The sequence below is a fragment of the Bradyrhizobium sp. SZCCHNRI1029 genome, from assembly GCF_032487555.1.
In the GTDB taxonomy this organism is placed as follows: Bacteria; Pseudomonadota; Alphaproteobacteria; order Rhizobiales; family Xanthobacteraceae; genus Bradyrhizobium.
In genome coordinates, this window is the sequence record NZ_JAUEUK010000020.1 from 1 (window position 1) to 81,231 (window position 81,231).

The 81,231-nt window shown below is 66.2% G+C and carries 83 protein-coding genes; 45 read left to right on the plus strand and 38 right to left on the minus strand.

All coding sequences use genetic code 11. From position 1 onward, the window contains the following. Positions 1-546 precede the first annotated feature (546 nt). The 5 genes from QW861_RS33140 to lgt form a co-directional block, all read right to left on the minus strand. Positions 547-1,500: a ribose-phosphate pyrophosphokinase gene (locus QW861_RS33140; protein ID WP_315714378.1), complete on the minus strand. Its 954-nt coding sequence runs from the start codon at positions 1,498-1,500 to the stop codon at positions 547-549. Between the two features lie 165 nt (positions 1,501-1,665). Then, positions 1,666-2,229 (minus strand): hypothetical protein, encoded by a 564-nt coding sequence (locus tag QW861_RS33145; RefSeq protein ID WP_315752719.1) that lies wholly within the window; start codon positions 2,227-2,229, stop codon positions 1,666-1,668. 198 nt (positions 2,230-2,427) lie between these two features. After that, positions 2,428-3,174 carry a peptidoglycan editing factor PgeF gene (gene pgeF, locus QW861_RS33150; RefSeq protein WP_409998670.1) on the minus strand — a complete coding sequence of 249 codons (747 nt, stop codon included), beginning with the start codon at positions 3,172-3,174 and terminating at the stop codon, positions 2,428-2,430. Positions 3,175-3,194: 20 nt separating this feature from the next. Next, on the minus strand, positions 3,195-4,322 hold the full coding sequence (locus QW861_RS33155) for a class I SAM-dependent methyltransferase (RefSeq protein WP_316194011.1): 1,128 nt from the start codon (positions 4,320-4,322) through the stop codon (positions 3,195-3,197). Continuing rightward, the gene (gene lgt, locus QW861_RS33160; protein ID WP_316194012.1) at positions 4,319-5,176 is read right to left on the minus strand and encodes a prolipoprotein diacylglyceryl transferase; all 858 of its coding nucleotides are present in this window, start codon (positions 5,174-5,176) and stop codon (positions 4,319-4,321) included. Before lgt ends, QW861_RS33155 begins: the two co-directional genes overlap by 4 nt. A gap of 256 nt (positions 5,177-5,432) precedes the next feature. Between lgt and QW861_RS33165 the strand changes: the two genes are divergently transcribed. The 4 genes from QW861_RS33165 to ychF all read left to right on the plus strand — a co-directional run bounded on the left by QW861_RS33165 (position 5,433) and on the right by ychF (position 8,415). After that, positions 5,433-5,723 carry an accessory factor UbiK family protein gene (locus QW861_RS33165; RefSeq protein ID WP_315714079.1) on the plus strand — a complete coding sequence of 97 codons (291 nt, stop codon included), beginning with the start codon at positions 5,433-5,435 and terminating at the stop codon, positions 5,721-5,723. 185 nt (positions 5,724-5,908) lie between these two features. After that, positions 5,909-6,598 carry a 50S ribosomal protein L25/general stress protein Ctc gene (locus tag QW861_RS33170; RefSeq protein WP_315714080.1) on the plus strand — a complete coding sequence of 230 codons (690 nt, stop codon included), beginning with the start codon at positions 5,909-5,911 and terminating at the stop codon, positions 6,596-6,598. 72 nt (positions 6,599-6,670) lie between these two features. After that, positions 6,671-7,276: an aminoacyl-tRNA hydrolase gene (gene pth, locus QW861_RS33175; protein ID WP_315752724.1), complete on the plus strand. Its 606-nt coding sequence runs from the start codon at positions 6,671-6,673 to the stop codon at positions 7,274-7,276. A 41-nt stretch (positions 7,277-7,317) separates the two neighbouring features. Beyond that, positions 7,318-8,415: a redox-regulated ATPase YchF gene (ychF, locus tag QW861_RS33180; protein WP_315714082.1), complete on the plus strand. Its 1,098-nt coding sequence runs from the start codon at positions 7,318-7,320 to the stop codon at positions 8,413-8,415. A 15-nt stretch (positions 8,416-8,430) separates the two neighbouring features. Here the strand turns inward: ychF and QW861_RS33185 are convergent, their stop codons facing one another. Continuing rightward, positions 8,431-8,721: a DUF4282 domain-containing protein gene (locus tag QW861_RS33185; protein ID WP_315714083.1), complete on the minus strand. Its 291-nt coding sequence runs from the start codon at positions 8,719-8,721 to the stop codon at positions 8,431-8,433. 221 nt (positions 8,722-8,942) lie between these two features. Between QW861_RS33185 and QW861_RS33190 the strand changes: the two genes are divergently transcribed. The 3 genes from QW861_RS33190 to QW861_RS33200 all read left to right on the plus strand — a co-directional run bounded on the left by QW861_RS33190 (position 8,943) and on the right by QW861_RS33200 (position 10,142). Then, positions 8,943-9,404 carry a MaoC family dehydratase gene (locus QW861_RS33190; RefSeq protein ID WP_315714379.1) on the plus strand — a complete coding sequence of 154 codons (462 nt, stop codon included), beginning with the start codon at positions 8,943-8,945 and terminating at the stop codon, positions 9,402-9,404. After that, positions 9,404-9,883, plus strand: coding sequence for a MaoC family dehydratase (locus QW861_RS33195; protein WP_315752725.1), 480 nt, complete (start codon positions 9,404-9,406; stop codon positions 9,881-9,883). Before QW861_RS33190 ends, QW861_RS33195 begins: the two co-directional genes overlap by 1 nt. Positions 9,884-9,992: 109 nt before the next feature. Further along, the gene (locus QW861_RS33200) at positions 9,993-10,142 is read left to right on the plus strand and encodes a hypothetical protein (protein ID WP_315714401.1); all 150 of its coding nucleotides are present in this window, start codon (positions 9,993-9,995) and stop codon (positions 10,140-10,142) included. Between the two features lie 56 nt (positions 10,143-10,198). On the opposite strand, the gene QW861_RS33205 is transcribed toward QW861_RS33200, so the two are convergent. The 6 genes from QW861_RS33205 to QW861_RS33230 all read right to left on the minus strand — a co-directional run bounded on the left by QW861_RS33205 (position 10,199) and on the right by QW861_RS33230 (position 13,585). Next, positions 10,199-10,336, minus strand: a complete 138-nt coding sequence (locus QW861_RS33205) for a hypothetical protein (RefSeq protein ID WP_315752726.1) — start codon at positions 10,334-10,336, stop codon at positions 10,199-10,201. Between the two features lie 157 nt (positions 10,337-10,493). After that, positions 10,494-10,907, minus strand: coding sequence for a hypothetical protein (locus tag QW861_RS33210; protein WP_315714086.1), 414 nt, complete (start codon positions 10,905-10,907; stop codon positions 10,494-10,496). Positions 10,908-11,058: 151 nt separating this feature from the next. Beyond that, entirely contained in the window at positions 11,059-11,985 is a 927-nt protein-coding gene (locus QW861_RS33215; protein WP_315752727.1) for a hypothetical protein, read from the minus strand. Between the two features lie 130 nt (positions 11,986-12,115). Further along, on the minus strand, positions 12,116-12,556 hold the full coding sequence (locus QW861_RS33220; protein ID WP_315714088.1) for a nuclear transport factor 2 family protein: 441 nt from the start codon (positions 12,554-12,556) through the stop codon (positions 12,116-12,118). 181 nt (positions 12,557-12,737) lie between these two features. Continuing rightward, the gene (locus QW861_RS33225) at positions 12,738-13,004 is read right to left on the minus strand and encodes a hypothetical protein (RefSeq protein WP_315714089.1); all 267 of its coding nucleotides are present in this window, start codon (positions 13,002-13,004) and stop codon (positions 12,738-12,740) included. A 134-nt stretch (positions 13,005-13,138) separates the two neighbouring features. Next, the gene (locus QW861_RS33230) at positions 13,139-13,585 is read right to left on the minus strand and encodes a nuclear transport factor 2 family protein (protein WP_315733967.1); all 447 of its coding nucleotides are present in this window, start codon (positions 13,583-13,585) and stop codon (positions 13,139-13,141) included. A 328-nt stretch (positions 13,586-13,913) separates the two neighbouring features. Here QW861_RS33230 and QW861_RS33235 point away from each other — a divergent pair, with 328 nt between their 5' ends. Together QW861_RS33235 and QW861_RS33240 are read left to right on the plus strand one after the other, a co-directional pair. After that, positions 13,914-14,138, plus strand: coding sequence for a hypothetical protein (locus QW861_RS33235; RefSeq protein ID WP_315735660.1), 225 nt, complete (start codon positions 13,914-13,916; stop codon positions 14,136-14,138). A gap of 153 nt (positions 14,139-14,291) precedes the next feature. Beyond that, complete coding sequence (locus QW861_RS33240) at positions 14,292-14,684, plus strand: hypothetical protein (RefSeq protein WP_315752728.1); 393 nt, start codon at positions 14,292-14,294, stop codon at positions 14,682-14,684. Between the two features lie 861 nt (positions 14,685-15,545). Here QW861_RS33240 and QW861_RS33245 read toward each other — a convergent pair. The 6 genes from QW861_RS33245 to QW861_RS33270 form a co-directional block, all read right to left on the minus strand. After that, positions 15,546-15,827, minus strand: coding sequence for a hypothetical protein (locus tag QW861_RS33245; RefSeq protein WP_315714092.1), 282 nt, complete (start codon positions 15,825-15,827; stop codon positions 15,546-15,548). 9 nt (positions 15,828-15,836) lie between these two features. After that, positions 15,837-16,625, minus strand: coding sequence for a DpnI domain-containing protein (locus tag QW861_RS33250; RefSeq protein ID WP_316172602.1), 789 nt, complete (start codon positions 16,623-16,625; stop codon positions 15,837-15,839). 146 nt (positions 16,626-16,771) lie between these two features. Next, positions 16,772-20,053: an excinuclease ABC subunit UvrB gene (gene uvrB, locus QW861_RS33255; RefSeq protein ID WP_315750051.1), complete on the minus strand. Its 3,282-nt coding sequence runs from the start codon at positions 20,051-20,053 to the stop codon at positions 16,772-16,774. Between the two features lie 187 nt (positions 20,054-20,240). After that, positions 20,241-20,423 carry a hypothetical protein gene (locus QW861_RS33260; protein ID WP_315714095.1) on the minus strand — a complete coding sequence of 61 codons (183 nt, stop codon included), beginning with the start codon at positions 20,421-20,423 and terminating at the stop codon, positions 20,241-20,243. A 201-nt stretch (positions 20,424-20,624) separates the two neighbouring features. Next, positions 20,625-20,837: a hypothetical protein gene (locus tag QW861_RS33265; protein ID WP_035655128.1), complete on the minus strand. Its 213-nt coding sequence runs from the start codon at positions 20,835-20,837 to the stop codon at positions 20,625-20,627. A 65-nt stretch (positions 20,838-20,902) separates the two neighbouring features. Continuing rightward, positions 20,903-21,826 carry a LysR substrate-binding domain-containing protein gene (locus tag QW861_RS33270; RefSeq protein ID WP_315714096.1) on the minus strand — a complete coding sequence of 308 codons (924 nt, stop codon included), beginning with the start codon at positions 21,824-21,826 and terminating at the stop codon, positions 20,903-20,905. Between the two features lie 90 nt (positions 21,827-21,916). Between QW861_RS33270 and QW861_RS33275 the strand changes: the two genes are divergently transcribed. From QW861_RS33275 to QW861_RS33285, 3 genes are read left to right on the plus strand one after another with little or no spacing between them, the layout of a single operon-like run. Continuing rightward, complete coding sequence (locus tag QW861_RS33275; RefSeq protein WP_315750052.1) at positions 21,917-22,681, plus strand: sulfite exporter TauE/SafE family protein; 765 nt, start codon at positions 21,917-21,919, stop codon at positions 22,679-22,681. A 7-nt stretch (positions 22,682-22,688) separates the two neighbouring features. Continuing rightward, positions 22,689-22,928: a hypothetical protein gene (locus tag QW861_RS33280; protein ID WP_316194013.1), complete on the plus strand. Its 240-nt coding sequence runs from the start codon at positions 22,689-22,691 to the stop codon at positions 22,926-22,928. A gap of 30 nt (positions 22,929-22,958) precedes the next feature. Beyond that, positions 22,959-23,654, plus strand: coding sequence for a glutathione S-transferase family protein (locus tag QW861_RS33285; protein WP_316194014.1), 696 nt, complete (start codon positions 22,959-22,961; stop codon positions 23,652-23,654). Here QW861_RS33285 and QW861_RS33290 read toward each other — a convergent pair. After that, positions 23,651-24,433, minus strand: a complete 783-nt coding sequence (locus QW861_RS33290; protein ID WP_316194015.1) for a crotonase/enoyl-CoA hydratase family protein — start codon at positions 24,431-24,433, stop codon at positions 23,651-23,653. The two genes, QW861_RS33285 and QW861_RS33290, sit on opposite strands and share 4 nt — an antisense overlap. Before the next feature lie 96 nt (positions 24,434-24,529). On the opposite strand from QW861_RS33290, the gene QW861_RS33295 reads away from it, so the two are divergent. After that, positions 24,530-25,159: a helix-turn-helix domain-containing protein gene (locus tag QW861_RS33295; RefSeq protein WP_315750056.1), complete on the plus strand. Its 630-nt coding sequence runs from the start codon at positions 24,530-24,532 to the stop codon at positions 25,157-25,159. Here QW861_RS33295 and QW861_RS33300 read toward each other — a convergent pair. The 4 genes from QW861_RS33300 to QW861_RS33315 are packed head-to-tail and all read right to left on the minus strand — an operon-like array spanning position 25,134 to position 27,344. Further along, a complete protein-coding gene (locus QW861_RS33300; protein ID WP_315750057.1) occupies positions 25,134-25,616 on the minus strand; it encodes a hypothetical protein in 483 nt (160 codons plus the stop codon). The genes QW861_RS33295 and QW861_RS33300 overlap by 26 nt on opposite strands. 15 nt (positions 25,617-25,631) lie before the next feature. Continuing rightward, positions 25,632-26,435: a hypothetical protein gene (locus tag QW861_RS33305; RefSeq protein WP_315750058.1), complete on the minus strand. Its 804-nt coding sequence runs from the start codon at positions 26,433-26,435 to the stop codon at positions 25,632-25,634. Between the two features lie 40 nt (positions 26,436-26,475). Further along, positions 26,476-27,159 (minus strand): HAD family phosphatase, encoded by a 684-nt coding sequence (locus QW861_RS33310; RefSeq protein WP_315750059.1) that lies wholly within the window; start codon positions 27,157-27,159, stop codon positions 26,476-26,478. Then, positions 27,156-27,344, minus strand: coding sequence for a cysteine-rich CWC family protein (locus QW861_RS33315; protein ID WP_409998621.1), 189 nt, complete (start codon positions 27,342-27,344; stop codon positions 27,156-27,158). Before QW861_RS33315 ends, QW861_RS33310 begins: the two co-directional genes overlap by 4 nt. A 172-nt stretch (positions 27,345-27,516) precedes the next feature. Between QW861_RS33315 and QW861_RS33320 the strand changes: the two genes are divergently transcribed. From QW861_RS33320 to QW861_RS33335, 4 genes are all read left to right on the plus strand, one after another. Further along, positions 27,517-29,037 carry a DUF1800 family protein gene (locus tag QW861_RS33320; RefSeq protein ID WP_316194016.1) on the plus strand — a complete coding sequence of 507 codons (1,521 nt, stop codon included), beginning with the start codon at positions 27,517-27,519 and terminating at the stop codon, positions 29,035-29,037. Then, positions 29,034-30,257 (plus strand): DUF1501 domain-containing protein, encoded by a 1,224-nt coding sequence (locus QW861_RS33325; protein ID WP_315750062.1) that lies wholly within the window; start codon positions 29,034-29,036, stop codon positions 30,255-30,257. The genes QW861_RS33320 and QW861_RS33325 overlap by 4 nt, the downstream gene beginning before the upstream one ends. Positions 30,258-30,393: 136 nt before the next feature. Next, positions 30,394-30,714 (plus strand): antibiotic biosynthesis monooxygenase, encoded by a 321-nt coding sequence (locus QW861_RS33330; RefSeq protein ID WP_315714107.1) that lies wholly within the window; start codon positions 30,394-30,396, stop codon positions 30,712-30,714. Between the two features lie 586 nt (positions 30,715-31,300). Next, positions 31,301-33,283, plus strand: coding sequence for an AI-2E family transporter (locus QW861_RS33335; RefSeq protein WP_315750063.1), 1,983 nt, complete (start codon positions 31,301-31,303; stop codon positions 33,281-33,283). 161 nt (positions 33,284-33,444) lie between these two features. Here QW861_RS33335 and QW861_RS33340 read toward each other — a convergent pair whose 3' ends face one another. From QW861_RS33340 to QW861_RS33355, 4 genes are all read right to left on the minus strand, one after another. Next, positions 33,445-33,906, minus strand: coding sequence for a GNAT family N-acetyltransferase (locus tag QW861_RS33340; RefSeq protein ID WP_315750064.1), 462 nt, complete (start codon positions 33,904-33,906; stop codon positions 33,445-33,447). Between the two features lie 61 nt (positions 33,907-33,967). Then, complete coding sequence (locus QW861_RS33345) at positions 33,968-34,162, minus strand: hypothetical protein (protein ID WP_315714111.1); 195 nt, start codon at positions 34,160-34,162, stop codon at positions 33,968-33,970. A 513-nt stretch (positions 34,163-34,675) separates the two neighbouring features. Continuing rightward, a complete protein-coding gene (locus tag QW861_RS33350; protein WP_315714112.1) occupies positions 34,676-35,326 on the minus strand; it encodes a glutathione S-transferase family protein in 651 nt (216 codons plus the stop codon). Positions 35,327-35,519: 193 nt separating this feature from the next. Continuing rightward, complete coding sequence (locus QW861_RS33355; protein ID WP_316194017.1) at positions 35,520-36,752, minus strand: glycosyltransferase family 87 protein; 1,233 nt, start codon at positions 36,750-36,752, stop codon at positions 35,520-35,522. A gap of 191 nt (positions 36,753-36,943) precedes the next feature. Between QW861_RS33355 and QW861_RS33360 the strand changes: the two genes are divergently transcribed. The 8 genes from QW861_RS33360 to QW861_RS33395 all read left to right on the plus strand — a co-directional run bounded on the left by QW861_RS33360 (position 36,944) and on the right by QW861_RS33395 (position 45,718). Beyond that, on the plus strand, positions 36,944-38,146 hold the full coding sequence (locus QW861_RS33360; RefSeq protein WP_315714114.1) for a pyridoxal phosphate-dependent aminotransferase: 1,203 nt from the start codon (positions 36,944-36,946) through the stop codon (positions 38,144-38,146). A 120-nt stretch (positions 38,147-38,266) separates the two neighbouring features. Then, complete coding sequence (locus QW861_RS33365) at positions 38,267-38,791, plus strand: DUF992 domain-containing protein (protein WP_315714115.1); 525 nt, start codon at positions 38,267-38,269, stop codon at positions 38,789-38,791. Between the two features lie 197 nt (positions 38,792-38,988). Beyond that, on the plus strand, positions 38,989-39,459 hold the full coding sequence (locus QW861_RS33370) for a DUF992 domain-containing protein (protein ID WP_315750066.1): 471 nt from the start codon (positions 38,989-38,991) through the stop codon (positions 39,457-39,459). 176 nt (positions 39,460-39,635) lie between these two features. Next, a complete protein-coding gene (locus QW861_RS33375) occupies positions 39,636-41,684 on the plus strand; it encodes an elongation factor G (protein ID WP_315750067.1) in 2,049 nt (682 codons plus the stop codon). Positions 41,685-41,890: 206 nt separating this feature from the next. Continuing rightward, positions 41,891-42,193, plus strand: a complete 303-nt coding sequence (locus tag QW861_RS33380; protein WP_315714118.1) for a helix-turn-helix transcriptional regulator — start codon at positions 41,891-41,893, stop codon at positions 42,191-42,193. A 94-nt stretch (positions 42,194-42,287) separates the two neighbouring features. Further along, a complete protein-coding gene (locus QW861_RS33385) occupies positions 42,288-44,051 on the plus strand; it encodes a SulP family inorganic anion transporter (protein WP_316194018.1) in 1,764 nt (587 codons plus the stop codon). 102 nt (positions 44,052-44,153) lie between these two features. Continuing rightward, positions 44,154-44,996: a shikimate dehydrogenase gene (locus QW861_RS33390; protein WP_316194019.1), complete on the plus strand. Its 843-nt coding sequence runs from the start codon at positions 44,154-44,156 to the stop codon at positions 44,994-44,996. Positions 44,997-45,139: 143 nt separating this feature from the next. Next, entirely contained in the window at positions 45,140-45,718 is a 579-nt protein-coding gene (locus QW861_RS33395) for a hypothetical protein (RefSeq protein ID WP_410051253.1), read from the plus strand. 265 nt (positions 45,719-45,983) lie between these two features. Here QW861_RS33395 and QW861_RS33400 read toward each other — a convergent pair whose 3' ends face one another. Next, complete coding sequence (locus tag QW861_RS33400) at positions 45,984-47,120, minus strand: alpha-hydroxy acid oxidase (protein WP_315714121.1); 1,137 nt, start codon at positions 47,118-47,120, stop codon at positions 45,984-45,986. Between the two features lie 408 nt (positions 47,121-47,528). On the opposite strand from QW861_RS33400, the gene glmM reads away from it, so the two are divergent. The 4 genes from glmM to QW861_RS33420 all read left to right on the plus strand — a co-directional run bounded on the left by glmM (position 47,529) and on the right by QW861_RS33420 (position 51,621). After that, the gene (gene glmM, locus QW861_RS33405; RefSeq protein WP_316169324.1) at positions 47,529-48,878 is read left to right on the plus strand and encodes a phosphoglucosamine mutase; all 1,350 of its coding nucleotides are present in this window, start codon (positions 47,529-47,531) and stop codon (positions 48,876-48,878) included. 400 nt (positions 48,879-49,278) lie between these two features. Then, positions 49,279-50,121: an outer membrane protein gene (locus QW861_RS33410; RefSeq protein ID WP_315750069.1), complete on the plus strand. Its 843-nt coding sequence runs from the start codon at positions 49,279-49,281 to the stop codon at positions 50,119-50,121. Positions 50,122-50,309: 188 nt separating this feature from the next. After that, the gene (locus QW861_RS33415; protein WP_315750070.1) at positions 50,310-51,137 is read left to right on the plus strand and encodes an outer membrane protein; all 828 of its coding nucleotides are present in this window, start codon (positions 50,310-50,312) and stop codon (positions 51,135-51,137) included. A 28-nt stretch (positions 51,138-51,165) separates the two neighbouring features. Continuing rightward, positions 51,166-51,621 (plus strand): GNAT family N-acetyltransferase, encoded by a 456-nt coding sequence (locus tag QW861_RS33420; protein WP_315750071.1) that lies wholly within the window; start codon positions 51,166-51,168, stop codon positions 51,619-51,621. On the opposite strand, the gene QW861_RS33425 is transcribed toward QW861_RS33420, so the two are convergent. After that, positions 51,622-52,473, minus strand: coding sequence for an amidohydrolase family protein (locus QW861_RS33425; RefSeq protein WP_316194020.1), 852 nt, complete (start codon positions 52,471-52,473; stop codon positions 51,622-51,624). Continuing rightward, positions 52,470-53,456: an aldo/keto reductase gene (locus QW861_RS33430; protein ID WP_316194021.1), complete on the minus strand. Its 987-nt coding sequence runs from the start codon at positions 53,454-53,456 to the stop codon at positions 52,470-52,472. The genes QW861_RS33425 and QW861_RS33430 overlap by 4 nt, the downstream gene beginning before the upstream one ends. 106 nt (positions 53,457-53,562) lie before the next feature. Between QW861_RS33430 and QW861_RS33435 the strand changes: the two genes are divergently transcribed. The 6 genes from QW861_RS33435 (at position 53,563) to QW861_RS33460 (ending at position 62,925) form a co-directional block, all read left to right on the plus strand. Then, positions 53,563-53,853 (plus strand): hypothetical protein, encoded by a 291-nt coding sequence (locus QW861_RS33435; RefSeq protein WP_315714383.1) that lies wholly within the window; start codon positions 53,563-53,565, stop codon positions 53,851-53,853. Between the two features lie 145 nt (positions 53,854-53,998). Then, positions 53,999-55,171, plus strand: a complete 1,173-nt coding sequence (locus tag QW861_RS33440; RefSeq protein ID WP_315714128.1) for a phosphoserine transaminase — start codon at positions 53,999-54,001, stop codon at positions 55,169-55,171. Between the two features lie 275 nt (positions 55,172-55,446). Next, positions 55,447-57,036, plus strand: coding sequence for a phosphoglycerate dehydrogenase (gene serA / locus QW861_RS33445; protein ID WP_316169320.1), 1,590 nt, complete (start codon positions 55,447-55,449; stop codon positions 57,034-57,036). 431 nt (positions 57,037-57,467) lie between these two features. Continuing rightward, positions 57,468-59,135: a mucoidy inhibitor MuiA family protein gene (locus QW861_RS33450; RefSeq protein WP_316194024.1), complete on the plus strand. Its 1,668-nt coding sequence runs from the start codon at positions 57,468-57,470 to the stop codon at positions 59,133-59,135. Positions 59,136-59,265: 130 nt separating this feature from the next. Then, a complete protein-coding gene (gene ftsH, locus QW861_RS33455) occupies positions 59,266-61,122 on the plus strand; it encodes an ATP-dependent zinc metalloprotease FtsH (protein ID WP_316194022.1) in 1,857 nt (618 codons plus the stop codon). Positions 61,123-61,239: 117 nt separating this feature from the next. Next, positions 61,240-62,925: a methyl-accepting chemotaxis protein gene (locus tag QW861_RS33460; RefSeq protein ID WP_315750075.1), complete on the plus strand. Its 1,686-nt coding sequence runs from the start codon at positions 61,240-61,242 to the stop codon at positions 62,923-62,925. 57 nt (positions 62,926-62,982) lie between these two features. On the opposite strand, the gene QW861_RS33465 is transcribed toward QW861_RS33460, so the two are convergent. Continuing rightward, a complete protein-coding gene (locus QW861_RS33465) occupies positions 62,983-63,912 on the minus strand; it encodes a DMT family transporter (protein WP_315750076.1) in 930 nt (309 codons plus the stop codon). Positions 63,913-63,989: 77 nt separating this feature from the next. Between QW861_RS33465 and QW861_RS33470 the strand changes: the two genes are divergently transcribed. Beyond that, a complete protein-coding gene (locus QW861_RS33470; protein WP_316176090.1) occupies positions 63,990-64,715 on the plus strand; it encodes a TetR/AcrR family transcriptional regulator in 726 nt (241 codons plus the stop codon). Between the two features lie 41 nt (positions 64,716-64,756). Then, on the plus strand, positions 64,757-65,539 hold the full coding sequence (locus QW861_RS33475; protein WP_316194023.1) for a sulfite exporter TauE/SafE family protein: 783 nt from the start codon (positions 64,757-64,759) through the stop codon (positions 65,537-65,539). Between the two features lie 10 nt (positions 65,540-65,549). Here the strand turns inward: QW861_RS33475 and QW861_RS33480 are convergent, their stop codons facing one another. Both QW861_RS33480 and mgtA read right to left on the minus strand, forming a co-directional pair. Further along, positions 65,550-66,479, minus strand: a complete 930-nt coding sequence (locus QW861_RS33480) for a DMT family transporter (protein WP_315827652.1) — start codon at positions 66,477-66,479, stop codon at positions 65,550-65,552. A gap of 143 nt (positions 66,480-66,622) precedes the next feature. Then, positions 66,623-69,181 carry a magnesium-translocating P-type ATPase gene (mgtA, locus tag QW861_RS33485; protein ID WP_315827653.1) on the minus strand — a complete coding sequence of 853 codons (2,559 nt, stop codon included), beginning with the start codon at positions 69,179-69,181 and terminating at the stop codon, positions 66,623-66,625. Between the two features lie 208 nt (positions 69,182-69,389). Between mgtA and QW861_RS33490 the strand changes: the two genes are divergently transcribed. The 6 genes from QW861_RS33490 to QW861_RS33515 all read left to right on the plus strand — a co-directional run bounded on the left by QW861_RS33490 (position 69,390) and on the right by QW861_RS33515 (position 76,375). Further along, entirely contained in the window at positions 69,390-70,658 is a 1,269-nt protein-coding gene (locus QW861_RS33490) for an efflux RND transporter periplasmic adaptor subunit (protein WP_315827747.1), read from the plus strand. Then, positions 70,655-71,881 carry an ABC transporter permease gene (locus QW861_RS33495; protein WP_315750080.1) on the plus strand — a complete coding sequence of 409 codons (1,227 nt, stop codon included), beginning with the start codon at positions 70,655-70,657 and terminating at the stop codon, positions 71,879-71,881. Before QW861_RS33490 ends, QW861_RS33495 begins: the two co-directional genes overlap by 4 nt. After that, complete coding sequence (locus QW861_RS33500) at positions 71,874-72,557, plus strand: ABC transporter ATP-binding protein (RefSeq protein ID WP_315750081.1); 684 nt, start codon at positions 71,874-71,876, stop codon at positions 72,555-72,557. The genes QW861_RS33495 and QW861_RS33500 overlap by 8 nt, the downstream gene beginning before the upstream one ends. A 347-nt stretch (positions 72,558-72,904) precedes the next feature. Beyond that, positions 72,905-74,197: an adenylosuccinate synthase gene (locus QW861_RS33505; protein ID WP_315714139.1), complete on the plus strand. Its 1,293-nt coding sequence runs from the start codon at positions 72,905-72,907 to the stop codon at positions 74,195-74,197. A gap of 36 nt (positions 74,198-74,233) precedes the next feature. Beyond that, positions 74,234-75,883, plus strand: coding sequence for a hypothetical protein (locus QW861_RS33510; protein WP_315750082.1), 1,650 nt, complete (start codon positions 74,234-74,236; stop codon positions 75,881-75,883). 54 nt (positions 75,884-75,937) lie between these two features. Further along, complete coding sequence (locus QW861_RS33515) at positions 75,938-76,375, plus strand: DUF5413 family protein (protein WP_315750083.1); 438 nt, start codon at positions 75,938-75,940, stop codon at positions 76,373-76,375. 24 nt (positions 76,376-76,399) lie between these two features. On the opposite strand, the gene QW861_RS33520 is transcribed toward QW861_RS33515, so the two are convergent. Continuing rightward, positions 76,400-76,648, minus strand: coding sequence for a GCG_CRPN prefix-to-repeats domain-containing protein (locus QW861_RS33520; RefSeq protein WP_315750084.1), 249 nt, complete (start codon positions 76,646-76,648; stop codon positions 76,400-76,402). Positions 76,649-76,680: 32 nt separating this feature from the next. Continuing rightward, on the minus strand, positions 76,681-76,926 hold the full coding sequence (locus QW861_RS33525; protein ID WP_315714143.1) for a hypothetical protein: 246 nt from the start codon (positions 76,924-76,926) through the stop codon (positions 76,681-76,683). Positions 76,927-77,187: 261 nt separating this feature from the next. Between QW861_RS33525 and QW861_RS33530 the strand changes: the two genes are divergently transcribed. Both QW861_RS33530 and QW861_RS33535 read left to right on the plus strand, forming a co-directional pair. Beyond that, positions 77,188-78,147 (plus strand): AraC family transcriptional regulator, encoded by a 960-nt coding sequence (locus QW861_RS33530; protein WP_315750085.1) that lies wholly within the window; start codon positions 77,188-77,190, stop codon positions 78,145-78,147. Positions 78,148-78,222: 75 nt separating this feature from the next. Beyond that, positions 78,223-78,756 carry a DUF4112 domain-containing protein gene (locus QW861_RS33535; protein WP_315750086.1) on the plus strand — a complete coding sequence of 178 codons (534 nt, stop codon included), beginning with the start codon at positions 78,223-78,225 and terminating at the stop codon, positions 78,754-78,756. 99 nt (positions 78,757-78,855) lie between these two features. On the opposite strand, the gene QW861_RS33540 is transcribed toward QW861_RS33535, so the two are convergent. From QW861_RS33540 to msrA, 3 genes are all read right to left on the minus strand, one after another. Further along, positions 78,856-79,140, minus strand: a complete 285-nt coding sequence (locus QW861_RS33540) for a hypothetical protein (RefSeq protein ID WP_315714146.1) — start codon at positions 79,138-79,140, stop codon at positions 78,856-78,858. Positions 79,141-79,537: 397 nt separating this feature from the next. Continuing rightward, positions 79,538-79,948 carry a peptide-methionine (R)-S-oxide reductase MsrB gene (gene msrB / locus QW861_RS33545; RefSeq protein ID WP_315750087.1) on the minus strand — a complete coding sequence of 137 codons (411 nt, stop codon included), beginning with the start codon at positions 79,946-79,948 and terminating at the stop codon, positions 79,538-79,540. Positions 79,949-80,073: 125 nt separating this feature from the next. Further along, positions 80,074-80,787 (minus strand): peptide-methionine (S)-S-oxide reductase MsrA, encoded by a 714-nt coding sequence (msrA, locus tag QW861_RS33550; RefSeq protein ID WP_315750088.1) that lies wholly within the window; start codon positions 80,785-80,787, stop codon positions 80,074-80,076. Between the last annotated feature and the right edge of the window lie 444 nt (positions 80,788-81,231).

Below are 81,231 nucleotides of genomic sequence, written 5' to 3' on the forward strand. Positions count from 1 at the left end.
AACTCCAGCAGAAGCGCTTGACGAGCTGCTGTCACGAATGAAAACACTTGGTGTTGCGACCACCGATTGAGCCCGCCGGGTGTGTTCGGCCGGACCTGTGGTACCTGCCGCCTGCATTTCTTTCTGCAGGCGGGCCACGGGCGCGGCCAGCGCCCGGCCTTCCCTGCGCCCTTCATCTCGTGAGGGCGGCACGATGAGCAAAGCTCGGACGCAGAATGCGTCGCGAGATCGCGGAGCTGCATCTCCAGATGTCGGCAGACAATGTTGCCATGAAAGACACCGCGGGCGTCGCTGCGCTCCTCGCAATGACGGCGTACGGGGCAAGCTGCCCACCCTCCCCTGGAGGGGGAGGGTCGCATCACGACGAGCGAAGCGAGACGTGAGGCGGGGTGGGGTGATCTCTCCACTTGCACCAGAGCCTGCGGAGAGATCACCCCACCCCGCTCGCCCGCTTCGCGTGCGATCGACCCTCCCCCTCCAGGGGAGGGTGGGCCAAATCGAGTTCTAGCGCGAGAAGGATGAGGCGACGTTCGCAGACAACCGAGGTCAGTCGAAAAGGCTCGACACCGATTCTTCTGCCGCGGTGCGGCCGATCGCCTCGGCGATCAGCGGCGCGATCGCCAGCGTGCGGATGTTGGGGGCGTTGCGGACCGCTTCGGTCGGCATGATGGAGTCGGTGATGACGAGCTCCTTCAGCCGCGACGAGGTGATGCGGGACGCGGCACCGCCGGAGAGCACGCCATGCGTGATGTAGGCGTAGACGTCCTTGGCGCCGTATTTGAGCAGCGCATCCGCCGCGTTCACCAGGGTGCCGCCGGAATCGACGATGTCGTCGATCAGGATGCAGGTGTGGCCGGAGACGTCGCCGATCACGTTCATGACCTCGGACTCGCCGGGACGTTCGCGGCGCTTGTCGACGATGGCGAGCGGCGTGTTGATGCGCTTGGCCAGGCCTCGGGCGCGCGCCACGCCGCCGACGTCCGGCGAGACGACCATGAGGTTGGAGAGATCGAAGCGATCCTTGATGTCGCGCACCATCAGCGGCGAGGCAAAAAGGTTATCGGTCGGGATGTCGAAGAAGCCCTGGATCTGGCCGGCGTGCAGATCGAGCGTCATGACGCGGTCGACGCCCGCATGGGTGATCAGGTTCGCGACGAGCTTGGCCGAGATCGGCGTGCGCGAGTTCGATTTGCGATCCTGCCGCGCATAGCCGAAATAGGGCACCACGGCGGTGATGCGGCGCGCGGAGGCGCGGCGCAGCGCATCGGTGATGATCAGGAGCTCCATCAGCAGGTCGTTCGCCGGATAGGACGTCGATTGAATGATGAAGACGTCGGAGCCGCGGACGTTCTCCTGGATCTCGACGAAGATCTCCATGTCGGCGAAGCGCCGGACCACCGCTTTCGTCAGCGGCAGCCCAAGTTCAGCGGCGATGCCGGCGGCGAGAGCCGGATTGGAGTTGCCGGCGACGAGTTTGATGGAGCCGTTCTTGGCCGACATCGTGAATTCTCCTCGCGTCTCGCTGGAGACCTTGTTCAGCATATCGGGCTATCCATGGAACCGGCAGTTTTGCACGGGCGAGGTGATATCAAGGACACCGCGCGCATGGCAACCCGCCGCAGGTGTTTTTCCCGGTCAAAAACGGCGCAAAATGCGCCTCTTTGCCTAATGGTCGGTGTAGCCGAGGGCCGCGACGCTGGTGCCGCCGGACGCCGGCGACGCGGGCTCGGCCACGGCGACCGCAGGGCCGCGGGTGGCCGGTGCCGCCGGTGGCGCGCCGTCGGCGGGCGCGGTGCCGTTCAGCATGTTCGAAAGTCCGCTGAAGCCCGCCTGCGCGATTTTCCGAAGCACCATGTCGTCGACATTGTTCCACGGATCGCGGCCGCCGCGTCCGACCGGCTCTTCGCCCGACAGCCGCAGCGCGCGCTGCTGATTGCGATCATAGACGTCGAACACCCAGGCGATCACGCTCTTGCCGCTGACGACCTGGGCGGAGAGATAGGTGCGGACACGATACGCTGCAGGGGCCTCGCGCGACACGATGGCGAGGCTGCGCAGTTTGGACTCGCTGTCGAGCACGCTGACCATGCGGTCGAAGATCTGCGGCGGCGGGCCGTCGATCTGCTCGAAGGCGATCGTGGCGCTATCCGATGCAGGCGCCATCGCATAGGCGTTGGACGGGCCACCGCTGCTGGTCGCGCAGCCGCCGAGCGTTGCAGCGGACGTCATCAGCAAAACGGCAACGCAGGCGTGCTGCGCAGCGCGGCTGATCCGTCGAAGTGGTGTCGGCGCTCCCCTCATCGTCGGGAGCGATATCGTTAAAATCGATTAACGTCTAGGTCGCGGCTGCCACAGATTGGGACAGAGTGCACTCAGTTGTACAGAAAGGGTTAAGCAATCCACATGCGGCCACAATGGCGCCCCGCTTCAGCCTTCGAGCATGATGGCATGGACGTGCCGGCCATAGTCCGGCTCCCTGCGATGCACAGAGCGGCGGTAACTGAAGAAGCGCTCATCGGCATAGGTGTCGAGGCCGAGGTCGTCGATCAGCAGCACGCCGGCGTTTTCCAGCCGCATCCGGATGAAGCCGGCGAGGTCGAACATTGCGTGGCCGTCGCGCGTCGAGGGCAGGAAGAAGCGCGCGTGCTCGGCGTCGTCGTCGAGGAAGCGCGTGACGAACTCGGCGCCGACTTCATAGCTCGGCTGGCGGATCAGGGGTCCGACGGCGGCGATGACCTGCCCGCGCTCGGCGCCAAGCTCCTCCATCGCCTGCAGCGTGGCTTCGAGCACGCCGGTGAGCGCGCCTTTCCAGCCGGCATGGGCGGCGCCGATGACGCGCCTCTCGGGGTCGGCGAACAGGATCGGCCCGCAATCGGCCGTGGTGACACCGATCGCGAGATTCGGCGTTGCGGTCACCAGCGCATCGGCCTTCGGCCTGACGGGGCCGTCCCAGGGCCCGGTCGCAACCACGACGTCGGGCGAATGAATCTGGTGCAGGCTGAGGAACTGGTCGGGCGCGACGCCGAGATGGGCGGCCATGCGGCGGCGGTTTTCCCGGACGTTCTCCGGCACGTCATTCGATCCGAGCCCGCCATTGAGGCCGGCATAGATGCCGTCGGAAACGCCGCCCTCGCGGGTGAAGAAGGCGTGGCGCAGGCCAGGGATCGCGGACATCACATCCGATGATACCAGCATCACGCGCCTCCCGTGTTCTCGTTGGTGTGTTCGTCGCTGATGCCCGCCAGCACCGGAATGGCCGGATCGGAGATGCCGAGCACCTTGAACAGCGACCCCATTCCGCCGCGGCCGCCGCCGGTCAGGCGCTTCAGCCCGCTCGCGATGTCCTGCGAGACTTCCGGCGACGCCTTCTGCATCAGGGTCAGCGCGCGGGTTTCGATGCCGAGCCGCTGCAGGAACTCGCCCTGCGTGACCGGGCCGTGAACGCGCGCGCCGACGGCTTCCGCGGCCCGCGCCAGCGCGTCGAAATCGACGTGGGCGGTGATGTCGGCAAGCCCCGGTGTCTTGAGGGGATCAGCGAAGCTATGACGGGCGATGGCCTGGAAGGTGTCGCCGACATCGCTGCGCACATGCCCGTAATCGATGATGACGGCCGCGCCGCGCTGCTCGCGCAGGCGCTTGGCGATCCCCATCATCTCGGTGTTCGGCCGCCACTCGAAGATGGCACCGGCCGGCGCGGCGCGCACCAGCGGCGGCAGCAGCAGCTCGAAGCCGGGCGTCGGATCGGCGGCCGCGCCGTAGACGAAGTTCTCCTCCTCGTCGAGCTCGACGACGCGCTCGTGCCAGCCGGTCTCGCGCCTGATCATCTGGTGGATCGGCAGCACGTCGAAATACTCGTTGGCGAAGATGACGCTGGGGCCCTCCGGCACCTCGTCGAAGCTCTCGTGCCAGTTGACGTTGCGCAGGCCGGTCAGCGTGGCCTTCTGCTTCTCACGCAGGACAGGATTGACCTCGACCAGGTGAACCGAGATCGTCTGGTACAGCGGCGGCAGCACGCGCAGCGCCCGCAGCGCATCCGACATCATGGTGCCGCGGCCGGGTCCCAGCTCGATCAGCCGGAATTGCTGCGGCGATCCCGTCGCCTTCCAGATCGAGGCCGCCCACAGCCCGAGCAACTCGCCGAACATCTGGCTCACTTCGGGGGCGGTGGTGAAGTCGCCCTCGCGTCCGAGCGGATCGCGCGAGATGTAGTAGCCGTGCTCCGGATGCATCAGGCACAGCTCCATGTAACGCCAGACCGGCATCGGTCCGGATGCCTTGATCAGCCGCTTGATCTCGGTGTGGAGCGGAGAGGTTTCGATCACGGATTGGCCTGCAGCGGGGGAGTGGCTTGATGTGTCCCGGGCTTGCGCAGCGCCCGCGCCACCAGGATGGCGCCGATGATCAGCATCGGCACCGACAGCACCATGCCCATGGTCAGGCCACCCCAGAGAAAGCCCAATTGCTTGTCGGGCTCGCGGAACAGCTCGCTGGTGATGCGCGCCACGCCATAGAGGGTGATGAAGCTGCCGAGGATCAGGCCGGGCCGTTTCAGCGCGCCGAACCGGATCATGATCGCCAGCACGATGAACAGCACGATGCCTTCGAGGCCGGCCTCGTAGAGCTGGCTCGGATGGCGCGGGAGATGGGTCGGATCGCGCGGGAAGATCATCGCCCAGGGCACGCTTGCATCGGCGGCACGGCCCCACAGCTCACCATTGATGAAATTGGCGATGCGGCCGAGCAGCAGGCCGATGGGCGCGACCGCGGTGGTGACGTCGCCGAGCGAGAGGATCGGCAGGCCGTTGCGGCGGGCGAACCAGATCACGGCGAGCACGCAGCCCATGAAGCCGCCATGGAACGACATGCCGCCGTTCCACAGCTCGAAGATCTCGATCGGATGATCGATGAAGAACGGCAGGTTGTAGAACAGCACGTAGCCGGTGCGGCCGCCGAGGATGATGCCGATCGTGACCCACAGGATGAAGTCGTCGAGCTGGACCAGCGACACCGGCGCCGGGCCGCCCCACAGCCGCTCCTTCTTGAGCAGCGAGCGAGCGTAGAGCCAGCCGATCACGATGCCGCAGATATAGGCCAGCGCGTACCAGCGGATCGCGAACGGGCCGATGGCGATCGCAACCGGATCGAACACGGGGAAATCGATGAGGAGAGGCGTCATTCACTGGCTTTCGTGGACACGGCGTCCCGCTTCCGGAAGCCCCCGGGCGATGCGGGCTTCGAACGAGCCCCGCCACATGAACGGGCGCGGCGCGATGTGATCTCAGGGCTGCTCATACCAGCGCCGCGGGCCGGCGCAACAAGTACGATGACAAGGAAACCAAGGCATGACAAGACGGCCCATCTTGCGGGCGGCGACAGGGATCGCCATTCTGTCTTCCATTATCTTGCTCGTCGCGGGACGCGGAGTTTCTCACATGACCCAGACCAACAACCGGTTTTTCGACGAACTCGGCCGCCTGATGAACGATGCCGCAGGTGCCGCCCAGGGCATGAAGCGGGAGGTCGATTCCGTCATCCGCAACCAGGCGGAAAAGATCCTGAACGACCTGGACATCGTGAAGCGCGAGGAGTTCGAGGCGGTCAAGGACATGGCCCGGCTCGCCCGCGAGGAGAACGAGGCGCTGAAGGCGCGGATCGCGGCGCTGGAAGCCAAGCTGGGTGGTGCGGCCGGCACGCCGCCGGGCGCCGGCAGCGCGGATGGCTGACGCCGCGGCCGGGTCGCCCTGGGACGGGAGGGGCAGGCGGCCCCTTCATTTCCTTGTCATTTCCCGGGTTTGCCGCTAGAACGCCGCCACGTCCGCGGCCCCCGCACCCCTGGAGGCTTGCCGAAGGACGTCCAGCAACGGGCCGCATTGCGGCCTTTAACTTTTTAAAACAAGGACTTAACACGATGGCGACCGTCAGAGAACTGAAGGCGACCGCCCGTCCGTCAGTCGGCAAGGGGGCCGCACGGGCAGAGCGTCGCGCCGGGAGAGTGCCCGGAGTGATTTATGGAGACAACCAGCCCCCGCTGCCGATCTCGGTGGAAGACCGCGAGCTGCGCCAGCGCATCCTTGCGGGCCGGTTTCTGACCACGATCTTCGACGTCACCCTCGACGGCAAGAAGCACCGGGTGATCCCGCGCGACTTCCACCTCGATCCGGTCAAGGACTTCCCGATCCACGTCGACTTCATGCGGCTCGGCCAGGGCGCGACCATTCGCGTCAGCGTGCCGCTGCATGTGGTGGGTTCGGAAGGCGCGCCGGGCGTCAAGCGCGGCGGCACGGTCAACATCGTGACCCACACGCTCGAGCTCGAGTGCCTCGCGGAGAACATTCCGCAGTACATCGAGGCCGACGTCAGCGCGCTCGAGATCAACCACTCGCTGCACATCTCCGATGTCAAGCTGCCGACCGGTGTGAAGACGCTCTCGCGCGACGACGCGACGCTCGTCACCATCGTGCCGCCGTCGGGCTATGGCGAGGAGCAGAAGGCGGCTGCTGGCGCCGCAGCGGCGCCCGCTGCTGCTGCTCCGGCTGCCGCTGCGAAGGCTCCCGCGGCCGCTGCCAAGGCGCCGGCTGGCGGCGACAAGAAGAAGTAAGCCGTTCCGCTTCTGGGAAGCACGGGCGGGTCCCGTGCTTCTCGAAGCGACGGCGGGGGCGGATGCCGCGTCATGCTGCTGTTTGTCGGCCTCGGCAATCCCGGCGCGAAATATGCGCGCAACCGGCACAATATCGGCTTCATGGCCGTTGACGAGATCGCGCGGCGTCACCGCTTTTCGCCGTGGCGACGCAGGTTTCAGGGCGAGACCTCGGAAGGCACGCTCGACTCCGAGCGCGTCATCCTGCTCAAGCCCACGACCTATATGAACGAATCCGGCCGCGCCGTGCAGGAAGCGGCCAGCTTCTTCAAGCTCGGCGTCGGCGACGTCACGGTGTTTCAGGATGAGCTGGAATTGTCGCCGGGCAAGCTGCGCGTGAAGGTCGGCGGCGGCATTGCCGGCCATAACGGGTTGCGCTCGATCTCGGCGCATCTCGGCAACGACTATCGCCGCGTCCGGCTCGGCATCGGTCATCCCGGCGTCAAGGAATTGGTGCACGGCCATGTGCTGTCGGACTTCGCCAAGTCCGAGATGCCCTGGGTCGAGGCGCTGTGCGAGGCGGTGGCCGACAATGCGGGTTTGTTGACGGGCCGGCGCGACTCCACCTTCGCCAACAAGGTGCATCTGGCGCTGCAGGCCAAAGGTTTTCTGGACAAGGGCGATGTCGGCGCCGCGTAAGGCGCCCCGGGCCCTCGCCTCAAGAGGATGCGAGACGGATCATGGGATTCAAATGCGGGATCGTCGGCTTGCCCAACGTCGGCAAGTCGACGCTGTTCAACGCGCTGACGGAGACGGCGGCGGCGCAGGCCGCGAACTATCCGTTCTGCACCATCGAGCCGAATGTCGGCGAGGTCGCCGTTCCCGATCCGCGGCTGGAAAAGCTCGCGGCGATCGCCAAGTCGGGCCAGATCATTCCGACGCGGCTGACCTTCGTCGACATCGCCGGACTGGTGCGCGGCGCCTCCAAGGGTGAAGGCCTCGGCAACCAGTTTCTCGCCAACATCCGTGAGGTCGACGCGATCGCGCATGTGGTGCGCTGCTTCGAGGATTCCGACATCACCCATGTCGAGGGCAAGATTGCCCCGCTCGCCGACATCGAGACCATCGAGACCGAGCTGATGCTGTCCGATCTCGACAGCCTCGAGAAGCGGGTCGACAACCTCGCCAAGAAGGCCAAGGGCGGCGACAAGGACGCCAAGGAGCAGTACGAGCTGGTCACCCGTGCTCTGGTGCTGCTGCGCGACGGCAAGCCCGCGCGGCTGCTGGAGCGCAAGCCGGAGGAGGAGCGCGCCTTCGGCATGCTCGGACTGCTCACCTCCAAGCCCGTGCTCTACGTCTGCAATGTCGAGGAAGGCTCGGCCAAGGACGGCAACAGCTTCTCAAAGGCGGTGTTTGAGCGCGCCAAGGAGGAGGGCGCGGTCGCCGTCGTGATCTCGGCCAAGATCGAGTCCGAGATTGCGACGCTGTCGCGCGAGGAGCGGGTGGATTTCCTGGAGACGCTCGGGCTCGAAGAGGCAGGTCTCGATCGGCTCATCCGCGCCGGCTATCAGCTGCTCGACCTGATCACCTACTTTACGGTCGGTCCGAAGGAAGCGCGCGCCTGGACCATCCACCGCGGCACCAAGGCGCCGGCGGCGGCCGGCGTCATTCACACCGATTTCGAGAAGGGCTTCATCCGCGCCGAAACCATCGCCTATGCCGACTATGTCGCGCTCGGCGGCGAGGCGGGCGCCCGCGAGGGTGGCAAGCTGCGCCTCGAAGGTAAGGAGTATGTCGTCGCCGACGGCGACGTCATGCACTTCCGCTTCAACAACTAAGGCCGTGCGGGGCGGCTACATCCGCCCCTGCTCGCGGATCGCGCCGAGATGCTCGTTGATGCGGAAGACGATCAGCACGAACTCGGCGATGATGCGCGAGAACACCATGCCGACGATGATGCCGGCGAGCGACGACAACAGCATCAGGAAACCGCCGAACGGGCTGATCGCCATTTCGGAGAGGCCCGTGAAAATGCCGCGAATTCCCGACAGGATGATCAGCGCAATCACGAGCCAATAGAACGTCTTGATGATGGTGGGCGTGATGAAGCGGTCCCACTGGAACAAATCGCGAAATTCCAACATCCTGATCCCCCGGCCACGTCCGAATCGGTCGTCAAATCCGTCTTTAAGTCGTGCTCGAATTGCGCGCCAGACGGCATCGGCGGCAGCCGAATTCGTTCCGGTATATGGCGCCTTCTGGCACTCTCTTGCGACTGGACCGGGCGTCAGCCATGCGAGCGGCCCGGTTGTGATTGCTGCAAAGTGCGGCCACAATCGGGCTTCTTTCAGCCATTCCCAGCCTCATGACCCTCACCTTCGAAGATTTTCCGCAAGGCCCGTTCGGCAGCTTCGGCCCGCGACACGTCACCCGCGACGAGATCATCGCCTTCGCGTCTGAGTTTGATCCGCAGCCGATGCATCTGGACGAACTGGCTGCCTCGCAGTCGATGCTCAAGGGTCTGTCCGGCTCGGGTTGGCACCTCTGCTCGCTGATGATGCGCATGATGTTCGACGGCTTCATCGGCCGCACCGCTTCGCTCGGCTCGCCGGGCGTCAACGAGGTCCGGTGGCTGTCGCCGCTGCGTCCTGACGATGAGCTGATGCTCGATGTGGAGGTTCTGGAAGCGCGGGTGTCGCGGAGCCGTCCGTCGACCGGGATCGTCACCTTCAAATGCAGCGTGCGCAACAAGGCTGGCATGAGACTTTGCGAGATGGTTTCTCCCATCATCGTCGAGCGCCGTGAGAGCCGCGGGCAGGTGGGCTGATGCGCTTTTTCGAGGATCTTCAGGTCGGCCAGCGCCGCGAGCTCGGCTCCTACACGTTCACTGCCGAAGAGATTAAGCGCTTTGCCATTCAATTCGATCCGCAGCGCTTTCATCTCGACGAGGAAGAGGGCCGCCGGTCGCTGTTCGGCGGGCTCGCGGCATCGGGATGGCACATCGGCTCGGTCTGCATGAAGCTGATCATCGCGGACAATCAGCGACTGCTGGAGATCGCGCGCATGCGTGGCGAGCCGATCGCTCTCGGAGGTCCTTCTCCCGGCTTCCGTGATCTGCGCTGGCACAAGCCGGTGCTTGCAGGAGATACGATCAGCTTCTCGAGCGCGATTGATTCGCTTCGCGAGTCGGCCTCGCGCCCGGAGTGGGGCATCCTGCAGGCGCGCAATACCGGCATCAATCAGCGCGACGAGCTGGTGTTCTCTGTGCTTGCGTCGGCCTTCGTCCCTCGACGGAACAACGGTTGAGGCGAAAAGGTCACGCTTCGTAGGATTGTCGGCGCGGAACGAACTTCGCGCTAACGCATTCTGAACTCCGACTCTATAAGACAGCCAATCAGGGATCAGGATGTGGGGGATGAGTATGGCAGATCGCGGTGGTCTGAAACTCCTCGGCTTTATCTTTGCCAGCGTGACGCTCGCGGTGATGCTCGCGACGGGAATGGTCGTGAAGGGCTACGCGGACGGATCGTATTCGCTCGAGACGTCAGCGACGATCAACGAGTGACGGTTTAACTACTCGTTAAACAGAACGGACCACGCGGTCCTGTTCGTAGAGGCGATCTAGCGGCTCCAGATGAGCACCATGATCGCCATCGCCACCACCAGCAAACCGACGAAACGGACCATGATGGTCCCGATCCGCTGAGGCTTGGGCCGCAGAGGAATCGGATCGGTGTTGTGCGGCCGGATCGTTTCCATGAGAGCGACATCCCCCTGACGCAACCTGCCCGCCACGAGAGCGGCGGAAGTTGGTCGCGGGAGGGCCGGAGCGCGTTCAAGGACGCGGCGCTGCAAAGACGAAAACCGCCGCGCGATGCCTCGCACGGCGGCCCTCTTCAAGATCCGGAAAGAATGTTCAGCTGCTGCGCAGGCCGTCGGCGGCGCGCTTCCACTGCGTGACGTTCTCGGCGATCGCCCGGGTCGACTTCATCGCCGCCTGGCTGAGCTGTGCATAGCTCGCGATCTCGCGCTGCACCCGCTGGCCCTCGGCATGCAGCAGTTCGCGCAGGCTCTCGAGCTCTCCGATCAGGTTCTCGATCTCCGACAGCGAGGTGCCGGCGACGCGCTGGATCAGCGTGGTGACGCTGTTCACTGCTGCATCGGCATCGATCGAGGCCTCGGCCGTGGCGGCCGCATTGGGGCGGCGCAGATAGGCGATATCGTTACGGACGAAATCACGAATGCCGGCCTCGACTTCGGAGACCGCGGCCAGATCCGTATCCAGCTCGGCTTCAGTTCCATCGATCTTGTCCGGACGAATGACATTCATCGGCTAATTCCTCATTTCGCGTTCAAGCGAGCGCGGTGTCCCCGCACGACGAACTTCTCAAAGCCTATCAGTGCGGCCAAATTGGGCCGCACCGCGGCGAAGCTGCGGCGAACGTTCGATCATTCGTGGCGGGCTGCCGCAATGGTGAACGTCACCAGCTCCGCTTGAAGCCGGCCGAGATGCTCTTGCTGGTGCCGCCCTGCGCGGTCTCGCTGACTGAGCCGGAGATGCTGAGACCATCCGACAGCTTCTGCTCCGCGCCGACCTTGCGCAGCCATTTGTCGTCGCTCGACGACAGGGTCTGGCCGGCGGTGACGCTGGTGCCGGTGTCGCCGATCGAGAGCTTGGCGGACTGCTCGGTGTCGAAGCTGCGGCTGGTCTTCGGCGCCGCGCCGGGAATCGGCACCATGCCCTGCTGGGTGACGTTGTAGCCGTTCTGCAGGGTCAGATTGTAGTGATCGATCGGCACCGCCTTGGTGATGGTGGTGCCGAGCCGGCTGTGATCGGATCCGGGATCGACGCGGGCCTCGATGGCGGTCTTGTCCCAGATCGAGCCGGCCCCCGGCGCGGTGACGGCCGCCCAGGCCGAGCCGCCGGATTCCGGAGCATTGCCGCCGTTCTCGGCCTTCTCCGCCAGCAATTCCGACATCGTGGTCGGCTGCCGCGCGACCGTCATGTCGGCGCCGACGCGGGCGTCCCAGAACGGCGACACCGACTGCTTGACCGACACGCCCGAGGCGAGGCTGCCCTTGTTCTGGTTCGACCAGTCGAGCGCGGCGGCCTTCTCTGCGGCGGCCTTGCGCTTCGCCGCCGCGGCCGCTTCGGGACGGTCGAGGAAGGTGGTGTCGTCGATCGCGAGCTGGCTCCAGTCGAGCTTCTCGACGTCGATGTCCTTCATCGGGTCGGCCGCTGCCTGGTCCTCGGACTTGTCCTCGTCCTCCGGCTCCGGCGCGATCTGCTGCCAGGGTGTGATCTGCAGCGGCTGCGGCGCCTGCATCAGCGTCTGGGCCGGCGCGGCGGACGCAAGAAGGCCGAAGCCGGCCGTGAAAACCGCCAGCGCGCAACCATACGATGTCATGAGAGCAACCCCCGCCGCCCGAACCTGTGTGCCGGAATATGGTGGAATCTTGGCGCAAAATTATGGCTGCGCCAGTCACGATGTGTTGGGTTGCCGGTGAGTGTGACCACAATCCAACACGCCGGCGGGCTCAGGCGAAGCTGCCGATGCGCGGCAGGTCGATGGGGCGGCCGAGCGTCTGCTCGACCAGATCGAACGTATCGATCAGGATCCGCAGCCGCGCGAGCTTGCCGGCGCGGAATTGCATGAATTGCGCGAGCCGCGCCGTGATCGGCTTGTCGGAATCCTGCGCCGTCATCGCGCAGCGGACCATGGTCGCCGCGCTGGTCTCGTCCAGCATCAAGGTCTCGCGCTCCAGCCGGCGGATGCTCACATTGTCCGCGATCTGCCTGACGGCGTCGAGCACGGCGGCGCGGCCGTGCCGCGCGCCGAGGAAGGGAAACATGTCGATCGGGCCGTAGATGGCCCAGTCGATGTCGTCATCGAGAAGTTCGGCGAAATCGTCGAAACGGCGGTCGTTGATCGCGCCATGCAATGCGCGCGACAGACGCCAGAGGCTGTGCTCCGTCATCGGCTCGGGATCCTGAACTGGCTTGCAAGGGGGCGCGCCGGCCTCAAGGCGACGTCGCAACGGACATCGCGCGCCGGGGCGCCGAATCTATCTCTCTTGAGCCTCACATAAATCAACCACCTGCGCGCGCAACGGCTGTTTTTGCATTGCACAAATGCGCGCGACCGCCGGTCGCCGCGCCCTAACGCCCTTCGTGCTGCATGCGCTGCTGCGCGATCGCGACCTCGTGGTCGCGGAAGGCGGCCATGCCGAACAGGGTGGCGCCGGCGAGGCCGCCGATCAGGGCGCCGAGCGGCATGAAGGTGAAGAACACCAGCATGCCCGCATAGCCTTCGAATTCGCTGGTGTTGAACAGCTCGATCCAGGCCAGTCCAAGCCCTACTCCGATCGTCGCGCCGCCGACGACGCCCATCACCAGTCCGGCCATCGCCAGGAATGCTATTCTCATGTCACCGATGCCCCGTATACCACCGCTGATGGGGTGCGGAGCCCGGGCCACAGGTTCAAGGCGACGAGGCGGCGGGTGGTGACGTTTGCGTGATCGGCTGGTCCAGGCCCTGGTCCGCTACGGCCGTGCCGGCCTCAGGGCCGGGCGGCGCCCGCGATCAGCAGCCGGCTGAGATCGCATTCGAGCACCTGCTGCACCAGGTCGTAGGTGTCCATGATCTCGCGGATGCGGGCGACGCGGCCGTCGCGCAGCGTGTAGAAGGCGGCGAGGTCGTACTGCACGATGCGGTCGTTGTCGCGCTTGCGCAGGAAGATGCGCAGATCCACGGCGACCTGGTCGCCTTCGCAGATCATGGTCTTGATCTCGTGCCGGACCTCGGCATAGCGGCTGCGCGCCGTCTCCCACATCTGCCGCACCTCGGCCTTGCCCCGGCGGCCGCCGAGATGGGGGAAGATGTCGATCGGCGCCGAGGCGAAGTGCTCGAGGTCGTCGGTGCAATGCGCCAGCACGCTGTCGAAATCGCCGGCGGCATGGGCCTCGAGCAGCTTGCGCACGCGCTGCTTGTTGATGTGCTCGATCATCCTGTCTCCACTGACGGGAATGTCCGCGTCGGCGATCTCGTTCTGGAGATGCCGGCGGACGGCCGTCAACCACCTGTGTGACCGTCGGCCGGCTCAATGCGCCGGTACGGTGAACGGAAGCTTGGCGAGTGATCGCGTCACGATCATGTCTCAGTCCACTCTCGGCTCATCTCTCAGCTCATTTCTCAGCTCTTGGGTCATCACCGCGCGCGATAAGGTTCGCGCAATGCGTCATGCCGGTTGCGAGGCGGGAACCGCCCCGCCGCGTCGCCGTTACCTCGCACCATTCTTGCGGAGCTCGATCATGACGATGTCGATCACGAAGACCATGCTTGCCGCCTCCGTCGCAGCGCTGGCGCTGCTGTCGACGCAGGCCGCCGAGGCCAAGGGGTGCATCAAGGGCGCCATCGTCGGCGGCGTGGCCGGCCACTATGCCGGCCATCACGGCGTGCTCGGCGCCGCCGCCGGCTGCCTCTATGGCCGTCACCGCGCCAAGGAGCAGGAGCGTCAGCAGCAGCAACAGGGCCAGGTGAACGGGCAGGGCCGGACCTAGTCGATGCCGCGCGTCGACCGTCCTCGGCGTGCCCTCATCCCAGCCGGCGGCGCTGGCCTCGCGTGACGGGGCTCACGGTCCTCATCCGGCGGGCCGGTTAGACGGGAGCGGTCCGGTCCTCGCCGAGGACCGCCGCAACCGGATGTCCGGGCCATGCTCACCGTCGCCTCTCCCAGCCCCTCCGCGCCGAAGGCGGCGCTGCTCAACCTGTTCGAAGGCATGGCGCTGACCGCGCTGTTCCAGGCCATTCCAACCTATGCCGGCGCCGCGCTGATCCTCAAGCTGGCGCACAGCACGGCGCTGCGGCCCGGCATCATCGGCTTCGTCGCGAGCGCGACCATCATCCACGTGCTGATGACTTCCGCTGCGGGGCCGCGCTTTCAGCGCGTGCTCAAGCAGGCCTACGCGCCGGTGTTCTACGACGCGACCCTTGGTCTCGCCGACAAGGTGCTGCGCTGGCGCACGCAGCCCGAGGCATCGCTGCAGCTCCTGGGCTCGACCGTGATGCTGGCGCTACTGTCGGTCGCGGTGCTGGCGACGGGGTGAGGCGGGCGCCGTCCCGCGAAGCATGGCGTCAGCTTCGGCGCAGCGCTCGTGTGCGCCGCGGCTCGTCCGACACGTCGGCGAGGATGGCGCGCGTCTGTCTCAACCAACTCCATCGTCGTCCCGGCGAACGCCGGGACCCATACCCCCAGGGAGCGGTTTGAGGCAAATTGGTCATGGGCATTTTGCCCATCACGTCCGCTGCGGCGTATGGATCCCGGATCGGCGCCATGCCGCGCTCGCGCGCGTCACGGCTTGTCCGGGACGACAGCGGCGGGTTTGGCGGATTTACGATTCAAACAGCGATCGAGTTGAAGACATGAGAACGTGATCTCGCGGCGAGACTCGCCCGAGTGATGCATCGAACACGTCCCTCGCAAACCATGCAGAGGGCGCAGGGAATGCCGGGTGAAGGCCTCACCCATGGCCCGCCTGCGAAAAAAATGCAGGCGGCAGGTACCACAGGCAAAGCCGATTCAACCGGCATTCCCTGCGCGACGGTCTTCACGCTTATACGCAGTCTCCCTGGTGCGCCGGGCTTGTTGGCCACCATCCCCACCGCCATGCGCTCGCATTGCGCCGGGTTGATACCAGCGTCGGGGTATCAGGACGCTGCGACTTCACGTCCGCAAGCGATCGTTCGTCCGCGCCTTCGTGAGAAGACGCTGCGATCTCTCGCGGCCATCGCATCCCCGCCTCGCGTGTCGTGACGATCGCGCGCTACGCCCCTCTGCGGTGAGGCGGGATGCGGGGAGATAATCATGATTTCCGAAAATGCGCAAGAGATTTATTTTTTTCGGAAGGTGTACGGGTTGTCTCGCGGCTTGTCCGGCGGCCGTCTGATGGATTTCGTGAAGGGCACCCCTAATTTGGGTCTGACGCCGCGAGAAATTCTTCCGCTTTGGCTCGGCTCGAGAACCGCCCGAGCTCTTCATAGGACGGCTCGTCCTCGGCGTCATCAGCCGATCGCAGGACGACAAAGCAATCCTCATTTCTCAAAATCAGCTCTGTCAGGTCCTCGCTCCGGGACGGAGACATGTCGCGGGCGCCGCAATGAGGACACTCGTCGTCGCACATGCACGACCATTCATCGGTCCAGGCCTGCGCGCAACGTTCACAACGATAGAAGTTCAAGAACCAGGCCATTGCCCGACCTCACGTCTTCAAACGATAGCGGCCGCGCGCTATGAACTCCAGGAATCCCTGATCGCGCAGGAGCTGGAGCTGCTGGCGGATTTTCGGTCGGACGTTCTGGTTGCCGGGATAGAGCAGGCTGAGATGGCGGTCGAAAGCATAGACATCGTCGAGCGTGAATTCAGGCTTGCCGAGCGACTCGACGCATTTCAAGACCTCGATCAGCCATCCGCGTGCATCCAGGGATTCCTTGCGGAGGAAGAGCGTCCTGCTCCACTCCTGCAGCACGACCTCCTTCGAGCGGACGACGCGATTCCGGACGATGTGAATCTTGCCCGACTCGGGAACGCGATCGAGAAGAATGTTCGACCCGACCCATCCGGCGCGGCGCGCGGTCGCCGCAAGCGGCTTGCGCTGCTCGATGATGTCGCGGATGAAGAAGTGCTTCGGCACGACGAAGAGGTTGATGACCGACCGGGTGTCACGGTCATAATTCATCAGCAGGAGATTGGGATTGTTGCTGGCGGCCAGCCGCTCGCACTTCGTCCCATAGGCGCCGTCGGCGACCTTGGCGCCGAATGCCTTCTTCTGGCTCTTCAGCTCGAATTCTTCGCTGCAGGCTTTACAGAGAAAATCCGCCAGCGGGCTGTTGTTGGGAAACTGCGTCATGTTCGACTGGCCGCAGTTCGGACAATAGGCTTGCGCGCCAACCCACGCCTCGGTCCACGCCCGCGCCTTCTGCGTGCCGCTGGTGTAGGCGGTCTGGGATTCTTCGAAGCCGAGTTTCATGTGAGCAGAGTAGCTCAACATGATTTGTTTTCCAGTAGAGATCGCGGGGCCGGACGTCATTGCGAGCGAAGCGGCGAAGCGAAGCAATCCAGATCAGGCCAAGTGCATAGACTGGATTGCTTCGTCGCTATCGCTCCTCGCAATGACGCGGCGAGAAGGTTTACACCTCACCGCTTCTTCCACCCGCCGCGCTTTCCCGGCGCGCCACCGGTCGAGCGCGGAGCCGGGCCGAATTCGGGGCCGGACTCGCGGGAGTTGGTGGGCTGGATGATCTTGCTGCTGCTGCCGAATGGCTTTGGCGGCAGCTTGGCGTTGGGGCGGTAGGGCAGGGATTCCGGGCCGTGCATCTCGTCGAGATGCGGCTTGTGGACTTTGGAGCCGGTGCTTGGGCCGCCGCTGATGATGTCGTCGAGGGACGGCGCGAGCGGGTCGCGGGGCTTCACCCCACCCCGGCCGCCTTTGGCGGCCGACCCTCCCCCTCCAGGGGAGGGTGAAGAGGAGCCGCCAGCGCGTGCCGCAGCGCCACGGCCCTTCATCGCCGTGGTCGGGAGATTTGCGGCGTCGCCGTATTTCTTGGTGCCGGCGTAGGCTCCGGCCTTGCCTTGCACGGTGCGCTGCTTGGCGGTGGGGTCGTCGACGACGGCGAGCTCGGTGGCGCGGAGGCGCTTGACTTCGTCGCGGAGGCGGGCGGCTTCCTCGAAGTTCAAATCGGCGGCGGCTTCGCGCATGCGGGTTTCGAGATCGGCCAGCACCGCCTCGAAATTGTGGCCGATCGAGATGACGTCGTCGGTGGTGGTGCCGCCGCCGGTCTCGATCAGCACGTGGTCGCGCTCGTAGACCGAGTTGAGGATGTCGCCGATCGACTTCTTGACGCTCTCCGGCGTGATGCCGTGGGCCGTGTTGTATTCGACCTGCTTCTCGCGGCGGCGGTTGGTCTCGGCGATGGCGCGCTCCATCGAGCCGGTCATCTGATCGGCGTAGAGGATCACCTTGCCGTCGACGTTGCGCGCGGCGCGGCCGATGGTCTGGATCAGCGACGTCTCGCTGCGCAGAAAGCCTTCCTTGTCGGCGTCGAGGATCGCGACCAGCGCGCATTCGGGAATGTCGAGGCCCTCGCGCAGCAGGTTGATGCCGACCAGCGCGTCGAACGCGCCGAGGCGCAAGTCACGGATGATCTCGATGCGCTCGATGGTGTCGATGTCCGAATGCATGTAGCGGACGCGGATGCCCTGCTCGTGCAGATATTCGGTGAGGTCCTCGGCCATGCGCTTGGTCAGCACCGTGATCAGCGAGCGGTAGCCGGCCTGCGCGGTGGCGCGGACCTCGCCGAGGAGATCGTCGACCTGGGTGCGAGCGGGGCGGATGTCGACGGGGGGATCAATCAGCCCGGTCGGGCGGATGACCTGCTCGACGAACACGCCGCCGGCCTCGTTCAGCTCCCAGCCGCCGGGGGTCGCCGACACCGCCACGGTCTGCGGCCGCATCATGTCCCATTCCTCGAAACGCAGCGGGCGGTTGTCCATGCAGGAGGGCAGGCGGAAGCCGTATTCGGCCAAGGTCGCCTTGCGGCGGAAGTCGCCGCGGAACATGCCGCCGATCTGCGGCACCGTGACGTGGCTTTCGTCGGCGAACACCAGCGCATTGTCGGGGACGTATTCGAACAAAGTCGGCGGCGGCTCGCCGGGCAGGCGGCCGGTGAGGTAGCGCGAGTAGTTCTCGATGCCGGCGCAACTGCCGGTCGCCTCCATCATCTCCAGATCGAAGGTGGTGCGCTGCTCCAGCCGCTGCGCCTCGAGCAGGCGGCCCTGCGCGTGCAACTGGTCGAGCCGCATCTTCAGCTCGGACTTGATCGACTTCATCGCCTGCACCAGGGTCGGGCGCGGCGTCACATAGTGCGAATTGGCGTAGACCTTGATGAACTCCAGCTCGTCCTGCTTGTGGCCGGTGAGCGGATCGAACTCCTCGATGTTCTCCACCGTGTCGCCGAACAAGTTCACGCGCCAGGCGCGGTCCTCATAGTGCGCCGGGAAGATGTCGATGACGTCGCCCCGCACGCGAAAGGTGCCGCGGGTGAAATCGTGCTGGGTGCGCTTGTATTGCAAAGCGACGAGGTCGGCGATGAGTTGGCGCTGGTCGATGCGCTCGCCCTTCTTCAGCGCGAAGGTCATCGCGGTGTAGGTCTCGACCGAGCCGATACCGTAGATGCACGACACCGAGGCGACGATGATCACGTCGTCGCGCTCGAGCAGCGCGCGCGTCGCGGCGTGGCGCATCCGGTCGATCTGCTCGTTGATCGAGGAATCCTTCTCGATGTAGGTGTCGGTGCGCGGGACGTAGGCCTCGGGCTGGTAATAGTCGTAGTACGAGACGAAGTACTCGACCGCGTTGTCCGGGAAGAAGCTCTTGAACTCGCCATAGAGCTGCGCGGCGAGCGTCTTGTTCGGCGCGAGGATGATGGCCGGGCGCTGCGTCGCCTCGATCACCTTCGCCATGGTGTAGGTCTTGCCGGAGCCGGTGACGCCGAGCAGCACCTGGGTGCGGTCGTTGCGCGCGATGCCCTCGACCAGCTCCTTGATCGCCTGCGGCTGGTCGCCCTTCGGCTCATAGGCCGACTTGATCTCGAAGCGGACGCCGCCTTCCGACTTCTCGGGGCGCGGCGGCCGGTGCGGCGTCCACACCTTGAGCGAGCCGTCGTCCTTGCGGAACTCGGGACGACCCTCGCGGATCAGCGACTCCAGCGCTTCCGCCGTGGCCTTGACGCCGAGCGCCTCCATCTTGTTGCGCGGCGGGCGGGCGAGCGCCTCCTCGTCGTCCTCGGCGGTGGGCAGGCCGAGCTGCCGCGCCAGTTCCGGATCGAGCGTCGGGATGGTGGCGGCGGTGCCGTAATTGGCTTGCGGCGCTTCGGCGAGTCCGGAGGCTGAGGCGGCGTCATCCGCCCCGAGGGGGTGATGCTGCGGAGAGAGGCCCCCACCCTGGCCCTCCCCCGCACGCGGGGGAGGGGACGCTAGCGGCGCAGTCTCGGCATCATCGCTGGCGCCGGCACTCGGCGCCTGCCGCCTGGAGCCCTCCCCCGCGTGCGGGGGAGGGTTGGGTGGGGGCGGGCCATGCGACGGATCGTTGTTTGACGATGAACGTCCACCCACCGGCTGCGGATTCGGCCGCAGCGGGATCGGGCGATCGGACGTGTCGCGGGCCGCAAGCTCAGCGCTCTTGCCGCGCGTCGACGCCCGCGCGCGGTGCGCGGCGGCCTCGCCGCCGCTGCGGCGGTCCCAGGAATTGTCCGGCGGAGGCTTCAGTCCCGTTGAGGAACCGATGCCGCTCTCGCCGCGGTTGATGGCGGGATTGAGCAGCTCGGCGAGCGCGGGCGCGATCGGCTGCACGTCGGGCCGGTGCGCTTTCGATTTCGGCGGTCGGCCTGGCTTCTTGGGAGTGTCGGGGGTCTTCGCCATGGCCCGAATATGGGACGGATGGCGCCGAGTTGAAAGAGTGATCGGGCGCCGCGCACCAGCCTTGCTGACAGCATGGTGGCAGCAGCAGGCATCGAGACGCACTGCTCCCGAAAGGCCACACGAGATCAGCGGGCGACTCGCGAGCCATGGCGCGCACGATGGCGTTGCCGCGACGCCACGCTGCCGTTCAATGCCGCGTCGGCTGCTCGACGATGTCGAGATGCACGCCGTGGCAGGCGACGCATTGCAGGGCCCAGTACTCGGAACCGCCGCGGCCGTTGATGACGCTCAGGACGCTCAGCTCCGCATCGCAGTCCGGGCATCGCGTACGCACCGAAAAAGCGAGGTGTTTGACGGCAGGCTCAGCCATGAATTGCAGTCCGCATTACGAATACACTCGGCATTTCGAATTGGCGTTTGATGTTGGCTTGGAACCGTCTGGCCGCGCGAGGGGACTCTCGGGGACTTCACTCTCGGAGATTGTTCCACGTCGCGCTATCCGTCTTTTCCCGGGGGTCGGTCGATATCCTCCGTCGCGTGCTTCAAAGTGCTGCGATTCGGTCTGCAGCTGTCAGCGCCACCGCTTGCGAAAGCGGTCGATATGGCTTTTCGCGTCGGCAATCGCCATGTCCGCATCGGACCAGGCGAAGCCGACTTCGAGCGAGGGGAACGAAACGCCATTGATCACCACCGGGGTCATGTCCGCGCGGCGGATCCGCGCGTGCCACAAGCCGCGTCCTGCTTCGAACGGCTCGATGGCGAAGTCCTCGTACAAATACGTCATTGCGCAGTCCTGATGTCCCGAACGGCAACGACAGCATGAATTGGTCCGGGCATTTGTGAACGGGTTCACACGTCAGCGTCTTTTTTGATGGCGTCCCTGCGCTGGGAATTCCGGGTCGCGGGCTGTGACGCCGCACGCATGATCCAGCGTCGGAACGCGGCGAAATCACGTTGGCCGGCCTGGAAATGGCGGTAGACAAGATACCAGCGCTCGCCTTTTGGGACGGTCAATGCGAACGGTGCAACCAGGCGTCCCGCCGCGAGGTCGTCGTCGATATAGGGACGGATGCCCATGGCGACGCCGAGCCCGTCGATCGCAGCCTGCAGCGCATGTCCATAGTACTGGAACTCGGTGCCGCGCGCGCTGACGCGCGTGACGCCCGCGGCCTTCAGCCACAGCGCCCAGTCCTCGGCGGCATGCGAAACCCGCAGCAGGCTCGAGCCCTTGAGATCGGCAGGCTTCTTCAAGGTCGCGGCGAGCCGCGGCGTGCACACCGGCACGAGATCCGCGGCGAACAGCGGCTCGGCGACGAGGCCCGGCCAGGCGCCGTGGCCGAGCTTGATGCCGCAGCTCCAGTCGTCGCCGAACGGCACCGCCGCCCCGCCGGTGGTGATGCGGACCTCGATGTCCGGCTGCTCGGTGCTGAAATCGGCCAGACGCGGGATCAGCCATTTCATCGCGAACGTCGGCCCGACGCCGAGCGTCAGCACCCGCATCGATGACGGCGCCATGATCTGCGCGGTCAGGCTCGACAGCGCATCGAAGATCGGCGTCAGTCCGCTCTGATAGGCGCGGCCGGCGGCGGTGAGCGCCAGGCGGTTGGCCTTGCGCTCGAACAGCACGACGCCCAGCCGCTGCTCGAGCAGGTTGACCATGCGGCTGATCGCGGCCGCGGAGACGTTGAGCTCGCTGCCCGCCGCGGCGAAGCTGCCGGTGCGCGCCGCCGCCTCGAACGCCTTGATGCCGTTGAGGAACAGCAGCCGTCTCATCGCGCCCTCAGGAAAACTGATGGAGGGCAAGATAACTCGGTTTGTGCGGATATCGCCAGTGCGACAAATTGCATGGCGAGGAGATCAGCCATGACACCCGCCCTGATTGCAGCGCTCGGATTGCTGATGGTGGCGACGGCGTTCCTGTCGGGCCTGTTCGGCATGGCGGGCGGGCTGATCCTGATCGGCGTGCTGCTGGCGATCATGCCGCTGCCGGCGGCGATGGTGCTGCACGCGGCGACGCAGATGGCGTCCAATGGCTGGCGTGCGGTGCTGTGGCGCCGGCACATCCGCTGGCGGCCGGTCGCGGTGTATCTCGTCGGCTGCGCGCTGGCGCTCGGCCTGTGGGCGCTGGTGCGCTACGTGCCGGACAAGCCGGCGGCGCTCTTGCTGCTCGGCGTCACCCCGTTCATGGCGCGGCTGATGCCGGCCGGCCTCAAGCCCGATCCGGACAGCGTCTGGCAGGGCGCGATCTACGGCACGATCTGCATGGGGCTGATGCTGATGACCGGCGTGTCGGGGCCGCTGCTCGACGCGTTCTTTCTCGGCGCGCGGTTCGACCGCCGCTCGATCGTCGCCACCAAGGCGACGTGTCAGGTCGCGAGCCACCTCACCAAGCTGATCTATTTCGGCGGCATCATCGACCAGGCCGCGGGCCTCGATCCGGTGCTCGCGCTCGTCGCCGTCGGCGCGTCGATGCTCGGCACGAGCCTGGCGCGGCGGCTGCTGGAGGCGATGAGCGAGCAGCAGTTCCGCATCTGGGCCAACCGCATCATCACGGCGGTGGCGAGCTACTACATCCTCTATGGCGGCTGGCTGCTGCTGGCCGCGCAGAGCTCGGCGGCGGCAGAGTGAGGCGAGCATGGCCGGATCGGCAGACCCCCTGGTGCTGGACTTCGTCGAATGGGTCGCGCGCGCGCCGCGCAGCCATGCCGAAGTGGTGGCGACCTGGCGGACGAGCTGCCCGCGCCTGACGGTGTGGGAGGATGCCGCCGATCTGGGCTATGTCACGCGCGAGGCGATCACGGGCGCCGGCCTCTTCATCATCGTCACCGATGCCGGCGCGCGGCTGCTGCGCGACAACGGCCGCGTCGTGCGCTAGAACGGTCCGGACTTGGAGGAAGGACCGGGAATGGCCGTGAAACTGTATGAACTCGTCGGGACCGATGCGAGCCGACCGTTCAGTCCCTATTGCTGGCGCACGCGGATGGCGCTGGCGCACAAGGGGCTGAGCGCTGATACGATTCCGTGGCGCTTCACCGAGAAGAGCGCGATCGCGCCGCATGGATCGGAGAAGGTGCCGGTCATGCTCGACGGCGACCGCGCGGTCGCCGATTCCTGGGCGATCGCCAACTACCTCGAGGACACCTATCCGGACCGGCCCTCGCTGTTCGGCGGCGCCGGCGGCCGCGCGATGGCGCGCTTCCTCAATGCCTGGGGCGATATCGCCATCGTCGGCGGCATCTTTCCGCTGATCATCGCCGACATCCCGAAGAACCTTGCCGCCGAGGATGCCGACTATTTCCGCAAGTCGCGCGAGGCGCGGTTCGGCAAGAGCCTCGAAGAGGTCATGGCCTCGCGCGACCAGGCGGTCATCGGCTTCCGCAGATCGCTGGAGCCGCTGCGCCAGACCCTGAAGACGCAGGCCTTCATCGGCGGCGATGCGCCTGACTATGCCGACTACATCGTATTCGGCGGCTTCCAATGGGCGCGCGTGGTGAGCCCGTTCCGGCTGCTCGAGGAGAGCGACAGCGTCCATGCCTGGCGCGAGCGGCTGCTCGATGCATTCGATGGGCTGGCGCGCAAGTCGCCGGGCCATCCGGTCTAGCAACGCGGCGGCCGGCGCTCGCGCCAGGCCGCCAGCCCATCGGTGAGATCGCGGCTGCCGACCAGGCTCGCGAACTGTTCGCTCTCGACCTGTAGCCCTTCGCCGATCGCCATGTTGAGCCCGCGCGTCGCGGCGGTGATGATGCCGGCGACGGTGTCCGGCCCGTGGCGGATGATGCGCTGGGCCAGCGCGCGCGCCGCCGGCAAGAGCTCGTCATGCGGCACGACGGCGTTGACGAGGCCGATCTCCAGCGCGCGCGGCGCCGGGAAAGAATCGCCGGTCAGCAGCAGTTCGAGTCCGCGCTTGCGGCCGACCAGCCGCGGCAGCCGCTGCGTGCCGCCGAAGGTCGGCGGCATGCCGAGCCTGATCTCGGGCTTGGCGAAGCTGGCGCGCTCGCTCGCGACCGCAAGATGCACGGCCTCGGTGATCTCGCAGCCGCCGCCGAAGGCGAGCCCGTTGACGGCGGCGATGACCGGCTTGCGGAACGCCTCCAGCCGCGCCGTCATCGCCTGGCCGCGCCGAACGAAGTCGCGCAGCGCGGCAGCGCGCCCCTGGCGGACGCTTGCGGTGAATTCGTCGATGTCGGCGCCGGCCGAGAAGGCGCGTTGTCCCGCACCGGTGAGGACCACGGCCCTGACGCCGGCATCGGTCTCGATGCGGTCGAGCGCGGCCATCAATCGATCGATCAGCGCGTAGCTGAGCGCGTTCAGCCGCTGCGGCCGGTTCAGCGTGATCACGGCGATGCGGTCGGAGATGTCGAGCAGGATGAGGTCGGTCATGGTGTCTCGCAGGCTGGCGGTTGGAGCAGGTGAAGACTAGGCGCCGCGGCAGCCGAGGTATATTCACTGGTCAGTATACATTGACCGAGCGCCGCCATGCCCCGTTCCTCCGATCCCACGCCCGCCCGCATCATCGCCGCCGCGAGCAGGCTGTTCTATGCCGAGGGCATCCGCGCCGTCAGCGTCGACGCGGTGGCGGAGAAGGCCGGGGTCACCAAGAAGACGCTGTACTATCATTTCCGCAGCAAGGACGATCTGGTCGCGGCCTATCTCGCCGCGCGCGACCAGCCGAACCTGACGCTGTTCAAGCGCTGGTTCGACGAGACCGAGGGCGGGCTGCCCGACAAGATCGCCGGGATATTCAACCAGCTCGCGCGCGCCGCGCGACATCCGAAATGGCGCGGCTGCGGCTTCCTGCGCACCACCGCGGAGCTCGCCAATCTGCCCGGCCATCCCGCGATCAGGATCGGCGCCGCCCACAAGAAGAAGTTCGAGGCCTGGCTCCAGGCGGTCTTCGAAGAGCAGGGAATTGCCGAAGCCGGCGGGCTCGCGCGGCAGATGCTGCTGCTGCTCGACGGCGCATTCGCGGTCGTGCTGCTGCATCGGGACGCCAGCTACATGGAAACCGCGGGCGCGGCGGCGCGGACGCTGGTCGCGGCGGCGCTGCCAAAGGGGAGGCGATATGCTTCCCGCAGGACCGTCAGCCGGCGCAGCCGCGTCCCCTGACCTGCTCGCCGCGAACGATCGTTGCGACCATCCGGCTCGCCATGCCGTCGAAATCGGATGGCTTGATGTAGCCGGCGGCGTAGGCTTCCTGGGTGAGCCGTTCGATCCTTCGATCCTCGGCGGTGGTCCATACGCCCGCGATATAGGCGGCGCCGGCCGGACCATAGGTCTCGGGATAGCGCTCGTTCTGGTTCTGCCGGTGATAGTAGTAGTGGTTGAGGCCGCTGATGAAGCTGTCGCGCTTGGCGCCGCAGCGGTCGCTCCAGGCGAGGTCGAGCGACTTCAGCGCGTCTTCGCGCTGCGAACGCCGGGCGTCCTCGGTGTATTTCTCGTGGTCCTGAAACTCCGCGCCGGTGACCGGCGGAAACGCCGCCGCGGTCGGCGCTTCGGTCAGGAACAGGCGTCCGCCAACCTGCCAGACGACGATGGCCGCAATGATGAAGATCAGCCGGTTCATGGCAGCGCTCGTTTGCTATCGCCGGTCCCGTTGCGCCTGCCGCGTCCGGCACACCGCCGACTCGTCGGACCAGAAGGCGGGTCCGGCGAATTGCGGGACCTCCTCGCGCACGTCGGCCGGAAAGTCCGCCTTGGTGATCCCCCTCTCCTCGAAGGCTTCGAACAACGCCTCCTTCACGCGCTGATCGAGCGGCGTGCCGACGCTGTCGGCCGCCTCCTGGAGCGATTTGTCGGTGCAGATCTTTGCGCCCCAGAACTGCCGCTTGCAATCCAGCTTGGCAACATAGGCGCGGGTGTAGGCCGTCAGTGCGTCCACCAGGTTCTGCTTCATGGTCTGGTCGCACGGCGACAGCTTGTAGGCCGTGGCGGCCTGCAACGCGTCCATGCGCAACGCGTCGAGCTTGGGATTCTTGTCGCTCTGCGAGGTGTGCTGCGCGAGCCACGCCTTGCGGTCGAACTCCTTTGCCTCCGGGCCGCCGAAGGTCATGTCGACCGTGGGGGATAGGGGAGCCACGACAGCCACGCCCCCCGGCGCCGGCGCAGCAAGGTTCGAGACCGTTTCAATCGAAGCTGTCCGCATCATGCCCCGCCACGGTCCATCCGGAAGCGGAAATCCCCTGACCGCCCAACTCATACCTGCGAACGCAGCCAAAAATGCCGCACCCGCGGCGCCAATGAATCGCAACATGAAATAGGCCCATCCGCCAACGCCTGCACGGTAGTGCGTGCGGGTTAATGCATCCGATAGGACCGCCGGCGGCGCGCAACGACGTGAACCGATCGTGACCGTGTTCGGCCGCGTTTGAAGAAAATGGCTCATGAGAAGGCTGCACGGCGATTCACAGCCTGCCGAGATGACGTCACGTCCTGAGGGGCAACACCGAACGGCGCGCGAGCAGCGCGATGGCGGCATCGAGATCCGGCAGCACGGCCGCCGCATTCGCCCGCGAATGATCGTTCGGCGGCACGATGTCCGGCACCATCAAGGTGATCGCGCCGGCGGCGTGCGCCGAGGCGACGCCGGGATTGGAATCCTCGATCGCGACGCAGGCCGGCGCGTGCGTCCGCAGCCGTTCCGCGGCAAGCAGATAGAGGTCCGGATGCGGTTTGGCGCGGGCCACGTCGTCGCGCGTCAGGACCGCATCGAAGCGGTGATCGATGCGGGCGAGGCGGAGATGCTCCGCGGCCGTGCGGCGCGAGGACGAGGTGACGACGGCCTTGGGCAGGCCGACCGCGTCGATCGCATCGAGCAGCGCGATGACGCCGGGCTTCAGCGGCATGCCCGCCTGCAGGATCTCGACGGTCTTGGTCGCGAACAGGCGGTTGACTTCGGCCAGCGGAAAATCGTCGCCGAAATGGTCGCGCAGGGTCTGCTCGTTGTCGGGTCCGGGAATGCCGATCATCGCATGGCAGAGCTCGACGACGCCGTCGTTGTAGCCGAGCGCATTCAGCGCCGCGATCGCAGCTTCGAGATAGACCTTCTCGGTGTCGAGCAGCGTGCCATCCATGTCGAGCAGGACGGCTTCGACGTGCCAGCGCGTCACGAGCCCGGCTCCGGTTTGCCGGCCAGTCTCTTGAGGCAGCTGGCGCACAGGCAGTCCTTGAAATTGCTTTGTCCGGTCTTGGGCAGCGGCAGGCGCACGGTCTCGTCGAAGCACCAGCAGGAGCCGCCCGGATCGCAGCTGAACGCCGTGCCGCACGACTCGCAGATGAGTTGCCGCGCGGTCATGTCCGCTAAACGATTTGTCACCTTCGGAACCACGTCCGACCAGCCCTTTTCATGTCCGGTTCATCTGCAGGGGCAAGTATAGTGCGTGACAATCTGCCGCGCCATCGCAGTCTGCGGTCGCGGCAACACAGCGTTTCGGGAGCTCCCGCGATGACGGGCTCGAGGATGTGGCATGGCGCGTGATGCTCGAGCGGCTCTTGTCGCATTGAATCGCTTCGGCTTCGGCGCGCGTGGCGGTGCCTCGGGCGATCTCGTCAATGCGGCGTCGGACCCGCGCGGCTTCGTCAAGGCCGAGCTCGGCCGTCCCGATGGAGCGCTGCTGGAGGCGCCGGGTCTGCAGCCGACGGCAGCACTCGCCGCTGCCGTCTTCACCTATCAGGACGAGGTCAAGCGGGCCCGCGAGGCCGCGAAGCCGGAGGCTGCGCCGCAGGATCCGTCCAGCCCCACGCGCGGCCTGTCGACGAACGGCGCGGACAAAGCCATGGCCGCAACGCCCTCGGCGGCCCCAGCGGCCGGTGCCGACCCCGCACCCGCGATGCAGGGAGCGCCGGCAAAGCCCGCGCAAGCCCAGCAGCCGCCCAACGTCGTCCAGAAGACGTTCCGTGCCGAAGCGCTGGCGCGGCTGCAGCGCGCGGTGCTCGCCGACTGCGGCTTCACCGAGCGGCTGGTGGCGTTCTGGTCGAATCATTTCTGCATCTCCGCCGGCAAGGGCGAGTTGGCGCGGATGTGGGCCGGCGCGTTCGAGCGCGAGGCGATCCGGCCGCACGTGCTCGGGCGCTTCGTCGACATGCTGAAGGCGGTCGAGCAGCATCCGGCGATGCTGTTCTTTCTCGACAACCAGGAATCGCTCGGACCGGACTCGCGTGCCGGCCAGAACCGCAAGCGCGGCCTCAACGAGAATCTCGCGCGCGAGATCATGGAGCTGCACACGCTGGGTGTCGGCGGCGGCTACAGCCAGGAGGACGTGACCTCGCTGGCGCGCATCATCACCGGCTGGAGCTTCGCCGGCCGCAACGCCCGCAACGCGGCGCCCGGCAGCTTCGTGTTCAATGCCAATGCGCATCAGCCGGGGCCGCAGACGTTGCTCAGCAAGGTCTATGCGGATGATGGCCTCGCCCAGGGCGAAGCTGCGCTCGCGGACATCGCACGGCATCCGTCGACCGCGAAGTTCATCGCCGCCAAGCTCGCACGTCATTTCATTGCCGACGATCCGCCGCCCGCGCTCGTCGCGCAACTCGAAGCCGTGTTCAGGAGGAGCGATGGCGACCTCAAGGCGCTGACCTTGGCGCTGGTGGACTCCGACGATGCCTGGTCGGCGCCGCTCACCAAGATCCGCTCGCCCTATGAGTTCCTGGTCGCCGGCGGCCGGCTGCTGGCGCGCGTGCCGGAGGATCCCGGCTTCTATCTCACTTCCCTGAACACGCTGGGCCAGCCGTTGTGGACGCCCGCGGGACCAAACGGATTCGCTGATACCAATGCGGTGTGGGCCGCGCCGGAAGGCATGAAGCTGCGGCTGGACATCTCGTCGCAGCTCGGCGGCCGACTCGGCAACAATCTCGATCCGCGCGAGCTGCTCGAGCTCGTCGCCGGCGATGCTGCGTCGACCGAGACACGCCGCACCATCGAGCGCGCGGAGTCGCGCCAGCAGGCGCTGGCGCTGCTGTTGATGTCGCCGGAATTCCAGAGGAGATGACGATGGACCGGATCGCGACCTCGCTGTTGACCTCGCGACGCCACTTGCTGCTGGCAGGCGCGTCCTTCGCCGCGTGGGGCTATTTGCCGAAATTCGCCCGCGCCGCCGACCAGCGCGATCCGCGCCTGATCGTCGTAATCCTGCGCGGCGCGCTCGATGGCCTCGCCACCGTCGCGCCGGTCGGCGATCCCGACTACGCCGGACTGCATGGCGCGATCGCGCTGACGACGGCGGGACCAACTCCGGCGCTGCCGCTCGACTCGTTCTTTGCGCTGCATCCGTCGATGCCGGAATTCGCGCGCATGTATCGTGACAAGCAGGCTGCCGTGGTTCACGCGGTCGCGACACCATATCGCGAGCGCTCGCATTTCGATGGCCAGGACGTGCTCGAAAGCGGCTTCGCCGGTCCCGGCCGCGTGCAATCGGGCTGGCTGAACCGCGCAGTCGAGGCGCTGCCGCGCGGCCCCCGCGTCACGGGCGCGCTCGCGGTCGGTCCGACGGCACCGCTGGTGCTGCGCGGCGCAGCGCCCACCGTCGGCTGGGCGCCGGTAACCTTGCCGCAGGCCGATGACGACACCGCGACGCGGCTGGTCGACCTCTATGCGCATCGCGATCCCGCATTGGCGGCTGCGCTGTCGCAAGGGCTGAAGCTCGAGAAGGTCGCGTTCGGTGACGACATGAAGCCCAAGCCGGGCGGCAACCAGATCGCGGCGATGCGCCAGGTCGCGCGCGGCGCGGCGAAGCTGATCGCGGCGGATGATGGTCCGCGCATCGCGGCGCTGGCCTTCGACGGCTGGGATACGCATGCCAATGAAGGCGGCGCAATCGGCCGGCTGGCGCAGCTCCTGTCGGGCCTCGACGGCGCGCTCGCCGAGTTCGAGAGCGGTCTTGGCCCGCGCTGGCGGGATACGGTCGTGGTGGTCGCAACCGAGTTCGGGCGCACGGCGAAGATCAACGGCACCCAGGGGACCGATCATGGCACCGGGACGATTGCGCTGCTCGCCGGCGGCGCGGTGAAGGGCGGGCGGGTGATCGCCGACTGGCCGACGCTGAAGATGGCGAGCCTCTACCAGGGACGCGATCTTGCGCCGACGACGGATCTGCGCGCGGTGTTCAAGGGCGTACTCGCCGATCATCTCGGCATCGGCGAGCACGCGCTCGGCGGCGCGGTGTTTCCGGACAGCGCGGCCGTGAAGCCGATCAAGGGGCTCGTGGCCTAGGGCTCGCTTGCGCCCTGTCCTGATCGGGGCTCTGAAGCATTCCACATCGCGGCATCAGCGGCCACCGCCGCTGGCGCATTGCACCGCGAAGTCTGCTACTCCTCGACCTGCGGCATTCACCCCTCAGGAGATCAGCATGTTCATCGCCATGAATCGTTTTCGCGTCGCCAAGGGCTCGGAGGCCGCCTTCGAGCAGGTCTGGCTGTCGCGCGACAGCCATCTCGACAAGGTACCGGGCTTCGTCGAGTTTCACTTGTTGAAGGGACCGGAAGCGGAGGACCATACGCTGTATGCCTCGCACACGATCTGGGCGTCGAAAGCTGCGTTCGAGGACTGGACCAGGTCCGAAGCCTTCCGCGCCGCGCACCACCGGGCCGGCGACACCAAGGTGCACTATCTCGGCCCGCCGCAGTTCGAGGGGTTCGAGGTCCGCCAAACGGTGGGCAGCAAGACGTAGGACAAGGACAGAGTCCACCATTCAGACGAGATCCGTCTCCGCGGCCCGTCTTGGCTGAGCACGGCCGAGCGGACGCTTGATTTGCGCTGAACGACACGGCGGCCGACAGGACCCGGACGGTCGCCGGTCGTGCGCCCTCGGAAGCTGCTCGCGCCGGGCCTCGCCGGGCAAGCCGTACCGCCGAACCTGCTGACATCAACAAGGACGACGCCCCAGTGAAGCTCCGGCTGAGTCGCGGAGATGCGACGGTGTGCCGACGCTGACCAGTCGTCGCCGTCGGCAGACGCGCATGCGACCTCAGGCGCTCTCGGGAACTGGAGCCTCACGAGGCTGTTATCGCGTGTCTGAAACAGGAAGCCGAATGTCCGGCAGGGCGGGCAGCGCCAGCCAGCGCCCTCGGTCGTTCTGTTCTAGCGAAGGCCCGGATGGTTGCTCGGATCGAGGACGAACCTTCCGGCATATGACCACCGGCGCCGGCGACATCGTCAGAAGCTTCCCTCCGTTGCAACGCGCCACCTTCGTCGACGTTGACAGCCTGACCGCTTGAGCGACGCGCGCCGCCCTTCCTCGTTCGGAGAGAGATTCGATGATCATCAGACAGCCGCTCAAGGTCCGCACCCCAGAGGAAGTTCTCGGGCTGATCAGCGCGCTGGCCGTCGCCATTTTTGCGGTCATCATCATCGCGCTGCTGTATTTCGGTCGCGATATCCTGGTCCCCGTGGCCCTGGCCATCCTGCTCAGCTTCGTATTGGCGCCATTGGTCGCGCAACTGCAGCGGCTTCGTGCCCCGCGCGGACTGGCCGTCGTCAGCGTGGTCGTTCTCGCATTCGTCGTGATCTTTACACTGGGCAGCCTGCTCGCCACCCAGCTCACCCAGCTTGCCAGTGAGCTGCCGAACTATCAATCGACGATGAGCAACAAGATCCAGTCGTTCCGCGACACCAAAGCCGGCAGAGGGACGCTCGAGCGTGCATCGGACATGCTCAAGGATCTGGGCAAGGAACTCGACAAACCGAATGAGCCGGAAGCGGCTCGGCCGCCGAGCGGACTGCGAACGAATTCCTCAGTCCCTGTGACCCCGATCCCGGTGGAGGTCCGGCAGCCCGATCCCGGAGCGCTAGACAGTCTCCGCACGCTGATTTCGCCGCTCATTCATCCGCTGGCGACGACCGGCATCATCATCATCTTCGTGATCTTCATATTGCTTCAACGCGAGGACCTGCGGAATCGGCTCATTCGCCTTGCGGGCTCATCCGACCTGCAGCGCACCACGGCGGCGCTCGATGATGCGGCTTACAGGCTCAGCCGGCTGTTCCTCACCCAGCTCGCCCTGAACGGCGGATTCGGCGTCGTGATCGGCGTCGGCTTGTGGTTCATCGGCATCCCCAGCGCCCTCCTTTGGGGGATCCTCGCCGCAGCGCTTCGGTTCGTGCCCTATATCGGCGCCGTCATCGCCGCGGCGTTTCCGCTTGCTCTGGCGGCAGCGGTCGACCCTGGCTGGTCGATGCTGATTTGGACCTTGGCCCTGTTTCTCGTGGTCGAGCCGTTGCTCGGCCACGTCATCGAACCGATGGTCTATGGGCGCAGCACGGGCCTGTCCCCCGTGGCGGTGGTCGTTTCAGCCGCGTTCTGGACCGCGCTGTGGGGCCCAATCGGGTTGGTGCTCGCGACGCCGCTGACGGTCTGCCTGGTCGTCATCGGACGACATGTGGAGCGCCTGGAGTTCCTCGACGTCATGTTCGGTGATCGTCCAGCGCTGTCTCCTCCCGAGATCTTCTACCAGCGCATGCTTGCGAACGATCCGACGGAAGCGGCCGAGAAGGCAGAGGAGTTCTTGAAGGAGCGCTCGTTGATTGCCTATTGCGACGAGGTCGCGGTGAAGGGACTGCAATTGGCCCAAGCCGACGCCGACCGAGGGGCGCTCGCCTATGATCGCCTTGCAACGATCCGTGACGCCGTCGCCGAGTTGACCGCCGATCTTTCCGATCAAAATGATGGTCCGCTGGCGAAACGCGAGACCACCAGCGATCCGGAAGCTGCATCGGCCGTCGACAGCTCGGCCAGCAGTGGGGCAATCGACACGATACCCATCCTCAGCAAGGACAATCTCGCCGAAGGATGGCGGAGCGAGCAGCCGGTCCTGTGCGTGGCCGGGCGAACCCCGATCGACGAAGCGGCGGCGGTGATTCTCGCGCAACTGTCGTCGGTGCACGGGTTGGGCGCGAAGGTCTCAGGAGCGGAGGCGCTCTCGACGGCGAACGTCATCAAGCTCGAGCCCGCAGGTGTTGCGATTGCCTGCCTGATCTATATCGGCAATTCCGGCGTTGCACATATGCGCTACTCCGTTCGTCGCTTGAAGCGACGACTCCCCAAGGCAAGAGTGATGTTGGTCTGCTGCGCGGCCGACGTCGATCAGGAGGCCGCGAAGGTGCTGCAGGAAGCCACCAAGGCCGATCTGGTCGCGGCGAGCATGGGTGAGGCTGTCAGAATGTGCGTCGAAGTCGCGCAGGCGAAGGCTTCTCAGCAGGTCCCATTGAAGCAGCAGAACACGACGACCAACGTAGCGTGAGACGCGCCACGTCCAACGACCAAGGCCAGACAAAAAAATGCGGCCCCGGTCAGAGACGGCGACTGACGGGGACCGCTGAAACGCGTGACCGGTGACGGGGGATGATCAGGCGCTCGATGGAGCGTAGGCCTGCCCCGTGACGGCGGCGTGACACCGCCCGTTCACAGCGCCTTGCGGTAGACGATGAAGCCCGAGCGCTCGGCGATCTTGTCGTAGAGCGCCTGTGCCGTGGTGTTGGTCTCGTGCGTCTGCCAATAGACCCGCGGCGCACCGGCCTGACGCGCTTCGCGGTAGACCGCCTCGATCAGCGCCCGTCCGACGCCCTTGCCGCGGGCGGCCTCGCTCGTGAACAGGTCGTTGAGATAGCAGAGCGGCCCGATCGTGGTGGTGGCGCGATGAAACAGGTAGTGCGCCAGGCCGATCAACTCGCCACCGCTCTCGGCGACCAGGGCATGGACCGGCTCGTCGGCATCGAAGAAGCGCGACCATGTCATCGCGGTCACCTCGGCCGGCAGCGCCGTCGGCCCCGAACGGCCGTAGAAGGCATTGTAGCCGTCCCAGAGCGGCAGCCAGTGATCATGGTCGTCGCGCGCGATGGCGCGCACAGTGAGTGCTTCGTGCATGAAGGCTTCGCCGTCCGTTTGAATCTCGACGGACCTTCGATACGCGCAGCCGCGTTGGCGATCAATCCGGGACGGGCTGCACCGGTTCGGCGGCGGGCGGCCGTACCAGCTCGACATAGACGGACCGATCTTCCTCGGTCAGCGGCGAGAGCGAGAGCTCGCCCCGCCGCTCGATCAGGATCAGCAGTGACGCCGCCAGCAGGATCGCGAGTGCCAGGGTCACGGCAACGATTACGACCGTTGATTTCATCGCCATTTTGTGCGCGAGACAATCATCGCCTGTTGTCGCGAAAACCGCGAAGGGTTGTCAAAATGGCTTCCTGTTAAGCGGGCATCGACAAGACGGCGCGGATCGACACCACCGCGATGGTGACGCTGACACCCAACGAGAGCGTGCTGGCCGCGATCGTTGCGACCACGGCGGTGGTCAGGCTGGGCGAAAGGGTGAGCGTTGCGTGGTCGTGAAAGCCGCTGACGGGCGTACGGAGCCCTCTACGGTGGTTCGACTCCTGCGGCGACGCATGGCCGCGGACCCAACTGAACCTCGGAACGGAAGCAAGACGCCACCCGGACATGAAGTCGAAATCCCTTACCCATACATCCGCGAGCGAATCACTCGCAGAGGTAAATTCTAAGGTCGCGCTGGGCAGGATTGCGGCGGCAAATCGGAAAAAAAGGCAGGAACATGGCGCTGGCGGTGTTTGTTCCCGCCGAAGCGTGTATTTTCCCCGCTGTTCTACGGACGGTCCGTAGTCTTACGGTGAATGCCTCACCCGTAGTCGGCGGCGATGCCGGCCGAATCGATCAGCGCCGGCTGCCAATCCATCGCGACGAAACCGGGTGTCTGTTCGACGCGGCGCAGCCAGTTGCGGATCTTCGGGAAGGTCGACAGGTCGAAGTCGCAGCGATCGGCGACGTGGGTGTAGCCGTAGAGCGCGATGTCGGCGACCGTCAGCTGCTTCGCGGCAAAGTAGTCGTTGCTCTTGAGATGATTCTCCATCACCTGGAGCGCGGCGTAGCCGCGCTCCATCCAGTCCTCGAGCGCATGTGTCTGCAGGTCGCGCCCGCCCTTGACCAGCAGCAGCCAGAAATAGGCGGCGCCGATGTTCGGCTCCAGCGCATGCTGCTCGAAGAACATCCACTGCAGCGCTTCGGCGCGCTCGATGCGCTGCTCCGGCACCAGCGGCGTGCCGCCGGCGACATACCAGAGGATCGCGTTCGATTCGGCGATGAAGCGGTCCTCGCCGACCTCCAGCAGCGGCACCTGGCCGCTGGGATTCTTGGCGAGAAAATCCGGCGTGCGGCTCTCGCCGCGCAGGATGTCGATCTCGATCGCCTGATAGGGCGCGTTCAGAAGCGCGAGCGCAAGGCGGACCTTGTAGCTGTTGCCTGACCGCTGCATCGAATAGAGCTTGTACATCCGGCCGATTTCGAGTTCGAGGAATCAAAGGTTGGACGCATCGCACATCCAGACGCCAGATCGTCCCGCAATGCGGCCAGACAATGATGCCGATGGGCGCAGGCTGCAAGAGCCGGCGGATGGAAAAAGTCGAAATGCGCTACTGCACTGCACTCTCGAATAACAACTTTCCAATAGATTCAAACAATCGAGATCACGCCTGCGCGATGCGCGCGTGTCCACCGATCTCGACGGCGCGATCGGTGAGTGCGCGGCGCAGGGTCAGCGCGAACAGGGCCATCAGAACGATGAGGCCCAGCGGTATCGTCGTCAGCCCGGCGACGCTGCGCGAGAGCAGCGGCACGATCCAGGCGGCCGCGAGCACGCTGAGCTCGTAGTCGCGAAAGCCGTTCGCGAGGCCGTGCCGGACGAAGAAGATGATCGCGACCGCGACGACGACGAGGTCGTAGTCGAGCACATAGGGCGTCGCCAGCAGGCTCGCGCTCGCCAGTGCCGAAGCCTTGAGATCGAACGCGGCCTCGCTCTGCCACAGCCATGCAAGTCCGGCCGCGAGCGACAGCGCCAGCAGGCTCTGCAGCGCATAGGCGGACCTGATATCGGCGCCCCAATGACGCGCGGCCGAGAACACCGACTGGATCTTCTCCCAGCCGGTGCCGCCTTGCTCGAGCACGACGCTCTGTGTGAAGGTCATCGACTGGAAGAAGGCGTGCCAGACGTCGCTGCCGAGCGCGGCGAAGCTGATCGCGACCAGCGCGGCCACCGTGGCGGCTGCCGCAGCAATCGTCGGCCAGCGCGTGCCTGCGAGCAGCGCCACGGGAATGAGCACGCCGAATTGCGGCTTGTAGGCGAGCAGGCCGATCAGGACGCCGGCCGCCCACGGCCGGCCGCGCTCCATCAGCAACAGCGCGCCGCCGAGCAGCGCCGCGGTGAAAAACGCGTTCTGGCCGTGACCGATGTTGACGAACACGGCGGGAAAGGCGGTCGCGACCAGCAGGGTCCCGGAACGCGGCAGGATTGCGCGCATGACCGCGAGGTATGCGAGCAGGCTCGACACGACCCAGAGCGCGAGCCCTCCGGCATAGGGCAGCAGGGCGGTGATGGCGGCGATCGCGAAGAAGAACGGCGGGTAGTGCCAGCCGAAGAACGGCACGTCGCGGCCGTCGAATACGGCCTTTTCCGTCGCATGCTGCAGCGGCGGATCATAGGCGTCGGCCGCCTTGCCCTGAAGGGTCAGCACGCCTGCCGCATAGACATTGGAGAAGTCGGTGCCGATCGGCTTGCCGTTGCGGTCGACCAGGCCATCGGACAGCGCGATCCAGCCGGCGATTGCCGCGATCGTGACCGCGAGCAGAATCCAGCTGTAGGACTTGATCCGCGCGGCCGTCAGCCAGTCGCCGGATCGCAGGGCGTACCCGATAGTGGTCATTTCGGCCTGAGACTCTGGATAATCGTCGGTCCACGCTAACGGGGCGGCTTTAACGTTCTCTAAAGTCTTGGGAGCCATGTGCCCAAGCTTCTTGCGATGCAGCGCTGGGGGCCCTACAAATGGGCGTTTCCCTGACATGACTGGTCGTGGCCCCGAGGGGGTGATCCACGACGCCTGCATAGGAGCTGATGATGTCCTTTCTCGCCGCTGCGCTCGACCGTGTGAAGCCGTCCGCGACCATCGCGGTCACGGATAAAGCGCGCGTCCTCAAAGCGGCGGGCCGCAACGTCATCGGCCTCGGCGCTGGCGAGCCGGATTTCGATACGCCCGACAACATCAAGCAGGCCGCGATCAAGGCGATCCAGGACGGCAAGACCAAGTATACCGCGGTCGACGGCATCCCCGAGCTGAAGGAAGCCATCATCGGCAAGTTCCAGCGCGAGAACGGCCTCACCTATAAGCCGAACCAGGTGATCGTCGGCGTCGGCGGCAAGCAGGTGCTGTACAATGCGCTGATGGCGACCATCAATCCCGGCGACCAGGTGATCATCCCGGCGCCGTACTGGGTCAGCTATCCCGAGATGGTCGCGCTCGCCGGCGGCGAGCCGGTGCCGGTGGTCTGCACCGCCGCCCACGGCTTCAAGCTGCAGCCGGAGGCGCTGGAGAAGGCGATCACGCCGAAGACCAAGTGGCTGATCCTGTGCTCGCCGTCGAACCCGACCGGCGCGGCCTACACCAAGGCCGAGCTGAAGGCGCTCACCGAGGTGCTGGTCAAGCATCCGCATGTCTGGATCATGACCGACGACATGTACGAGCACCTCGTCTATGACGACTTCGTGTTCACCACGCCGGCGCAGGTCGAGCCCTCGCTGTTCGACCGCACGCTGACCGTGAACGGCGTCTCCAAGGCCTATTGCATGACCGGCTGGCGCATCGGCTATGCCGGCGGCCCGGCGCACCTGATCAAGGCGATGGCGACGATCCAGTCGCAGTCGACCTCGAACCCGTGCTCGATCGCGCAATGGGCGGCGGTGGAGGCCCTGAACGGTCCGCAGGACTTCATCCCGGCCAACAACAAGGTGTTCAAGGAGCGCCGCGACCTCGTGGTGTCGATGCTGAACCAGGCGAACGGCATCGAATGCCCGCGGCCGGAAGGCGCGTTCTACGTCTATCCGTCCTGCGCCGGGACGATCGGCAAGACCGCGCCGTCGGGCAAGGTGATCGACAATGACGAGGCCTTCGTCACCGAGCTGCTGGAGACGGAGGGCGTCGCCGTGGTGCAGGGCTCGGCCTTCGGCCTCGGCCCGGCCTTCCGCATCTCCTACGCGACCAAGACCTCCGACCTCGAGGACGCCTGCAAGCGAATCCAGCGCTTCTGCGGCAATCTGAGGTAATCGGGCAACATCCTTCTCGAAACACCAGAAGCCAATTTCCAGGCCGAAAGGCGCCATGTTTTGAACATGGCGCCTTTCTTTTGTCGGCCGACAAGTCTGGTGGCGTAGGGTTGGAGTTCGATGCGGCTGCTTCTGCTGTCGATCGCGTTGATGGTGATGATCGTGCCGCTCGCGCAGGCCCATCAGGGGCGGCCGATGCGCGCCGGCGTGCTCGAATGCGAGGGACGAAAGACCTCCGGCAGGCTCGTGATGTCCCAGTCCCGCCTGCGCTGCGTGTTTCGCAGTCAGGGCCGCCAGCCGGAGCGCTATGTCGCCAAGGTCCGGCGTTACGGCCTCGATCTCGGCCTGACGGATGTGACCAGGATGGCGTGGGCGGTCAGCGCACCGGTCAACGATTTCGGCCGCAGCGAGCTGCGCGGGCGCTATGGCGGATTGTCCGCCAACGCTGCCGCTCTGGTCGGCTTCGGCGGCAGCTTCCTGGTGCGCGACACCGATCGCGCCGCGGCGCTGCAGCCGATCAGCCTGCAGGGGCAGACCGGCTTGAACCTCGCTGCCGGAATCACCGAGGTCGAGCTGGTGCCGCTGCTGCCGATCCACCCGAGCCCGAGCCGTTCATCGTCCTACTTCTCGCGCTTCTATCGCTGAGACCCTCGATCGGAGAGACTCGGACACGTCCAGGCGAACGCGTCGCAGTCGCTGCCTGCGTCGGCGCGCCGGCTCGTGCCGACGGCGCGGCGAATCTGGTGCGACTGTAAGGCTTGTGGCATAGATGTGGCGCCCTGTGATCGTGCGTCCGATCGACGGGTCTGCATCACACGTTCATTTCAGCCGGAGTTCTATTCATGCGCTCGACCATCCTCGCCGGGCTCGCCGCTGCGATCGTCCTCTGCACCGGCGCTGCCCAGGCGCAAGATCGCGTGCGGGTCGGTGTCCTCGAATGCCGCGGCGGCGCCAGTGTCGGCTTCATCGTCGGCTCGGTGACCCATCTCGGCTGCGTGCTGCGCGCCGACGGCCTGCCCGAGGACCGCTACGTCGCGACCATCCGCAAGGTCGGCCTCGATCTCGGCATCACCCAGGAATCGCTGCTGGCCTGGGTGGTCTATGCACCGGTCGCGCGGCTCGGGCCGGGCGATCTCTCCGGCGACTATGCCGGCGCCCAGGGCTCGGCCGCGGTCGGTGTCGGTGTCGGCGGCAACGTGCTGGTCGGCGGCTCCGCCAACTCGATCGCGCTGCAGCCGCTCAGCGTCCAGGGCCAGGTCGGCCTCAGCGTCTCGGCGGGGCTGCAAAGCCTCGAATTGCGCCCGGGGCGGTGATCTTCCCTTTGCCTTGAACAGCGCTCTTCCCGCCATCGTGCGGGAAGACGGCGCGATCCCCCGCACTGCAGCAACGTTTTTCGCAGGCCGCCTGCTTGCCAAAGCGGCAGCCGAGGCAGAGCATTCGGCTTTGCCGACCCAATCAAGGGCCGAGCTCCACAACGAGGAGGCGGCGAATGGGACAAGACCTGAGAAGTCCCCGAGGTCCACGGTGCATCGCGCTGGTGGGCCCTTTCCAAAGCGGTAAAACCACTCTTTTGGAGGCGATCCTGGCGCGGACCGGCGCGATCCCGCGCGCGGGCAGCGTCGACGCCGGCACCTCCGTCGGCGATGCCAGCCCGGAGGCACGTCAGCACAAGATGAGCGTCGCCATGACGGCGGCGACCACGACCTTCATGGGCGACAGCTACACCTTCCTCGACTGTCCTGGCTCGATCGAGTTCATCCACGACATGCGCGCCGCGCTGCCGGCGGTCGATGCCGCCATCGTGGTCTGCGAGGCGGACGAGAAGAAGCTGCCGCAATTGCAGATCATCCTGCGCGAGCTCGAGGAGCTGCGCATTCCGCGCTTCCTGTTTCTCAACAAGATCGACCGCGCCAATGCGCGGATCAGGGAGACGCTTGCCACATTGCAGCCGGCCTCGCGCGTGCCCCTGGTGCTGCGCCAGATCCCGATCTGGAACGGCGAATTGATCGAAGGGTTCGTCGACCTCGCGCTGGAGCGCGCCTTCATCTATCGCGAGCATAAGGCCTCCGAGGTGATCGCGCTCGAAGGCGGCGATCTCGACCGCGAGAAGGAGGCGCGCTTCTCGATGCTGGAGAAGCTCGCCGATCACGACGATTCGCTGATGGAGCAGCTGCTGGAGGACATCCCGCCGCCGCGCGACGCCGTGTTCGACGATCTGGCGCGCGAATTGCGCGAGGGATTGATCTGCCCGGTGCTGCTCGGATCGGCGTTGCGCGAGAACGGCGTGCTGCGGCTGATGAAGGCGCTGCGCCACGAGGCGCCCGGAATCGCCGAGACCGCGCAGCGGCTCGGTGTGAAGGACACCAAGGAGGCGCTCGGCTATGTCTTCAAGACGCTGCATCTGCAGCATGGCGGCAAGCTGTCATTGACGAGGGTGCTGTCCGGCCATCTCGACGACGGCGCGACGCTGCATGCCGCCTCGGGCGAGGCGGCGCGCGTGTCCGGCATCCTGGCTGCCACCGGCGCCTATGACAGCAAGCGCGCGGGCGCCCAGGCCGGGGACACGGTGGCGCTCGGCAAGCTCGATGCGGTCAAGACCGGCGATACGGTTGCGACCGGCAAGACGGCACCACCGCCGCTGGCAAAGGTGGAGGCGTGCCCGCCGGTGCTGGCGCTCTCGATCGCCGCCGTGGACCGCAAGGACGACGTCAAGCTCGGCCAGGCCTTGCAGCGGCTCCACGAGGAGGATCCGTCGCTGACCATGGTGCAGAACCCGCGCACCCACGACACGGTGCTGTGGGGGCAGGGCGAGATGCATCTGCGCGTCGCGCTGGAGCGGCTGCGCGACCGTTTCGGCGTCAACGTCAAATCGCACCAGCCCGCGATCGGCTACCAGGAGACCATCCGCAAGCCGATCACGCAGCGCGGCCGCCACAAGAAGCAGTCCGGCGGCCACGGCCAGTTCGGCGACGTGGTGCTCGACATCAGGCCGCTGCCGCGCGGCGAAGGCTTCCGCTTTGCCGAGAAGGTGGTCGGCGGCGCGGTGCCGCGCAACTATATCCCGGCGGTGGAGGAGGGCGTCGTCGACGCAATGGCCCGCGGCCCCCTGGGCTTTCCGGTGATCGACGTCGAGGTGACGCTCACCGACGGCTCCTATCACAGCGTGGATTCGTCCGACCTCGCGTTCCGCACCGCGGCGCGGGTCGGCGTCGGCGAGGGGCTGCCGCAATGCCAGCCGGTGCTGCTGGAGCCGATTCACACCGTCGAGATCGTCTGCCCAACGGAAGCGACCGCCAGGATCAACGCGATCCTGTCGGCGCGGCGCGGCCAGATCCTGTCCTTCGATACCCGTGACGGCTGGCCGGGCTGGGACTGCGTCCGGGCGATGATGCCGGAGGCGGAGATCGGCGAGTTGATCGTCGAATTGCGTTCGGCGACGGCCGGCGCCGGCAGCTTCACCCGCCAATTCGACCACATGGCCGAGGTGACCGGCCGCGCCGCCGACCACATCATCGCCTCCCATCGCGACGCCGCCTGAGCCGAACGCTCCGCGCCGAACAGCGCCGGCCCGTCATCCTCTCTCGGGATGGCGGGCCGGATCGCGTCGGGACCTTTGCTCGCGCGCGCAGGGAACAAACGGCGAGGGCCGGGTTCCAGCTTGCGTCCGAGATCAGTTTGTGATGTATTTTACATCATTGTCTTTGTCTCAGACATCATTTATGGTGTCTGCCACGTGAGGCCAGCGTGATCACGTCGTTCCAGATGCGGGCAGCGCGAGCGCTGCTCGGGATAGATCAGAGAACCTTGGCCGAGCTGGCCGGCGTGTCGCTGCCGACGATCCAGCGGATGGAAGCCTCCACGGGCAACGTCCGCGGCGTGGTGGACTCGCTGACCAAGGTCGTCGATGCGCTCAATCGCGCGGGCGTGGATCTGATCGGTGAGCATTCCCGCAGCGAGAACGGCGGGCGTGGTGTTCGCCTGAAGGACCCGGGGCCGCCCCGCCGCATGGGCCGTCAAACTGACATCGCGCGCGATGACGCAAGCTAGGCTCATCGCGCGGGCACGGGGCCCCTGGGCGCTTCGTGTGGGACGCATCGTCGGCTGCGCCGCGGCCCGATGAGGCGACGGGAGCGTGATGGGCATGAGCATCGCAAACGAACACCGTTCGCACGGGCGGGTCGGACATCATGAGCCGACCTTCGCCGAGCTTTATTCCCCCAAACTCCTGACGGTCTTGCGCGAGGGCTACGGCCTCAGCGACTTTCGCGCCGACGCGCTGGCGGGCCTGACGGTGGCGATCGTGGCGCTGCCGCTGTCGATGGCGATCGCGATCGCCTCCGGTGTCTCGCCGGGGCGTGGTCTCTACACCGCCGTGATCGGCGGCTTCCTGGTCTCGCTGCTCGGCGGCAGCCGCTTTCAGATCGGCGGTCCCGCGGGTGCCTTCATCGTGCTGGTCGCTGCGACGGTCGATCGCCAGGGTCTCGATGGCCTGCTGATCGCGACGATGATGTCCGGCGTGATGCTGGTGATCGCCGGATATCTGCGGCTCGGCACCTACATCAAGTTCATTCCCTATCCGGTCACAGTCGGCTTCACCGCGGGCATCGCCGTCATCATCTTTGCCAGCCAGCTGAAGGATCTGTTCGGTATCACGCTTGCGGGCAAGGAGCCGGGCGAGCTGCTTCCGAAGCTCACGGCGCTCGCGCATGGCGCGCCGACCGCGAGCATGTCTGCGGTCGTGACGGCCGCGCTGTCGATCGCGATCATCATCGGCCTCAAGCATCTGCGGCCGACCTGGCCCGGCATCCTGATCGCGGTGGTGGTCGCGGCCATCATCACCTTCGCGCTGCAGCTTCCGGTCGAGACCATTGGGACGAAATTCGGCGGTATCCCGCGCGAGCTGCCGGCGCCGGCGTTGCCGGCGTTCTCGCTCGCCAAGGTCCAGGCGGTGTTCCCCGACGCGATCGCCTTCGCACTGCTCGGAGCCATCGAATCGCTGCTGTCGGCCGTCGTCGCCGACGGCATGACCGGCCGTCGCCATCGCTCCAACTGCGAGCTGGTGGCGCAGGGCTTTGCCAATGTCGGCTCGGCCTTGTTCGGCGGCATCTGCGTCACCGGCACCATCGCGCGCACCGCCACCAATGTTCGCGCCGGCGCCCGCGGACCGGTGTCGGGCATGCTGCATTCGCTGTTTCTTTTGGTGTTCATGCTGATCGCGGCGCCGCTGGCGAGCTACATCCCGCTGTCGGCGCTCGCCGCGGTGCTCGTCGTTGTCGCCTGGAACATGGCCGAGAAGCACGAGTTCGCCACCCTGATCCGATCGTCCTGGGGCGATGCCACGGTGCTGCTCGCAACCTTCGGGCTGACGGTCTTCCGCGATCTCACCGAGGGCATCCTGGTCGGCTTCGCGCTCGGCGCCGTGCTGTTCATCAACCGGATGGCGCAGATGACCGGCGTCGAGGACGGGTCGCCTCTGGTCGCAAAGGACCGCGCCGACTTCGAGGATGAGGCGCGGGTGCCGTACAATCCGCAGCTCAGCGCCGACAAGGACGTGCTGGTCTATCGCATCACCGGTGCGTTCTTCTTCGGCGCCGCCTCGACCGTCGGCACCGTGCTCGACTCGATCGCCGACCGCCGCAAGGCCTTCGTGGTCGATTTCGCAGCGGTGCCGTTCTTGGATTCGACGGCCGCCAACGCCATGAGCCGCGTTGCCGCCAAGGCCAAGCGCCAGGGCATCCGCCTGTTCATCACCGGGGCGTCGCCGACCGTGCGTCGGGCGCTGCTGACCCATGGCGTGCGGCCGCCGCTGGTGCGCTACCGCGAGACCATCGAGCGCGCGGTGGCCGACATCAAGGGCAAGGAGACGGCACCGGCGGACGTCGCCGATGGGCTCGCCGCGAGCTGACACGCGGCCTCAACGCCGCGTCGCCGTTTGGGCCATGGCGCCTGGGGGCGACTGCCGAGCCCCAGCATTGACTCCAGCCGGGGCTTGTCCGATGTCACGGCCATGACCCTTGCCGCCAAACCCCGCGCTGCGTGCCTGATCGGCTGGCCTGCCGCGCATTCGCGCTCGCCCTTGATCCATCATCATTGGCTGCACGAGCTCGGCATTGCCGGCGGCTACACCATCGAGGCGGTGCCGCCGGAAGAGCTGGCGGACTTCGTCATGCATCTCGACCGTCGCGGCTTCGTCGGCGCCAACGTCACGATCCCGCACAAGGAGCGCGTGCTGGAGCTGAGCGAGCCGGACGCGCGTGCCCGCGCCGTCGGCGCGGCCAACACGCTCTGGTACGAGGACCACATCCTGCGGGCCACCAACACCGACGTCGAAGGCTTCATCGGCAATCTGGACGCCGCTGCCCCAGGCTGGGACCGCACCGACGAGGCGCTGGTGCTCGGCTCCGGCGGCTCGGCGCGGGCCGTCGTGTTCGGCCTGCTCGAGCGCGGCATCGGCCGCGTCCACATCATCAACCGCACCGCGGCGCGCGCACAAGCCCTGGCTGATCAGTTCGGCAGCCATGTCGTTGCCGAAGGCTGGGACCGCGTCGGCGCGCTGCTGCCGCGCGCGGGCCTGTTCGTGAACACCACCTCGCTCGGCATGCACGGTCAGCCGCCGCTCGAGCTCGACGTCGAGCTGTTGCCGCAGCAGGCCGTCGTCGCCGACATCGTCTACGTGCCGCTGGAGACGCAGTTGCTCGCGGCGGCGCGGGCGAGGGGGCTGCGCACTGCCGATGGACTCGGCATGCTGCTGCACCAGGCCGTGCGTGGCTTCGAATTGTGGTTCGGCCGCCGTCCGCAGGTCACGCCCGAGTTGCGCGCGCTGGTCGAGGCCGATCTCACAAGGGCTTGAGCGCGGAATAAGCGCAGATGGTCGGCGTCTCATTGATCGAGCGTCCGCGTAGCCCCGCATTGGACGCGGATGATCTTCTCTCGCCCTCGGAGCCATGCATGTCCGCTCGTCTCATCCTGTTCCGTTCCGTCGCTTCACTCGCCATGGTTGCGACTGTATCCGCGCTCGCCATCGCCCAGCAGGCGCCGGTGCCGACGCGCGTGCGCGGCGCCATCGAAAGCGTCGACGCCAATACGATGACGGTGAAAGCCCGCAGCGGCGAGATATTCAAGCTGCGCATGGCCGGTGATCTGCGCGTCTCGGGTGTCGTCAAGGCGCAGCTTTCCGACATCAAGCTGGGCTCGTTCATCGGCGCCACCACGGTGCCCGGCCCGGATGGCGCGCCGAAGGCGGTCGAGATCCACATTTTTCCCGAGGACATGCGCGGAACGGGCGAAGGCTCGCGGTCGTGGGACCTGAAGCCGAACTCGAGCATGACCAACGCCACCGTGTCCGAAAGCTCGGTCTCGACCGACGGTCACTCGCTGCTCGTCAAGTACAAGGGGGGCGAAAAGCGCGTCGACATTACGCCGGACACGCCGATCGTCACCTTCGTGCCCGGCGACGAGTCCGAGCTGAAAGCCGGCGCCAAGGTGATCGCCACCGTCAAGCAATTGCCTGACGGTTCGCTCGAGACCAGCCGCGTCAGCGTCGGCCGCGATGGGCTGACGCCGCCGATGTGACCTGCCTTTCTCTGTGTGCTCAACTGCGTCTCCGTTGCCGGTGTCGTTCCTGCGAACGCAGGGACCCATACCCCCAGGGAGGAGTTTAGGGCGCAGTGGCAATTGGGCTTTTGCCCAACACGACGGCCGCGGAGTATGGGTCCCGGATCAGCGCCGCGCCGCGGTGACGCGCGTCACGGCTTGTCCGGGACGACAGCTTTTGCATGGTGGAAGTCGGGGGCGCGTAAGCTGATTAGTCCGAGCACCTTGCTCGCCGATTCTCGAGCTAATCCGCCAGCACCTTCCGGTCGATCTCGGCCACCGTGTTGACGCCGCACAGGCCCATCGTCGTCAAGAGCTCGTTGCGGATGATGTCGATGGCCTTGGCGACTCCGGCCTGGCCGCCGGCGCCGAGGCCGTAGGCATAGGCGCGGCCGAGCATGCAGGATTTGGCACCGAGCGCGAGCGCACGCATCACGTCCTGGCCGGAGCGGATGCCGCCATCGAACATGATCTCGATCTTGTCGCCGACCGCTTCCGCGATGCCGGGCAGGACGTGGATCGAGGACGGCGCGCCGTCGAGCTGGCGGCCGCCATGGTTGGAGACGACCATCGCCTGCGCGCCGGTCTCGACCGCGAGCTTGGCGTCCTCGATGTCGTGGATGCCTTTGATGATCAGCTTGCCCGGCCAGATCGAGCGGATCCAGTCGACGTCCTTCCAGTTCAGCGAGGTGTCGAACTGCGCGGCGGTCCAGGCCGAGAGCTTGGTGAGATCCTCGGTGTTCTTCACGTGGCCGGCGATGTTGCCGAAGGTGCGGCGCTTGCCCTGCAGCACGCCCTGCACCCAGGCCGGCTTGGTGGCGAAGTCGAACAGCTTCGACAGCGTCCATTCCGGCGGCACGCTCATGCCGTTCTTGATGTCCTGGTGGCGCTGGCCGATCACCTGCAGGTCGACGGTCAGGCATAGTGCGCTGCACTTCGCAGCGATCGCGCGCTCGACCAGGGCCTTGATGAAGCCGCGGTCCTTCATGACGTAGAGCTGGAACCAGAACGGCTTCTCGACGCTGCCCGCGATGTCCTCGATCGAGCAGATCGACATCGTGCTCTGCGTGAACGGGATGCCGGCGGCCTGCGCCGCGCGGCAGGCGTGAATCTCGCCGTCGCCGTGCTGCATGCCCAGGAGGCCGACCGGCGCCAGGATCAGCGGCATCGACGAGGGCTCGCCGAGGATCGTCGTCGACAGATCGCGCTTGGAGACGTCGACCAGGATGCGCTGGCGGAACTTGATCTTCTGCAGATCCTCGCGATTGGCGCGCAGCGTCTCCTCGGCATAGGAGCCACGATCGGCGTAGTCGAAGAAGGCTTTGGGCACGCGGCGCTTGTGCAGCAGGCGCAGGTCTTCAATGCAGGTGACGTGTTTCATCGCGGTCTTCGGCTCCCCACCGGCGTCTCGTTTCTTAGGGCTGGGGCAGTCATCTAGCATCTTTGCGGCGGCTGCCAAATCCAACTTGGGAACCGCCACGGCGTCTGGGCAAAGCAGGGCGAACTGCGAGCGTCCCGCAACAACATGACGTCAGGGCTGCCGGAGCGAGCACCTTCCTGCTGCGGCGGGGCTCCGACGGGTGAGCCCTCCAGAGCCGTCAGGTCGAATGAAAAATTAGTCTTAACAACGGCTTACAGAGGTCATGGCGGTTTCGTGGTAATGATTCATCACATTTTTTGAAGCCATCTTAGCCTTAAGGCGACTATAACCCGCGGGCTGACCGGCAGGGCGGGTCCTGTGATTCGCGCTCGCCGGTAACGAAATCCAGAAGCCGTTGCTGGGGGTCATATGAGCCGTAACTATTTCGGGACCGATGGGATTCGTGGCCGCGCCAACGGCCTGATCACGCCGGAACTCGCGCTCAAGGTCGGGCAGGCCGCAGGTCTTCTGTTCCAGCGCGGCGAGCATCGCCACCGGGTGGTGATCGGCAAGGATACACGCCTTTCCGGGTACATGATCGAATACGCCATGGTGGCCGGCTTCACCTCGGTCGGCATGGACGTGCTGCTGGTCGGCCCGATGCCGACGCCCGCGGTCGCCATGCTCACCAAGTCGATGCGCGCCGATCTCGGCGTCATGATCTCGGCCTCGCACAATCTGTTCGAGGACAACGGCATCAAGCTGTTCGGGCCGCAGGGTTTCAAGCTGTCCGACGATGTCGAGAGGCAGATCGAGCAACTGCTCGATGAATCGCTCGACAAGAAGCTGGCGCAGAGCGCGAGCCTCGGCCGCGCCCGCCGCATCGACGGCGTGCACGATCGCTACATCGAATTCGCCAAGCGCACGCTGCCGCGCGACCTCTCGCTCGACGGCCTGCGCGTGGTGGTCGATTGCGCCAACGGCGCGGCCTACAAGGTCGTGCCCGAGGCGCTGTGGGAGCTCGGCGCCGACGTGATCTCGATCGGCGTGGAACCGGACGGCTTCAACATCAACAAGGAATGCGGCTCGACCTCGCCGGAGGCACTGTGCCGGAAGGTACGGGAAATGCGCGCCGACATCGGCATCGCGCTCGACGGCGACGCGGATCGCGTGATCCTGGTCGACGAGCGCGGCCACATCGTCGATGGCGATCAGCTGCTCGCGGTCATCGCGCAGAGCTGGAAGGAAGACGGCCGCTTGGCGCGCGCCGGTATCGTCGCGACGGTGATGTCCAATCTCGGCCTCGAGCGCTTCCTGCAGGGGCAGGGGCTCGAGCTGGTGCGCACGCCGGTCGGCGACCGCTATGTGCTCGAGCGCATGCTGGCCGACGGCTACAATCTCGGCGGTGAGCAGTCGGGCCATATCATTCTCTCGGATTACGCGACGACGGGCGACGGCTTCGTCGCGGCGCTGCAGGTGCTGGCGACGGTGCAGAGGCTGCGCCGTCCGGTCTCCGAGGTCTGCCATCGCTTCGACCCGCTGCCGCAGATTCTCAAGAACGTCCGCTATCGCAGCGGCAAGCCGCTCGACGCGGACGAGGTGAAGTCGGCGATCGACACCGGACAGAAGCGCCTCAACGGCCATGGCCGACTGCTCGTGCGCTCCTCCGGAACCGAGCCGGTGATCCGCGTGATGGGCGAGGGTGACGACCGCGATCTGGTCGAGGAGGTCGTCGACGAGATCGTCGCTGCCGTCGGCAACGCTGCGGCTGCTGCTTGATCGCGGACGGGAATTTATCAATCTCTGCGGCCTGCCATCGACGTCGGATGGCAGGCCTTTTTGTTGGTCCCTTCTCTGTTCGCAAGCTGATGGGAGCGGATGTGCCTGATCGAGCAGGGCGCGTCGGACTGCCGGACGCGATCGCCTGCGCGCCAGCGCCTTGGCTGCGACCGATTGAGATGGGACTCAACTAATTAGTTGTTCTTCATCCTGCGGTCAAAATTGTCGCTAACGAATTGTTAGGAGGGGTTGCTTGGCCGTTAACGACTCCGCGCGCTCATGAAAAATCAACCTTAATTATTAGGGTTAAGCGCTGCTTAAGCATTTGGCGTGATAGTGTGGCATCAGCGTGATGTGGAAGCAATTCTCCGATTGCTTCACCGGCCAAAGGGACGAAAAAATGCGTAGCGTTAAGTTTCTGATCGCCGCCGGAGCGGCCACTCTGTTTTCCACTTCGGTCTTCGCTGCCGACATGCCCATCATGCCCCCTCCGGTCTACGCGCCGCCGCCGGCGGCCGATTTCGGTGGCTGGTATCTGCGCGGCGACATCGGTTTCAGCAATCAGAAGGTCAAGGACGTCCATTACTCGCGCGAATCCGCCTACACGCCGATGACGTCCTTCAACCAGACCTCGGCGTTCGATACCGCGGGCATCTACGGCGTTGGCGTCGGCTATCGCTTCAACAGTTGGTTCCGCGCCGACGTCACCGGCCAGTATCGCGGCAATGCGAACTTCAAGGCCACCGACCGCTTCAATGCAACGGCGGGCGGCGTGCCCTACAGCGGCATCGACAATTACAGCGGCAGCAAGTCCGAATGGCTGGTGCTCGCCAACGCCTATGTCGATCTCGGCACCTGGTGGTGCGTGACGCCGTTCATCGGCGCGGGTGTCGGTGGTGCGCGGGTGACGATTTCGAATTTCACCGACACGGGCATCAACAACCTGCCGTTCACGACCACGAGCTTCGCGACGGCGCCGACCTCCTCGAAATGGAATTTCGCATGGGCGGCCCATGCCGGTCTGGCTTACAACGTCAATCCGAACCTGGTGCTGGAGCTGGCCTACAGCTACGTCGATCTCGGTCACGGGCAGACCGGTGTACTATCCGACTACGTCGGCAACACCACCGGCAACGTCTTCAAGTTCAAGGACATCACCTCGCACGACCTGAAGCTCGGCGTGCGCTGGAATTTCGACAATCCTCCGCCGCCGCCGATGCCGGCGCTGATCCGCAAGGGCTGAATCGAGCGCTCGCCCTCACTGCAAATCGAACGAACGGCGCGGGCCTCCCGCGCCGTTTCGCGTTTCTGATCGGGCGAAGCGCGCGCTTTCGCTGAAAGAATTTCCGTGCAGAGCGCTGCGACAACGAATGATTAAGGTTAACGCGCGATGATCGGAACAGAGAGTCAAGTGCTGATTGGAGCGTTGCGATGCGTAGCCTGGTGGTGGCGGTTTCGGTGTGCGGCATGGTCTCCGCGGCCCAGGCCGCGGACTTGTCCGACCTTCCGATCCTGCGCGGTGGCCTGACCGAGGGCCTGAACAATTCGCGGGTCAACTGGGACGGTTACTATGTGGGCGTCCAGGGCGGCTACGGCTCGTCCGATGAGAATTTCAACGGCTCGACCAAGAACATGACGGCGGCGGTGTTGGCCAACACGCTGATCGAGAGCCAGATGCAGGTATCGTCCTGGAACCCGAATCTCGGCAAGCAATCCTCGCGCGCATCGGGCTTCGGCGCCTTCGTCGGCTACAACAGTCAGTGGGACGACGTCGTGCTCGGCGTCGAGGCGAGCTATCTGCACGGCAAATACGGCGGCATGGCCTCTTCGAGCCGCACGCTCGTCAGCACGGCCGCACTGACCGACGGCAACTTCCACGCCGTGACGTCGACGCAGTCCTCGCAGATCTCGATCACCGACATGGCGACGATCCGCGGTCGTGCCGGCTATGCGATGGGTTGCTTCCTGCCCTACGCATTTTTCGGCCTTGCACTCGGCAACGCAGATATCGGCCAGTCCGTGACGGTTCAGGACCGGGTCAGCACGACATTTCTCGGCACCTACACGCCGCTTGCGCCGCTCAGCGCCAACAACCTTCAGCACAATCACCTGATCTACGGCTACAGCGCCGGTCTCGGCGTCGACGTCAATCTGGTCGGCGGCCTGTTTGCGCGGGCCGAATACGAATACGTCCGCTTCACCTCGACGGTCGACACCAGCATCAATACGGTGCGCGCGGGCCTCGGCTACAAGTTCTGAGCTGATTGCAAGCCTGTCCTGTATGCCGATGTCCGTCAGCATCCGTCCTGCGCAGCGCGACGACGTCGCTGCCATTGTCGCCATGCTCGCCGACGATCATCTCGGCCGGGCGCGCGAGCGCCTCGAGCAGCCGTTGCCGCAGTCCTACTACGACGCGTTCGAGACGATCGCGCGGGATGGGAACATCACCCTGATCGTTGCCGAGGAGGCGGGCCGGGTGGTCGGCTGCCTGCAACTCTGCATCCTGCCCGGGCTCAGCTCGCAAGGCGCGTCGCGCGCGCTGGTCGAGGATGTTCGGGTCGCCACCGACCGCCGCAGCCGCGGCATCGGCGAGCAGCTGCTGCAATGGGCGATCGCCGAGGCGCGCAAGCAGCGCTGCAATCTGGTCGAGCTGATGACGCATCAAAGCCGCACCGACGCGCAACGCTTCTACGGGCGGCTCGGCTTCGCCAAGAGCCATGTCGGCATGGTGATGCGGTTCTGATCAGCGCGGCAGGCGGTAGGCCGCGACGGCGTTCGGGCCGAACGCCTTGTCACGGATGTCCGAGCCGAGCTGTGTCAGGCAGCGCTCGAGCGCCTGCTTGATTTCACGGTAGCTGCCGGCGAGCAGGCAGACCGGCCAGTCCGAGCCGAAGATCAGCCTGTCGGCGCCGAAACAGCGCGCCACATGTGTCACGTAGGGCTGCAGCCGCTCCGCGTCCCAGTCGGTCCAGACGGCTTCCGTGGCGAGCCCCGACACCTTGCACCAGACATTGCCGCAAGCCGCGAGCTCGGCGATGCGATCGGCCCAGTCCTGATCGAAGCCGGTTGCGATCGGCGGCTTGGCGGCGTGGTCCAGCACGAAGCGCGCTCTTGGAAAGGCGCGCACCGTCGCAATCGCCGCTGGCAGCTCTCGCGTGCGCACCAGCAGATCGTACGTCAAGTCGTGCGCGAACACGCTGTCGAGGCCGCGCCTGACGTCGCCGCGAAAGATCCACGCCGGATCTGCCTCGTCATGGACCTGGTGGCGGATGCCGACCAGCCTGTCGCCGCCGGGCAGGCCGCGCAGCCGGTCGATCGTCGACCCTACCGACGGATCGGTCAGGTCGACCCAGCCGACGACCCCGCCGACGAATGGCGTCGCATGGGCGATGCGCAGGAATTCCTCGGTCTCGTCGAGCGACGAGCGGGTCTGCACCAGGATGCTGGCGTCGAGAGCGTTCTCGGCCAGCAGCGGGGCGAGGTCGGCGGGACCGAACGGACGGCGGATCGGCGCCAGCGCGTCGCCGGCCATCCACGGATAGTCGGCGCGACCGGGATCCCAGAAGTGCTGATGCGCATCGATGGCACGGCTCATGGCGCGTCTCCCGGCAGCGGCGCCCGGGCATCGACGAGATTGCTGGCACGCAGGTCGCGCCAGAAGGCGGGCGGGATCGGAGCTTGCGCCATCGCGATGTTGTCGGCCGCCTCCTGCGCATTGCGGGCGCCCTGCAGGCCGACGGTCACGGCGGGATGGGCCAGGCAGAACTGGATCGCGGCAGCCTTGAGCTCGGTGCCGTGCTGTCTGCACAGCGCATCGAGCTGGCGCGCCCGCGCCACCAGCGCGGCATCGGCATCTTCGTAGTTGAACTTCGCCGGCCCGTGAGGGTTGGCGAGAATGCCGCTGTTGTAGATGCCGCCGAGAATGATGGCGATGTTGTTCTCGCGGCAGATCGGAAAGAGCGTCGTCAGCGCGCCCTGGTCGAGCAGCGTGTAACGGCCCGCCAGGAGAAAGCAGTCGACCGGAACGGCCTGCGCAAAGCGCGTCAGCATCTCCGACTGGTTCATGCCGGCGCCGATCGCCTGGATGCTGCCGTCGTCGCGCAGCCGCTGCAGCGCGCGAAAGGCGCCGGCCACAGCCTCGTCATAGTGATCGTCGGGATCATGCACGAGCAGGATGTCGATGCGATCGAGGCCGAGCCGGACCAGGCTCTCCTCGACCGAACGCATTACGCCGTCATAGGAGTAATCGAACCGCGGCCGCAGCGGCGGCGTGCCCTTGTAGTGCGGATCTTCGCCCGAGGCGGTCGGGTCCGGCCGCAGCAGCCGGCCGGCCTTGGTCGAGATCACATAGCTGTCGCGCGGCTGCCGGCGCAGAAATGCACCGAGCCTCTGCTCGGCGAGGCCGAAGCCGTAGAGCGGCGCGGTGTCGTAGAAGCGCACGCCGCGCGCCCACGCCGCGGCGATCGTGGCTTCGGCATCGCCGTCGCTGACCGGCTCGAAAAGACCGCCGAGCGGCGCCGTCCCGAGGCCGAGTCGGGTGATGTCGAGCGGGCTCCTCCCGAGACGGACGCGTTCCATTCTTCTATCCTTGTTGTTCGGCGCGTGCAGATCGCGTCATTGTGCACGGATGCGTTCGACGAAACAATGACGTCGCATGGTGCAGTACAACGAAGAGGAGAGGACGATGTCGGCGATCAATCCACTGACGGCCTTCGGTGTCGTGCTGGCGACGGCTGCCACCGACGCGGTCTACGTCATGTTCACGTCGGCGGTCGTTGCCAAGCGACGGTTGTCAGCGGCGACCTGGAGCTCGATCTGGTACATGCTGTCGTCATTCGCGGTGATCAGCTACACGGAGAACTGGATCTACGTCGCATTCGCGGCGGTCGGCTCCTGGATCGGCGCCTACGGCTCGATGACCTTCCTGCATCGTCCGCCGGCTGGTCAGGCACCGGTCGGCGCCGCGCCGGAATGAATTGCATTCGCTTGCATGCCAGCACGACCGCGTGAACGCAGACAGAAGGCGCGCGAAGTTCCTTGACGCGGAACGACCCTTACCGTATTCACGCCGGCGGGACACCTCCCCCCAACGGGAGGCTTACTATCTGGAAGGATAGACGATGACTGCAGCGAAACCCTCGCAGCGGCCTGCCGTGCCGCACTTCTCCTCCGGCCCCTGCGCCAAGCGCCCCGGATGGACCTCCGAAAATCTCAAAGACGCTCCCCTCGGCCGCTCGCATCGCGCGAAGATTGGCAAGGCGAAGCTCAAGCAGGCCATCGAGCTGACGCGCGACGTCCTCGAAGTGCCCGCCGACTACAAGATCGGCATCGTGCCCGCGTCCGACACCGGCGCGGTCGAGATGGCGCTGTGGTCGCTGCTCGGTGCGCGGCCTGTCACCACGATCGCCTGGGAATCCTTCGGTGAGGGCTGGGTCAGCGACATCGTCAAGGAGCTCAAGCTCAAGGATGTCACCAAGCTGCACGCCGGCTATGGCGAGATCCCGGATCTGTCCAAGGTCGATCCGGCCAGTGACGTCGTCTTCACCTGGAACGGCACCACGTCAGGCGTGCGCGTGCCGAATGCCGACTGGATCAGCGCGAGCCGGGAAGGCCTGACGATCTGCGACGCCACCTCGGCCGCATTCGCGCAAGCCCTCGATTGGCCGAAGCTCGACGTCGTCACGTTCTCCTGGCAGAAGGCGCTCGGCGGCGAGGCCGCGCATGGCATGCTCATCCTCTCGCCGCGCGCGGTGGCGCGTCTCGAGACCTACAAGCCAGCCTGGCCGCTGCCGAAGATCTTCCGCCTCACCAAGGGCGGCAAGCTCAACGCCGGCATTTTCGAGGGCGAGACCATCAACACGCCCTCGATGCTGTGCGTCGAGGACTATCTGGACGCGCTGAACTGGGGCAAGTCGATCGGCGGCCTCAGGGCGCTGATCGCCCGCGCCGACGCCAACACCAAGGTCCTCGCCGACTGGAAGGCGCGGACGCCGTGGATCGACTTTCTCGCCCAGGATCCCGCCATCCGCTCCAACACCTCGGTGTGCCTCAAGGTCGTCGATCCCGCGATCACATCGCTGTCGGCCGATGCCCAGGCGGAGTTCGCCAAGAAGCTCGTGTCGCTGGTCGAGAAGGAGAATGCAGGCTTCGACTTCGCGCATTATCGCGATGCGCCGGCCGGCCTGCGCATCTGGTGCGGCGCCACGGTGGAGGCCAACGACGTCGCGCTGCTGACGCAGTGGATCGACTGGGCGTTCGCCGAAGCCAAGGCCGCGCTGCCGAAGGCGGCGTGACGCACGCTCTTCGTGCCGTCATTGCGAGCGCAGCGAAGCAATCCAGGGCCACGAAGAAAGTCTGGATTGCTTCGTCGCTCCGCTCCTCGCAATGACGAAATTCAAGACGCGTAGGGTGGGCAAAGGCGCGAAGCGCCGTGCCCACCATCAACGTCAACCGACGCGAAAGACGGTGGGCACGCTGCGCTTGGCCCACCCTACGATTCGATTGCTTCCACCCATTCCGGCGCCGATGCGCTGTCCCTCTCTCGCGAGAGGCGTGAAGGAACATCGTCATGTCCAAACCCAAAGTTCTCATTTCCGACGCACTTTCCCCGGCCGCCGTGCAGATCTTCAAGGATCGCGGCATCGAGGTCGACTTCCAGCCCAATCTCGGCAAGGACAAGGACAAGCTCGCCGACATCATCGGCGACTATGACGGCCTTGCGATCCGCTCCGCGACCAAGGCCACGGCCAAGATCATCGAGCGTGCCAAGCGGCTCAAGGTGATCGGCCGCGCCGGCATCGGGGTCGACAATGTCGAAATCCCCGCGGCGACCGCCAAGGGCATCATCGTGATGAATACGCCGTTCGGCAATTCGATCACGACCGCCGAGCACGCGATCACGATGATGCTGTCGCTGGCGCGCGAGATTCCGCAGGCGGACGCCTCGACCCAGGCCGGCAAGTGGGAGAAGAACCGCTTCATGGGCGTCGAGATCACCGGCAAGACGCTGGGCGTGATCGGCTGCGGCAATATCGGCTCGATCGTCTGCGATCGCGCGCAGGGCCTGCGCATGAAGGTGATCGGCTTCGATCCGTTCCTCACCGAGGAGCGCGCCCTCGATCTCGGCGTCGAGAAGGTCGAGCTCGAGGAGCTGCTGAAGCGCGCCGACTTCATCACGTTGCATACGCCGCTCACCGACAAGACCCGCAACATCATCGATGCCGCGGCGATCGCCAAGATGAAGCAGGGCGTGCGCATCATCAATTGCGCGCGCGGCGGCCTGGTCGACGAGCAGGCGCTGCTGGAGGCGCTCAACTCCAAGCATGTCGCGGGCGCGGCCCTCGACGTGTTCGCCGAGGAGCCGGCGACCAGCAATCCGCTGTTCGGTCATGCCAACGTGATCTGCACGCCGCATCTCGGCGCCTCGACCACGGAAGCGCAGGAGAACGTCGCGCTGCAGATCGCCGAGCAGATGTCGGACTACCTGCTCACCGGCGCGATCTCGAACGCGATCAACTTCCCGTCGATCACCGCGGAAGAAGCGCCCAAGCTGAAGCCATTCATCGCACTCGCCGAGAAACTCGGCTCGTTCGCGGGCCAGCTCACCGAAAGCAGCATCACCAAGATCCAGATCACCTATGAAGGCCACGTCGCCGAGATGAAGACCCGAGCGCTGACCTCGGCGGTGCTGGCCGGGCTGCTGCGGCCGATGCTGGGCGAGGTCAACGTCGTGTCGGCGCCGGTGATCGCCAAGGAGCGCGGCATGATCGTCGACGAGGTGCTGCGCGCCGGCGAGAGCGACTATGAGAGCCTGATCACGGTCGCGGTCACCACCGAGCATCAGGAGCGCGCGGTATCGGGCACGGTCTACGCCGACGGCAAGCCGCGCCTCGTCGACATCAAGGGGATCCGTGTCGACGCCGAGTTCGGCAAGTCGATGATCTACGTCACCAACGAGGATAAGCCGGGCTTCATCGGCAAGTTCGCAAGCCTCCTCGGCGACGCGAAGATCAACATCGCGACCTTCCATCTCGGCCGTGTCGCGCCGGGAAGCGACGCGATCGCGCTGGTCGAGGTCGACGGTGCGGTGCCGGCGGATCTGCTCGCCAAGATCCAGGCATTGCCGCAGGTCAAGCAGGCCAAGGCGCTGGCGTTCTGATGACGCGCTAGCGCGCGCGGTGCTTCTTGGTTGAATCGACTTAGCCGCTGGCTCGGTTCACCTCTCCCGCTTGCGGGAGAGGTCGGCGCGAAGCGCCGGGTGGGGGCTTGCTCCACTCGGGCAGCCTCAATCGAGGAGGCACCCCCACCCCAGCCCTCCCCGCAACTGGGAGAGGGAGCGCACATCCTTCGCGGTTCGCAACCAGACCTCAACTCTTCGCGCGCTGGGCCAAATTGGCCGACCGAAAGGGGCAGCACGGCACCGTGGCCGTGCTGCCCTTTTCTGTGCTCGTCTGTGCTCGGCGGAATTTCAACGGCAAGCTTTGCGGTCGCACGATTTGAACCCGCGGACCTCTCGTGGCGTCTAACGCCCCGCAAGGGACCGGCTCATCCGGTTCTCAGGGGCGCTGGGATACGGAGAGATCGATGGCAATGCGAACGACGTGGCTGGTTACGACAACTCTCGTTCTCGGTGCCTCGCTGGCGGCGGCGCCGGGTCGTGCGGCAAACCTCGACGCGACGTCCACCGTCGATGCCGTCACCGTGTATCCCGACGGCGCGACCGTGACCCGGGTCATCTCGCTCGACCTTCCCACCGGTGACACGACGGCGATCGCAAAGGACTTCCCGCTCGGACTCGATGCGTCCTCGCTTCGTGTGGAAGGCGAGGCCGGCGCCAAGCTCGTGATCGGCACCGTCGACGCCAAGCCACCGCGTGCGGCGCCGCCCGTCAACCTGCCCGACATCGACAAGCGCATCGAAGCGCTGAAGGACGAGCGCGCCAATCTCGATGGCACGATCGCCGCGGCCCTGGCGCGCAAGAAATTTGCCGAGCGTTTTGCCGAGGCATCGCCGGCCGGGCTCGGCGAAAAGGGCGAGGCGCGTCCGATCACGGAATGGCGTGCCGCGTTCGCCGCCGTTGCGGACGAGGTTGGACAGGCCGACGCGGCGATCCGTGATGCCGAACGCAAGCAGCGCGAGATCGATCGCGAGATCGCGCGCCTGCAGGACAATCTCACGACGAAGCCCCCGAGCAAGCTGGAGGTGCGGATCGAATTGTCGGCTGCGGCAGCGACCAAGGCGACCTTGCGCGTGACCTACGCGGTGCGCAATGCCCGCTGGGTGCCGCTCTACGACGCGCGTCTCGACACGACGGCGAAGGACCGCAAACCGGCTCTCGAACTGGTGCGACGCGCCGAGATCCAGCAGGCCACCGGGGAGGACTGGTCCGAGGTCGCGCTCACGGTTTCGACGGTGCGCACCGGACGCGGCGGCAGCGCGCCCGAGCTCAGGACGATCATCGCGCAATATCCGCCGCCGCCACAGCCAGCGCCGAAGCCGGCGGCCGTCAGCGCGGCACGAGGACTCATGGAGAGCCGGCAGGAGTTTCGCTTTGGCGGAGGGACGACGTTCGGAGATGTCGCGGACAAGGCCGTCGAGCAGCAGACGGTCGCGGAGATCAGCGCCTTTCAGACCGTCTTCCACCTCCCCGGACGCGTCAGCGTCGGTGCCAATGATGGCGCGAAGAGCCTGCGTATTTCCACCGCGACGATCACGCCCGAACTGACGATCCGTTCGGCGCCCGTCATCGATCCCACCGCCTATCTCGAAGCGAGCTTCCCGCAGAGCGAGGAGGCGCCGCTGCTGCCGGGCAAGGTCTCGATCTATCGCGACGGCATGTTCGTCGGCACCAGCAGATTGGCGTCGGCCGGCAAGGACGAGGTCGTTCATGTCGGCTTCGGGGCCGACGACGAGGTCAAAGTCGAGCGCAGTGTCGTCAAACGGAACGAAGGTTCGGCCGGTCTGATCGTGACGACGGCGAAGATCGACGAGCGCGCCTTCAAAACCACGGTCCGCAACGCGCATGAATTCCCGATCAAGGTCGCGATCCAGGATCAACTGCCGGTCAGCGAGAACGAGGAGATCACGGTTGAGATGCTTCCTGCGACCACGCCGCCGGCCTCGACCAACGTCCGCGACCGGCGTGGTGTCGTCGAATGGGTGATCGACGCCAGACCCGGCGAGGCCAAGGATATCGCCTTCGCCTGGCGTGTGCGCTGGCCTAAGGACAAGTCGATCGTGTTGCAGCCGTCGGGCTGATTGCCCGGCGTGGGATCGGCGCCGTTTGATCCATGACAAGCCGCCCGGTCCCGGCCCTGTTATGCGCGAGTGGGACCCCGTTCGATCACGTCCTGTCCGGCCGTGATCGATCTCGACCGAGAGCGCCGACATGGAATCCGACCCGAACACCCGCAAGCAGGCCGTCGCCGTCGGCTACATCTTCCTCGCCGCCGTCGGCATGCTGCTGCTGCAATGGCTTCTGACGACCTACAACACGGTCGAGACGATTCCCTATAGCCAGTTCGAGCAGCTGATCGAGCAGGGCAAGATCTCCGAGGTGTCGGTCAGCCAGGACACCATCCAGGGCAAGTTCAAGGACAAGCAGTCCGACGGCAAGACGTCGTTCATCACCGCGCGCGTCGATCCGCCGCTGGCCGCGAAGCTTGCCGCGAAGGGCGTGACGGTGACCGGCGTGCCCTCGGGCGGGCTGATTCAGGCGCTGCTGTCCTGGGTCGTGCCGGCGCTGATGTTCTATCTCATCTGGGTGTTCCTCGGCCGCAAGGTGATGGATCGCCAGGGCTTCGGCGGTCTGATGTCGATCGGCAAGTCGCGCGCCAAGGTCTATGTCGAGACCGACACCAAGGTCACCTTCGCCGACGTCGCCGGTGTCGACGAGGCGAAGTTCGAGCTGCAGGAGGTCGTGCAGTTCCTGAAGGATCCGAAGAGCTATGGCCGGCTCGGCGCGCACGTGCCCAAGGGCATCCTGCTGGTTGGCCCGCCCGGCACCGGCAAGACCCTGCTCGCCCGCGCGGTAGCGGGCGAAGCGGGTGTGGCGTTCTTCTCGATCTCCGGATCCGAGTTCGTGGAGATGTTCGTCGGCGTCGGCGCTGCCCGCGTGCGCGATTTGTTCGAGCAGGCCCGCAAGGCCGCGCCTTGCATCATCTTCATCGATGAGCTCGACGCGCTTGGCCGCAGCCGAAGCGTCGGCGGCCAGTTTGGCGGCTACGACGAGAAGGAGCAGACGCTCAATCAATTGCTGGCGGAGCTCGACGGCTTCGACCCAAGCTCCGGCGTCATCCTGCTCGCCGCGACAAACCGGCCGGAGATCCTCGATCCCGCGCTCATGCGCGCCGGCCGCTTCGATCGTCAGGTGCTGGTCGACCGTCCTGACAGGGGCGGGCGGCTCGCAATCCTCAAGGTGCATGTCCGCAAGATCACGGTCGCCGACAGCGTCGATCTCGACAAGGTCGCGGCACTGACGACCGGCTTCACCGGCGCCGACCTCGCCAACCTGATCAACGAGGCCGCGATCGCGGCGACCCGCCGCAAGGGCCACGAGGTGACGTTCGACGATTTCACGATGGCGATCGAGCGCATCGTCGCCGGCATCGAGAAGAAGAGCCGCGTGCTCAGTCCCGCCGAGCGCCGCCGTGTCGCCTATCACGAGATGGGTCACGCGCTGGTCGCGGCCAATCTCGTCGGCGTTGATCCGGTGCAGAAGGTCTCGATCATTCCGCGCGGCGTCGGCGCGCTCGGCTACACGATGCAGCGCCCGACCGAGGATCGCTTCCTGCTCGCGGTCAGCGAGTTGAAGAACCGCATCGCCGTGCTGATGGGCGGGCGGGCTTCCGAGCAGCTGATCTTCGATGGCGATGTCTCGACCGGCGCCGCCGACGATCTGCAGCGCGCGACCGAGATCGCGATCGAGATGGTCACCAAATACGGGATGGATGCGACCGTCGGGCAGCGCACCTACGCGCCGCGTCCACAGGTGTCGTTCCTGCAGCCACAGGATCAGATCGTGTCGGCGGCGGAGGAGACCGGGCGCGAGATCGACCTCGCCGTACGGGATCTGATTGCAGACGGCGATGCCCGTGCCAGGGCGATTCTCGAAAGCCATCGCCCGGACCTCGAGCGCGGCGTCGCGCTCCTGATTGCCAAGGAGACGCTGACCGCCGATGAGTTCGCGCCGTTGCGGCCGGCCTCCGCTGCGGTCCCGGTCCGGGATGCCGTTGCCCCGAGCTGATCCGGGATTCTACGGAGGGCGTTCGCAACCGAACTCTAACCATCGCCTGATCAGTTAACCAGCGGCTCACCTTGACAGATCGAGGTCGTCGATCGGGGACCGGGCGGAGTTCGTTGCGTGCTGCTGAACAACCTGAAGATTGCCCCCAAGCTCGCCATCGTCGTCGGCGTGGCGATGCTGGGCCTTGCCGCGGCCGGTACGTTTGCCGGCACTCTGATGCAAAAGGAGATGGTCAATGCCCGCATCGAACAGTGCCGGGCGATCGTCGAGACCGCGCGTAACATGGCCCTCGGCCTCATCAAGGATGTCGAAGCCGGCAAATTGACGAAGGAGGCTGCGCTCGACGAGTTCGTCAATCGCGGGAGAACGATGACCTTCGACAAGGGCACGGGCTATCTGTTCGCCTATACGATGGACGGCAATGTGGTGCTTTCCCAGGATCCGAAGCAGCGCGGCTCGAACGTGATCGATTTCGAGCTCAACGGCCGCAAGCTCGTCGTCGAGCTGCGCGACGGCGTTGCCAAGGATGGCGAAGTCACCTTGCACTACGAATACCTGCGCCCCGGCCAGGAGCAGCCGACCCGCAAGATCTCCTATGCCGTGATGATTCCCGGTTGGAATACGTTCGTGGGCACCGGCGTCTATGTCGACGATCTCGACGCGAAGATGAAGCCGCTGAAATGGCTGATCTGGATGGCCTGCGCAGGCATCGCGGTCGTCGCCGGCGGGATCGCCTGGCTGATCAGCCGCAGCATCAGCGTGCCGCTCGATCGTCTCGGCGTCCGCATGCGCGAGATCGCCGATGGCCGGCTCGAGGGCGAGATTCCCGGTGTCGGCCGCGGCGACGAGATCGGCGGGATGGCCTCCACTGTCCAGATCTTCAAGGACAACGCGCTGCGGATGCGCGAGCTCGAGCAGGCCGAGGCCGCCACCCAGCAGCGTGCGGCCGCCGAGCGGACCGCGGCCATGCAGAATTTGGCCGCCGACTTCGAGCGCAGCGTCAACGGCATCGTCCGCTCGGTGGCGTCGGCGGCCGAGGGCATGCAGCACACCGCGCAATCGATGACCTCGACCGCGAGCGATGCCAGCTCGCGCGCCTCGACCGTCAGCGCCGCCACCCAGAGCGCCAATGACAATGTCGGCACGGTCGCGGCCGCGGCCGAAGAGCTGTCGAGCTCGGTCAATGAGATTTCGCGCCAGGTCGCCCGTTCCAGCGAGATTGCGAGCAAAGCCGTGGGCGACGCGGAGCGCACCAATGCCACCGTTCAGGTGCTGTCGACCGGCGCCGAGAAGATCGGCGAGGTCGTCAAGCTGATCCACTCGATCGCGGCGCAGACCAACCTGCTGGCGCTGAACGCCACCATCGAAGCCGCGCGCGCCGGCGAGTCCGGGAAGGGCTTTGCCGTCGTCGCCTCGGAGGTGAAGGCACTCGCCAACCAGACGGCGAAGGCGACCGAGGAGATTTCGGCGCAGGTCGCGGCGATGCAGACCTCGACCCAGGATGCGGTCACCGCCATCAGCGGCATCACCCAGACCATCGCGCAGATGAGCGAGATCACCAATTCGATCTCGACCTCGATCGCCCAGCAGGGCGACGCGACGCGCGAGATCGCGCGCAACATCCAGTCGGTCGCCGCCGGCTCGAACGAGATCAGCGCGCACATCGGCGGCGTGACCAAGGCGGCGGAAGCGACAGGCATGGCTGCCGCCGAGGTGCTGTCAAGCGCACGTGAGCTCGACAGCCAGTCGAGCCTGCTGCAGCAGGCCGTCGATGGCTTCATGGCGAAGGTGCGCACGGCCTAGTCGCAGCGGTGATGGACCGGGCCTGGCCTTGAAAGCACGGCGTGAGCTTGCAGGCGCTCACGCGACCTTGGTGCGGCCGGTGCGGGAGGCGATGATCACGCCGGCGATGACCAGCGCGTAGCCGATCAGATGAAACGGCTTCAGCTCCTCGCCGAGCAGCAGGATCGCCAGCACCGAGCCGAACAGCGGCACCAGATGTAGAAACGGCGCGGCGCGGTTCGGCCCGATCAGGCCGATGCCGCGATTGAAGAACAGATAGGCGAGCGTCGAGGCGAACACCACGACGTAGCCGAGGGTCAGGAGCGATAGCAGATCGAGCTGCAGCACGAAGCCGGACGCGTATTCCCACGCGGCCAGCGGCAGCAGCAGCAGGGCGCCCAAGGCCGTGCAGCACGAGATCAGCGACAGCTGGTGCACGGCCGGCCGCCGCGTCATGACCGCCGAGTAGATCCCGAACACCAGCAGCGCCCCGGCGAACATCAAGTCACCGCGGTTGAACTGAATGGCGGCCAATGCGCCGAGGTCTCCGCGCAGCAAAATGACCAGCACGCCGGTCAAGGATATCGCGATGCCGGCGAACTGCGCCGCCGTCAGCCTGACCCCGAACAGCACCAGCGACCATAGCGCTACGAACAGGGGGGCCGAGGATTGGATCAGCAGCCCGTTGAGCGCCTGGGTGTACTGCATCGCCCAGTAGGACAGCGCATTGTTGATGGCGAAGCCGGTCAGCGCCAGCACCAGCAGCAGCGGCCAGCTGGCCAGCAAGGTACGCCAGTCGCGTACGAGATGCGTCCGCGCGAACGGCCACAGCATCAGGAAAGTTCCGATCCAGCGGATGCAGGACAGGGTCAGCGGCGGCACGTGCCCGGCGACATAGCGCGCCAGCACGATGTTGCCGGCCCAGAACAGCGAGGCCAGCGTCAGAAGCAGATAGGGCTGGTTGTTGAGCCAGGCCAGCGGCGAGGTCGGATGCGATGCGGTGGGCAAGGAATCGGCTTCTCTTGTTGACCGGAGCTTGTGCCCGAAATGGCGGGCGGGACAAGAGCGCCGGGCGGAAGGCCGCCATGTCGAAACACCAATGGGCCTCCTTTACAAAACGAATATTCGTTTTGTATGCTCATCGCAGACGGGAACGCCATCGAGCCGACAGCCGCAACCCTGCAACGGCTCGGCAGGAGCTGCGCATGCCGAAACTCAAGCCCGAGACGATGGCCGCGCGCCGGGACGAGATCCTGCAGGCCGCCGAGGCCTGCTTTGCCCGGCAGGGATTCCATCAGACCACGATCGCCGATGTCATTGCGCAATCTGGTTTGAGCGCGGGCTGCATCTACGGCCATTTCGCCAGCAAGGAAGAGCTCATTCAGGCGATCGGCGAGCATCGCCATGCCCGTGATGCCGCCCTGTTGGCCACGGCGCGTGAGATTTCTGATCCGTTGGAAGCGTTGCGCGCCATTGCGCGCGCCTCGTTGGCAGACATGCAGAAGGAAGAGGGCCTGCGCCACCGCCGCATCGCGCTGCAGCTCTGGGCCGAGGCGCTGCGGGACGATGACATCCGCGCGCAGGTGACGGACGGTGTGCGCAAGCCGGCCGTCTTGATCACCGAGCTGCTGCAGCGGGGCCAGCGGCTCGGCGTCATCGACCGCTCCGTTCATCCACGCAGCATGGCCCGCACGATCGTCGCGATGTTCCAGGGGTTCGTGCTGCAGCGATTGTGGGGCGAGCCGTTCTCGTCATCCGAAGCGATGGCCGCATTCGAGACGCTGCTGACGGGACTCACGGCGCGGCGATGACCTGAAGCGACTGCCTCTCCAACCGTACCGGGCGGGTCTCAATGACGAGCGTTCCTGATCTCATTGGCGGTCTCGGCACCGGGCTGGTCGGCGGCTTCACTTCGGGGCTGCTCGGCGTCACTCCCGGTGGTGGGCTCGTCGTGTTCGCGGTCATGCTGCTCGGCGCCGAGCAGCACGCCGCGCAAGGGCTCTCGCTGGTCGCGCAGATCCCGCCGACCAGCGCGGCCGGCATCAGGCGCTATTGGGATAGCGGCAATCGGGTGACCGCGGCGGTGTTGCTCTGGCTCGGCCTGGGATTCCTGGTCGGCGGCATCGTCGGCGCACTGATCGCGAACTGGACGACGGCGGCGGTCCTGCAATGGGCCTATGTGATCTACCTATTCTTGCTCGATGCTCTGCTGCTGCGCAGGCGACGGGCGAAGGAGTCCGCCGAAGCAACCGGCGCCGCGCCGGATCCACATCGAGCAGCGCTCCTTGCAGTTGGCTGCGCGGCCGGCGTGTCCTCAGGCTTTCTTGGGATCGGCGGCGGGCTCGCCACGGTGGTTGGCTTGAGCGCGGTGCTGGGCATGGCACAGCACCGCGCCCAGATGATCAGCCTGGCGCTGACGCTGGTGCCCACGACGCTTCCATCCGCCTGGATCTACTGGCGGCACGGCGCCATGCCGGCCTGGCCCACGCTCGTCGCGGTGATCGTCGGCCTCGCGGTCGGCACCGATGTCGGCGCGCGTCTCGCGAACCGCGTTCCGCCGGAACGGTTGCGCGTCCTGCTGGTGGGCTTTGTGTCGCTGATGGCCGTGTGCATGACGCTCAAGGCGCTCGGATGAACCGTTCGCCTCATGTCGCCTGCTTGCGCGAGGCCGCGTAGACGCCGCTCAGCACCAGGGCGAAGCCGATCACGTGGAAGATCTGCGGCCGCTCGCCGAGGAAGACGAACGCCATGATCGAGCCGAACACCGGCACCACGTGGAAGAACGGCGCGGCGCGGTTGGCGCCGATCAGAAGAACGCCGCGGTTGAAGCACAGATAGGCGATGGTCGAGGGAAAGATCGCGACGTAGAGCAGTGACAGCAGGTTCTGGGTGTCGAGCGCCATCACCGGGCGCGTGTTGAGCTCCCAGATCAACAGCGGGATCAGGCTCGCGGCTCCGCAGCCGAAGGTGAAGGCGACCATCGACAGGCCATGGATCTGCGGCCGCTTGATCGTCAGCACCGAATAGAAGCCGAACACCGCCATCGCGACCAGGAAGATCAGGTCGCCCTTGTTGAAGCTGATGTCGGTGAGCGCGGCCGGATGGCCGCGCGTGAGGATCAGCAGCACGCCGACCATCGACAGCACGATGCCGATGGCCTGCGCCAAAGTGAGATGCACGCGCAGCAGCAGCATCGACCAGAGCGCCACGATCAGCGGGCCGCCGGATTGCAGCAGCAGCGTGTTGAGCGCCTGGGTGTATTCGAGCGACCAGTACTGCAGCGTGTTGAAGGCGCCGATGCCGGTCACCGACAGCGCGATCATGACGCCGAGCTTGGAGCGGATCGCCGGCCAGTCCTGGCGAAGCTGCTTCCAGGCCAGCGGCAGAATGATCAGGAACGCCAGTGACCAACGCAGGAACGACAGGGTGACAGGCGGAATGTGCCCGGCAGCCAGCCGGCCGACGATCGCGTTGCCGGCCCAGCACAGTGCGGTGATGCTGAGCAGCACATAGGGTTGGTTGGCGATCCAGGCGCGCGCGGGCGCGGCGGACGCGGTGGGATCGGCGGCAGACATGCGGCGGTGTTGGCCCCGGTTCGTGCGCCGCGGCATCCGGCCCGGTCATCCCGGCCGCTGGTCCTCCCCGGCCTCGTCGACAGACACCAATTGCAGCTGCCTATCAAGAGGGCAGATGCATCGCGACTATGCAGCGGCGCTGGTCATGAACCGCGGTGGTGATGCCGCCGGTGAGTTCGCAAGGTCGTGGACTGTACGGCGACCGATTTGAGACCTTCGGCGCAGACCAGATAGGCGATAACGAGAGCCGCGATGGTGGCCAGCACGGCGATCGGCGGCACCACGAAGCCGAACCAGGCGCCGGCCGGGGTGAAGGGCACGACGAGCGCGACGGCGAGCGCGGTCAGTGACGACGCAGTCAGCATCGGATCGGCGCGGTTGCTCCATGGCCGTCCGTTGGTCCGGATGATGAAGATGACGAGGATCTGGGTCGCCATCGATTCGAGGAACCAGGCGGTCCGGAACTCGTCGGGCGTCGCATGGAACAAATAGAGCAGGGCGCCGAAAGTGAGAAAATCGAACAGCGACGACAGCGGGCCCATGATCGCGGCAAAGCGCAGCAGCCGCTTCATGTCCCAGCGCTGCGGCCGCGCGGTGGCCTGCGGACTCACACGATCGAACGGGATGCCGAGTTCGGAGAGATCATAGAGCAGGTTGTTGAGCAGGATCTGCGTCGGCAGCATCGGCAGGAAGGGCAGTATGATCGAAGCGAGCGCCATGGACAGCATGTTGCCGAAATTCGAGCTCGCGCCCATTCGCACGTATTTCAGGATGTTGGCGAAGGTGCGCCGCCCTTCCTCCACACCGTTGGCGACAACCTCGAGATCGGAGGCGAGCAGGATGATGTCGGCGGCGGATTGCGCCACGGCGGTGGCGCCGTCGACCGACAGGCCGATGTCGGCCACCTTCAGCGCCGGCGCGTCGTTGATGCCGTCACCCAGGAAGCCGACGACGTGGCCCGAGGCCTGCAGCGCCTTGACGATGCGCGATTTCTGATCGGGGGCGAGCCGGCCAAACGCGTCGGCCGAGCGCACCTGCACCGCGAGCGCGTCATCGCTGAGTTCGGCGATGTCGCTGCCGGACAGCACGCGATCCGCCCTCAGTCCGACCAGCCCGGCCAGTCGCTTGACCACGACCGGATCGTCGCCGGAAAGGATCTTCAGCGCGATGCCGGCGCGCGCAAGCTGTGCGATGGCCGCGGCTGCGGTCGGCTTGGGCGGATCGGCGAACGCGCACAGACCCTCGAAGATCAGTTCCTGCTCGTCATCGGTCTCGATCTCGCGCGGCGCGCCGGTCCAGGGCCGTGACGCGATTGCGACCGTGCGCAGGCCCTCGCGCGCCAGCGCGTGAACGCGCGCGCACATCTCGTTGCGGCCGCTGGTGTCGATCGGCGTAGTCGCGCTGCCCTGCCGTTGCTGCGTGCAGAGCTCGATCACCGCCTCTGGCGCGCCCTTCACGATCAGGATCTGATCTGCCCCGCGGATCGCCAGCACTGAGCCGAGCCGGCGCGAGAAGTCGAAGGTCTGCTGTCCGCCCAGGGTCCATCCTGCTGCCGCACGGTCCGCGCCGGCGATGAGCGCGGTGTCGAGCGAGCCCCGATCGCCGCCGAGCGCGGCAGCGATCGCGCCGAGCTCCGCGGCTCGCGGGTCGTCGCTGCCGTCGGGCGCGATGCTTCGGGCGAGCGTGATCTCTGCTGAGGTCAATGTTCCCGTCTTGTCGGTGCACAGCACCGACATCGCGCCGAGATCATGGATCGCCGCGAGCCGCTTCACGATCACCTTGCGGTTGGCCATGCGAAGCGCGCCGCGCGACAGGGTCACGGTGGTGATCATCGGCAGCAGCTCGGGCGTCAGTCCGACGGCCAGCGCCACCGAGAACAACAGCGAGTCGAGCACATCACGGCCGAACACGACGCGCACCGCGAGCACGATCACGACCAGCGCCAGCGTCAGCCGCGCGATGACGAGGCCGAACTCGTGCAGGTCGCGCTCGAACGGCGTGCGGGCCTGCGCTTCGGCCAGCGCCGAGGCGGCAGCGCCGAACATCGTGTTCGGCCCGGTGTTGACGACGAGCGCGACGGCCTCTCCGGTCTGAGCCACGGAGCCGCGAAACAGCGCATTCGACGTGTCGTTCTCATCGCTGGGAATACCGGCCTGTTTCGTCACGGGATAGGGCTCTCCCGTCAGCGCCGCCTCGCCGGCAGTGAAGGCCTTGCTTTCGATGATCAGCGCATCGGCAGGAACGATGTCGCCCGCGCGGACGCGCAGGATGTCTCCGGGAACGACGGCGTCGACGTCGATCTCGCGATAGGCGCCGTCCCGCTTGACCTCGGCCTTCAGGGCCACGGAGCGGCGGAGCTCCTCGGCCGCCTTGACGGCATGCCCCTCCTGAACCGTATCGAGTCCGATCGACAGCGTGAGGATGAGGACGATGATGGCGCCGCCGATCACGTCGCCCGTCACCATCGAGATGATGCCGGCCACCAGCAGGATCAGCGATAGCGGCTCGAGCAGGCGGCGGAGCACGGCGCGCATCGGCCCCACGACATGCGATGGGGAGTCGGCATTCCGGCCGTAGCGTTGCAGCCGCTGCTCGGCGTCGGCTCTGCCGAGGCCGTCCAGGTCGCAGCCCAGCGCTGCGCCTGCCTGCGCAGGCGACAGGCGCCAGAACCGGTGTAGGCCGGGGGTCGTATCAGTGCTCACATGCGTCCGTTCATGTTCGTGGATGATTGGTAATGGTCATCATGCCTGATTTGCATGAACGATCGTCCGCCGGTTGACCTAGCGCAACATCCTGCTGTCGCGATCCCCTAGCTTTGTGTGCAATGCGCCGCGGGCTGACGGCCGCACTCAAGGAATGGATGGCGCGTCACTGGGCATCATCCGCATTGACGAGTTTGTGTTGACGACCATGGCCGATCATGCCGCAGCTCTCCCGTCCCCTACGAAAGCCGCCGTTGGTCCGACCGTCCTAGCGGCGGTCTGGGCGCATCGCTGGTTCGCTCTCGCCATCATCGTGCTGCTCGGCCTTGGCGGCTGGCAAAGCGTCCGGGTCATGCTTGGGCCTGCCATCGTGGTCGATCAGGTCCGGCGCGGCGACCTCGTCGAGACCGTCGTTGCCAGCGGTCACGTCGAGACGCCGTTCCGCGTCGAGATCGGCAGCCAGATCACCGGCACCGTCGAGGAGGTGCTGGTGCTGGAAGGCCAGCACGTCACCAAGGGCCAGCCGCTGATCTCGCTGGAGTCGCGCGAGCTGAAGGCTGCGGTGGTGCAGGCACAAGGGCAGGTGGCGCAGGCCGAGGCGCGGATGCGCCAGCTCGCCGAGCTGACCTTGCCGTCGGCGAAGGAGGCTTTGCGCCAGGTGCAGGCGACCTTGCTCAATGCTCAGCAGACCTATGACCGGACGTCGCAGCTGACCGGCAACGGCTATGCCACGCGCGCGGCGCTCGACGAGGCCCAGAAGACGCTCGACGTTGCGCTGGCCCAGAAGCGTGCCGCCGAATTCCAGGTCTTCACGGCGAGCCCCGGCGGCAGCGACTACGTCATGGCCGAGACGCAGCTGAACCAGGCGCGCGCCAATCTCGACACGGCGCAGTCGCGTCTCGGCTATGCGACGATCTCGGCGCCGCGCGACGGCGTGCTGATCACGCGCAGTGTCGAGCGCGGCACCGTGGCGCAGCCCGGCAAGACGCTGCTCGTCCTGGCGCCTGCCGGCGATCTCCAGCTCGTCCTGCAGATCGACGAGCGCAATCTCGGCAAGCTGGCGCTCGGCCAGACGGCGCTCGCGTCGGCCGATGCCTACCCCGACAGGCGCTTCCCCGCTGTGGTCAGCTACATCAATCCCGGCATCGATATTTCCCGCGCGTCCGTCCAGGTCAAGCTGATCGTCAAGGACCCGCCCGACTATCTGCGCCAGGACATGACGGTGTCTGTCGACATCGAGGTCGCCTCCCGCAAGGATACGCTGGAGCTGCCGGTGCGCTCGGTTCACGATATCACCTCGGGACAGCCCTGGGTGCTCGGGGTGAAGGATGGCCGCGCCGCCAAGCAGCCGGTGCGCGTCGGCATCCGCGGCAACAGCCATGTCGAGATCGTCGACGGCTTGAACGCCGGTGACATCGCCGTGCCCCAGAGTTCCGGCATCCTGACCGGCCAGCGCTTCCGCCCGGTGCTGCCGTGAACCGCTGGCTGCCCTTCGAGTGGATCGCGGCGGTGCGTTTCCTGCGCGAGGGCCGGCTGCAGACCTTGTTCATCATCGGCGGCATCGCGATCGGCGTCGGCGTCATCGTGTTCATGTCGGCGATGCTGGCCGGCCTCGAAGCCAATTTCATCAAGCGGGTGCTGACCTCGCAGCCGCAGATCCAACTGCTGACGCCGGATCAGGTTGCGCGTCCCCTGCGCAACGACAATGGCGTGATCGAGGATGCCATCGTGCAGCGTCCGAGCCAGCGCGTGATCTCGATCGATCAATGGCCGAAGATCCGCAATCAGATGCTGGCGATGCCGGAGATATCGGCGGTGTCGCCGACCATCTCCGGCTCCGCCCTCGCCATTCGCGGCGACGCCAGCCGCGCCGTGACGCTGTCCGGCATCGAGCCGGAGAGCTACTTCACAATCGTGCGCGTGCCGGACTACATCGTCGCCGGCGAGCCGCGGCTGACCAGCGAGGACATCATCATAGGTACCGAGCTCGCCAGGGATCTCGGCGCGATCGTCGGCGACAAGCTCAATGTTCAGGCGGCATCCGGCGCCAACCGCGTGCTGATCGTGACTGGTCTCGTCGATCTCGGCAGCAAGGGCGCCAATCAGCGCTCCGCCTATGTCGCGCTGCGCACGGCGCAGTCGCTGCTCGGCATGGTCGGCGGCGTCACCACGATCGACATCACCGTACGGGACATCTATGCCGCTGAGGACATTGCGCAGCGCATCCAGGCCGCCAATCGCGTCAAGGCCGACAGTTGGATCAAGACCAATGCGCAGTTCTTCACGGCGGTGCGCGCGCAGGCGACATCCAACACGCTGATCCGCGTCTTCGTCGCGCTCTCGGTCGCGTTCGGCATCGCGGCCGTGCTGATCGTCTCGGTGATCCAGCGCTCCAAGGAGATCGGGATCCTGCGTGCGATGGGCACCTCGCGCGGACAGATCTTGCGCGTGTTCCTGCTGCAGGGCGGGCTGCTCGGCTTCGTCGGCTCGCTGTTCGGCGCGGCAATGGGCGCGGGTGCGCTGATCTATTGGCATGCGGTGCAGCGCCAGGCCGATGGCTCGGAGTTGTTTCCGTTGATCCTCGAACGCCGATTGTTTCTCATCACGGCCCTGCTCGCGACGGTGACGGGCCTGCTCGCCGCGACCGCGCCGGCGCTGCGCGCGGCCAAGCTCGATCCGGTGGTGGCGATCCGTGGCTGAGGTCCTGCTGCGACTGGAGAAGGTCTGCAAGGCCTACAATGTCGGGCTGCCGACCGAGACCGAGGTGCTGCACGACATCGACATCGAGGTCGACCGCGGCGAGTTCGTCGCGCTGATCGGTCCGTCCGGCTCCGGCAAGAGCACTCTGCTGAACATCGTCGGTCTCTTGGACCGGCCGACCTCCGGCCGGTTGGCGATCAAGGGCCAGGATACTGCGTCGCTCAGTGATACCGAGCTCACCCATCTGCGCGGCCATACCATCGGATTCATCTTTCAGTCTCATCTCCTGATCTCTGCCTTCACGGCCAAGGAGAACGTGATGATGCCGCTGCTGGTCGATCGCGGCTTCCCGGGCCCCGAGATCGAGGCGCAGGCGTCGAAGCTGCTCGACCAGGTTGGGTTGGCGAAATTCGCCGACCATCTCGCGAGCAACATGTCGGGCGGCCAGCAGCAGCGGGTCGCGGTGGCGCGGGCGCTGGCGATGAACCCCGATCTGGTCCTGGCGGACGAGCCGACCGGCAACCTCGACACCAAGTCTGCCGAGGCGGTCTTTGGCCTGATGCGCGACGTCAATCGGGAGGTCGGCACGAGCTTCCTGCTCGTCACCCACAACCTTGATCTGGCCCGGCGCTGCGATCGCATCATCGAGGTTGTCGACGGCCGCATCCAGAGCTGAGGGCGGGCCGCTTCGATCGTAGATTCGCCGCCGTTCGGGGGCTCAATGGAACTGCCCGGGTCGATGCGCCGCCAGAAGCGCACGGCCGGGTCGCCCGATCCGCAGCCGGGGCGGCTTGAAATTTTGGGGCTTATCAAAGGCTTGGTGGCGCTCTTGTGTGCTCCGAAGGCCCGTTCTCGCTTGCCTAGCCCGGCGGCTTCCTTTATCCGGTGGGTCGCCTCGCAAGCGAGCGGTCCTGGCCGCGATTTGGGCTGGGCGCATGGTTGGCCAGGCTGGCCCCTCATCGGAAGCGATTTCGTCCGAACCGATCGTGCTGTTTTGGATCTTGGCAGAGGAAAGAGCTGCGAATGGCTAACGTCGTCGTCGTCGGCGCCCAATGGGGTGACGAGGGGAAGGGCAAGATCGTCGACTGGCTGTCGGAGCAGGCCGACATCGTCGTTCGCTTCCAGGGCGGCCACAACGCCGGTCATACGCTTGTCATCAACGGCGCGACGTACAAGCTGGCGCTGCTGCCGTCGGGCGTGCTGCGCACCGGCAAGCTGTCGGTGATCGGCAATGGCGTCGTGTTCGATCCGCAGGCCTTCCTGGACGAGGTCGGCAAGCTCCAGTCGCAGGGCGTCGCCATCAGCCCGGACAATCTGCGCGTTGCCGAGAACGTCACGCTGATCCTGCCGCTGCACCGTGAACTCGACGCGCTGCGGGAATCCGCGAGCGCGGCGACCGCGATCGGCACCACCCGCCGCGGCATCGGCCCGGCCTATGAGGACAAGGTCGGCCGGCGCGCGATCCGGCTGATGGACCTCGCCGATCTCGATACGCTGCCGCACAAGATCGACCGCCTGCTCGCGCACCATAATGCGCTCCGCCGCGGCCTCGGCCTCGAACCGATCGACGGCCAGCAGATCCTGCGCGAGCTGACCGCCTTCGCGCCGAAGCTGCTGCCCTATGCGGAGACGGTCTGGCGGCTGCTCGACATCAAGCGCCGCGAAGGCAAGCGCATGCTGTTCGAGGGCGCGCAGGGTGCGCTGCTCGACGTCGACCACGGCACCTATCCCTACGTGACCTCGTCCAACACGGTGGCGGCGCAGGCGGCCACCGGCGCCGGCCTCGGGCCGGGCGCGATCGGCTATGTGCTCGGCCTGTGCAAGGCCTACACGACCCGGGTCGGGCAAGGGCCGTTTCCGACCGAGCAGGACAACGAGACCGGCCGCAAGATCGGCGAGCGTGGCCGCGAATTCGGAACGAATACCGGCCGGCCGCGTCGTTGCGGCTGGTTCGATGCGGTCCTGGTCCGTCAGGCGGTCCGGACCTGCGGCATTAACGGTCTTGCGCTGACCAAGCTGGACATTCTCGATGGTTTCGACACCATCGATGTCTGCACCGGCTACAGACTGGACGGCAAGGAGATCGATCATTTCCCGGCAGGTGAGGGCGCGCAGTCCAGGGTCGAACCGATCTACGAGACGATCGAAGGCTGGAAACAGCCGACGGCGAACGCGCGCTCCTGGGCCGATCTGCCGGCACAGGCCATCAAATACGTCCGGCGCATCGAGGAACTGGTGGGTTGCCCGATCGCGCTGCTTTCCACCAGCCCCGAACGCGAGGATACTATTCTGGTCCAGAATCCCTTCGAGGCGTGACGGGACCCGACAGCTGAGCGCGCGAATTGAGTTGATATGGCCGACTACTACCCGCTGATAGCCCGTGCCATTGCCGGATTGGACCCCAACGCTCCCGGGGAAAGCCGGCGTGCGCTTTACGAGCGGGCGCGGGCGGCGTTGATCGCACAGTTGCGCAGCGTCCAGCCGCCGCTCAGCGAGTCCGAGATCACGCGCGAGCGGCTGTCGCTCGAGGAGGCCGTTCGCAAGGTCGAGGCGGAAGCAGCCCAGCGTGCCCGCGAGGCGCAGCGGGCGTCCAGTGGCGCTGCCCGCCCAGGCGATGCGCTCCGGCGGGCCGGTGCGCGCAATTCGGATGCTCCGGCACCCCCCTCGGCTCAGCCCACTCCGACTCCAGACCAGGCCGTCACTGCCGCCCCCCGGCCACGACCGGCGGGCCCGGCTGCTGCCCGGGCCGAGCGGCCGCCGCTCGGCGCCGAGACGGCCGAGCTGCGTCCGGCGCGCAATCCGCGACCGGAAGCGCCGCCGGCTGCCGCTGGCGCACCAGCTGTGCCACCGCGGCCCCAGCCGCCTCAAACGCCTCCACAAGATGGGGCGGCGCCTCCCGCGCGCGAACGTCCGGCTGCCGCCCGCCGCGGTGCTCAGGACAACGGCAATCCGGCAACGCCGCCCGCCATGCGCGGCTTCCGCGACATCACCGCTGATGTCGACGATCTCGGCAAGGCCACCGCGCAGGCCAACCGCGCGGCGCGCAAGACCTACGCCAACGTTCCGGCCACCGATCTCGATCGGCTCGAGGGCGACGACGATGACCGGCCGCCGCTGCCCGAGGCGCCGTACTCCTATGACGAGTCGGTCCAGGAGGCCGAGCGCTACGCGCTGCCGGCCACCTCGACCCGCCAGCGTGGCGCCGCTCCGGATCGCGAGGGCAAGAAGAAGCCGGAGCGCAGCGGCTCGACCTTTCCGTTCAAGGCCGCCATCGCCGCCGGGATCGTGCTGATCCTGATCGGCGCCGGAATTCTGTGGGGCCGGCCGCTGGTCGGGGTGGTCAACGGCCTGTTCAAATCTTCCTCGACGGTCGAGGCGCCCAAGGACACCGGCGCGCCGCTGAGCAAGCCGAAGATCACCGACCGCGTCGGCCAGTCGCCGTCCTCGGACCAGATCGCGCCGGTCGCACAGCGCGTCGTGCTGTATGACGAGGATCCCGCCGATCCGAAGGGCAAGCAGTACATCGGCTCGGTGGTCTGGCGTACCGAGCAGATCAAGGCGACGGGCACGCAGAAGGCCGATATCGCGGTGCGCGCCGACATCGAGATTCCCGATCGCAAGTTCAAGATGACGATGTCGTTCCGCCGCAACACCGACACGTCGCTGCCGGCGAGCCACACCGCCGAGCTCACCTTCATCCTGCCGCAGGACTTCTCGGGCGGCGGCGTCGGCAACGTGCCGGGCATCCTGATGAAGTCCAACGAACAGTCGCGCGGAACGCCGCTGGCGGGCCTTGCGGTGAAGGTCACCGACGGCTTCTTCCTGGTCGGCCTGTCCAACGTCGACGCCGACCGGACCCGCAACGTGCAGCTCCTGAAGGAGCGCTCCTGGTTCGACGTTCCCTTGGTCTACACCAATCAGCGCCGGGCCATCATCGCGATCGAGAAGGGCGCGCCGGGCGAGCGCGCGTTCAACGACGCCTTCGCGCTGTGGGGTGACTGAGCAGGCCGCACGCGCCTCGCGCGTTCGGCGAATCGCCGAGGCAGGAGATTGGGCATGAAGCGATATCTCATCTTCGTTGCCGTAGGCCCGGCGCTGGGCGGCTTCGCGCTGCTCCTGGTCACGACCTACATGTCCGGTTATTGGACCAACACCAATCCGGGCGAAGTGGCCAAGCTGTTCAAGGTCTTCGTCACCTCGCTGCAATACAGCTACCTGTTCGGCTTCTTGCCGGCGCTGATGATGTGCGCGATCGACGACATCCTGTTCCACGTCAGGCGCATCGGGCCGACGTTGCGGATGCTGCTGGTGGGCGGCATCGCCTTCCTGCTCGCGGCCTTCAACTACGCCTCGCATGGCTCCGAATACGGCATCGTGCAGTGGATCCTGTACGGGCTGGTCGGCTTCATCCCGGCGACGGTGTCATCGTGGCTGGTGCACAGATTCGTTGAGGAGCCGCAGCCGGCGGTCGCTACTGAGCCGCCGACTGCGTAAGCCGATCGCACGAGCCGATCAGCCCTACCTGCCGTTGCCGCGGCAGCGGCCGCCGGGGCCGATGTGAAAGCCGCGCGGGCAGGCGTGCGCCGCCGGATTGGCGTAGTTGCGCAGGCATCCGCCATAGGGACCGCGGTGCCAGCCCGGGCCGCAGCCGCCGGCGACCTGGATCACCTCAGGCTTGGATCCGGCGTCGATCGGCGCCAGCTGCATCGCAGATGCGCCGACGGTGAGAACTCCCAACAGGAGCGCGCTGGTGAGGATGGTTCGCATCGATGGTCTCCCTGGTGTGATTTGCGAAAGGGTCAGCCGCCGGCAGCGAAGGCGATGCCGGCACGCACCTCGGTGATGGCCTGATCGATCAGCCCCAGCGCGCGCTCGCGATGGCCGCCCTTGTTCGGTGTCGCCTGAGCCAGCTCGGCCCGCGCCGATTGCAGCATGGTGATAGTCGCGGTCATGTGCGGCTGCGCGCCGAGCGCGTAGCCGATCCCGATGCAACCCGCGAGGGCGGCGCCGAGGCAGAGCTTGCGGGCCGCGGAAGACATGGTCATTTCAATCTCTCCTCGTACTCATGGCTGTTCGACTTGAAGGGGGCAGGCCGCAACGCATGTCCGCGTGCGTCCATCGGCATCGCTAGTTGAACCCGTTGCCGCTGTCTTGGACTCATCGGCATGAACGGTCGCGCGACTTGGACTGATCGGCGCTCCCGATCCCGTCTTGATGAGCTCTGCCGACTTCAGCGGCCGTTCATCCCGCCGCTGCCACATTGATCGCCTTGCCTTGGAAATTCCTTTGCCTCGGGTCCGATTTCGATGACCATCGTCAGGAAAATGCTGTCGACCGACATGCTGCCGAAAGGGCTCGACGACAGGCAGCGCTTCTTGTGCTTTGCGGAATTGTTCGAGCACTTCTCCAACACGGGCGAGCTCGATCCGGCCGAGGACGTGCCGTTTCGCGCCGCAATGAACGCGATCCACATCGGGACCACCTTGCTCGGGCGCTGCGACGGCACCTTCACCCGTGTCAGGCGCGAACGGCGCCAGGTGCTCGCGACCAATGACGACCGCTATTGCCTGGCGCGCAACGCCGGCAGCCGCGAGGCGATGGTCGTCCATCGCGGACGCGAGTTCGTTCTGCGTCCCGGCGCAATGGTGCTGCTCAAGCTCGATGAGCCTTTCTTCAGCGCCGACGGCGCCAGCCACAAGCGCTTCGTCAACGTGCATCTGCCGATGATGACGCTGCGCTCGATGGTCTCCGGTGTCGATGATCTGGTCGGACGCGAATTGGCGCCGGGCGGCGCGCTGTCGCTGGCGATGGATTACAGCGAGCTGCTGCTCGCCTATCCCGCCGCGGCCGACGAGGCCGGCCCGGCGATCGCGCAGCATCTGCTCGATCTGGTGGCGCTCGGGCTCGGTGTGCGCGGCGACGCGATGCGCAAGGCCGGCCGCGGCGGCCTGCGCAGCGTTCGCCTGGCGGGGCTGCTGACCATTCTGAACAGCCGCTTCACCGAACCGGATTTTTCGGCGCAGAAGCTCGCCGTCGCGGCCGGGCTGTCCGAGCGCTACGTCAATGACCTGCTGCATGAGGCCGGCGCCGGCTTCTCGGCCCGGCTGAACGAGCTGCGCCTGCGCAAGGCCATGGACCTGCTGGCCGGCGGCGGACGCCGCATCAGCGACATCGCGTTTGCCTGCGGCTTCAACGACCTGTCCTATTTCAACCGCTGCTTCCGGCGCCGCTTCGGGCTGACGCCGACCGGCGCCCGGGGCCGCTAGGCGAGACAAGGCGACGGTTCGACGCAACTTGTGCCGAGCCCCGCGCGTTGCCATCTCATGGGTATGCAAGACCACATGGCTCCCTCGCCCCGCCGCGGACGCGCCTCGCAGGCGCACTTCGACGCCAATGAGGCGCGCGGACCGATCATCGACCAGGACGGACGTGAGATCCCGCAGGGCTCCTTCCGGTCCTCGTTCAACGGCGCCTTCGTCGGTCCGGACGGTGTGCGCTTCGATTTCAACACCGCCAATCCCTTCGGCAATCTGACCCGTGAGCAGCGCATCGCGCGGCTGGAGGCCGTGGCGAAGCTGCTCGACGTCGCCTTCGTCCTGCCCGGCACCAACATCCGTTATGGCATCGACGGCATCATCGGCCTGATCCCGGTGGTCGGCGACCTCATCGCGACCGCGCTGTCGCTGTGGCTGGTGCGCGAGGCCCGTGCGCTGGGCGCGCCCTGGCACGTCATTACGCGGATGCTGGGCAATGTCGCGGTCGAGGGGGTGATCGGCATGGTCCCCGTCGCGGGCGACGCCTTCGACGTGCTGTTCCGCGCCAACATGCGCAACGCCAAGATCCTGCGGCGGTGGCTGGATACCCAGTCGCGTTGAGGCGCTGCGAGACCGGGCCAAAACCTCGCAAACCGACCCCCATAAAAAAACTGCCCCGCGCGAGGCGGGGCAGGGTGTTGAAGACTGGTCTGGCAGCCGTCAGGCCGCATCGGCGTCCTGCGCCTTGTCGACCCCCCGGCGCGGCAACGGAAACGCCTCGCTCTCATACAAGGTGCGGATGCCGTTCTGGTCGAAGCGGGCTTCCTCGACCTGCAGGTAGGCGCCATTCAGCGAATCCGCAGGCAACTCCTCCATGGCGAAGCGCACGGCTTCAGCCGCGGTGCCGAACCGCCGGTAGGCGAAGCCCGCCCGCTTCTTCTTGCGGATGGCGGCGGGAAACAGTTCGGCAGAGGTGTTGAAGTTGAACGGACGCAGTGGACGCATGGTCTGAGACCTCTTCTTGTCGGCTGGAAGCGCTGACGCGAGCTTTCAAAACATTCAGCTTGGCAATGACGCCAGCGATTGCGGGGGTGGAGGGCGGGATTTGCCGCTCCAGGCGGCCCGGCCCTGCATAGTCAGTTACGGTCTCTAATATAGGCCGATTTGGCAGAAATGCGAATCCTGCACGCTCACATCGTAAATCCGGCCTGGTTCGGGGCCTACTGAAATATCCTATTTTTTCAACGGCTTAATCGATCCACAACTTGTGAATGCAGGAGAGCCCGATCTGCACGGCTAAAATCTCGCCCCTGGTGGCCGGTTTTGGCCCCCGGCGCCGCGCCGGCCGCCAGCCCAGCGGCCCCGATTACCGTCCGTGACGGAACCGAGGCCGATGGAAACGTCAGCGCGGCTTCAGCTTCAGGGCCGCCGAGTTGATGCAATAGCGCAGGCCGGTCGGCCCCGGGCCGTCGGGAAAGACATGGCCGAGATGGCCGGAGCATTTCGAGCACAGCACCTCGGTGCGGACCATGCCGTGGGTATGGTCGGTCTCCTCGTCGATGTGGCTCTCCGTCGCCGGCTGGGTGAAGCTCGGCCAGCCGCAGCCGGAGTCGAATTTGGCGTCGGACTCGAACAGGGTCTGGCCGCAGCCGGCGCACACATAGGTCCCGGCGCGATGCTCATGCTCGTATTCGCCCGAGAACGGGCGCTCGGTCGCCTTCTCGCGCAGCACGGCGTACTGCATCGGCGTCAGCTCCTCGCGCCATTCCGCCTCGCTCTTGATGACCTTGTCGCTCGTCTTGGTGTCGCTCATCCCGTTGTCCTCCGGGCGGACCGAACTGGTCCGCTCCCTGTCATTGCGCTGATCGGCCTCGGTCGCGGCCGCAGGTCGTCGCCTCAGTTCGTTACCCAGTTAGTTCGTCGCCTCAGTTCGTTGCCTTAGTTCATTGCCTTGGCCTCGCCGACCAGCGTCGGCTTCTCGACATAGTTCTCCGCGAAGATCTTCTTCAGATTCTCGATCTTCGGCAGGTCGTTATAGGCAATATAGGGCTGGCTCGGGTGCAGCGTCAGGTAGTCCTGATGATAGGCCTCGGCCGGATAGAACGCGTCGAGCTTGCCGATCTTGGTGACGATCGGCTTGCCGAACACCTTGGCCTTGTCGAGCTGGGCGACATAGGCCTCCGCGACCTTCCTCTGCGCCTCCGAGGTGGTGAAGATCGCCGAGCGATATTGCGGTCCCGAGTCCGGGCCCTGTCGGTTCAACTGGGTCGGATCGTGCACGACCGAAAAGAAGATCTGCAGAATCTTGCCATAGGAGATCTTCTTCGGGTCGTACTTGATCTGGACCGATTCCGCGTGGCCCGTCGTGCCGCTCGAGACCGTGCGGTAATCGGCCGTGGCCTTGGTGCCGCCGGCATAGCCGGACACCGCGCTGACCACGCCGGCCGTGTGCTGGTAGACGCCCTGGACGCCCCAGAAGCAGCCGCCGGCGACGACAGCGGTTTCCAGCGCGTCGGAGGCCGCCTGGTCCTGGGCCGGCGGCGGGATCACAACGGCCTGCTCGGCGGCGTGCAGCGGCTGCCAGGCCAGGATGCCGGCCGCCATCGCACCGAGCACGGCTGTCTTGACGAAAAGGGAGCGGGTGAGGCGCATCTTCGGATCCTCGTGAGGTGGGCTTGTCTCGTCTCGCCGGCCGGAAACACTGGCCCGGTCCGGCCTCTGCTGCAAGATACGTCGGTGCCCGGCCGGCGTTACGGGGGACGTGACACGACTGCGTGAACAGGCGGGTGGCGCGAGGCGTGCGCTATCGCCCAATGGGTGCCGGGACGGCGCTGGGAGTTGTGGCGAGAGCGTTCCAGGCATGGTGATCTGTTCTCGCGGCCCGAATTGCCCGAGGGATGCCGGTTCATTGGCCCTCCGAAAGCGGAGGGCGCAGGGAAGGCCGGACCTCGACTGAGGCCCGTGGCCCGCCTGCGGAAAAAATGCAGGCGGCAGGTACCACAGGTTCAGCCGGACAGATCCGGCGGGCTCAAGCGGTGGTCGCAACACCAAGTGTTTTCATTCGTGACAGCAGCTCGTCAAGCGCTTCTGCTGGAG

Excerpts from the sequence above, each read along its gene's own strand:
- QW861_RS33140 (WP_315714378.1), bottom strand. The coding sequence starts at position 1,500 with ATGTCGGCCAAGAACGGCTCCATCAAACTCGTCGCCGGCAACTCCAAT.
- QW861_RS33145 (WP_315752719.1), bottom strand. The coding sequence starts at position 2,229 with ATGACGTCCGCTGCAACGCTCGGCGGCTGCGCGACCAGCAGCGGTGGC.
- pgeF (WP_409998670.1), bottom strand. The coding sequence starts at position 3,174 with ATGTCCGCGATCCCTGGCCTGCGCCACGCCTTCTTCACCCGCGAGGGC.
- lgt (WP_316194012.1), bottom strand. The coding sequence starts at position 5,176 with ATGACGCCTCTCCTCATCGATTTCCCCGTGTTCGATCCGGTTGCGATC.
- QW861_RS33165 (WP_315714079.1), top strand. The coding sequence starts at position 5,433 with ATGACCCAGACCAACAACCGGTTTTTCGACGAACTCGGCCGCCTGATG.
- QW861_RS33170 (WP_315714080.1), top strand. The coding sequence starts at position 5,909 with ATGGCGACCGTCAGAGAACTGAAGGCGACCGCCCGTCCGTCAGTCGGC.
- pth (WP_315752724.1), top strand. The coding sequence starts at position 6,671 with ATGCTGCTGTTTGTCGGCCTCGGCAATCCCGGCGCGAAATATGCGCGC.
- ychF (WP_315714082.1), top strand. The coding sequence starts at position 7,318 with ATGGGATTCAAATGCGGGATCGTCGGCTTGCCCAACGTCGGCAAGTCG.
- QW861_RS33185 (WP_315714083.1), bottom strand. The coding sequence starts at position 8,721 with ATGTTGGAATTTCGCGATTTGTTCCAGTGGGACCGCTTCATCACGCCC.
- QW861_RS33190 (WP_315714379.1), top strand. The coding sequence starts at position 8,943 with ATGACCCTCACCTTCGAAGATTTTCCGCAAGGCCCGTTCGGCAGCTTC.
- QW861_RS33195 (WP_315752725.1), top strand. The coding sequence starts at position 9,404 with ATGCGCTTTTTCGAGGATCTTCAGGTCGGCCAGCGCCGCGAGCTCGGC.
- QW861_RS33200 (WP_315714401.1), top strand. The coding sequence starts at position 9,993 with ATGAGTATGGCAGATCGCGGTGGTCTGAAACTCCTCGGCTTTATCTTT.
- QW861_RS33205 (WP_315752726.1), bottom strand. The coding sequence starts at position 10,336 with ATGGAAACGATCCGGCCGCACAACACCGATCCGATTCCTCTGCGGCCC.
- QW861_RS33210 (WP_315714086.1), bottom strand. The coding sequence starts at position 10,907 with ATGAATGTCATTCGTCCGGACAAGATCGATGGAACTGAAGCCGAGCTG.
- QW861_RS33215 (WP_315752727.1), bottom strand. The coding sequence starts at position 11,985 with ATGACATCGTATGGTTGCGCGCTGGCGGTTTTCACGGCCGGCTTCGGC.
- QW861_RS33220 (WP_315714088.1), bottom strand. The coding sequence starts at position 12,556 with ATGACGGAGCACAGCCTCTGGCGTCTGTCGCGCGCATTGCATGGCGCG.
- QW861_RS33225 (WP_315714089.1), bottom strand. The coding sequence starts at position 13,004 with ATGAGAATAGCATTCCTGGCGATGGCCGGACTGGTGATGGGCGTCGTC.
- QW861_RS33230 (WP_315733967.1), bottom strand. The coding sequence starts at position 13,585 with ATGATCGAGCACATCAACAAGCAGCGCGTGCGCAAGCTGCTCGAGGCC.
- QW861_RS33235 (WP_315735660.1), top strand. The coding sequence starts at position 13,914 with ATGCTTGCCGCCTCCGTCGCAGCGCTGGCGCTGCTGTCGACGCAGGCC.
- QW861_RS33240 (WP_315752728.1), top strand. The coding sequence starts at position 14,292 with ATGCTCACCGTCGCCTCTCCCAGCCCCTCCGCGCCGAAGGCGGCGCTG.
- QW861_RS33245 (WP_315714092.1), bottom strand. The coding sequence starts at position 15,827 with ATGGCCTGGTTCTTGAACTTCTATCGTTGTGAACGTTGCGCGCAGGCC.
- QW861_RS33250 (WP_316172602.1), bottom strand. The coding sequence starts at position 16,625 with ATGTTGAGCTACTCTGCTCACATGAAACTCGGCTTCGAAGAATCCCAG.
- uvrB (WP_315750051.1), bottom strand. The coding sequence starts at position 20,053 with ATGGCGAAGACCCCCGACACTCCCAAGAAGCCAGGCCGACCGCCGAAA.
- QW861_RS33260 (WP_315714095.1), bottom strand. The coding sequence starts at position 20,423 with ATGGCTGAGCCTGCCGTCAAACACCTCGCTTTTTCGGTGCGTACGCGA.
- QW861_RS33265 (WP_035655128.1), bottom strand. The coding sequence starts at position 20,837 with ATGACGTATTTGTACGAGGACTTCGCCATCGAGCCGTTCGAAGCAGGA.
- QW861_RS33270 (WP_315714096.1), bottom strand. The coding sequence starts at position 21,826 with ATGAGACGGCTGCTGTTCCTCAACGGCATCAAGGCGTTCGAGGCGGCG.
- QW861_RS33275 (WP_315750052.1), top strand. The coding sequence starts at position 21,917 with ATGACACCCGCCCTGATTGCAGCGCTCGGATTGCTGATGGTGGCGACG.
- QW861_RS33280 (WP_316194013.1), top strand. The coding sequence starts at position 22,689 with ATGGCCGGATCGGCAGACCCCCTGGTGCTGGACTTCGTCGAATGGGTC.
- QW861_RS33285 (WP_316194014.1), top strand. The coding sequence starts at position 22,959 with ATGGCCGTGAAACTGTATGAACTCGTCGGGACCGATGCGAGCCGACCG.
- QW861_RS33290 (WP_316194015.1), bottom strand. The coding sequence starts at position 24,433 with ATGACCGACCTCATCCTGCTCGACATCTCCGACCGCATCGCCGTGATC.
- QW861_RS33295 (WP_315750056.1), top strand. The coding sequence starts at position 24,530 with ATGCCCCGTTCCTCCGATCCCACGCCCGCCCGCATCATCGCCGCCGCG.
- QW861_RS33300 (WP_315750057.1), bottom strand. The coding sequence starts at position 25,616 with ATGAACCGGCTGATCTTCATCATTGCGGCCATCGTCGTCTGGCAGGTT.
- QW861_RS33305 (WP_315750058.1), bottom strand. The coding sequence starts at position 26,435 with ATGAGCCATTTTCTTCAAACGCGGCCGAACACGGTCACGATCGGTTCA.
- QW861_RS33315 (WP_409998621.1), bottom strand. The coding sequence starts at position 27,344 with ATGACCGCGCGGCAACTCATCTGCGAGTCGTGCGGCACGGCGTTCAGC.
- QW861_RS33320 (WP_316194016.1), top strand. The coding sequence starts at position 27,517 with ATGGCGCGTGATGCTCGAGCGGCTCTTGTCGCATTGAATCGCTTCGGC.
- QW861_RS33325 (WP_315750062.1), top strand. The coding sequence starts at position 29,034 with ATGACGATGGACCGGATCGCGACCTCGCTGTTGACCTCGCGACGCCAC.
- QW861_RS33330 (WP_315714107.1), top strand. The coding sequence starts at position 30,394 with ATGTTCATCGCCATGAATCGTTTTCGCGTCGCCAAGGGCTCGGAGGCC.
- QW861_RS33335 (WP_315750063.1), top strand. The coding sequence starts at position 31,301 with ATGATCATCAGACAGCCGCTCAAGGTCCGCACCCCAGAGGAAGTTCTC.
- QW861_RS33340 (WP_315750064.1), bottom strand. The coding sequence starts at position 33,906 with ATGCACGAAGCACTCACTGTGCGCGCCATCGCGCGCGACGACCATGAT.
- QW861_RS33345 (WP_315714111.1), bottom strand. The coding sequence starts at position 34,162 with ATGGCGATGAAATCAACGGTCGTAATCGTTGCCGTGACCCTGGCACTC.
- QW861_RS33350 (WP_315714112.1), bottom strand. The coding sequence starts at position 35,326 with ATGTACAAGCTCTATTCGATGCAGCGGTCAGGCAACAGCTACAAGGTC.
- QW861_RS33355 (WP_316194017.1), bottom strand. The coding sequence starts at position 36,752 with ATGACCACTATCGGGTACGCCCTGCGATCCGGCGACTGGCTGACGGCC.
- QW861_RS33360 (WP_315714114.1), top strand. The coding sequence starts at position 36,944 with ATGTCCTTTCTCGCCGCTGCGCTCGACCGTGTGAAGCCGTCCGCGACC.
- QW861_RS33365 (WP_315714115.1), top strand. The coding sequence starts at position 38,267 with ATGCGGCTGCTTCTGCTGTCGATCGCGTTGATGGTGATGATCGTGCCG.
- QW861_RS33370 (WP_315750066.1), top strand. The coding sequence starts at position 38,989 with ATGCGCTCGACCATCCTCGCCGGGCTCGCCGCTGCGATCGTCCTCTGC.
- QW861_RS33375 (WP_315750067.1), top strand. The coding sequence starts at position 39,636 with ATGGGACAAGACCTGAGAAGTCCCCGAGGTCCACGGTGCATCGCGCTG.
- QW861_RS33385 (WP_316194018.1), top strand. The coding sequence starts at position 42,288 with ATGAGCATCGCAAACGAACACCGTTCGCACGGGCGGGTCGGACATCAT.
- QW861_RS33390 (WP_316194019.1), top strand. The coding sequence starts at position 44,154 with ATGACCCTTGCCGCCAAACCCCGCGCTGCGTGCCTGATCGGCTGGCCT.
- QW861_RS33395 (WP_410051253.1), top strand. The coding sequence starts at position 45,140 with ATGGTTGCGACTGTATCCGCGCTCGCCATCGCCCAGCAGGCGCCGGTG.
- QW861_RS33400 (WP_315714121.1), bottom strand. The coding sequence starts at position 47,120 with ATGAAACACGTCACCTGCATTGAAGACCTGCGCCTGCTGCACAAGCGC.
- glmM (WP_316169324.1), top strand. The coding sequence starts at position 47,529 with ATGAGCCGTAACTATTTCGGGACCGATGGGATTCGTGGCCGCGCCAAC.
- QW861_RS33410 (WP_315750069.1), top strand. The coding sequence starts at position 49,279 with ATGCGTAGCGTTAAGTTTCTGATCGCCGCCGGAGCGGCCACTCTGTTT.
- QW861_RS33415 (WP_315750070.1), top strand. The coding sequence starts at position 50,310 with ATGCGTAGCCTGGTGGTGGCGGTTTCGGTGTGCGGCATGGTCTCCGCG.
- QW861_RS33420 (WP_315750071.1), top strand. The coding sequence starts at position 51,166 with ATGTCCGTCAGCATCCGTCCTGCGCAGCGCGACGACGTCGCTGCCATT.
- QW861_RS33425 (WP_316194020.1), bottom strand. The coding sequence starts at position 52,473 with ATGAGCCGTGCCATCGATGCGCATCAGCACTTCTGGGATCCCGGTCGC.
- QW861_RS33430 (WP_316194021.1), bottom strand. The coding sequence starts at position 53,456 with ATGGAACGCGTCCGTCTCGGGAGGAGCCCGCTCGACATCACCCGACTC.
- QW861_RS33435 (WP_315714383.1), top strand. The coding sequence starts at position 53,563 with ATGTCGGCGATCAATCCACTGACGGCCTTCGGTGTCGTGCTGGCGACG.
- QW861_RS33440 (WP_315714128.1), top strand. The coding sequence starts at position 53,999 with ATGACTGCAGCGAAACCCTCGCAGCGGCCTGCCGTGCCGCACTTCTCC.
- serA (WP_316169320.1), top strand. The coding sequence starts at position 55,447 with ATGTCCAAACCCAAAGTTCTCATTTCCGACGCACTTTCCCCGGCCGCC.
- QW861_RS33450 (WP_316194024.1), top strand. The coding sequence starts at position 57,468 with ATGCGAACGACGTGGCTGGTTACGACAACTCTCGTTCTCGGTGCCTCG.
- ftsH (WP_316194022.1), top strand. The coding sequence starts at position 59,266 with ATGGAATCCGACCCGAACACCCGCAAGCAGGCCGTCGCCGTCGGCTAC.
- QW861_RS33470 (WP_316176090.1), top strand. The coding sequence starts at position 63,990 with ATGTCGAAACACCAATGGGCCTCCTTTACAAAACGAATATTCGTTTTG.
- QW861_RS33475 (WP_316194023.1), top strand. The coding sequence starts at position 64,757 with ATGACGAGCGTTCCTGATCTCATTGGCGGTCTCGGCACCGGGCTGGTC.
- QW861_RS33480 (WP_315827652.1), bottom strand. The coding sequence starts at position 66,479 with ATGTCTGCCGCCGATCCCACCGCGTCCGCCGCGCCCGCGCGCGCCTGG.
- QW861_RS33490 (WP_315827747.1), top strand. The coding sequence starts at position 69,390 with ATGGCCGATCATGCCGCAGCTCTCCCGTCCCCTACGAAAGCCGCCGTT.
- QW861_RS33505 (WP_315714139.1), top strand. The coding sequence starts at position 72,905 with ATGGCTAACGTCGTCGTCGTCGGCGCCCAATGGGGTGACGAGGGGAAG.
- QW861_RS33510 (WP_315750082.1), top strand. The coding sequence starts at position 74,234 with ATGGCCGACTACTACCCGCTGATAGCCCGTGCCATTGCCGGATTGGAC.
- QW861_RS33515 (WP_315750083.1), top strand. The coding sequence starts at position 75,938 with ATGAAGCGATATCTCATCTTCGTTGCCGTAGGCCCGGCGCTGGGCGGC.
- QW861_RS33520 (WP_315750084.1), bottom strand. The coding sequence starts at position 76,648 with ATGCGAACCATCCTCACCAGCGCGCTCCTGTTGGGAGTTCTCACCGTC.
- QW861_RS33525 (WP_315714143.1), bottom strand. The coding sequence starts at position 76,926 with ATGACCATGTCTTCCGCGGCCCGCAAGCTCTGCCTCGGCGCCGCCCTC.
- QW861_RS33530 (WP_315750085.1), top strand. The coding sequence starts at position 77,188 with ATGACCATCGTCAGGAAAATGCTGTCGACCGACATGCTGCCGAAAGGG.
- QW861_RS33535 (WP_315750086.1), top strand. The coding sequence starts at position 78,223 with ATGGCTCCCTCGCCCCGCCGCGGACGCGCCTCGCAGGCGCACTTCGAC.
- QW861_RS33540 (WP_315714146.1), bottom strand. The coding sequence starts at position 79,140 with ATGCGTCCACTGCGTCCGTTCAACTTCAACACCTCTGCCGAACTGTTT.
- msrB (WP_315750087.1), bottom strand. The coding sequence starts at position 79,948 with ATGAGCGACACCAAGACGAGCGACAAGGTCATCAAGAGCGAGGCGGAA.
- msrA (WP_315750088.1), bottom strand. The coding sequence starts at position 80,787 with ATGCGCCTCACCCGCTCCCTTTTCGTCAAGACAGCCGTGCTCGGTGCG.